The organism is Cloacibacterium caeni (assembly GCF_907163125.1).
GTDB classification, from domain to species: Bacteria; Bacteroidota; Bacteroidia; order Flavobacteriales; family Weeksellaceae; genus Cloacibacterium; species Cloacibacterium caeni_B.
The window spans coordinates 2477581-2592923 of record NZ_OU015319.1 but is presented as its reverse complement, the minus strand read 5'-3'; the positions used below and the strand labels follow the sequence as shown (position 1 = coordinate 2592923).

Genomic DNA, 115343 nt, shown 5'->3' with positions numbered 1-115343 from the left:
AAGGCGCTCCGTTTCCTTCTATGTCTATTATGGTATACAAAACGAAAAATAAATATCCCACAAATTTACGGTTTATAAATTGGTGGGATTTATAAAATTATAAGATTTTTTTTACCTTCTCATCTTCAATCCAAACATTCCGAGGACAAATTTGGCGCCTTCTCTGGCTAAAGTTGTGGTGAATGTTCTTCCAGCTCTAGATTTCATGACTTGCTCGAACATTCCTGGTTCTTCTTTGGGTTGTCTTGCCGTAGATTTTTCTTGTGCTACTTCTTTTTCTACTTCCGCAGCTTGTTCCATGCGTTTGGCTAAAATTTCGTAGGCAGATTCTTTGTCTACCTCATTTTTATATTTTTTAACCAAATCAGAAGAATTAACCAAATCGTCTATCTCTTCAGAAGTCAAAACATCCATTCTAGATTCTGGAGAAATCAAATAAGTATGAACCAACGGTGTTGGAATTCCTTTTTCATCAAGCGCTGTTACGAAAGCTTCACCAATTCCTAAATTCTGAATCAAATTGGCCGCGTCATAATATTCGGTAATAGGATAATTTTCTACCGCTTTATCAATTTCTTTTCTGTCTTTTGCTGTGAAACCACGCAAAGCGTGCTGAATTTTAAGCCCTAACTGAGAAAGTACATTTTCTGGAACATCTCCTGGAATTTGAGTGATAAAATAAATTCCCACTCCTTTGGAACGAATGAGTTTCACCATTGTTTCTATCTGCGAAAGCAAAGCTTTACTCGCTTCATTGAAAATCAAATGCGCTTCGTCTATAAAAAGAACTAATTTTGGTTTTCCGCTGTCTCCTTCTTCTGGAAAAGTCATGTAAATTTCTGCAAAAAGAGAAAGCATAAACGTAGAAAACAATTGCGGCTGATTCTGAATATCTGCAACTCTCAAAACGTTTACCACGCCTTTTCCGCCTCTGGTTTGCAATAAATCTTCTACATCAAAACTTGGTTCACCGAAAAAATTCGTTGCCCCTTGTTGTTCCATCGCTACAATCGAACGAAGAATTGCACCTAAAGAAGCTGGTGATATAGAACCATAATTGTCTGCTAATTCTTTTTTACCTTCTGCGTTATCAGTTACATATTGCAAAACTTTTTTCAAATCATCTAAATCAATGAGCGGCAACGCTTTGTCATCTGCATATTTGAAAACGATAGACATAATACTTGACTGCGTTTCATTTAAGCCTAAAATTTTAGAAAGTAAAACCGGACCAAATTCTGTAACGGTAGCTCTCAGTTTCAAGCCTTTTTCCGCAGAAATAGTCATGAGTTCTACTGGAAAAGATTGCGGCTGATATGGCAATTGCGTTTTTGCATATCTTTCGTTGATTTTATCATTTTGTTCGCCTTCTACAGCAATTCCAGAAAGGTCACCCTTAATATCCATCACTAAAGTTGGAATGCCTTTATGCGAAAGCTGTTCTACAAAAACTTGTAGCGTTTTGGTCTTTCCTGTACCTGTTGCTCCCGCAATCAGACCATGTCTATTGACTGTTTTTAGAGGAACGGTAACATCTACTTCAGTAATTACTTCTCCGTCTAACATTCCCTTTCCTAGAACGATATATTCTCCTTTTGGTTGATATCTTGCGTTAAGTTCTTCTATAAATTTTGATTTGTTAGCCATTTTTACTTTTTTTTAATTTTTAAATTTAAAAAATTTAGAAATACTTCTGCGATTTATTTTTTAAATGTATTTTTGCCCTGATTAAAATCATTTGCTTAATAAGATAAATTTGTCCTATTTTTGTAATGCAATGAAAAGTGCTATTTCTTTCATATTATCTTCAATTATATTTCTGGCAAGTTTCCAGAACTCACTTTTCTATGTAGACTATCAAATCAATACAGAATTCTACGAAACATATTGTATTAACAAACAAAAACCAGAATTAGACTGTAACGGTAAATGTCAGGTAAAGAAAGCAACGGAGCAATCTCAAAATCCAGCTTCGCAAATTAAATATGCTTTTGAACTGAACATCCTCCCTTGTAAACCCATAGAAACTGAAATCAAAAATCCTTTTTCTTTGGAACTCAAATCTAAAAAGTTTTCATATAACCATATTTTCACTTTAGATGGTTATACTCACATTCTACCAGATCCTCCGAAAAATTTAGCTTAAACCTAATCACTTTTTTCGCTCAGAACATTTCTCTTTATCATCATTTGATGAAGTGCAGTGACACATGATTATTTAATCTAAATTTTAAAAACAATGAATATTAAACTTTATAGCATTGCTGCAATATTTTTTGCAACAACACATTCTTTATTCGCTCAACAAGTACAAGACAGCACGTACCGAAATATAGAAGTCGTAAAAATTACCAAAGTTTTACCTAAATCTCAAAACAAACAAAACTTAGAAACCAAACAATCTGATTTACTGAATCACGATGCAGGAAAATTCCTGAATTCTATTCCAGAAATTAACGGAATTAAAAAAGCTGGAAATTATGCTACTGATCCAGTTTTGAGAGGTTTCAAATATGAGCAGTTGAATATTGTTATTGACGGAGCAGCTCATGCCGTAAATGCGTGTCCAAGTAGAATGGACCCTGCAGTTTCTCAAGTCAATATGAACATGGTTCAAGAAGCTGAAATTTACAAAGGACCTTATCATTTCCGTTATGGAAATTCTTTCGGAGGAACTATTAATTTCGTAACACTTGCTCCTGAATTTACAGAAAATTTAAAATTAGGTGGTAGAATTTCTTCTGGCTACGAAAGCAACGGAAACGTTTTTAGAAATGAATTGTTTTCTCAACTTTCACACCAAAAAATTGTTTGGGATTTATTCGGTTCTTATCAAAAAGGAGACCGCTACAAAGATGGAAACGGTGACGAAGTGCGTTCTGCTTTTCTAAGATACAACATGGGAACTAAAGGAAATTTCAAATGGAATGACCAAAATGTAACCACATTACAAATCAACACCAATCAAGGAAGAGATGTAGAATTTGCTGCACTTAACATGGATTTAATTTATGATAAAACATGGATGTTCCAGTTAAAACATTTGGCAGAATTCAACCAAAAATATTTAAAACACATAGATTTTAATTCTTACTACTCTTTCGTAGACCATTCTATGGGAACTCCTGATAGAAAAATGGTTTCTGATGTACAATCTACCACTTATGGAGCACGATTAGAATCTAAATTCGCTTTTGGAAAAAATATTTTCTACACTGGCTTAGATTACAAACATGAAGGCGCAGAAAACATCAGAATGATTATGCCTGCAATGATGCCAATGAGAGACGGAACTTCTTGGCAAGATTCTTCTATTGACCAAATCGGCTGGTTTAATGAATATCAAATCAATTTTAAAAATTCAAAATTAGTAGCTTCTCTTCGTTTAGATTACAATAAAGGTGATGCGAAAGCACTTTCTAATCTATTCAAAACACTTTACGGAGACGGAAAAGCAGAAAATTTTAATCACAGCTTAAGTTTAGGATATAATAAAAATCTGTGCAACCATAATCAGTTAGGAATTTGGCTAGGAAGAGCACAACGCAGTGGAAGTTTAACCGAAAGATATATCAATAGATTTGCTGTAGGAATAGACGCTTACGAATTAGTAGGAAATCCTGATTTAAAACCAGAAACTAACAACCAAATCGACCTTATTTTTACCCATAAAAAAGATAATATTTTCTTCCAAGCAGATGTTTTCTATTCTTATTTAGAAAATTATATTTCTGGAGTGATTGTTCCCATCAAACCTTATTCTATGACGGCACCAGGAACCAGACAAATTCAAAATATAGAAAAAGCCTTCAAAACAGGAGTCGAAACCAGATTTAATTGGCAATTTTCACCAAAATTCCGCACAGAATTGGCAGCAGCTTATACCTATGCAGAAGACATGAACACCAATAATCCTTTACCAGAAATCGCTCCGCTAGATTTCCGTTGGAATGTGTTAGCAGATTTTTCGCCAGTAAGTTTGGGACTTCATTACAGATATTCAGCAAAACAAAGCAGAATCAATCCAACTTTTGGTGAATTTACTACTCCAGAATTTTCTGTGTTTGATTTCACCTCAAAATACAATGTTTTCAAAAATGCTACTTTAAGTTTTGAAGTTTTAAACATTTTTGACCGTGCTTATGCAGAACATTTAAACAGAACACTTTCTACCAATAAAAAACAAAGAATTTTAGCCGTTGGTAGAAGCTTTAACGTTGGTTTTAGCTATAATTTTTAATACATTTTTTTCTTTTGTGTCTAAAACATTTTAGGCACAAAAGTTTTATTTTTTAGTCTAAGAGAGCCTAGCGAATTTTCCTAGGCTTTACTTTTAGAAGATTGACAAACCTCATCTCTTATTACACATAGGAATGTCAATATTTTTGCTTAAATTTGTTAATCATCAAAAATAAAAAAATCATGGATAAAGCATATATTTTATCTAGCATTATAGATGAGTATCAAAAAGTTATTGACAACCTAAAAGCTTCGGTGGAACGTTACAAGCATGAATCTGATATTGACGAAGATAACACGTTAGACCCAGAAGATTATGCCAGACAAACTGAAGCCAAAGATATGCAGCTTCGCTTTGAAAAAATGCTGAACGAAGCCAAACAAAATCTGAAATTTTTAGAAGATTCTAAATCAGAAACTAAGGAAATTGCAGAAGCTGGTGCTTTATTAGAGACCGATAAGAATTATCTGTTTATCGGAGTTTCTGTTCCAGCATTTAAATTGGGAGACAAGGATGTGATTTCGTTCTCAGAAGATGCTCCTATTTACCAAAACGTAAAAGGCAAAACACCAGGCGAAACCATGGAAATGGGAAGTAATAACTTTGAAATTAAAAATATTTTTTAAATGTCAAAAACTACAGAATTTAGCGCAACACCAGAACTTCTTAAACAGTTATACGAATACAGCATTATAAAAAATTACGAAGCTGGCGATGTTATTTTAGACGAAAACGCAAGAATTCGTTCTATTCCTATCGTTACCAAAGGAAGCATAAAAGTAATGCGTACCGAAGAAGATGGTAGAGAAATTTTACTTTATTATATAAAAGCTGGCGAAAGTTGCGTAATGTCTTTCCTTGGTGGTTTACACGGAGAAACCTCTAAAGTAAAAGCCGAAGTAGAAGAAGATGCAGAAATATTATTTTTGCCTACGGAAAAAGTAGCGCAACTCATCAAAACGCATCCAGAATGGTTGGATTATATTTTCAAATTATACCATAAACGCTTTGAAGAATTGCTAGAAATGGTAAATGAAGTAACTTTCAAAAAAGTAGATGATAGATTGCTCTCTTTGCTTCAAAAAAAATCAGAACTTACCGATTCTAAAATTATTCATAGCACACACGAACAATTGGCCAATGAATTAGGAACTGCCAGAGTAGTGGTTTCCAGACTACTAAAATCGCTGGAAGAAGATGGCAAACTAAAATTAGGAAGAAATAAAATTGAACTTTTATCATAAAAATGCAACTTAAGTTGCATTTTTTTATTTTTACAAAACAGAACTTTGCAAAAATTTGATTAATGGAATTCTTAGGATACTTTTTCGCACTTATCATCGGGTTAATTATGGGAATAATTGGCGGTGGTGGAAGTATTTTAGGTGTTCCTATTTTTGTATATTTGTTTGAAATGAACGCTTTAACCGCAACTACTCTTTCCCTTTTTGTAGTGGGAGTTGCGAGTGCAGTTGGCGCTACAGGAAATGCAAAACAAGGAAATGTAGATTTTAAAACCGCTTTATTATTTGGGATTCCTTCTGTATTTTCTGTGATTTTTGTTCGCAAAATTATTTTACCTCATCTTCCTGATCCTCTTTTCAGCATAGGAACATTTCCTATTGAAAAAAATCTATTCATTTTAGTTCTTTTTGCTTCTTTAATGCTCATTTCTTCCATTAAAATGATTGTAGGAAATCAAAAAATAGAAACTACTAATCAAAGTCCGCAATATCCTATGTTGGTCACCCAAGGAATTGCTGTAGGTATGATTACAGGAATGATTGGAGCTGGCGGTGGTTTTCTCATTGTTCCCGCATTAGTCATGCTGCTTAATTTAGAAATGAAAAAAGCCATCGGAACTTCTATGATGATTATTTCTATGAATTCTCTTTTAGGTTTTTTAAGCTCTCAAAAAACAGAAATCAATTGGCAATTTCTTTTGATTTTCACTTCAATTGCTGTCATTGGAATGCTGATTGGAATTCAGTTGGCAAAAAAAATAAATAGCAAAAAACTGAAACCTATTTTCGGTTGGTTTGTTTTGATGATGGGAATTTATATCATCATCAAAGAAATTTTTTTTCACTAAATCTCTTTAATAGTGATTCTCTATCGAACTATGTGATTTTTGTTACAGAAATCTATTAAAATTTACCCCATTTTTGTACTACAAATTACGAAGAAAAAAAAGTCATAGATTTTTTGTTGTAACTTCGTAGTGTAGTAACATATAAAAATATTAAAATGAAAATAGAACAAATTTATACTGGTTGTTTAGCTCAAGGAGCTTATTACATTGTTTCTGAAGGAGAAGCAGCCATCATTGATCCATTAAGAGAGGTACAACCTTATCTTGATCGATTGGCAAAAGATAACGTAAAACTCAAATACATTTTTGAGACCCATTTTCATGCAGATTTTGTATCTGGTCATGTAGATTTATCTAAAAAAACAGGCGCTCCTATTATTTATGGACCAACTGCTGCACCAGAATTTGAAGCCATCGTAGCAGAAGACAATCAAGTTTTCGAAATTGGAAAAATAAAAATCAAAGTTCTTCACACTCCAGGTCACACCATGGAAAGTTCTACCTATTTATTGATAGACGAAAATGGTAAAAATCATGCAATTTTCTCTGGTGACACTTTATTTTTAGGAGATGTAGGAAGACCAGATTTAGCTCAAAAAGCGGCAAATCTTACGCAAGAAGAATTAGCGGGATTGCTATATGATTCATTGTACAATAAAATTCTTCCTTTAGAAGATGACGTTACCGTTTATCCAGCTCACGGCGCTGGTTCTGCATGTGGAAAGAACATGCAAAAAGAAACAGTAGACACTTTAGGAAATCAAAAACAAACCAATTACGCTCTAAAACAAACCTCTAAAGAAAGTTTTATTGCTGCAGTTTTAGACGGTTTAACCGCTCCACCGAAATATTTCGGTATGAATGTAGCGATGAACAAAAAAGGCTATACCAGTTTTGATGAGGTTTTAGCAAAAGGTAAAACAGCACTTTCTGTAGATGAATTTGAAACTGCTGCCGAAGAAACTGGAGCTTTAATTTTAGACACCAGAAATGCTGCAGAATTTTATAAAGGATTTATTCCTCAATCGATTAATATCGGGTTGAAAGGAGATTTTGCACCTTGGGTTGGAAGCATGATTGTAGATGTTCAACAGCCTATTCTTTTGGTTTGTGATGATTGCACCGAAGAAGAAACCATTACCAGACTTTCTAGAGTAGGATTTGATAATGTTTTAGGATACTTAAAAGGCGGTTTTGAAAGCTGGAAAAATTCAGGAAAAGAAATTGATACCATTCATAGAATTTCACCAGAAGAATTTGCAGAAAAATTTAATGAAAACAGCAAGGTTATTGACGTAAGAAAAGAAGGAGAATATGCCGCAGAACACGTAAATGATGCTTATAGTAAACCTTTAGCATACATTAATGACTGGGTAGGAAACATCAATCCAGATGAACATTTTTTCTTGCATTGCGCAGGTGGCTACAGAAGTATGATTGCCGCAAGTATTTTACAAGCAAGAGGTTATAGAAATTTCACAGAAGTAGAAGGTGGTTTTAACGGAATTAAAAAAACAGAAAAAGTTCCTACTACAGATTTTGTATGTCAAAGTAAAACTGCATTCTAATGAATATCTTCGAAAAAACAGACTTCACAGGAGATAAACCTTCTGTAGTAAGCATCAAAAAAACGGATAAAGTCAACCTTTTTACCGTAGGCTTATCAGAAAAACAAGTGTTAGCAAAGCATATCACAACCATTCCTGCAACTTTAGTTTTACTAAGAGGGAAAGTAGACTTTAACATCTCTGGAGAAACAACTGTTTTAAGAGAAGGAGATATTTACGAAATCCCAGTAAATGTAGAACATGAAGTGATAGGAAGAGATATAGAAAATGTGTTCTTAATTGTAAAAGAGTTATAAAATTGAACCAATTTGATCAAAATTTTTGGAATTCTCGTTGGGAAAATGGCGAAACAGGTTGGGACATAGGAGAAGCTTCTTCACCTATTGCAGAATATTTTTTGCAAGTAGAAGATAAAGAGGTTAAAATATTAATTCCCGGCTGTGGAAATGCCCACGAAGCAGAATTGCTTTTAGAAGAAGGTTTTACAAACATCACGCTTCTAGACATTGCTCAGAAAGCTTGCGAAGTGATTTCTCAGAAATTTTCTCACCACGAAGTAGAAGTCATCTGCGAAGATTTTTTCGAACACCAAGGAAAATATGACATCATTGTAGAACAAACATTTTTCTGCGCACTTGATCCAGTTTTAAGAGCAAAATACGTAGAAAAAATGTACGATTTACTTACCGAAAATGGCAAAATCATTGGAGTAATGTTCAATAAAGATTTCGGAAATCCATTCCCTCCATTTGGTGGAAATATAGAAGAATACAAATCTCTTTTCAGCGAAAAATTCGAGATTAAAACATTAGAAAACTGCTACAACAGTATAAAACCAAGACAAAACACCGAAGTTTTTATTAACTTCACTAAAAAATAAACTCACCATAAAACAAAAAAATATGAAAAAAAACATGGGAGCAACAGACAAGTACATCAGACTTTTCGTTGCATTAATTTTAGCCGTTTTGGTTTACCTTAAAGTGATTGAAGGAACTTGGGGAATCGCAGCAACTGCAGTTGCATTCGTTTTTCTATTAACTGGAGCCATCGGCTTTTGTCCGCTTTATACTTTATTTGGCATTAACACTTGCAAAAGAGAGTAAAAATTAAAATTTTGCCAAAGTTGAGTTTCTAAAAACTTTGGCAAAATTCATCAAAAATTATGGAAAATTTTATCAAAAAATACAAATTAGGACTCATCGGAATCGTATTAGGTGGAATTTTAGGTTACGCTTATTACCATTTTATTGGGTGTAATACAGGAACTTGCGCTATAACTTCTAAACCTATTAACAGTTCGGTTTATGGTATGGTGATGGGTTATCTTATTCTTTCAACTTTCGAAAAAACAAAAGAAAATAAATAAAACATGTTAGGATTTTTAAAAAACTTATTTGGCGGTAAAAGTGTAGATTACGCAGAATTGGTGAAAAATGGAGCTCAAATTATAGACGTGAGAACGCCTGCAGAATTTAATGGTGGTCATGTAAAAGGCGCTAAAAACGTTCCGCTACAATCGCTAAGTCAAAATTTAGGAAAAATCAATAAAAACAAACCTGTAATCACGTGTTGTGCAAGTGGCGCAAGAAGTGCTGCCGCAAAAAGCATTTTACAAAACAGTGGATTTACAGAAGTTTATAACGGCGGCGGTTGGATGAGCCTTAAAAACAAATTATCATAAAATGAGAAATTTCTTTAGTGATTGGAATTTGAGAAGAATCGTCTATTTGATTGGTGGAATATGGATTGTGGCGCAATCTGTAATGGATAAAATGTGGATTCTCATACCATTTGGGTTGTATTTTGTTGCCATGTCTGTGTTTAAATTTGGTTGCGCTTCAGGAAATTGTACTGTCACAAATCATAAAAACCTACCATAGTTTCTCTGTCTTTTTTTAGTAAATTTGTTTAAACTTTTTATAAAACAAAGAGATATGTCACAAAAATTTCAAGAAATCATCAGTTCTGAAAAACCAGTGTTAATAGACTTTTTTGCAGTGTGGTGTCAACCGTGCAGAGTACAATCTTCTGTATTAGTCACTGTAAAAGAACAAGTAGGAGATAATGCCAGAATTATAAAAATAGATGTAGACCAATATCCTGATATTGCGGCTCAATATAACGTGAGAGGCGTTCCTACCCTTGCTCTTTTCAAAAAAGGTGAAATGCTTTGGAGAGAAAGTGGCGTACATGATGTAAATACTTTAGTGAATCTCATCAATCAACACAAATAATCTCATTCATGAGTAATTTTCCTGTTTATAGCGCTTGCGATTTGATTTCTACTGAAAATTCAGAAAGTGAAATCGTAGTTCATGAATTACAAGATTTATTGACAGAAAAAAGTTTTATTCCAGAAAAACCTCATCGTCATACCTTTCATCAGATTCTGTACGTAGAAGAAGGCGCTGGAATTCATAAAATAGATTTCGAAGATTATTCTATAGATTCTCCCATCATCTATTTTATTTCTGCGGGACAAGTACATGATTTGAATTTCAAAAAACAAGTGACCAAAGGTTATTTGATTAATTTCAATGCAGAATTTTTCACTTCATTTCTCGCAAAATCTCATTGTATTGATAAATTACCTTTTTTCAGAATTAATGGAAACTTTACTTCTTATCAAATCAAAAAAGACAAAGCTGAAGAACTCAAAGAAATTTTTGACAAAATTAATTTCGAATACAAACAACAAAAAAGAAAATCCGAAGATTTAATCAGAATTTATCTTCTCGAATTGTTTTACTTCATTTTAAACGACGAAGAAAACACAGACGAAAATATAAATATTACCAATCAAAGAATTTTAATCAATAAATTCCAAAAGCTGGTAGAAGAAAACTACACCGCTGAACATTATCCCAAATTTTATGCAGACAAGCTCGCGATTACTGCAAATTACCTCAATTTCGTGTGTAGAACTTTTGCAGGCAAAAAGGCTGGAGAAATCATTAGAAACAGGATTATTCTAGAAGCCAAAAGACTGCTCATCAACTCAGAATTAAGCATTTCACAGATTTCATTTCAATTAGGCTTTGAAGACAATTCTTATTTTACCAAGTTTTTCAAAACCCACGCTAGAATTTCTCCTTCTGAATTTAGACAACATCTTAATAAATAAAAATTACCATTTTCCGAAGATTTTTTACAAGAATTTATTGCAATTCTTAGCATACCTTTGTATTGTAAAATTACATACAGAACAAACGCAAAACTTTTCATATTTTTTATAAAAACGCAACTAAAATCATAAAATTTTGTTGCGTTTTTCCTTTATAAAGCCTTTCCAGAAAGCGTTTTTTGACTTTGGCACGGAAATAGAATATCTCATAACAGCAACCCTAAGTTTTTCGAGGCAAGACTTTAGAAGCAGCCAAGAAAACTTATTTAAATAAATATAATATGAGAAAATTTTATTTTTTATTAGCCGCATTCATCGCATTAGGATTTAGTGCACAAGAAGCAGGAAAAGCTGGAGAATTATTAAAAAACGAAGCGAGCAAAACCGAAACTTCTGCAAAAAATGAAGCTTTTGGCAGAAATAATTCTCAAGATAAATCTGCAGTTTTTAGAAACGATAATGGTTTTAGAAATTCTACAGAAAAATCAAGACCTAATTATAATTGGAACCAAAACTACGCTTATGGTTACGCCGAAGTTTTCTTAAGAATTCCAGAACAAGGTTACTTTAGCATAGAAATTGGCGACCAAAAAATTTCTAACGCTTCTGGTAAATTTAGATTTTTTGACTTGATGCCAGGAAACAACGTTATTTCTATCTATGAAAGAAATTTCCTAGTGTACAGAACTAGAATCAATATTAAAAACAACACCAGACTGGTTTTAGATTATTTCACACATCAAGGTTTATATCTTCTAGGAACCTACAATCTAAGAAACAACTACGGAAATGTTTGGAATGACACTTGGAACAGTCCTTACGGAAATGGAAACGGAAATTCTTGGGATCCTTATGATGATTATCAAAACGATTACGGATACGGAGGTACTTACGGAAATGTAATGAGCGACAGAGAATTTTCTTCTTTCTTACAAATGCTAAAAAAGCAAAATTTTGATGACAGAAGATTAGATTTCTTAAAAAGCCAACTCAATAGAACTGATTTCAACACAAGACAAATCAAAGCGATGATGAAAGAGTTTAGTTTTGACAAAAACAGACTAGAATTAGCAAAGATGGCTTATAGAAATTGTGTAGACAAAAGAAATTATTTCGAACTGTATGACGCATTTGACTTCGAAAGTTACGCCAGAGAATTGAACAAATTTGTTCAAAACCAAAGATAACCCAATCATTCATTCATATATACAAAAAGTCGGTTTCAGAAATTCTGAAGCCGACTTTCTTTATATGGAAACACTTCATTTAGTTCGGTTTAATTACCATCAAACCTCGCATTTCATTCTCTTGATACCCAATTGCTTTATCATTAGGATAGAGTGATTTTATTTTCGCTAAGGTTTCAGGTTTTATATCTTTTTCGGAGCCATGACATTGTAAACACATACTATTAGTGGTAATTGGCGCATAAAAAACTCCGTTTTCCATCGTTGCTTTTAGTTCTTCTTTTTTGGCCAATTGTGCTTTGAACTGTTCTATAATTTTCAATTCAGCAGCATTTGCCGCATTATCAGGATTTCTATTTTTATCAGAAACTCTTTTTATCATCACATTATGCTGGTCTTCCAACTGTTTGGTAAGCGGAATGGCGTTTACATTACAAAATTCTAAAGCATTTTCAGCTCCTTTTTCAGAAATTTTCTGCGTAAGATTGGTCACCAAATTCTTTTTGGTTTCTTCGGCGATTTTTTTAAAATCAGCTTTCGTTAATTGTTTTTGCGGAATAATTTCCTTGGGCAAAACACCTTTATTTCCCGTTTCCTTGGAACATTGAATCAAAAATATTCCTGAAACTGCGAGCGTTAAGTAAATTCTTGTTTTCATAATTGTTTTTTCAAATTTGTGAATTTAATGCTTGACTGAGCGTAACTTTTGTTACTTTTACCCAAAGTTAATGAATTATGAAATCGCAATGAATAAAAAAACACAAATATTCATTCAAGATTAACTTCGTTCAATTCTAGCAAACTTTTGTGTTAGCGATTGCATATGACCTTTAAAAAACAATAAATATCTTCATATGAAAAATCTTTTTACAATTATTTTGTTAACAAGTTTCGGCATCTTTTTCTCACAAGAAAAAAACATTTTGAAAGTTTTACATGAACAACAATCCGCTTGGAATAATGGTGATATAGAAAATTTCATGAAAGGATATTGGAAAAATGATTCACTGCTTTTTATCGGTTCAAAAGGCCCAACTTACGGTTGGCAAAAAACACTAGACAATTACAAAAAAACTTATCCCAATAAAGAAATGATGGGCATTCTAGAATTTTCTGACATTCAAGTGAAAATGTTAGGCAAAAAACACGCTTATGTTTTCGGAAAGTGGAAACTTATCCGTGCTAATGACACTCCTAATGGAATTTACACCTTGGTTTTCCATAAATTTAAAGACGGCTGGAAAATTATTTCAGACCACACAAACTAGCTGTAGAATGGTAGAGTTAAAGAGAAAAAAACATCTGTTATTCTATAATTCTACTATTTTAAAATCATCTGCATCGTTCAAAAAAGGAAACTCTTTTCTGAAAGCTTCTAATTTTTGCAAATCTAATTCTGCAAAGATTAAATCTTCATTTTTAGTAGAAATGTCTGTTCCATCTGCAAAAAAACAATGACTACTTTCTTGATATTTCAAGTTATTCCCGTCTTCGCCAGTTCTATTTAAGGCAAAAACATAGGCTTGATTTTCGATTGCTCTTGCTCTATTTAATGTTTCCCACGCCAGAACTCTGGTTTCTGGCCAATTTGCGACATTTAGAATCACATCATAATCTTTTCTGTTTCTTGCAAAAACTGGAAATCTTGCATCAAAACAAACTTGTAATAAAAACCTGAATCCTAAATATTCTACCACTACTCTTTCTGTTCCTGCAGTGTAGACTTTATCTTCTCCTGTGTAAGAAAAAAGGTGTCTTTTGTCGTATTGATGGTAAGTTCCGTCTGGTTTTACAAAATAAAATCGGTTATAGAATTTGTCATTATCCTTCACAGAAACGCTTCCGCCAATTGCAGCATTTTTAGTTTTGGCAAAATTCTTCATCCAAGTCAAAGCTTGTTCTTCTTCATCTGCTACTTCCTGAGCTTTCATGTAGAAACCAGTGGTAAACATCTCAGGAAGCAAAAACAAATCTGCTTCTAAATCTTTGAATTTTTCTTCTATCAAAAGAAAATTTTCTTGTTTTTCTTTCCAAATAATATTTTGACTTAGACCGATGATTTTCATAATGCTTAGGTTTCAGAATTTTTAAAATGTTTTACAAAATTACCACAAAAGTCTCTTCTTTAGGCAACATTACTATAAATTTGTCGTTAGAAAAACAGAAATTCAAATAAAACTTAAAAATAAATATTCTTATGAAAAAATTAGTATTAGCATGCACTATGTTGTTCGCAGGACAATTAGCATTAGCACAAGCATGGCAAGGTAAAGGCGACCAAAAATTACAAGTAGGTTTTAACGGTTACGGAAACGGAACTGGGATTACAGGAACTTATGACTATGGAGTTTCCGATGTTATTTCTCTAGGAGCAGGAGCTAATTTTTACTTTGACGGTTATGAAGACGACCACAAAGCTTTCGTTTTTGGTAGAGTAAATTTCCACCTTCAAGATGCTCTTAATATGCCAAGTAAATGGGATTTATATCCTGGTTTAGACGTAGGTATATTAGGAAATACGTTTGGAATAGGTGCGCACTTAGGTGTAAGATATTTCTTCAACAATAATGTAGGTGCATTTATAGAAGCTGGTAACAATGGTAGCATAGGTTTATCATTTAACTTCTAATAAAAAATTCAACAATATTTAATGGAAAAAGACGCTTTTTGGCGTCTTTTTTTATTTGGTACAGTTTTAGTGAGAGAGAATTATTACATTTGCATAACTTTAAAAAAATTAAAATTTAATGGAATTAGCAACGCAGATATTTCAGTTTATATTAAGTATTTCAATTCTCGTTATTCTACACGAATTAGGGCATTTTTTACCCGCAAAATGGTTTAAATGCAGAGTAGATAAATTCTACTTATTCTTTGACCCATGGTTTTCATTAGCGAAGAAAAAAATTGGTGAAACCGAATACGGAATCGGTTGGTTACCATTTGGCGGTTACGTAAAAATCGCAGGAATGGTAGACGAAAGTATGGATACAGAACAACTGAAACAACCTGCTCAACCTTGGGAATTCAGAAGCAAACCAGCTTGGCAAAGACTTATCATCATGTTAGGTGGTATTTTCGTGAATCTTATTTTAGCTTGGGCTATTTACACTGGATTGAATTTATCTGTAGGCGAAAAATACCATGATTTAGCAAAATTTGAGAATGGAATTGCAGTTTCTGAAGAAGGTGCAAAAATGGGATTGATGAACGGCGACAAAATTTTAAAAATAGATGGGAAACCTGCCGTAAGAATGGAAAATTCCATGATTAATATGCTTCTTGCGAATGAAATCACGGTACTTAGAAACGGTAAAGAAGTTTCTTTCGCACCAAAAGAAGACGGAATTGCTCATATTTTAGGTTCAAAAACTGCAAAACTTTATATACAAAACAGATTTGCACCAGTAGTGGATTCTTTAATAGAAGGCCCTGCAAAACAAGCTGGATTACAAAAAGGAGATAAAATTGTAGCTCTTAATGGTAAAACGATTAGATTTTTTGATGAATTTTCTGATGGATTAGCTGGAAAGAAAAACCAACCGATTACTATAGATATTCTTAGAAATAATGAGGTTAAGACATTTAATTTAAATACTGATAAAGACGGAAAAATCGGTTTCAGACCAGATTTTAAACAAGCTGAAGCTGCTTTCAACAATACAGTAACCAATCAAGAATACAGCTTTTTACCAGCAATTGGCAGAGGTTTTGAGAGAACTGTAGAATCTCTTACCATGCAGATTAAACAGTTTAAATTAATGTTCAACAAAAAAATCAAAGGTTACAAAAATGTTGGCGGACCAATTGCAATTGTGAAAATGATGCCTAAAGAAATCGATTGGGTTGCTTTTTGGAGTTTTACAGCTATGTTTTCTGCTTGGTTAGCATTTTTAAACATACTTCCAATTCCAGGATTAGACGGTGGTCACGCCTTATTTACGACTTGGGAACTCATCACAGGCAAACCAGTTCCTCAAAAAGTTTTAGAAAATGCACAAATGATTGGAGTAATCTTTTTAATGGGATTAATGCTATTAATCTTTGGATCAGATATTTACAAATTTATCATTTCACCATTTTTAAAATAATGTAAATTTTTTCAAAAAATATTTTGCGCAAATAGAAAAAACGTATTATATTTGCACCACTCAAAACAACAAGAGTAGCCTTTTTAGCTCAGTCGGTTAGAGCATCTGACTGTTAATCAGAGGGTCGCTGGTTCGAGCCCAGCAAAAGGCGCCAAAACCATCACAGCAATGTGGTGGTTTTTTGTTTATATTTCATTTTCAATATTTTATAAAAGTTATTCCACTCTAATTTCTCAAGTAAGTGGTCTTTTTGGTTAAAAAAGGCATACTTTTCGGTAAACTCAAAATAGTTTTTAAAAATCATAGTCCTTTCTAGAATTTGATGAAATTAAAATGAGATATATCAAATATCATCTCCCGAACTTATTCTGAAATTTAAAAAACTCCAAAAAATCTCATACCTTTGTATTTATGAAACAATTCTCATCAAAACGCAGTATTCAGATTTTAGGACACGTTCTTCAGCAATATGGAATAGACAAAATGGTGATTTCGCCAGGAAGCAGAAATGCTCCACTTGCTATCCATTTTTCGGAGCTAGATTCTTTTGAATGTTTCAGCATCATAGATGAAAGAAGCGCTGCTTTTGTAGCGATGGGAATGGCAAAATCGCTTAAACAACCAGTAGCGATTTCTTGCACCTCTGGTTCTGCTGCCACCAATTATTATCCAGCTGTAGTAGAAGCGTTTTATCAAAACGTTCCACTTTTGGTACTTACCGCAGACAGACCTACAGATTTTGTAGATTTATTTGACGGACAAACCATTCGTCAAAAAGATTTGTTTCAACAGCATTCTTACGGAGATTTTCAGCTTTTGGAAGACGATAAAGAAAATGCAGAAGAAGAGAACTTAAAAATCGTAAAAACCGCGATAGAATTGTGTTTCGAGAGACAAGGACCGGTTCATATCAATATTCCGCTTACAGAACCTTTATACCAATACGCTACAGAATTGCCAGTTTTTCCTAGCATTGAGAAAACCATTCAGAAAAGAGATTTCGAGATTTCTTCTACCCTAGTTTCTGAATTTAATGTGGCTAAAAGAATTTTGATTTTAGCAGGAACGCTCGACAAAAATCCCGAACTCCAAAGTTTATTGTCGCAATTCGTGAAAAATCATTCGGTGGTAGTGCTTACAGAAGCGAATTCTAACCTCTATCACGACAAGTTTTTCAATCATATTGACCGATATGTTTTTAATTTCACCGAAGAAGATTTTAGAACCTACGCTCCAGATTTACTGATTACGATTGGGCAAAATGTGGTTTCTAAAAAAGTGAAAGAATTTTTGAGGAAAGCAAAACCTCAAAATCACTGGCATATTGATGAATTTTGGCAACCGAATACGTATTTTGCTTTAACTCAAGAAATCAAAACAAAACCTGAGATTTTCTTCAGTCAATTGTTGAAATTTGCCAAATTAGAACCATCAGCTTATTTTAATCTTTGGGATGTTCTTCGTGATAAAAAAGATGCAAAACACAATGAATATTGCAAGACAATAGATTTTTCGGATTTTAAAATTTTCCAGATTTTAGAACAAAAAATTCCGAGCAATTACAACATTCATATTTCTAATTCTTCGGCGATTCGCTATGCAGAATTGTTCCCATATTCACAAAATCACAACATTTATTGCAACCGTGGAACTAGCGGAATAGACGGCTCTACTTCTACTGCGATGGGTTTTGCGATGATGAACGAAAATCCTACAATTTTGATTTCTGGCGAACTTGGATTTTTCTATGACATTAATGGACTTTGGAACAATTACATTCCGCCGTACACTAGAATTATCGTGATGAATAACGGTGAAGGAAATATTTTTAGAATTATTCCTGGACCTACCACTTCTAATGCAATAGACGAATTTATCGCGACCAAACATCAGAAAAACTGCGAAAATCTAGCCAAACATTTCGGTTTTGGATATTTTAAAGTGGAAGACGAAGATACGCTGTTAAGAGTTTTAGATAATTTCTTCAAGCCAGAAGCTAAACCCAAAATTTTAGAAATCAACACAGCCGATATTCAAAACGCAGAAGTTTTGAAAGAATATTTTAAATTTTTGAAGTAGATATTTTTCAAAAGAATTTCTCGCTGATTTTGCTGATTGAGCAGATTTTGTGAAAATTTAAAATTTTACGCTCAGTTTGTCATTGACTTCGGAAATTGAAAATTCGACAAAGTCAATGACAAAGTTTATGCTTATTATTTTCTAGAAACTAAACTCCCAAATAATCAGAACTTTCTGGTAAATTTACAATTCTCTCAATAGGATAAATAAACATATCATCGAAATCATTCATGGCGTTAATCAACTGAAAGTGAGAAAATTCCTTAATATTTTGAAGCGTAATTTCGGTTTCCTTTATTTTCTTTTCGTGAAGCAAATGTTGGCGCATCACACCGTTTAACAGATAAGTAGTCGGCGTAAACCATTCTTTACCTTTCAAGAATAGAATATTGGTATAAGAAGTATCCGTAATGTGATTGTTTTTCACTACAATGATTTCTTCTGTTTTGGCTTTGGTTTTCATGCGTTCAAATTCCTTTCTATCTTCAAATTTGAAAGAATAATCGTAAGAATTATTTTCCACCAACTGAAAATTCTCTATTTCGGGAATCGCATAAGGAATGAGTTGTGTGGTGAATTTTTTATCTAAATCATAAACGATGCGAAGTTTGTACAAACCATCTTCATCATGTTCTAAATTTTTAAAAATTTTGGCCAAATCTATAGAACCTTCTTTGCCAAAATGTGCAAAAGTTTGGTTCACTCGTTTTTGATGTAAGTCTAGCAAAAAGGCTTTTTGGTCTTCTATTTTAATGCTTTCAATGAATCGGGACATAAATTTTGTTTTTCATTTCTTGGTATTCATCTGCTAATTTACTCAAATGTGTAATTCCACCGCCACTTCTGAATGTTAAATTTTCTCCATTTTGTTGAATAAACCGAATCATCACACAAGAATCTAAATTTTCTCCATCAAAATAACCGCAAACTCCTGTATAAAAGCCTCTTTCATAAGTTTCCGCTTCTAAGATAATTTCTAAAGTTTTGGGTTTTGGAGCGCCCAAAATACTTCCCGCAGGAAGCAAAGTTTTCATCAAACTTCCTATTTTATTTTGAAATTCTGGTTTTACTTTTCCCGAAATTTCAGAACTCATCGCATAGAGATTTTTGTTTCTGGTTTTTAAGAAATCTATTCTTTGGAATTCATCTAACTGCACCCAATCTGCTACCATACTCAAGTCATTTCTGAGCAAATCTACTACCGTGTAATGCTCTGCTTTTTCTTTCACTGAGTTTTTTAGTTCATCTATGGCATTTGGAACAGATGCTTCGATAGTTCCTTTCATAGGATGCGTAAAAATCTCTTGATTTTTAATTTCCACAAAAGTTTCTGGTGAAAAAAAAGTAAAATTCTCTGGGAGTAAAACTTTATATTTTGCTACAGATCTGTAGAAAATTTCTTCTAAAGAAAGATTAGTTTCTATGGGCGTTTCGCAAGTGTAATTGATTAAATAAGAATCTCCCAATTTCAAATGATTTTGCACAATTTCGAAACCTTTTTGGTAGTCTTGTTCGGATTGAGGGAAAGATTTCAAAGTTACTTCTTTCGTTTCAAAAGTAAATGGTTGAACATTTTTAAAATTTGGAAAATCAACCAATATTTTTTGCGCTTCTAAATCTTCTTGACTAAAAATAAGCACATTTTCCATTAAAAAATCAATCACAAAAAAGAAAGGAACTTTCTGCAGAGAAAGCTCGTCCATTTCTGAAAATTTCTGTTCGTTGATTTTTAACATCGCGCAAATTTACAAATTAGAACTTGAGATTTCAGAATTTTTAAAATTTAAACGGTTTCTCGTTTTACGATTTTATGATTGCTAGACTTTACATCAAAAAACATTACTTTTGCAGCATGAATCAAGAAAATTTACCAAAGGCAAAAATCACTTTAGACGAGGTGATTAATCAGTCTTTTAAATATTGGAAAGCTACGCTTTCATTTCAGTTTGTGGTGACTGTTTTATATTTTGGAATTATTTTTATTTCAGGATTTCAGTTGGTGCAGTATTATTTTGGAGATAAATTATATATTTTCACGCCAGAGCTTTTACAAGATCCTATAAAATTTAATTTAAAAATAAGAGAACTTCTCGCTACGGAAAACGGAAGTTACTTCCAGATTATTTTATCATTATTAAAAGCATCACTTTTTCCTTTATTCATTGGTCTTTTCAGAGTTTATACTTTAATTGATGAAGGCAAAAAACCTAGCATATCAGAAGTTTTAGATGGTTATAAAGGAAGTAATTTCTTTAAACTTTGGGGTTATGCAATTTTCTGGAATGTTATTTTTAGTTTTGGAATGTCATTCTTTTTCATTCCAGGTATTTTATGGGTGTTTCTTACTGTTTTTGTAGGTCCGTTACTCTATTTCACGCCTATGAGAATGCTAGAAGCCATCAATATCAGCGCAAAAGTAGCTTGGGCAAATTGGAAAATTGTTTTACCATGTGCTATCATCGCATTTTTATTCAGTTATAGCGGATTTATCTTATTTTTCGTAGGATTTTTATTCACTTATCCTTTCTGGAATGCTATTATTTATACTTTATTCAAAAGATTCTTCAGCATTAAATTTGTATAAAATGTAACGAAACCTTGAGAAAAATAACTAATTTTGCTAGAACTCAATTGAAAAAATTATGGAAAATTTTACCGAAGTAAACCAACCTATTACACCCAAAAAGGAAATAGGAAGTATTCTTTCTCATGCATTCGAAAATTTTACGGGAACTTTTTTATATGCATTAGTCTTTGTAGTCATTTACCTTTTAGCGTATTTTATTTTTAATGGTCTGTTGTCTTTCTTGATTCCAGGCGGTGGAGATTATCAAAATGAAGTCATGAGAGTCATGAATGATTTTGTAGAAGACAAAAAGTATGACCTTAATGCTATTACAGAATTACAAAACAGTTTAGAAGCGGCCAGAACTACTGCCGTAATGATTTCTGAAGTGATTTCTAAAAGTATTACTTCGGCGTTATTGGCTCCATTAGTGGTAGGAATTATTTACATTTCTTATCAGTTCAGTGCTAAAAAAGAGGTAGAATTTGGTGATTTATTCATTGGTTTCAGACAAAATACCGCACAAATCATTATTTACGGATTCATTACTACAGCGCTTATTCAAGCTGGCTTAGAAATCAATATGCTGATTGGCATGTATCTTTCTTTTGCTTTTTTTATAGGATTACCGATTGTATTTTTTGAAAATACCTCAGCAATTGAAGGTATTAGAAAATCATTTTCTCTGGTTCATGCTAATTTTATCACCGTATTAGTATTGTGGCTTTTAGCAGGAATTATCTCTTCTGCAGGAGTTTTATTTTGCTTAGTTGGAGTTCTATTTACCTTTCCGTTTTTCTTTACCGCAAGATATTCTATCTATTCGGCGATTTGCGGAGCACCTTACAAAGTAAAATCTTAAAATTTTATAAACAATTTACAGAAAGCAACAGATTTTACTGTTGCTTTTTTTATTAAATTCGCATTAAAACAAAACAAATGCACCCAGACCAAATCAGCAATAACAAAATCCGTCAAGTTTTTATGTTGGCGGTTATTATCATTCTTTCAGCGATAATATTATACAATCTTAGTGATTTTTTGCCTTCCTTATTGGGAGCCATCACGTTGTACATTATTTCTAGAAGTTGGAATTTTAAACTCGTAGAAGAAAAAGGTTGGAAACCTTGGGTTGCTGCATTGGTCATTATCTTAATTTGTCTGGTCATCATTGTGATTCCCACGTATTTCACCATTGAAGTTTTAGTGAATAAAATAAGTGATGCAAAAGCTTATACAGAGAATATTACTCAATTTTTTGAAAAAATAGAAACTTATATTCGTGCCAAAACAGGGTTTGAAATTTTAAGTAACGGAAACTTAGAAAAAATCACAGGATTTGTTACGCAAGCTTCCACTGCTATTCTGAATACTACGGTTAACATGATTAGTATAATTGTAGGAATGTTTTTCATCTTGTACTTTATGCTTACTAAAGGAAGATTATTCGAAAGAATTCTTACTTCAATTTCTCCGTTAAAGAAAGCTAATGACCAAAAAATTGGCGAAAAATTCACAAGAATGGTAATTGCCAATGCAGTAGGAATTCCAGTTGTAGCACTTGTTCAAGCATTAGTTTCCTTAATTAGTTATTTTATTTTTGGCGCTCCAAGTCCTTTATTATTATTTATCCTTACTTTCATTGGCAGTATGATTCCGATTGTGGGAGCTGCTATTATTTATGTGCCAGTTGGTTTATTTATGCTTGCAAGTGGTGACACTTTTGGTGGACTCGGCATTCTGGCTTATGGATTTTTAGTAGTGGGATTGGTAGACAATGTTTTCAGATTTACTTTTTTAAAAAAATTAGAAAACATCCATCCATTAAATACCGTTTTTGGAATTATTCTAGGGCTAAAGATTTTCGGTTTTTTTGGTTTAATATTTGGGCCGATTTTAGTTTCTATCACTATTTTGCTGATGCAAATTTATGGAGACGAATTTTCTGAAGAAACAGAAGATTCTCCGAACGACATTGTTCTTCCCGAAAGTGAAACTCCACTTCAACCAAAAATTGACATTGATATTTAAAAAAATGCAAGGAATTAACCCCGAAATACTAAAAGAAATCTGCGAGGTAAAAATGCCTTTCGGAAAACATGCTGGAATCGTTTTAGCAGATTTGCCCATTTCTTACTTAGAATGGTTTCACCGACAAGGAATGCCAAAAGGAAAACTCGGCATGCAGCTTTCTACGATTTATGAAATAAAAATCAATGGTTTAATGGATTTACTGACTCCAATTCGTGGCGAAGTGAATTATGAAAAACCGAAGAAGAGGGTTTATAAGTTTTAATTTTCTGCAAATTCGTAAAGTTGTGGATTTGTAAAACTTTGAATTATTGCTTATTAAAATTTTTAATATTTTAAAAACAACTTTACGATTTTACAACTATTCAATTTCACGAGTTACATTTTTTACCCTTTCAATGCTACAATCTCATCTCTCAATTTTGCAGCGGTAATAAAATCTAGATTTTTCGCAGCTTCTTCCATTGCTTTTTGTTTTTCGGCGATGAGTTTTTCTACATCTACGCTTCCGTAAGTTTCGCGTTCTTCTGCAACTTGACGAATAATTTCTTTCTGCGTGTATTGAGAATCTGGGAAATCTTTGCTTCTTCCCACTAAATTTTCAGAAATTTTCTTATTGAGCGGAGTCGGAACTTTATTGTGTTCTAAATTGTACTGCGTTTGTTTTTCACGGCGATAATTGGTTTCATCAATCGCTTTTTGCATAGAATTGGTGATTTTATCGGCGTACATAATTGCTTTTCCGTTCACGTTTCTCGCAGCTCTACCAATGGTTTGAACCAAAGAACGACGAGAACGCAACATTCCTTCTTTATCTGCATCGAGAATCGCAACCAATGAAACTTCTGGTAAATCTAAACCTTCTCTCAAAAGATTTACGCCTACCAAAACATCAAATAATCCCGTTCTCAAATCCTGCATAATTTGGATACGCTCCAAAGTTTCTACATCTGAGTGAATATAACGAGTTCTAATGCCAAATCTGGTAAAATATTTGGTCAATTCTTCTGCCATTTTCTTGGTTAAAGTCGTCACCAAAACACGTTCGTCTTCTTCTACCCTTTTTTGAATTTCTTCAATTAAATCATCAATTTGATTCATGGTAGGTCTTACTTCGATAATTGGGTCAAGAAGTCCAGTTGGTCTTATAATTTGTTCGGTGTAAATTCCACCAGATTTTTCCAATTCATAATCAGCAGGAGTCGCCGAAACGTAAATCACTTGATTCTGCATTTCTTCAAACTCTGGAAATTTAAGCGGTCTGTTATCCATCGCAGCAGGAAGTCTGAATCCGTATTCTACCAAAGCTTCTTTTCTGCTTCTATCTCCACCATACATTGCATGAACTTGCGGAATGGTTACGTGAGATTCATCAATGACCATCAAATAATCTTTTGGAAAATAATCGAGTAAACAGAAAGGTCTAGAACCAGGCATTCTTCCGTCCATATAACGAGAATAATTCTCAATTCCAGAGCAATAACCGAGTTCTTTTATCATTTCCAAATCCAATTCAGTACGTTCTTGTAAACGCTTGGCTTCAATTGGTTTATCAATAGAATTAAAAAAGTCGACTTGTTTTACCATGTCGTCCTGAATCTCTCTAATCGCTCCGTTTAAAGTTTCTTTGGAAGTAACAAATAAATTGGCAGGATAAATATTAATTCGGTCAAAACTAGAAGTTACGTTTCCTGAAATGACATCAAAACTTTGAATTTTTTCGATTTCATCTCCGAAAAATTGCACTCTAATTCCGTTATCAGCATAAGCTGGATAAACATCTATTACATCTCCTTTTACTCGAAATGTACCTCTCGCAAATTCGTTTACACTCCTAGAATACAATGCATTTACCAACTTATGAAGAAACGCCGTTCTAGAAATTTTAGAATTAACTTCTAGCTCAATCAAAGATTTATTAAACTCTGTAGGATTTCCGATACCGTAAATACATGAAACTGAAGCAACGATTAAAACGTCTCTTCTTCCTGAAAGTAAACTTGCCGTAGCCGAAAGTCTTAATTTTTCTACTTCTTCATTGATAGACAAGTCTTTCTCAATATAAGTTCCAGACGAAGCAATGTAAGCTTCTGGCTGATAATAATCGTAGTAAGAAACGAAATATTCTACCGCATTATCTGGAAAAAACTCTTTGAATTCCATAAAAAGTTGAGCCGCCAAAGTTTTATTATGTGCTAAAACTAAAGTCGGTTTTTGAACTTTTTCTACCACATTTGCAATGGTAAAAGTCTTGCCAGAACCAGTAACACCCAGCAAAGTCTGATATTTCTCTCCGTTTTGTAAACCTTCGGAGAGTTTTTCTATGGCGCTAGGTTGATCACCAGTTGGCGCAAATTCTGAATGGAGTTTAAAATTCATGGGCGTGAATAAAGAGCAAAGATAACAAGAATAGAAAGAAAAAAAGAACAGAAATTTCTGCTCTTTAATGATTTAATTAAAATTCATGGTTATTGGCATTTTAAATTGAGATGCGACTGGCTTTCCATTTAGCGTACCTGGCTTCCACTCGACTCCTTTTAAGGTTTTTTCTAGAGCATCTTTAGCTGCTATTTTGAAATTTTCATCATCAAATTGATAATTAGCATTATAACTTTTCCCATCTTCAGAAACAATTATAATAAGAACACCTTTTAATGTTCCTTTAGAATTTTTCATTTTACTCACATCAAAATTTTCAGCTAATTTATTTCTTAATGCTGCAAGTCCTCCAGGAAATTCTGGTTCTGTTTGAGAAGAAATTTCTTTTACAGGAGGTGGAGGTGGAATCATTTCTGTATTTTCTTCCTTAACTTTTTCTACCTTTTGCTTTTTAGGTTTAATGGTATCTTTTTTAATTGAGATCATTTCATTTTTAAATGCGCTTTTTTCAATATTTGAAACTTGAGTTTCTGAAAATTGCGCCTCTCCTTTTTTAACAATTTTTTGAAGAGAATTGTTTACTGTATTTTCAATTTTAGCAGGCACTTTTTCAACAAAAGCAAAAAATAATAATGCTGATATTGGTAAAGTCAAGTAAGACTTCATTTTGGCTATTTTAGTTAATTTATTGGTCATCATAACGATTCTTTTTTTAGTGTTGTGTAAATTAAATGGATGTGTAAATAATATTTTCTCCGAAATAAGTTCGTCTAGTATGAGTTTTTGGTAACTAATTATATCTTTATTTTGGCTTAAAACCGCTTCATCTGCCAGAAATTCATGATTGGTAACAATTGCTTTTCTATAAAAATAGAATGCAGGATTGAACCAAAAGGCGCAAAGCATAATTTCTATAAAAATCACATCAATGCTGTGTTTTTGATTCACATGAGCTTTCTCGTGAAGAATAATTTTATAGTCGATTTTTCCTTCTAAAAATTCACTTTTATTAAGAAAAATAGCGTTCCAAAAACTGTAAGGTGTAAATTTATTTTGTTTTAAAATGAATTGATAATGGTCTTGTTTTATTTTTTCTGAAAATTTAATTTCTTTTATTAGTTTAAAAATTCCCCAAGAAAATTTTAGAAACAGAATTGAAAATCCCAAAATGTAAATTGCCCAAAGAAGATTTTCTTTAGTAAAAATTGATGGCTCTACCAATTTAGTTTCTGGCAAAATCATGAGTTCGGCATTATTTTGACTAATACTTTCTACCACTTCAATACTTCCGTAAGTAATTGATATTAAGGGTATAAAAACAGAAAACAACGCACTACTTAAAAGATAAAATCTTTTAAAACGATGGTTCTTTTCTTTTTCTAAAAAAACAAAATACAGTAAAATGAAAATTGCAGAAAGTGCAATCATTTTATAAATATAAGTTTCCATTAGTCTTTCTTTTTCTGAATTTCTGCTTCTATAATTTTCTTTATTTCAATCAGTTCTTTTTCGCTTAATTTAGAATTAGCTGTAAAGAACGACGCAAATTGCGTTACAGAATTATTGAAAAATTTACCAATCATGCCTTGCATTTCTTTGGCAAAATAATTTCCTTTTTCTACCAAAGGAAAATATTCTCTAGAGTTGCCAAAAGTTTTATAATCTACCAAATTTTTATTTTGCATCCTTTTTAGCAAAGTTGCAATGGTAGTTGTCGCAGGTTTTGGTTCTGGGAAGGCTTCTATAATATCTTTCATAAAAGCTTTTTCTTTGTCCCAAAGTATTTCCATTAATTCTTTTTCGGCTTCGGTTAGCTTATTCATTTCTACAAAAATAAAATTTACTCTATAAATGTAGAATAAATTTTCAAACACACAAACTTTTCACAAAAAAATCACTAAAAATTTTAGCGATTCTGTATGATCAAATTATTTTTTACTCAAAAGTTCTATCTAAAATTCTGAAAATCTTGAATATAAAGTCCATTTGCAGCATTCGTAGGATTGAATTTTTGTAGATTATTATTTTCAAAACTACTGGTAGAAGCATTACCCATTCTGAAAGACTGACCTGTAATGAGTTCTAAAGCCTTTTTCAAAAACGGGTCTCTAACATCACCAAAAGCAGTTAAATTATTGAAAATAGAATAAGGATTTACTTCATAATTCGGAGCGATAAATTCTGGATTCACCTCTTTGTCTTTGTTGTAATAAGAAAAAGTAATCGGTTGTAATTGCCAGTTATGCTTCGTATTTCTGTTTGCATAAGAAGTATAATCTTGAGCTGGAGAATCATACAAAGTAATAGAACCTACAAATTTCCCTACTGTATCATAACCAATCGTTACCACATTTACATATTTTTTAAGACACTGAACCGTAAGTTCACTTGCAGAAGCAGTTTGGAAATTTACCAAAACATAAACTTTAGTCAGATTAAGACTATTAATGGTTTGTGTTCCAGATTTTTCGGGTCTGTTATTCACTAAACTGTAAGTATTCATTTGATTGCTCAAATAATCAAAGCCGTCTTCACTATTATGTTTATTATTAAAATCTAAAAAAACATACGGACTTCCGCTATAATTGCCGTTAATCATTCCTGCTAAAGCAACTGCCGTTTCCAGAGAACCACCTCCGTTATATCTTAAATCTAGAACCAATTCATTGATTCCATCTGCTTTCATTTGAGCAAAAGCAGCATTTAACTCATCATTATAATCTGCTTTGAAAGCATTAAATACCAAATATCCAATATTTTTAGTTCCATATACTTTTTTCTCATAATAAGCGATTGGGTTTTCGTCTATATCTGCTTGAGTAATCGAAATAGAAGAAGTTTTATCTGTGGTAATAAGTCCTGCACTCGTTAATTGTACCGTTGCAGCCAGAGTAACAGTTACTTGATTGTTATACAATAAGTCAGAATTATTAAGCGTCAAAGCAGAACCATTTACCTTAGTAATTACATCACCACGTTTTAAACCAGCTAAAGCTGCAGGAGAATTAGGAACCACATAATTTACAAGAGCAACTGCGGTAGTATTGGTATTGTCTTTCGGATAAATTCCTATATCAAAACCTCCACTTTTTTCAACTTCGGCAATTTTAGAAGAATATACTACTTCATTATTGTTTTCAATCCATGAAAATCTATCAATGGTACCTCTTTGATAAAGCAAAGAATAGAAAAGCTTGTCTGGGGTTTTTCCATTTAAAAAATTAGCGTACGTGGTTGGATTATCATCAAAAGAATCTGCTAAATTAGGAACATTCGGTTGCCAATAATACCAAGAATTCATGGCCTTCCAAACAAAATTATTGATTTCATCAGGCTTCGTGGTAGAACCAGAATCATTATTGTCATCTCTAGAACAAGAGATAAATACTAATGTTAAAAATAGTGCGTTAAATAGATATTTAAGTTTCATTTTTTTGAATAGATTTGTAATAAACTTAACGATAAATTTATGAAAATTAGTATAATAAAATCATTTTTGGGAGCAATCTTTGTTTCAATTGCAGTAACTTCTTGTCAATCAAACGTTTTGCCAAAGGTGAAAAATGCCACTTATTCTTCTTATTCTAATGCTGACCAAAAAGGATATTGGGTAGAATTTGAACTAAGTCATGATTCTATTGCACCAAAATCTGTAGTGCTCAATAATATTTTACAAGAAATTACTCCAGAAAATAAAACCGATAAAAAATTTAAAGTCAATGTAATAGCTCAATCTACTGCAATTTTCGGGTTCAAACCGAAGTTGGTAGAGAAAGAAAATGGCATTTATTTTGTTACAGATACGGCAGATGTTTTCAGGGCTGTAGATTTCAAATTAAAATAAATTTTATCTTTGCGCCCGTTTTATAACGTTATAAAAATATAAATTATGAAAAAAATTTTTGCAAGCGCAATGATATTTGCCGTAGGTTTTGCAAGCGCTCAAACTGTTGCTTATAAAGGAGCAGGTGATGTAAAAGTAAATTTAGGTGCTAATTTACAAGATGGAGGAACAGGTATTGTTTCTTCTGTAGATTATGGTTTAGGCGAGAGTTTCTCAATTGGCGCACAAGCTGGATATCTTCTTGGCGTAAAAGAAATTGGTGGAGAAATTCCAAAATTCGGAGATAGATTTGACTTAAAAGTAAGATTAAATGCCAACCTTGGAAGCGTTTTGAAACTTCCTTCAAATGTAGATGTATATCCTGGATTAAACCTTGGACTTAAAAATTTCGGTGGACATCTTGGAGCAAGATATTTCTTCGATAAAGGTTTTGGACTTTATACAGAAATGCAATTCCCAATCGCGAAATACAAAAAATCTGAAATTGCTTTTGATAATTTAAACAATCAATTTGCAGTAAATATTGGAGTATCTTTTGATATTGACAACTAAAAAACTTTATAAAAAATAAAATGCCGAGAAAATTCTCGGCATTTTTTATGCTTGCTCTAACTTTACTGTAAAATGTCTTAAAATCTCTGATTCCCAAGTGATTTTGTAACCTCTTGTAATTTCATCTCTTCGGTCAAAAACATTTTTAAGCGCTGCTGCAATATAGCGAATATGATTATCCGTATACGTTCTTCTTGGCAAAGCCAATCTCACCAATTCTAGTTTCGGATAACGATTTTCTCTGGTTTCTGGATCTCTATCTGCCAAAATGGCTCCAATTTCTACGCCTCTAATCCCTGCCTCTTTATAGATTTCTAAAGCCAATGTTTGTGCAGGAAACTCTTCTCTTTTTACGTTCGGAAGGAACTTAAGCGCATCTAAGAAAACAGCGTGACCGCCAATTGGTTTCTGAACAGGAATTCCGTATTCTATCAAGAGATTTCCCAAAAGTTCTACTTGAGAAATTCTGCTTTCTAAGTAAGGAAATTCGGTGGCTTCGTCTAAACCTTGCGCAAGTGCAGCCATATCTCTTCCAGCCATTCCTCCGTAAGTGATAAAACCTTCATAAATAATGGTAAAATTAGACGCTTTTCTGAAAATTTCTTCGTCATTTAAAGCGATAAAACCACCAATATTTACCAAACCATCTTTTTTAGAACTCATGGTCATCCCAATTCCGTAAGAAAACATTTCTCTACAGATTTCTTTGATGCTCCAATTTTTATAATTTTCTTCTCTTTGCTTAATGAAATAAGCATTTTCGGCAAATCTCGCAGCATCAAAAATCACCGGAATTCCGTATTGGTCCGAAAGGTTTTTAACCGCTTTTATATTTTCCAAAGAAACGGGTTGTCCGCCAGAAGTATTACAAGTAATGGTAATCAAACAAAACGGAATTTGCTCTTTTGGATAAGATTGATAAACTTTTTCTAATTTCTGAATATCTAAATTCCCTTTGAAAGGATGAAGATTTTCTATATCAAAAGCTTCATCAATCGTACAATCTACGGCATGAGCTTTTCTAAATTCTATATGTCCCTTAGTCGTGTCAAAATGAGAATTTCCGGGAATGATGTCATTTTCTTTAATCATCGTAGAAAAAAGCACATTTTCTGCTGCTCTACCTTGATGAACGGGTAAAAGAAACTGAAATCCCGTTAATTTTTCGACTTGTTTTTGGAGTTTTTCGAAGGAGCGAGAACCTGCATAAGATTCATCTCCTGTCATGAGTTCTCCCCATTGCTTATCACTCATTGCTCCCGTTCCTGAATCGGTAAGCAAATCGATAAAAACCTGAGAGGATTTTAAATTAAATAAGTTATAGTGCGCTTCTTGAAGCCAAATTTCTCTTTGTTCGCGTGTAGATTGCGAAATTTCTTCCACCATTTTTATGCGGAAGGGTTCTGCGTAAGGAAGTTTCATTTTAGATTAAGATTAAGGTTGAGGTTGAGTGAATTACACTACCATTTTTTGACAAAATTTTAAATTTCTAAACCTTTGTCTTTACCTAAATCTCATTCCGGTGCCTTGAAGACGTTTTTATCACTGTGGAAACCTGCTACTCCACCAGAAACTGCAAATTTCATAGCTTCGGCAGCGTTCATTCCCACTACAGGTTTTATATTTTTTTCTTCGGTGACAATTACCCAACCAGAAATAGCGTAAGAATGAGGCAAATACACCGCCACGAAATTGTGTTTTTCAACTTCTCCCATTTCTTTTTGAGTCAAAAATCCTATTCTCCAGATTTCTGGATTTTCATTGGTTTTTACCCAAACTGGCGTGTTAAATTTCTTTTTATCCCCTACAAATGAAGACATTACATCTTTAGTAGGTGTGTAAATATGTTTTACTCCGGGTGTTTTCTCTAAAAAATGGTCTAAACTTTCGAAAACGACTTTCCCAAAAACAAACTTGTTAAAGAAATAACCTACTCCAGAAATAAATAGAATCAAAGACAAAAAACCAACTCCAGTTCTATTGAGGAAAGGAAAGAATTTTTCAAACGGAATGATGTTATCAATGGTATCAAAAACCAAAAAAATGAGATACAAAGTCGCCGCAATAGGACCAATGATAATCAATCCTTTCAAGAAAGATTTCACGAAAAGATTTAAGTAGTCTTCGGGTTTTGGCTTTTTAATTCTCACTTTCTTAAAAATATCGCAGTAAAGATAATAATTTCATAAACTTTCTGATAAAAAATGTAAACTAAATTTTAATGTTTCATTCTACTTTTACCACACCAAAATATTAACAACTATTAAATCACAAGACCTATGAAAAATTTACAGAAAATGAGTGCAAGTTTATTTGCATTATTGGTAAGCTTTTTAGCATTTGCACAAGAAAAAGCAGTAGAAGTAACCACTTCTACTACTACCACCACAGAAGAATGGTATACTAATCCGCTTTATTGGGTAATAGGAGCAGTAGCTCTTATTGCAATTATTGCGATTGTATCAAGAAGTGGCAACAAAGATTAATCCCTTTAATTTTACCAAAAAGCTCATCAAAAATTGATGAGCTTTTTTATTTTTAACCATGAATGGTTTCTTTATTTCCGTAAGATTTTATGATTTCTCCTTCATATTCTAACCATTCTTCCCAGCGTTTGTTTACTTTTTCTGGATCGCCTAATTGTCTTGCGAAACCGATGAAAGTAGTGTAATGATTGGCTTCAGAAATCATGAGTTCTTTGTAGAATTCTTTCAGTTCTTCGTCTTTTATGTTTTCTGTCAAAACTTTAAAACGCTCACAACTTCTCGCTTCAATCATCGCTGCGAAAAGCATTTTGTCTATAATTAAATCTTCTCTACTTCCTTGAATAATGAATTTAAAAAGTTGATTTACATAATCGTCTTTTCTGGTTCTTCCTAAAATATAACCTCTTTTTTTGATGATTTCGTGAACTTGATTGAAATGGTCCATTTCTTCTTGAGCTATTGCCAAAAGTTCGGTCACAATTTCTGTATGTTCAGGAATCATGGTGATTAAACCAATCGCATTAGTGGCAGCTTTTTGTTCGCACCAAGCGTGATCTGTAAGGATTTCTTCTAAATTTCCTTCTGCTATATTTGCCCAACGTGGATCTGTAGGTAATTTTAATTTGAACATTGTTAATTAAATTTTGTCAAAATTATTTTATTTTCTTGAATATCAAAATAACCTTCCTCATCTTCTCTTTTAAAATATAGAATTAAATGGCCGTCCTTTGTTTTATTTTGCTTGAATTCAAAAATTCCTTTGTTATAGATTTTTAAAATATTTACAAACTTGTGATTTTCGATTTTAGCAAGATAAACATTTAAAGTATCAGTATAAATATGATAGAGTCTTTTATTAAAAACAAAAGAAGCTAAGGTCAAAACTTTTGAGCTATCCAAAATCTTTTTAGTTCCTTTTTCTGATTGAGATTCTACCTGTTCTACTGAATAAATCTTTCTCCCTTTATTAAATCCTACAGGTTTTGGAAGTTTAAAAACCTCTAAATTTTTAGGTTTCTCAATCTCAATAATTTTTGTATGAGCTATTCTATGAAGCAAGGCACTTGTTACATAATACTTTTTATCAATTTTATTAATATTAATAACACATGTAGCAGAAGCTGCGGTTTCTAAATTTGTCTTTATATCTTTAAAATATATGGTTCCTCCCCATTCTCCACTACAGGTTTCTCTTACTTTATAATTTTCATCTTCATAAAAATATTTGTTTTTTACAAATTTTAATTTATTATAAGTTTCTTGTTTATTTGCTAATATTTCTTTAAACTCAAAAACTGCTTCTTGAGACTTTAATAATAAAGGGAACAAAAAAAAGACAAAATATTTTTTCATAAATTTAATTCTCGGCAGTTTTCTTTCTTAGAAATTCTAAAACTTTCCAGCCGTAATCGTCTACTTTCTTCAAAACTTCTGCGAAAAGAATAGCTAAAATCACATTCAAAACATATACAATCACCATCAAAACCCAAATATTTATGCTATCTTTAAGAGGCGGAATTAAAAAATACACTACTGAAGAGCTCATTCCTTGTGCAAAATAATAGAAAATGGCGTTTTTACCAATGTAGTTAATAAAATTGTCTTTGGTGATTTTCAATCGGTTATACAATACAAAAATGGTCACCAAAGAAAGTAAACTCCAAACGATGTAAGGAATTTTTGGCGGGAATTTCTGCTTATTAAATTTATAGAAAACTTCGTTTCCAAAATACCAGAAAACCAAAACCAAACTCAAAGCTACCAATCCATACAACACTGGAACAAAAACATTTTTAATTCTTCTTCCTTTCAATTGAGTAGCAATTAAGAAAATGGCAAGATAAAATGCTACGTAACCAACTTGTCCGCTTGGATAATACGGCGCAAAGTTTTTCATCACATCATTATCAATATTGAAATAAATCGTGAGCGCTAAACAAATACCAATTAACCACTTGATGTGTTTTGGGAAAAATTTCAAGGCTAAAACTCCAAAAACAGTTACGATGTAATAGACTTTAAGATACCAAAAACTTCCCATCACTACAGGAAAACTATCACAATTGCTATAACTGTGAAGCCACCAATTGCCGAGCATATCCCAATTAAATGCTGAATCTAAATTTGGCACACCATATTTAGTTCCGAAAACCGTGAAGTAAGATTGCATTACTTCTGCTCCAAAAATATTGAAAATTCCGAGTTTCATAAATCCATCCAAGAAAAACAAGAACGTCACGAAAATCATATACGTCACTTGAAGTTTCAGCAATCTGTACAAAGTTTTCTCTACATTATTCCCAGAAGTTAAACCACTTAAAGCAAAAAACACAGGAACATCTATGAGTAAACTAAGCGTTCTCACTTCCGAAGGAAGATAAAGTTGACCGCTCCAAAAAGCGGTATGAATAAAAATAATAGAAAGAGTAGCCAAGCCTTTGGCAAAATCAATGTAGAGGTCTCGTTTCATAAAGTTTATTAAGTAATTTCAAAAGTACAGATTTTCAGTTCAAATAAAAAATTTTAGCATTATTGTGGATAACTCAAAAATATTTCTTACTTTTGCACCCTGAATTAACTAAAAAAATTATAAACAATGTTAGCAATCGTAGAGATAGCAGGGCTTCAATACAAAGTTGAGCAAAACCAAAAGTTGTTTGTAAACCGTCTAAAAGGAGAAAAAGGAGACAAAGTTTCTTTTGAAAAAGTTCTTCTTACTATTGACGGAGCAATCACTGTAGGTGCCCCAGCTGTAGAGGGTGTTTCTGTTCAAGCAGAAATCCTAGACCATGTACAAGCAGATAAAGTAATCGTTTTCAAAAAGAAAAGAAGAAAAGGTTACAAAGTGAAAAATGGTCACAGACAACAATTAACTCAAATTCAAATTGTATCAATTGGTGGTGCAGATGCTCCAAAAGCTAAAAAAGCTACCAAAAAAGAAACAACTGAAGAAGTAGTAGCAGAAGAAAAACCAGCTAAGAAACCAGCTGCTAAAAAAACTGCAAAAAAAGACACTGAAGATTAATTTTAAAAACCAAAAAACCTTAAAATAAAATGGCACACAAGAAAGGAGTTGGTAGTTCCAAAAACGGTAGAGAATCTCACTCTAAAAGATTAGGTGTGAAGATTTTCGGTGGACAAAGCGCTATTGCTGGTAATATTATTGTAAGACAAAGAGGTACTCAACACCACCCAGGTGAAAACGTGGGAATGGGTAAAGACCACACTTTGCATGCATTAGTAGACGGTAAAGTAGTTTTTACTAAGAAAGCAAACAACAGATCTTTTGTATCTGTAGAACCAAACGCATAATTTAAGCGTTATAAAATCTTAAAACCTCAGCTTTTCGCTGAGGTTTTTTTATGCTTTAATTCATCAAAAAAAAATCTTTGTCTTTGCCTTGAAAATCTGTAACTTCGCTATCCTTTTTTATAGCAAATTTATTTATGAAAAAAATATTATCCGTTTTTACCTTAATTGTATTTTTATCAACCAATGCCCAAATCAAAATTTTATTTGATGCCACAAAAGCCGAAATGGCAGGAAACGCAGATTGGGTAATTGATGCAGATTTTAAATTAAATAACGAATCTAATCCACAAAAAATTCCCACTCCTGCACAAAGCGGAATTACCGCTTCTACCTCAGAAACTTATTGGACTGGCGGAATAAGTGCATGGGCAATTGATTTAGTAAAACAAGGATACTACGTAGAAACACTCCCAAGAACAGGAGGTTTAATTTCTTATGGAAATCCAAATAACGACCAAGATTTATCTAATTACAAAGTATTTATCGTTACCGAACCAAATAGCCAATTTACGATGGCAGAAAAAGACGCTATTATTAATTTCGTGAAAAACGGAGGCGGACTTTATATGATTGCCGACCATGACAATAGCGATAGAAATGGTGACGGTTGGGATTCTCCAGCTATTTGGAACGATTTAGTTTCTACCAATTCTGTAGTTGCCAATCCTTTCGGAATTACCTTTGATATAGTTAGTTTTTCACAAACTACTACTAATTTTGCGAATATTCCCTCTAATACTATTTTAAATGGAAGCGCTGGAACTCCTAGAGCTATGCAGTTTTCTGCGGGTGCAAGTATGACGCTTAATAAAACCGCTAATCCTTCCGTTCAAGGTTTGGTTTTTAAAACAGGAGCTTCAACCACAGGAACTACCAATGTAATGTTTGCTACTGCAACTTACGGAGCTGGAAAAGTTTGCGCATTAGGAGACAGTTCCGTTCCTGATGATGGAACTGGTGATACTGGAGACACATTGTATGATGGCTATTTCACAGATGCTTCAGGAAATCATAGACCTCTTTTAATTAATTCTGTAATTTGGTTAGCTACATCTTCAGGATTAGCCACAGATGACATTATGAAACCAGAACTTTCGGTAAATATTTATCCTAATCCAAGTAGTGATTATGTTTATGTACAGAGCAAAACTTCAGAAAAATATCACTTAACCTTAATGGACTCTTCTGGAAAAGTTTTACAAAGTATTCCTAATACAGATAAAATCAGCATAACCTCTTATCCTAAAGGAATTTACTACTTAGTCATCAAAAATGATAAAGGTTTTAAAAACTTTAAAGTCGAAAAAAAATAATTCCACACCAACCGAAGAACTTCTTCGGTTTTTTTATTTATTTTTGAGAAAATTCTCAACAAATGAAAATCAATACATTCACTATGGCATTAGCAAGTTTGTTTCTTGCCTCGTGCTCATCACAAGTTATGAAAAATTCATTGAACTATCCTGAAACCAAAAAAGTAGAACATACTGACGAATATTTTGGGACTAAAGTAGCAGATCCTTATCGTTGGTTAGAAGACGATCGTGCTGAAGATACTAAAGATTGGGTTCAGCGTGAAGTAGCTTTTACACAAAATTATCTTAATCAAATTCCGTTTCGTGAAGAAATTCGTGCACAGTTAAAAAACATTTGGAACTACGAGAAAATTTCTGCCCCATTTAAAGAAGGAGATTATACATATTTCTACAAAAATGACGGTTTACAAGCACAATCTGTACTCTACAGAACAGATAAAAATGGCAACACCGAAGTTTTCCTTGACCCGAATAAATTTTCAGAAAAAGGAACTACTTCTATGTCTGGCTTGTCTTTTAACAAAAAAGGAACCCTTGCCGCTTACAATATTTCTGAGGGAGGAAGTGATTGGCAAAAAATTGTCATCATCAATGCGATTACCAAAGAAAAAATAGACGAAACCATTACCGATGTTAAATTTTCTGGCGCTTCTTGGTTGGGAGACGAAGGTTTTTTCTACTCTAGTTACGGAAAAGTACAAGGCTCTGAACTTTCTGTAAAAACAGACATGCACAAAGTCTATTTCCATAAATTAGGGACCAAGCAATCTGAAGACAAACATATCATCGGCGATGAAAATTTCAAACGCAGATACATGAACATTGGCGTTTCAGACGACGAAAGATTCTTGATTCTTAGTGCTGCCACTGCAACCAACGGAAATGAATTGTACGTGAAAGACCTTAAAAATAACACCGATTGGATTGCGATACAAAAAGGATTTGATTACAATACCGATGTTTTAGACACCAAAGGAGATTTTATCTACATTATGACCGATAAAAATGCTCCAAACATGAAATTGCAGAAATTTGACATTAAAAATCCTTCTGTTTGGACAGACGTTATCCCAGAAACCGAAAATGTGTTAAGCGCTTCAACTGGTGGTGGTCATATCTTCGCAAAATACATGAAAGACGCTGTCTCTTACATGAAACAGTTCGATTATAACGGTAAATTAATTAGAGAAATCACTCTTCCTGGAATCGGTACCGCTTCTAATATTGGCGGCAAAGAAACTGCAAAAGAATTGTATTACTCTTTCAGCAATTATATCACGCCGGGAACTACTTATAAATTTAATGTAGAAAACGGAACTTCTGAGATTTATCAGAAACCAAACGTAAAATTCAATCCTGAAGATTATGTTTCTGAGCAAGTATTTTTCACTTCAAAAGATGGAACAAAAGTGCCGATGATGATTTCTTACAAAAAAGGAATTAAACTAAACGGTAAAAACCCTACCATTTTATACGGTTACGGCGGTTTCAACATTTCTGTAACCCCAAATTTCTCCGTAGTGAATGCAATCTGGATGGAAAACGGCGGAATTTATGCTGTTCCAAATCTTAGAGGAGGCGGTGAGTACGGCAAAAAATGGCACGTTGCAGGAACACAAATGCAAAAGAAAAATGTTTTCGAAGATTTTATAGCTGCAGGTGAATATTTACAGAAAAACGGTTACACTTCGCCAGAATTTATGGCACTTTCTGGCCGTTCAAACGGTGGTTTATTAGTTGGCGCAACCATGACGATGAGACCTGATTTAGCGAAAGTAGCTTTCCCTGGAGTTGGCGTTCTTGATATGTTGAGATACAATAAATTTACAGCAGGAGCTGGTTGGTCATTCGATTACGGAACTGCGGAAGATTCAAAAGAAATGTTCGAATATTTGAAATCATACTCACCAGTTCACAATGTGAGAAAAGGCGTTTGTTATCCTTCTACGATGATTATCACGAGCGATCATGATGACAGAGTAGTTCCAGCGCACTCTTTTAAATTCGGGGCAGAATTACAAGAAAAACAAAGTTGTAACAACCCTGCTTTAATCAGAATCGAAGTAAATGCAGGACATGGAGCTGGTAGAAGTACAGACCAAGTCATCGGCGAAAACACAGATTTGATGAGTTTTGCACTCTATGAAATGGGAATTAAAGAATTGAAAAAATAATTACTAATCTACCATAAAATCAAACCGCAGAAATTTCTGCGGTTTATTTTTTGAATAATTTTTTTAAAAATCCTTTTTCTTTTTTAGGCTTTTCTTTTTGATTTACAGAATCTTGCAAACCTAACTTTTGCTTTACCTGTTTTACCGTTTTCTCGATTTTTTCTACATTTTTACCCACCAAAGTTTTCTTTAAACCTTCTTCTACTCCTTTCCAAAGCAAATTAAAAAATGATTTCGTAGGATTTCTAGTGGTGTGAACTACTACATTTTCTGTTTCAGATTTAGAATTGGTTCGGACGATTAAATTTGTAACCGCACTCAATACTTTCTTCTCTTTTTTAGTTTTTTCATCTAAAACTTTCACTTTCACGTTTTCATGTTTCATCATGTAATTTCCAGAAATTTCATTTCTGTTTCCTTTGAAATTAAATCGCAGTTCGTGAATATTTCCTTCTACTTTTTTATGAGAATAGGGCGTAACAAAAGCGTTAATACTTTCGGCTGGTAAATCATTAATTTGACCTGAAATCGAAAAGTCATCCTGAAGATTTGCAGTATCAAAACTCCAGTTTACTTTCATAGGCGCTACATTCATAAATTGGGTATGAATTTTAATCGGAACAACTGTGTTTTTGAAACCTTTATTTGAATTGAGATTCTGTGCATTTAAATTAAATTGACTAAACATCAATTTTCCAGGTTTATTTCCATTTGGTAAATCCTCCTCATAAATTAAATTCGAATTTCTAATGTTCAAATTTTTCACCAAAAGAGGAAATTTTATGGAACGGAGCAATTCACTGTAAAGTTTTTTTCTAGTCAAATCATCTTTAGGACTTTTACTTCTGTAAATTTGAGCTTGTAAATTGTTTATCAACACGTTACCAACATTTATTTTCGGTTGACTATCTTTTAATTTCCAATGAAAATCAGTAATTCTCGTTTGTGCAATTTTAACATTATACCAATCTTTTTCGGTAGAAATTTTAGAAGTAAACTGGGTTTTAGTAAACTTAGGTTGCAAATGCAGTCCTCTTAAATCCATAGAGTTTTTCTGAAAATCAGCATTATTAATGAACAACTGATAGAATTTTCCAGCATCTAAAAAAATATTTCTTCCCGAAATTTGGTAATTTTTATATTGAAAAGGCAATTCATTTTTGGGATTTTTTTCATCCAAAACCAATTGTTCAAAATGAGCATTTATATTGTCTACGGAAAACTTTTTTTGTCCATTTTTGAAAATTTTTGCTTTTCCATTATCAAAGAAAACATTTTGTAATTCAACAATATAAGTAAAAGGTTTATTTTTATTTTTATTCTGATTTTCAGAAGAATACACCGTTAAATGAGGTTCAGAAAACCGTACTTCAGACAAACTAATCTTGTTCTTCTTCAGCACAATATCTTTGAAATTCATTTTTTGAGAAGAAATATCCAAAAGTGATTTTCTTGGAAATTTTCTCGAAAATTCAGAAAAATTCATCAAAGGTTTCATTGAAAAATCTGTCCCAGACATTTGTCCATTTTCTGTATTAATTTCGGTAGCTGAAATGTGATACACTTCATCTGGATAAAAATGAAATGCTTTACTTTTTATAGAATATTGGTCAAAAACAATGGGCAATTTACGCGTAACATTTTTCTCTGTAAGTTTCAGATTTTCAACATTTAGACTTAAATTTTCAATTGACAAAAATTTACTTTTATCAAATTTTAAAATTTCAATATTGCCGTTTTCAATCATCAAATTTTTAGAAATCAAAGGTCGCTTATTTTTCTTACCACCTTGTTGATTTTCAGGTAGAACAATCTGAAGATTTGGACGAAAAAGCTTTAAGTATTTAGCATTGATTTTCTTATTTAAAATAGCATCATAAATCCCAAGATTTGAAATAAAAAGAGAATCTACAGTTCCGTTGAGTTGTAAAACGTTTTGATTATCTGTGATTTTTGGAGTAATTTTAACTTTACTTGCAGAAATATTTCCGCTTACAAATTCTATGTTTAAATCCTGATAATGAACATGATACGGAGATTTATTTTCGATGTACTGCGGCAAATGATGCTGCAACCAATAATGGAAATACAGATTTGCCGAAACCAAAAGCACAGCAAACCCAAAAATAACGGAAAATAGAATTCGTAAAGCTCTCTTCATAGAGCAAAAGTATTTGGTTATTAGCTTTTTGGGTTACAAGATTACAGCATTTTCTTATTTTATTTTAAGTTTTACAATTCAGTTATATCATTGAATATCAAGTTCAATCACATAACCTTCGTGACTTCTCACATTGATAAAATCTCCTTCATTAAAATACAAATACTGTCCTTTAATTCCTTTTAACACCCCTTCAAACTCTGGTTTAGAATCTAGGGTGAAAGAATTAATTTTCGCAGGTGCTTCATACGGAAAGTCTAAACGCACCATTTCTTGACCATCAATCGCAAAATTTTTAAAATCTTTAGGAAAAAGTTCTGCAATCTGATTTCGAAAATCTAATAAATCTACATCACTTTCTCTGTCATCTTGAAGCATTTTCCTCCAATTGGTTTTATCTGCAATATGTTTTTTGAGTTCTACTTCTATCATTCCAGCTTCATAGCGGTTTTCGGTTTTTGCAATAGGCAAGGCAAAAGTCGCTCCTTGATCAATCCAACGCGTTGGAACTTGACTTCCACGCGTTACCCCAACTTTTACATCACCTGTATAAGCCAAATAAACAATATGCGGTTGCAATTGTATCTCTTTTTCTACTTCTAAATCACGCTCTTCAATGCCAAGATGCGCTGTAGAAAGTTCTGGTTTTAGAATCGTTTCACTTGCATAAGGACTTTCGAAAAAACATTTTTTACAAAATCCCATTCTATAGATTTTTTCATCTTTACCACATTCTACACACTGATAACCAATATGTTTTATGGTAAAATTTTTACCAAATAGCTGATTCATAGAAATTAAGTCTCCAGAAAGATTGAGGTAATACTGAATTGGATTTCCGAGAACGGAAGACATTTTGAGAATTTGTCCTTTAAATTGCATTGCGAAAATTTTGAGTAAAAATAAGGAAAAAGATATTAAATCATTCGCTGATTTTGCAGATTGAGTAGATATAAATTAGAATCTATGCTATCTACTTATCTTTGAGAAAATTTATTTTATATTTGATTTGTAATCATTTTCAAATTCTTAAATTTGCTACTCTTTGTAAAACGCACAAATGAATTATTTAGTAACAGGCGGTTCTGGATTTATTGGTTCACATTTGGTAGAACATTTGTTGAAAGATGGACATTTTGTCATTTTTGAATAAAAGCTTTATATTTCCTTAAATTTTTAAGTCAAAGCGATAACTAATTTCACTATTCACCCAAAACAAAATACCAAAATGGCATAAAAATTTTTGTGGAATGGTTTTTGAGAAACAGATAAAACAATTATATTAGAACATTATTAAAAATTAAGTTTAGATTTTATAAATCTGTTGAAAATCAGATAGAAAAATTTTGAAATCTCACCTAATTTTATACTTTTGCAAAAAATTTAAATATTATGTATTGGACATTAGAATTAGCTTCATATTTAAGCGACGCACCTTGGCCGATGACTAAAGCAGAGCTTATCGATTATGCTATCAGAACAGGTGCACCAATGGAAGTAGTAGAAAATCTTCAAGCCATTGAAGACGAAGGAGAAATCTATGAAAGCATAGAAGAAGTCTGGAGTGATTATCCTACAGACGAAGACTTCCTCTGGAACGAAGACGAATACTAAAAAATGCAGTTGGCTGTCGGCAATCGGCAATCGGCTTTTTTTTGAATTTTTATAAATTTAACGTTAATATGGCTGAAGCATTTTGCTACTAGCCAAAAGCAATTATTATGAGTTTTTTAAATAAAGTTCTTCAAGGATTCTTAGGCGACAAAAACGCTAAAGACCTCAAAGAAATCAAAAAAGTTGTAGACAAAATTAAGAAAGTAGAGCCCGCAATTGCCGAGCTTTCGGATGATGAATTGAGAGCAAAAACTCAAGAATTCAAAGATAAAATTGATGCAGCTACAGAACACATTACCAATCAGGTAGTAGAAGTTCATGAGCAAATTGCAAAATCTTCTGACGTAGACGAAAAAGAAAAACTTTTTGGGCAAATTGAAACGCTGAAAAAGGATTCTTATCAAATTGAAGAAAAAGTTTTGAACGATATTCTTCCAGAAGCTTTTGCGGTTATCAAAGAAACTGCAAGAAGATTGGCTCAAAATGGCGGACTTACCGTTACAGCAACTGAGCATGACCAAGAATTAGCTGCTGCTAAAGATTTTGTAGAAATTAAAGGAGACAAAGCTTTCTGGAAAAATAAATGGGATGCTGCTGGTAAAGAAGTAGTTTGGGACATGGTTCACTATGACACCCAATTTATCGGTGGGGTTGCACTTCACAGTGGTAGAATCGCCGAAATGGCAACTGGTGAAGGTAAAACTTTAGTAGGAACGCTACCTATTTACTTAAATGCACTTCCTGGTCGTGGTGTTCACGTAGTTACCGTGAATGATTACTTGGCAAAAAGAGACTCGGCTTGGATGGGTCCAATTTATCAGTTCCACGGTTTAAGCATCGATTGTATCGATTTACATCAACCTAATACTGATGCGAGAAGAAAAGCTTATCAAGCAGATATCACTTATGGAACCAATAATGAGTTCGGTTTTGACTATTTAAGAGACAACATGGTTTCTTCGCCTGAAGAATTAGTTCAAGGTGAATTAAATTTTGCAATTGTAGACGAAGTTGACTCTGTATTAATTGATGATGCGAGAACTCCACTCATTATTTCTGGACCAATTCCTCAAGGTGACAGACAAGAATTCGATGTTTTAAAACCATCTGTAGACAGAATTGTAGCTGTTCAGAAACAAATCGTTTCTAATTTATTAACCGAAGCGAAGAAATTAATTGCTGCAGGTAATAAAACAGACGGTGGTTTTAAACTTTTGCAAGCTTACAGAGGTTTGCCTAAAAACAAACACCTCATCAAATTCCTTTCAGAAGAAGGAATAAGAGTGCTTTTACAAAAAACAGAAGGAGAATACATGCAAGACAATAGCAAGAGAATGCGTATTGTAGATAAAGATCTTTATTTTGTAATCGACGAGAAAAATAATCAAATAGACCTTACAGACAAAGGTGTAGAATATATGTCTCAAGGGAACCAAGATGCCAATTTCTTCGTTTTAGAAGACATCGGAACCTTGATTGCTGAACTAGAGGCAAAAAATCTTACTAAAGAAGAAGAATTTGCTCAAAAAGAAGAACTTTTCAGAAATTATGCAGTAAAATCGGAAAGAATTCACACTTTAAATCAACTATTAAAAGCATATACTTTATTCGAAAAAGATGATGAATATGTAGTCATCGATGGAGAAGTAAAAATTGTAGACGAGCAAACTGGACGTATCATGGAAGGAAGACGTTATTCTGACGGACTTCACCAAGCGATTGAAGCTAAAGAAAATGTAAAAATCGAAGCAGCTACACAAACTTTCGCTACCATTACGTTACAGAACTACTTCAGAATGTATAACAAATTAGCTGGGATGACTGGTACTGCAGAAACTGAAGCAGGAGAATTCTGGCAAATTTATAAATTAGACGTAGTAGTAATTCCTACCAACAGACCAATCATCAGAGATGATAGACAAGATTTAGTTTATAAAACCAACAGAGAAAAATTCAATGCAGTAATTGACGAAATCGAAAGACTTACTGCAGCAGGAAGACCAATACTCGTTGGTACAACTTCTGTAGAAATTTCTCAGTTCTTGTCAAAAGCACTTCAATTAAGAAAAATCCCGCATAATGTATTGAATGCGAAATTGCACAAGAAAGAAGCTGACATCGTAGCTGAAGCTGGTAGAGCTGGTGTAGTAACTATTGCTACCAACATGGCTGGTCGTGGTACCGACATTAAACTTCAAGGAGACGTAAAAGCAAACGGAGGTTTAGCAATTATAGGTACTGAAAGACACGATTCTAGACGTGTAGACAGACAGTTAAGAGGTAGAGCTGGTAGACAAGGAGACCCAGGAAGTTCTCAATTCTATGTTTCTCTGGAAGATAACTTAATGAGACTTTTCGGTTCTGAAAGAATCGCAAAAATGATGGATAAAATGGGACACAAAGAAGGCGAAGTTATTCAGCACTCTATGATTACCAAATCTATCGAAAGAGCTCAGAAAAAAGTAGAAGAAAACAACTTCGGTATCAGAAAAAGATTGCTAGAATATGATGATGTAATGAACAAACAACGTGATGTAATCTACAAACGTAGAAAAAATGCATTGTTTGGCGACCATTTAAAATATGACATCATTAATACCATTTATGATGTAGCAGCATCTATCGTAAGCAATACAAAAGGAGGCAACCAATTCAAAGAATTTGAATACGAAATCATCAAATTCTTCACGATGGAAGCTCCACTTACTGAAGCTGAATTCAAGGCAAAAACTGAAAAAGAAATCACAGATATCGTTTTCAAAAAAGCAGAAGAAGATTATAAAAACAGATTGGTTTTATTGAAAGAAAACTCTTTCCCAATCATAGAAAATGTGTTCAAACAGCAAGGTCACATGTTCAAAAACGTACAAGTACCTTTCTCTGACGGAACCAAAACACTTACCATCGTTACTGATCTTAAGCAAGCTTATGAAACTCAGTGCGAATCTATGATTAATGATTTCGAGAAGAATATCTGTTTAACCATTATAGACGAAAACTGGAAACATCACCTTAAAGAAATGGATGATTTACGTAAATCTTCACAAGGTGCAGTTTATGAGCAAAAAGACCCATTGGTAATTTACAAACAAGAGTCTTTCCATTTGTTCAGCGAAATGATGGATAAAGTAAACAAAGAAATTATTTCTTTCTTATTCAAAGGAGAAATTCCTACTTCTTAAGACTTAAAATCCTTATATTTATAAAAAACCGAAGAAATTCTTCGGTTTTTTTTAGTTAAATAATGTTAATCATTAGTCTAGATGATGATAAAAGTAATATTTTTGTTTTAATCAAAATCAATAAAATATGAAAAAACTAACAACTATTTTTGCGCTCGCTATATGCGCTCTTGCGTTCTCTCAATCACAAAAAAATGAAATCAAACTCAATCTTTTAAACTCTATTATTGGTGCTCCTGAAATTACGTACGAAAGATTACTTCAAAACAATCAATCAGTAGGTATTTCTGCAGCAGTTTCTCTTGATTCTAAGGAAAACCTTTATTTCAATTATGGTTTTGCACCTTATTACAGAATTTATTTTGGCAAAAAAGAAAATGCAGGGTTCTTTGTAGAAGCCAATACTTCTCTTACCAATTATCATTACGAGAATTATGATAACAATAATTACCAAATACTTGGTTGGAAAAACGAAACCAATTTTGGTTTTGGAGCAGCCATTGGTTTTAAATTATTGACCAGCAATAATTTAGTTGGCGAAGTTTTTGGCGGTTTAGGAAGAAGATTTTGTGTAAAAAATACAGATGATGCCTTCCCAAGAATTGGCATCTCTATTGGTAAAAGATTTTAACTATTACTGTAATAAAAATAAAAACTTCTTCGTTATTAGTAAATGAAGAAGTTTTTTTTATTTTTGATGAGTTTTTTACTCGTTTCTTGTAACGGACAAGAAAATAAAGTTTCAAAGAAAAAAAATCTTAAAATGGAAAACAAAAATCTAGAATATGCTACGTTTGGTGGCGGTTGTTTTTGGTGTGTAGAAGCATGTTTTGACATGTTAAAAGGTGTAGAATCTGTAACATCTGGCTATTCTGGTGGTCATAAAGAAAACCCTACTTACGAAGAAGTTTGTACAGGTGAAACGGGTCATGCAGAAGTGGTACAAATTGCCTTTGACCCGAAAGTAATTTCTTTTTCTCAGTTGTTAGAATCTTTTTGGTTCTTGCATAATCCTACTACACTTAATAGACAAGGAGAAGATGTAGGAACACAATATCGTTCTGTAATTTTTTATCACTCTGAAAAACAAAAAGAAGAATCAAAAATTTCTTTAGAAAATTCAGAAAAATCAGGAAAATGGAACGGAAAATATGTCACCGAAATTGTTCCTTTTGAAAAATTCTGGAGCGCAGAGAAATATCACCAAAATTATTTTGAAATCAATCCTAATCAGCCTTATTGCAGCGCTGTAGTAGGTCCAAAAGTAGCCAAATTCAAAAAACATTTCGGCGAATTAGGGTTACTGAAATAAACAAAATCCATCAAGTTGATGGATTTATTTTTTTCTGAAAATATAATAACCCGCTTCAGAAGGATGATCTTGAACATAATCTTCAGGATTTTCTTTTTTGATGAGATTATATATCATTAAATCACCAGCAGCTGCTCCACTAAAGAAAATTCCAAAAATAGTTAAACCAAAATTTCCTATTAAAATTCCTACAATCGCAGGAAAAATTCCTAAAATTACTAATGGTGCAAGTAATGCTATAATGTAATGTTTAATTTTTAAAGGTTCTTTACAATGACAATAAGGTGTTAGCATTTTCAAAAGAACACCAAATTTTACAGATTTAAAACCTTTAGAAGCATATTTTGCAAAGAAAATTCCATGGATTAATTCATGAATAACAATCCCGAAAACTGGAATAAATACAGAGAGAAACAATCTGATTAAAAAACTTTCAGATTTTATAATATGAAAATAATCAATCCCCCAAATTAAATAAAATGGCAACAAGAAAATAAATGAAAAAAATAAAAAGTATTTGATTGCTACAAAATTTGCCTTAACTAAATCTATCGTTTGCTTTTCTTGTGTGTAATTTTCAAAATTCATAATAACTCGTTTATTAGTTACTTAAGATTTGTGGAAATTGTTACATTCTCACCATTTCTGTATGTGGAATATCATCTTCCAAATATTTTTTCCCAGTGTCTTGAAACCCAAAATCACTATAAAATTTAATGAGATAATCTTGTGCAGAAATTCTACATTCAGTGGTGCTAAATCTGGTTTCTATCGTTTCTAAAGCAAATTGGATAAGAGTTTTTCCTAATTTTAAATTTCTAAAATCAGGATGAGTAAGAACTCTTCCGATGGAAGTTTCTGGATATTTTACACCTTCAGGAAAAATTCTGCAATATGCTACTACTTTCCCTTCTTTTTCTGCAAAAAGATGAAGCGCTTTCTGGTCATACCCATCTGCATCTAAGTAATAACAAGTTTGCTCTACTACAAAAACCTCTTGTCTCACTTTCAAAATCTCATACAATTCATGAATAGATAACTCTTCGAATGATTTTATTTTCCAGATAATGTCTTTCATTTTAATAGAAATCTTTAAGCTTAAAAAAGTTTTTTAGGAGAACTTCACTTTATTTTTAACCAGATAAGCATTGGTTTTTTCAATAAATTTCAGAATTTCATCACCACCCATTTTCTTTTCGGCTGAAGTAATATAAATATCTGGTAAATCTTCCCAAGTTTCTAGAAGTTTGGTTTTATATACTTCTACATTTCTGTCTGCAGCTCCTGGTTTTAACTTATCTTGCTTGGTAAAAACGATAGAAAACGGCACTCCATTTTCTCCGCACCATTCCATAAATTCTAAATCTATTTTTTGAGGAGTATGTCTTATATCAACTAAAACAAAAAGGTTTACCAAATTTTTTCTATTCAGAATATAATTGGTGATGAGTTTTTCAAAATCTTTTCTCAAACTTTTAGAAACCTTAGCATAACCATAGCCAGGTAAATCAGTGAGATACCAATTTTCATTCACCAAAAAATGATTAATCAATTGTGTTTTACCAGGAGTTTGCGAAGTTTTTGCCAAATCTTTATGATTCATAATGGCATTGATTAACGAAGATTTCCCCACGTTACTTCTCCCGATAAAAGCATATTCAGGAATCGTAGGTTCTGGGCATTCTTGCCATTTCCCACTAGATTTTACAAAGTTTACAGTCTTTACTATCATATTCAAAAAATGGAAGCTTTTCAACTTCCATCATTATTTTTTCTTCTTAATTCTAAATTTTATCTTTTAACCAGTTGTAAAGAATTTCATTAAATTCTTCTGGTTTTTCCATCATCGCAGCATGACCGCATTCATCTAACCAGAACAAATCTGAATTAGGAATTTGTCTATCCATTTCTTCTGCTACATCTGGTGGAGTCACTCCGTCTTGTTTTCCCCAAATAATACAAGTTGGTTGTTTTATTTTTGGCAAATCATGCAACATATTATGTTTGATGGCACTTTTCGCTAAAAGCACTGTTTTAATGCCTTTCATTCTATCATTTACCACCGCGAAAACCTCGTCTACTAATTCATCTGTAGCTACTTTCGGATCAAAGAAAACTTCTTCTGTTTTCTTTTTGATATAGTCTCTATCTCCTCTTCTTGGGAAAGTTTCTCCAAAACTTTTTTCGTACAAACCAGAACTTCCTGTTAAAACTAAAGAATGCACTAACTCTGGATTAGCTAATGTAAGAATAAGGCCAATATGACCACCCATAGAATTCCCCACTAAAGTAACAGGTTGTCCTATTTTATCTTTTATAAATCTTGCTACATATTTTGCGATGCTGGTAAGATTAGTATTCAGCACTGGCAAATCATAAATAGGAAGTTGCGGAACATAAACTTTATAGCCTCTTTCTGAGAAATAAGTAATCATTTTATCAAAATTACTTAAGCCTCCCATCAATCCGTGTAGAAGTACCATAGGATGACCTTCTCCGCTTTCTATAAATGTATATTTCTTCTCCTTTTTGGTATTAAAAATCATATAACGTATCTGTCGCAAAAATACAAAAAAAATGGAATTTTGACCGGTTTTTGTTATGTTAATTTCATTTAAAGTATGTCAATTGGGCATACATCTACCCTCATATCACACTCATTTATTAACATTTTATTAATCAACAAGTTAGCTACATAAAGCTCTATAGGTAAAAAGTTATCAACATTAAGTTAAAAAGTGGGAAAAAGTGGGAAATTTTAGAAAATAATAAATAAATTTGCTCCAAATGATTCATTTCTACGAAACATATGAATGCAAGATTGATGACAAAGGCAGAATAAAGCTTCCTTCGTCATTAGTAAAACTATTGCAAAGTTCTGAGGATAAGAACTTTGTAATTAAACGTGCTGTGTTTCAGAATTGCTTAGAAGTTTACCCGATGCAGCCTTGGGAAAAACTGATGAAAAAGATAAACGGACTGAACCGTTTCGTGAAAAAGAATGCAGATTTCATCAGAATGTTTACCGCCGGTGTAAAAAACGTAGAGCTGGATTCTTCTGAGAGAATTCTTATTCCAAAAGATTTAAAACAATTTGCCAATCTTCATAAAGAAATAGTGATTTCTGGAGCAGGTGAACTGTTTGAAATTTGGGACAAAGAAGCGTATGAAAAAGTAATTGCTACCAACGAAGTTGATTTCGGGATACTAACCGAAGAAGTGATGGGCGACATCAATTTTGACGAAGAATAATCTCTACAACTCAATTTTATAATTTTTTAAATCTAATAGAATGTATCACAATCCTGTATTATTAAAGGAAAGTATAGACGCTCTCATCACTAATCCTGATGGAGTTTACGTAGATGTAACTTTCGGTGGAGGTGGCCATTCTCGTGAAATACTAAAAAGACTTTCCAGCAAAGGAAAGCTATACAGTTTTGACCAAGATTTAGACGCGCTTAACAATTCAATTGATGATGAAAGATTTACATTAATCAATCAGAATTTTAGATTTTTAGAAAATTCTCTTTTGATGTACGGCGTAACTGAAGTAGACGGAATTTTAGGAGATTTAGGCGTTTCTTCTCATCAGTTTGATGCTGCAGAACGTGGTTTTTCTACCAGAAGTGATGCACCTCTAGACATGAGAATGAACGTGATGCAACATCTGGACGCGAGAAAAGTAGTAAATGAATATGAAGAAGAACATTTGGCCGATATTTTCTACTACTATGGCGAGATAAGAGAAGCCAGAAAACTGGCTAGAGAAATTGTTCATGCTAGGAAATCAAAGGAAATTGTAACCACCGAAGATTTGAAAAAAGTCTTTAGTTATATTCCTCAATTTAAGCAAAATAAATTTTTTGCACAGTTATTCCAAGCAATTAGAATAGAGGTAAACCAGGAGCTAGAAGTTTTAAAAGAAATGCTGCTACAGTCTTATAAAATCTTGAAAAAAGAAGGAAGATTAGTGGTGATTTCTTATCATTCTTTAGAAGACAGATTGGTAAAACGTTTCCTAAAAAATGGAATGTTCGAAGGAGAACCACAACGAGATATTTATGGAAATTATGCTAAAGCTTTTGAATTGTTAAAAAACAAAGCCATCATTCCAACAGAAGAAGAAATAGAAGAAAATTCTAGAGCAAGAAGCGCAAAAATGCGTATAGGAATAAAAATATAATTAAAATCAGACAAAGTCTGTGGCAAAAAGAGTAACATATAATAAAAAACCGAAGAAACTTACTTTCATGGACATCATGAAGGGAAATTTCTTAAACCGTGATGAAGTTAAAGTTCATTACAAATATTTTTTACTCATTTTTTCCTTAATGATGATTATGATTTACAGCAATCACTTGGTCAACAAAAAAATAGAAACCGTAAACCAACTTAAAGAACAAGCAGAAGAATATAAATCTAGAAATGCTTATGCACAAAGCAGATTGATTAAAGTAAGAATGGAAAGTGAACTAAGCAAAGAAATGGAAGGAGATTCTTTGATGTCTTTAGAAAATCATCCACATAAACTTTTAATAAAAGTAGACAGTTTAGAAAATGGCGATAAATAGTAATGAATATGACATCAAACGCGGAAAAGCGTTAAAATGGGGTTACCTTTTTGCAGGGGTAGCTTTCATCGTATTTATTATGTTTTTGGCGAGAATTCTTTTTCTACAAAATACCAATGTAGAAGAATTTGAAGACAATTATATCAGTAAAAATTACAGAGAAGCCACTTTAAAAGCTGCTCGTGGAAACCTTTTTGCATCAGATGGTTCTATTTTAGCAACTACCGTAATGAGATACGATGCGTATATCGATTTTAAGACCATCAAAGATTCTGTTTACGACAATAATATTGGCGCATTGACTGATTCATTAAGCCAAATGTTTGGAAAACCAAGGGTTCATTACCGAAAAATATTTGACGAACAAAAAAAGAAGAAAAATCAATATTTTTCATTGGTTAGAGGTTTAGATTTTGACCAATATGACAGAATTAAAAAATTCCCAATTTTCAGTAAAAAAGATAAAAAAACAGGGAAATTTAAGAAAAATAGATGTCTCATTATCGATAGAAAATTCCGAAGAGAACTGGCAACTGCTCAAATTGGTGCTGGAACCATAGGAATGGATAACGAGATTGGAAAATCTGGATTGGAAGGCGCTTTTTCTAAATATCTTACCGGAACAGATGGCAAAAGATTAGAGCAAAGAATCAATTCATCTCAGTGGAAACCAATTGATTACTGGAAAGTTCAAGACCCAATTGACGGTCAAGATGTTTACACCACAATAGATTTAAGAATTCAAGATATTGCTCATTCTGCTTTAGAAAAACAACTGCTACATTTCGAAGCAGATCATGGTTCTGTTCTCGTGATGGAAACCGCTACGGGAAAAGTAAGAGCTATGGTAAACCTTAGAAGAAATGAAGAAGGAAATTATATAGATGCTTACAATTATGCACTGAAAGATGCTACAGAACCAGGTTCTACATTTAAGACGGTTTCGCTTTTAGCGGCAATGGACGATGGTTTCATAGATGAAAATACCAAAATCAATATTGGTGGAATTTCTTGGACTTATTTCAGCCAAAAAATTACAGATTCTCACGCAGGTGGAACCTATGACATCAGTGATATTTTAGCACAATCAAGTAACATTGGTGCGGCAAAAATCATCACACAGCATTATGCAGATAAACCAGATGTTTTCTTAAAGCATCTAAAAAGATGGAAACTTTTTGAAAAATTAGAAATCGAACTTCCTGGTGTTACCAAACCTTCAATTGTAACGCCAGAAAATAAAAGATGGAATAAAGCTACATTGGCTTCTCTAGGATATGGTTATAGTGTGAGCCTCAATTTATTACAGCTCACTACATTCTATAACGGAATTGCCAACAAAGGAAAAATGGTGAAGCCACTTTTCATAGAAAAAATCATGAAAGATGGTAAAACTTCATACGAAGCGGAACCGCAAGTTTTGGTGGACAAAATGGCTTCAACTGAGGCGATTAATCTAATGACTGCGATGCTTACAAAAGCGGTAGAAAAAGGAACCGCAAAAAGTATTTTTACGCCAAACATCAAATTGGCAGGAAAAACAGGAACCGCAAGGTTTGAATATTGGAAACCAGGACCAACAAAATATCAGGCAAGTTTTGCAGGATTTTTCCCAGCAGATAATCCTAAATACACTTGTATTGTGATGGTTAACCAACCAAAAACATCAAAAGGATATTATGGTTCAGTAGTTTCGGCGCCAGTTTTTAAAGAAATTGCAGGAAAAGTGTTCCTTAAAACACCACTTAATGTAGAAAAAGAGCTTTTAGTTGATAAAAAGGTGAACCTTAATAAAATGCTAGAACCCAATGTAAAGGTAAACGTGAAAAACGGAGTTCTACCAAATCTAAAAGGTTTAATGGGCAAAAACATTATTCCACAATTAGAAAACCAAGGTTACCGAGTTGATTATAAAGGTGTTGGAAAAATAAAAAATCAGTTCCCAATGGCTGGAACTGTCATTAATAAAAACCAAAGAATTTATTTGGAATTACAGAATTAAAATGATTTTATCAGAATTATTACATAAAATTCCCGTTTTAGAAACTTTTGGAAATCTAAGTTCGGAAGTTTCAGAAATTGTATTCGATAGCAGAAAAGTTACCGAAGGTTCGCTTTATGTTGCTGTAAAAGGGACAGTTTCAGACGGACATTCTTATATTTCTTCGGCAATCGAAAAGGGAGCGAAAACCATTGTTTGCGAAGTTTTACCAGAAAAATTAATCGATGGAATTAACTATATTCAAGTTAAAAATTCATCTAAAACTTTAGGCAAACTCGCTGCTAACTTTTATGGAAATCCTTCTGAAAATCTGAAATTAATCGGGATTACTGGAACCAACGGAAAAACCACCGTTTCTACTCTACTTTTTGATATTTTCAAAAATTTAGGTTATCAAAGTGCGCTGATTTCTACCGTAGAATACAGAATTGGTGATGAAATTATTCCTTCAACTCACACCACTCCAGATGTAATCCGATTGAACCAAATGTTGGCAAAAGCTGTAGAAAGCGGTTGCGAATATGCTTTTATGGAAGTTTCTTCTCACGGAATTCACCAAGACAGAATTGAAGGTTTACACTTTACTGTGGCTGGTTTCACCAATCTTACGCATGATCATCTTGATTATCATAAAACGTTTGAAGAATATCTGAAAACCAAAAAAAGATTCTTTGACGAATTACCAGAAACCGCGGTAGCTATAACGAATGCTGATGATAAAAATGGCGATGTAATGCTACAAAACACCAAAGCGAAAAAGAAAGATTACGCTTTGAAAACTTTGGCAGATTATCACGGAAAAATTTTAGAAGTTGATTTCAACGGAATGCTTCTAAATTTCAACGGAAAAGAATTTTGGACGACTTTAACTGGGAAATTCAATGTTTATAATTTGCTTTTGGCTTTTGCAATTGCGGTAGAATTAGGATTTAATGAAGAAGAAGTTTTACAAGCGATTTCAACTCTAAAAAGAGTGAATGGCAGATTTGAAACCATAAAATCTGATGGCGGAATTTTCTTCATTGTAGATTATGCTCACACTCCAGATGCTTTGGAAAATGTTTTAGATTCCATCAACGAAATCAGAACCAAAAACGAAAGATTAATTACCGTTTTCGGTTGTGGCGGAGATAGAGACCATGCAAAAAGACCAGAAATGGGGAAAATTGCAACCAGAAAATCTACTTTGGCCATCATTACCACAGACAATCCGAGAACTGAAAATCCTCAAGATATTATCAAAGAAATTGAAGCAGGTGTAGAACCGCAGAATTTCAGCAAATACACTTCTATTCCAGACAGAAGAGAAGCGATAAAGATGGCAATAAAATTCGCTGAGCCAAAAGATATTGTTCTCGTTGCAGGAAAAGGTCACGAAACGTATCAGGAAATCAATGGAGTGAGACATCATTTTGATGATAAAGAAACGATTATAGAACTATATAAATTGATGTCGAAGTAATTTGATGATGAAAAAAATATTTAAAATATTATTAGCTGTCATTTCAATCCTTGTTGTAGGAGTTTTGATGTTGTATCTATTTACAAACAAGTTTGAAAGAAAGTTAAATATTTTAGATTGTGAAGGTATTTATTACAAAGGATTATTTGAAAAATCAAAACATGGATATTTAGATTTTTCGGAAAATAATGCTAAAGTTGATATTACAAACTGTCTTTGTGAAAAATACATTAAAAATAAAGATACTGCTTACAAAAAAGAAATAATAAAATTATATGATAACATTGGGCTAAAATGGGAAAAATATGAAAAGCCAAATATTAATGCTGATACAATATGTAAATATAGAGGTCAAATATTTATCCAAGCCTTTGACTTGTAAACATTAAAATTAAACAAATGCTATACTATCTATACGAATATCTTACCAATCACGGAATTCACATTCCTGGATTAAACTTACTGAAATACATCTCTTTCAGAGCGGCTTTTGCTGTGCTTTTGTCATTGCTGATTGCTCTGGTTTATGGTAAAAAAATCATCAATTATCTGCGCAACAAACAGATGGGAGAATTGGTAAGAGATCTCGGGTTAGAAGGACAAAAACAAAAAGAAGGTACACCTACAATGGGAGGTTTCATTATCATTTTTGCCACCATTATTCCTGTGCTTTTATTTACAAAATTTAATATTTATGTTCTTCTGTTAATTGTTTCTATGCTTTGGATGGGCGCCATCGGTTTTATAGATGATTATCTCAAAAAAATAAAGAAAAATAAAGACGGATTAAGCGGGATTTTTAAAATTATTGGTCAAGTTGGTTTAGGACTAATCGTAGGAGTTACCATGTATTTTCATCCAGACATTACCATCAAAAGAAAATATGCTGATGCTCACGAAATCAATAGAACAAGCGTTTCTCAAAACTTCGCTCCAGCCGAAAGAGAAACCATTTCTACTGTTCCATTTATGAAAAATAATGAATTTGACTACAGCAAAATTCTTTTCTGGATGGACGAATCTTCACAAGAAGAATGGGCTTGGATTATTTTTATTCCACTGGTAATTTTCATTGTGACCGCTGTTTCTAATGGAGCCAATATTACAGACGGAATTGATGGACTTGCTGCAGGAACGAGTGTGGTAATTTTAGGAACACTTGCCTTTTTTGCCTACCTCTCAGGAAACATCATTTTCGCTGATTATCTGAATATTATGTTCCTTCCGAACATGGGAGAAACCACCATTTTCGCAGTTGCTCTAATTGGAGCAACCATAGGATTTTTCTGGTACAACACTTATCCAGCTCAAGTTTTCATGGGTGACACTGGTAGTTTAATGTTAGGAGGTGTAATTGCAGTTTTGGCAATTATCTTAAGAAAAGAATTATTGATTCCAGTTTTATGCGGGATTTTCTTAATCGAAAATCTTTCAGTAATGCTGCAAGTAGCGGTTTTTAAATACAGAAAGAAAAAGTACGGATTAGAGTACGCTCAGAATAACAGATTGTTTAAAATGTCTCCACTTCATCACCATTATCAGAAAAGTGGTTTCCATGAAAGCAAAATTGTTAACAGAATGATTATCATAGGAGTTATGTTGGCAATTATCTGTTTAATAACACTGAAAATTAGATAAAAATTAAGTTCCACAGGAACGAAAGATATGAGAACGTTGGATTCAATCCAACAAAATAAAAAGGTTTGAAATAAAAATCAAAATGGAAAAAATGAAAGTCGTAATTCTAGGAGGAGGAGAAAGTGGAGTGGGCGCTGCAATTTTGGCTAAAACAAAAGGTTTGGAAGTTTTTCTTTCAGACAAAGGCGAAATTAAAGAGAGTTACAAAAAAGTTTTGGTAGAAAACGGAATCGAGTTTGAAGAAAAAAACCACGATGAAGAAAGAATTCTAGCTGCAGATTGGGTTATAAAATCTCCAGGAGTTCCTAAGAAAGCTGAAATGGTTCAAAAAATCAAAGCAAAAGGAATCAGACTTTCTTCGGAGATAGAATTCGGTGCAGAATTTACCAATGCCAAAATCATCGCCATCACAGGAAGTAATGGGAAAACTACTACTACATCGCTCATTTATCACATTCTGAAAAATGACAACTTGAATGTAGGTTTAGGTGGAAACATCGGCAAAAGTTTCGCAATGCAAGTTGCGCAAGAGAATTTTGACTATTATGTGTTAGAAGTAAGCAGCTTCCAATTAGATGATATTCAGAATTTTAGACCTTACATTTCTTTATTGTTGAATTTGAGTCCAGACCATCTTGACCAATACAATTACAACTACGAAGAATACGCTTTGGCAAAATTCAGAATTGCCGAAAATCAAGAAAATGACAATTATTTCATCTACAATAAAGATGATGAAATGAGTCAAAAACTGCTTCAAGAAATAGATTTAAGAGTGAAGCAAATTCCTTTCTCTATGAAGGAAAAATTAGAAGAAGGAGGTTATACAGAAGAGGAAAAAATTGTGGTAAAACTTCACGATGAGTTTTCTATGAAAATAGAAGATTTATCTCTGATGGGAACGCATAATGTTGCCAATAGTTTAGCTGCTTCTATCGCTAGTAAATTATTGAATATCAGCAATGAGAGCATTAGAAATTCTCTAATGACTTTCCAAGCGGTAGAACACAGATTAGAAGGTGTGGCAGAAATTAATGGTGTAAAATTCATTAACGATTCTAAAGCAACCAATGTAAACGCTACCTACTATGCTTTAGAAAGCATGAAAACACCAACGGTTTGGATTGTAGGTGGAACAGACAAAGGAAATGATTATACAGAAATAGAAGATTTAGTAAAAAGAAAAGTAAAAGCGATTGTTTGTCTTGGATTGGATAATTCTAAAATCATAGAATTTTTCAAAGACAAAAAAGACATTATCGTAGATACTTCTAGCATGGAAGAAGCGGTGAAAACTGCGAAATCTCTAGCAGAAAAAGGTGATACCGTTTTACTTTCTCCTTGTTGTGCAAGTTTTGATTTATTCAATAACTATGAACATAGAGGACAATTATTTAAAGAAGAAGTTTTAAAAAACAATTAAAAAAAAGCCACGAAGTGGCGATAAGAAATAAAATAGGATTTCAATCCTATAAATAAAGAATGGAACAACAAGAAAACAAATTTGAACTTTTAAAAGGCGACAAAGTGCTTTGGATGGTGATTATTTTAATCTCCTTCTTTTCCGTGTTCCCTGTATATTCTGCAAGTTCTAACTTAGAATACATTGTGCAGAATGGTACAACTACGGGACACGTCATCAAGCACATGTTTTTTGTTTTCTTAGGTTTAGCAATCATGAGAGCTGTTGGAACAGTAAAATACGAACACATCGGAAAACTGAGCAGTATCCTTCTCGGGATTATGGTGATTTTACTGTTTGTAACCATGTTTACGGGACAAAAAATCGACGGAGCGTCTGCTTCTCGTTGGTTAAAAATCCCTGGAACTCCTATTTCTTTTCAGCCATCAAGCTTTGCATACCTCATGTTAATTATCTATTTGTGCAGATATTTAACTAAAAAAATTAAAAGAGAAAGACTTCCGATAGAGAACATATTTTACATTTTCGGACCAGTTTTATTGGTATTTATTTTAGTTGCAAAAGACAATGGTTCTACCGCTTTGATGATTCTAATGGTTTCATTAGCAGTAATGTTGGTTGGTCAACTTTCCTCCAAATACATTTTAGGATTTTTAGGAATTTCAGGACTTTTTGTGGGAATTTTCTTGTTTTTAGCTTTAAAAACAGATTTAATTGGCAGCAATCGTGTTCATACTTGGGTAAGTAGAATAGAAACTTTTGCCAATTCTAAGAAAAATGCCAATGTAGAAGACGAAACTGTAAAAGCAAAAAACTATCAGGTAAACCAAGCAAAAGCAGCCATAGTTCACGGCGGAATTACAGGAATGGGACCAGGAAAATCTGCATTGAAACAGATGCTTCCACAGTCTGCTTCTGATTTTATTTTCGCCATTATTGTAGAAGAATATGGTTTTTTTGGAGCATTTGCACTCATCACTTTATACATGATTATGATGATTAGGATTGTGATGATTGCCAGTAAAATGCGGGCATTTTTTGGAAGTTTATTGGTGCTCAGTTTAGGAATTATGATTTTCGTGCAATTAGCAGTAAATATTGCTGTAGCGGTAAATCTTATTCCAGTAACAGGACAACCGTTGCCTTTAATAAGTTATGGAGGAACTTCTATGCTGGTGACTTATCTTCAATTAGGAATTATTCTGAATGTAAGTTCAAGAATTCTCACTTTCGAAGAAGAAGGAATGGGCAAAAAACAAAATGTAGAAGAAATAAATGATATAGCGTAAAATTAAACGATTGAACGAGTTGTAATCTTTAAATATTTCAATTCTTAAATCTTTAAATCAAGATAATATGAGTGGAAAATTAAAAGTTTTAATGAGTGGTGGTGGAACAGGTGGTCACATCTTTCCTGCCGTTGCAATTGCGCAGGAAATACAAAAACGTTTTCCTGATGCGGAATTTTTGTTCATGGGAGCCAATGGAAAAATGGAGATGGAAAAAGTTCCACAATCAGGTTTCAAAATTGAAGGATTAAATATTGCTGGCTTTGACAGAGGAAATCTTTTGGCTAATATTAATTTACCGTTTAAGGTGATTTCTAGTTTGCTTAAAGCTAGAAAAATCATCAAAGCATTCCAACCAGATTTTGCGGTTGGAACAGGAGGTTTTGCAAGCGGTCCCGCTTTATTCATTGCTGCGAGAATGGGAATCCCTACTTTTATTCAAGAGCAGAATTCTCTTCCTGGGAAAGCCAATATTTTCAATGCTAAAAAAGCAAAAACCGTTTTCACCGCCTATCCAAATATGGAAAAATTCTTCCACGGAACGAAAACATTATTTTTAGGAAATCCTATCAGAAAAAACATTATTACTGATATCATTGACAGCGATTTAGCCAAAGAAAAATTAGGTTTAGAAAAAGGGAAATTAACGATACTTTCAGTAGGCGGTTCTTTAGGTTCTAGAACTTTAAACAACGGCTGGAAAGAAAACATTGATAAAGTTTTAGAAAAAAATTACCAACTCATTTGGCAAACAGGTAAACTAGATTATAAAAATATTTTAGAAGAAACGAAAGACATTCACAGCAGAAACATGCAAATTGTAGAATTTATTAAAAACATGGAAATAGCTTATTCTGCGGCAGATGTAATTGTTTCTAGAGCTGGAGCGATTGCGATTTCGGAATTAGCCATTGCTAAAAAGCCAGTTTTGCTTGTTCCTTTTCCTTTTGCGGCAGAAGATCATCAAACCAAAAACGCTCAGACTTTGGTAGACAAAAACGCTGCTAAAATGGTGAAAGACACAGAGATGAAAGAGAAATTCTGGAACACGCTTTCAGAAATTTGTGAAAATGAATCTTTGAGAAAAGAAATGGCTCAAAATTTAGAATTTTTTGCAAAACCAAAAGCGACAGAAGAAATTGTGAAAGAGATTTTTAAAAATTTGAATATTAAAGAGTAAACGTCTGTCATTCTGAGCGAAACAAAATGTAGTGAAGAATCTATTTAAAGATTTTTCATTCCGTTTCACTCCATTCAAAATGACAAAACGTAAAACATAAAAGAAATGAAAAACTATCAAAACTTTTACTTCGTAGGAATCGGTGGAATCGGGATGTCTGCTTTGGCAAGATATTTCCATGCTGCTGGGAAAAATGTTTTGGGTTATGATAAAACCGAAACCAAACTCACTACAGAGCTTCAGAAGGAAGGAATTTCTATCACTTTTGAAGATGTGGTAGATGAGAAAATTTCGTCTTTGAAGAAAGAAGAAACATTAGTGATTTATACACCTGCGATTAAAGTTTTGGGAATTTTAGATTATTTTAATGAAAATGGTTTTGAAGTTTTAAAACGTGCAAAAGTTCTAGGAATGATTACCGAAGATACCAATTGTATCGCAGTAGCTGGAACGCATGGCAAAACTACTACTTCAAGTTTGGTAGCACATCTTTGCAAAGTGGCGAATCTTCCATTTTCTGGATTTTTAGGTGGAATTGCAGAAAATTACAAGTCAAATTTCATTTTTAACGGAACAGAAATGTCTGTTTTAGAAGCTGATGAATATGACAGAAGTTTCCTAAATCTTTCACCAGATTGGGCAATTATTACTTCTATTGATGCAGACCATCTTGATATTTATGGAGATACAGAAACCATAGAACAAGGATTTAGAGATTTTGCAGATTTAGTGCCAGAAAACGACCAACTTTTTGTGAGAAAAGGTGTAAATATTGGCAGACCTTGTAGAACATATGCGGTAAATGAAGAAGCTGATTATTATTCTGATAATCTGCACATTGTAGACGGTTGGATGATGTTTGATTTTCATGCGGGCGAACAAACCGTAGAATTTGCTTGGCAAATTCCGGGAACACATAATGTGGAAAATGCAACGGCTGCGATTGCAGTTTTGCACAATTTGGGAGCAGATTTTACAGCTTTACAAGAAGGGATTTCTAGTTTCAAAGGAATTAAAAGACGTTATACCAAACATATTTTTGAAAACGGTAAGATTTATGTAGATGATTATGCACACCACCCAACAGAACTGAATGCGGTGATTGGTTCCATCAGAACTTTTAACCCAAATAAAAAACTGTTGGTAGCGTTTCAGCCACATTTATTCAGCAGAACCAGAGATTTTGCAGATGGTTTTGCAGAAAGTTTAGCAGCAGCAGATGAATTGTTATTATTAGACATTTATCCAGCAAGAGAATTACAAAAAGATTTTGAAGGGGTAACTTCTGATTGGTTGCTAGAAAAAGTACAGTTAGAGAAAAAAGAAGTGTGCAGTTTGAGCGAAGCTTTTGACAAAATCAAAGAAAAAGATTTTGATATTTTGCTTACAGTAGGTGCAGGAAACATAGACACTTTGTATGACCCAATTATGAATTGGATTGGTACATTGAAAAAATAAAAATAGAAAAAACTCGGACGTAAGTTTATGAAAAACAAGTGGAGAATTCTCAAAATTTTTGTCACAGTAGTCATCTTCGGATTTCTATTGAGCTTCTCTTTGAAGAGATTCAATGACCGAAAAATTGATGAGCAATCTATCATCGTAAAATTAAATGATAGCTCCTCTCCTGTTTATTTTGTAGACGAAAAAGACATTAGAACGATTGTAGAAAGATATAATACCACAAAAAAAGTGGGCGATGTAGATATCCCGAGTTTAGAAAAAAAATTAAACGAATTGCCTGCTGTAGATAGCGCAAACGTTTATTTAAATTTAAATGGAAAACTGAATGTAGACATCAAACAAAGAGTTCCCGTTTTTAGATTAAATAATGGAGGAAAAGGATTTTATGTAGACAAAAAAGGAATAGAATTCCCAATTTCTAAAACATACTCTCATCCTTGCATGCTGGTTTCTGGCGACGTGAAGAAGAAAGAGTATAAAAAACTCATTGAGTTAATAGAAAAAATAAACAAAGACAGTTTCTGCAAAAATTTCTTTGTAGGCATTACAAAAGAAAACGGAAACTTCAATCTTGCAACCAGCGATGGAAATTATAAAGTAGAAATCGGTGATTTAGATAGAATAGATTTTAAAGTAAAAGGTTTTAAAACATTTGTAGAAAAATATTTGGTGTATCAAGCTCCAGAAAAATATTCTAAAATTTCTGTGAAATATGATAACCAAATCGTAACCACTCTTAATTCTGGTTATAAACCCGAAGAAGACAGTTTACAAACAAATGAACAAAACATAATAAACACCGTAACAGGAACACAAAAAACCGAAGAAAAAACAACTAATTAAAAAAAGAGAACAGCAATATATGGAAACACATGATTATTCAGTAGGTTTAGACATTGGTACCACGAAAATTGTTGCCATTGTAGGCAGAAAAAATGCCCACGGAAAAATTGAAGTTTTAGGCGTAGGTAAAGCTAAAAGTTTGGGCGTTCACAAAGGAATTGTGAATAATATTTCTCAAACAATAAGCTCTATCAAAGCTGCTATTTCAGAAGCAGAAAAATCTTCAGGAGTTCCTATTCATAGAGTAACCGTAGGTATCGCAGGCAAACACATTCGTAGTCTGCAACACTCAGATTACATCATGAGAGAAAACCCAGATAAATATATCACAGATGAAGATATAGAAATCTTAAAAGACCAAGTAAAAAAACTGGTCATGCTTCCTGGTGAAGAAATCATTCACGTGCTTCCACAAGAGTACAAAGTAGATTCTGAAGGCGAAATCCAAGAACCAATCGGTATGCACGGAAAACGTCTGGAAGCAAATTTCCATGTAGTTGTGGGTCAAATGGGAAGCATCAGAAATATCGCACGTTGCGTTCGCGAAGCTGGTTTAGAAATGGAAGCACTTACACTAGAACCTCTTGCCTCTTCAGAAGCTGTTCTTACTACTGAAGAAAAAGAAGCAGGAGTTGCCATCGTAGACATAGGTGGTGGTACTACAGATATTGCTATTTTTAAAGATAACATCATTCGTCATACTTGCGTTATTCCTTATGGTGGCGGTATTATTACAGATGATATTAAAGAAGGCTGTTCTATTATAGAAAAACACGCAGAGCAACTGAAAGTAAAATTCGGGTCTGCCGTTCCAGATTTAGAAAAAGATTCTACGTTTGTTACCATTCCTGGTTTACACGGAAGACCAGACAAAGAAATTTCTCTAAAATCTTTGGCAAGTATTATCAATGCGAGAGTGGAAGAAATTCTCGAAATGGTAAATACAGAGTTAAAAGCGTATGGAGCTTATGAACAAAAACGCAAACTTATCGCAGGAATTGTATTAACAGGTGGCGGTTCTAATCTTAAAAACCTTCGTCAGTTAGCCAATTATGTAACAGGATTTGATGCAAGAATTGGTTTTGCCAATGAATATATTGCCAATGACAAAAACCAATATTTGAAATCCCCAGAGTTTGCAACTTCAATTGGTTTATTGATGGAAAGTTTAAAAATTCATGATAAAAAACCTATAGAAAAACCTGTAGAAGAGCCAAAAGTTATAGAAGTTCCTCAAGCAGAAAATACTGTAGAAGAAGTAAAAACTGAGGAGCAAGAAATTACACAACACTTAGAGGAAGTGAAGAAGAATAAACCTACTTTTGGACAATCCATCCTTGAAAAAGTAAAAAAATTCTTCGAAGAAGTAGAATAATTAAAACGAATAACACAAAATAAGTAAGTAACTTTTATACATCGAAAATATATGGAAAATACATTAAATACAGGGTTTTCATTCGATTTACCAAAAGGAAATTCATCTATCATAAAAGTAATTGGTGTAGGTGGTGGAGGTAACAATGCGTTGAAACACATGTACGAGAAAGGAATTCATGGAGTAGATTTTATTATTTGTAACACCGATGCACAAACACTAGATAATAACCCAATTTCTACAAAAGTTCAGTTAGGAGCTGCCATTACAGAAGGTTTAGGAGCTGGAGCAGACCCAGAAGTTGGAGAAAAATCTGCCTTAGAAAGTATTGATGAAATCAAAGCTGTTCTAGGTCATAATACCAAAATGGTTTTCATAACCGCAGGAATGGGTGGCGGAACTGGTACTGGTGCTGCACCTGTTATTGCAAAAATTGCCAAAGAAATGGGAATTTTAACCATTGGTATAGTTACCGTTCCTTTTAGTTTTGAAGGAAAAAGAAGATTAGAACAAGCCGAAAATGGTTTAGAAAAACTTCGCAATAATGTAGATTCCCTAATTGTTATTAATAACGATAAACTTCGTCAGCAATTTGGTAACCTAGGCTTCAAATCTGGTTTTGCTAAGGCAGATGAAGTGTTAGCCAATGCTGCTAAAGGTATGGCAGAAGTGATTACTGGTTATTTCGATGTAAATATAGACTTCCGTGATGCGCGTTCAGTTTTACAAAATTCAGGAACTGCTCTCATGTCTACAGGAACCGCTTCTGGTGAAAACAAAGCAGAAGAAGCAGTGAAAAAAGCACTCGATTCTCCATTATTAAACGATAATAAAATCACAGGCGCTAAAAACGTTCTTCTCCTTATCAGAAGTGGAAACGAAGAAGCTACAATGGACGAAATCGGCTTAATTAATGACCACATTCAGCGCGAAGCAGGAAACACTGCAGATATTATTTTCGGTGTAGGAACAGATGCAGAATTGGGAGATTCTATCAGCGTATTGGTTATTGCCACTGGTTTTGCAGCAGATGATCAAAAATATGCTGGTCCTACCGAAAAAATTAGATATACATTAGAAGACAGTCCTTCTACACCAAAAGTGAAGAGAGAATCTCCATTTGGCAGAACTTCTTCTGAAAAATCTCAAGAAAATCCAATGCAAAATTCATCAAAAAGCATGTTTTTCTTAGATGATTCTAATGATAACAGCACTCCAGACTTCCCAAATAATTCTGTGAATCAATTTGCAGAAACACAAGCAGCTGTGATGGAAGAAAGAATAGAAGAACTTAGATTTTTTGAAGACGAAAGTTTAAGCATTGAAAGCAGTCATCAAACTTTTGAAGTAGAAGAACAAGAAAATAATGTTTTAGAGTTATTTTCATTTGATGATGAAGACGTTTTAGAATCTCAATCTTTCACTTTTGAAACAGAAGAAAAGAAAACGACTATTATTGAAGAAACTCAGTTTAATGCTGCACAAGAAGTAGAAAATGTGAAACTTTCTGTGGAAGAAACCAAAGAAGAAATTTCTTTCATTGTAGAGGAAAAAACGGTAGAAACGTATAAACCAAAAGCAGAAACGAAAACTTTAGTTGAAGAAAAACCTATTGAGTTTACCTTTAAAATTGCAGAAGAAATAGAAGAAGTAAAAACCGTTTTTGAAAATCACACTGAAGAAAAAATCACTTTTACAGAAACTAAAATTGAAGAGGAATTTAAATTTATCGAAAAAAATACTGCTACAGAAAAAGTTCAGGCAAGAAGAGATAAGTTGAAAGAGTTCAACTCTCGTTATCAGACGATAGAAAACGAAAATGAATTCGAAAATATTCCTGCTTTCAGAAGAAAAAACATCAATATAGGTCACGAAAATGCTTCTCAACAGCAAATTTCTAGTTTCCTTTCTGAAAATAACGGAAGAGTACAACTTAGAGAAAACAAGTTTTTAAACAAAGACGTAGATTAAAATTTTTAAAATTTAGAAAAAAATGAGTTTAGAACTTACCATAAACGAAGCGATTAAAACCGCAATGAGAGAAAAAGACAAAGTTGCTCTTGACTCTCTAAGAGCCGTAAAATCTCAAATTCTCTTGCTCAAAACTGAAGCAAAAGGAGCTGATGTTTCTGCAGAACAAGAAATTGCCATTCTCCAAAGAATGATTAAGCAAAGAAAAGATTCTTACGAACAATTTGTTGCTCAAAACAGAAATGATTTGGCAGAAGTAGAATTGGCACAAATGAAAGTGATTGAACAATTTTTACCTGCTCAACTTTCTGCGGAAGAATTGGAAGCAGAAATTAAAAAAATTATTGCCGAAGTAGGCGCAGAATCTCTAAAAGACTTAGGAAAAGTTATGGGAACTGCTTCTAAAACTTTGGCAGGAAAATCAGATGGAAAATCCATCTCTGAAATGGTGAAAAAACTATTATCATAATTAAATTTTCATATTAACGATAAATAGCCGATGAAAAATTCATCGGCTTTTTTCATTAAAAAGGAGTCATTTTGTCTTAATAGATTTTTGGCATATTTTTGATAATAGAATTAAATAGAATTTTCCAAATTTTAATTATAAATTTGCACTATAAAATCTTGAATTTTCTAATCATTAAATAAAATATATATTATGTATCCAGCAGATTTAGTAATGCCAATGAAGGCAGAACTCACAGATAAAGGTTTCCAAGACCTTACCTCAGCAGAACAAGTAAACGATGCACTTAAACAACCGGGAACTACTTTAGTTATGGTAAATTCGGTTTGTGGTTGCGCAGCAGGAGCAGCAAGACCAGGTGTTATTTATTCTTTAACTGGTGATAAAAAACCAGACCATTTAACTACTGTTTTTGCAGGTTTTGACACAGAAGCGGTAGCAGAAGCTAGAAAACATTTTGCGCCATTCCCACCAAGTTCACCGTGCGTAGCACTTTTCAAAGATGGCGAATTAGTTCACATGTTAGAAAGACACCACATCGAAGGAAATCCTGCTGGTGCTATTGCAGCGAATTTACAAGCAGCTTACGAAGAATTTTGCTAAAATTTTCTCTAAAATAATCATCAATCCGTTCTAAATCTTTAGAGCGGATTTTTGTTGCATTCAAATTACAAAATTCTCAAAAAATTTATTAAATTTGAGCAATGGCAACAAAAGCTCTCTTCAATATGGCTGTAAATTGGTTTATTCGACAAAGAATAGACCAAATTCAGAATTTTATGAAACATCCTATTGAAACTCAAAACGGAGTTTTATTTTCTCAACTTTTTCATGCAGAAGAAACAGAATACGGCAAAAAATTCGGGTTCAAAGACATTTCTTCTTACCGAGATTTTCAGCAACAAGTTCCTATCGTAAACTATGAAGAATTCGAGCCTTACATAGAAAAAGCAAGACAAGGTCAAAAAGATATTTCTTGGCCAGGAGTTATTCGTCAGTTTGCGAAATCTTCTGGAACGACCAATGCCAAAAGTAAATTCATTCCTATTTCAGACGAAAGTTTAGAAGAGTGCCATTACAAAGCAGGAAAGGATTTAATTTCAATTTATGCAAACAATCATCCTGATAATCAATTATTTCTCAATAAAAATTTAAGATTAGGCGGAAGTGCAGAATTGTACGAAAGTTTCAATACTAAGTTCGGAGATTTATCTGCTATTTTAATAGAAAATCTTCCTTTTTGGGTAGAAATTACAACAGTTCCCAGCAAAAAAACTTCCCTAATGTCAGAATGGGAAACCAAATTGAAAGCCATCGTTTCAGAAGTTAAAAATCAAGATGTAGGAAGTTTAACGGGCGTTCCAAGTTGGATGATGGTTTTGCTTCAAAGAATTTTAACCGAAACAGGAAAAGGTAATGTTTCTGAAATTTTCCCAAATTTAGAAGTGTTTTTCCACGGTGGAATCAGTTTTAAACCTTACAGAGAACAATATAAAAATATCATCGGCAAAGACATTAATTACTACGAAATTTACAACGCTTCTGAAGGTTTCTTCGGAATTCAAGACAGAAGTGGTAGTGACGAAATGCTTCTGATGCTAGATTACGGAATTTTCTACGAATTTATTCCGATGGATAAATTTGACCGAAATAATCTTCAAGCGATTCCTTTGGAAGAAGTAGAACTCGGCAAAAATTATGCAGTTGTTATTTCTACCAATGGTGGACTTTGGCGTTACTTAATCGGTGATACCGTAAAATTTACATCTCTTTCTCCGCACAGAATTCAGATTTCTGGCAGAACCAAACATTACATCAATGCTTTTGGCGAAGAATTAATGATAGACAATGTAGAAACTGCACTTAAAAAAGCATGTGATGCTACAGAAGCTCACGTTTTAGATTATACAGGAGCGCCCGTTTTTATGAGCGAAGGAAAATCTGGAGCCCATGAATGGTTGATTGAATTTGCCAAACATCCGAATAATTTCGAAACGTTTTCTAAAATTTTTGATGATACTTTGAAATCTATCAATTCAGATTACGAAGCGAAACGTTACCTCAATATGACACTGAATCCGCCAATTATTCACATGGCAAAAGAAAAACTTTTCTATCAATGGATGGAATCTAGAGGAAAACTGGGCGGACAAAACAAAGTGCCACGACTGAGCAACGACAGAGAATACATCGATCCACTTTTGGAGTTGAATAAATAAAACCGTTCTATTTTTTGAACGGTTTATTTTTTCTATGATTTTCTTAACATAAATCAATGACAAAACCGCTCATCATAACTTATCTTTGTAAAAAATTTTTTATAAAATGGAATTATTAGATAAATTAAAGTGGAGATACGCTGCAAAAGCGATGAACGGAGAAAAAGTAAGTGATGAAAAATTAGAAAGAATTTTAGAAGCAGCTCGTCTTGCTCCTACTTCTAGCGGTTTACAGCCTTTCGAAATTTATGTAGTGTCTAATCAAGATGTTAAAAATCAATTGAAAGAAGCAGCAAGTAATCAACCGCAAGTTGCAGATGCTTCTCATGTTTTGGTTTTTGCAGCTTGGGATACTTACACTGCAGAAAGAATCAACTATATGTTTGATTTAACGAATGAAGTAAGAGGTTTTACTAATGATGGTTGGGAAAACTACAGACAATTTTTATTGAACACTTACGTTCCTAAATCTGCGGAAGAAAACTTCGTACACACTGCAAAACAAGCGTACATTGCTTTCGGTGCTGCAATTATTGCAGCTGCTTTCGAAGGTGTAGATGCTACACCAATGGAAGGTTTCAACCCAGAAAAAGTAGACGAAATTCTTGGTTTAAGAGAAAAGGGATTAAGAAGTGTTTTACTTTTACCTCTTGGTTACAGAGACACTGAAAAGGACTGGTTAGAAAAACTTGAAAAAGTAAGAAAACCAAAAGATAAATTTATCACAGAAGTGAAATAATACAAAAATCCTCAGAAAATAGACTGCACCCAAAAGTTTAGACAAAATTAAACAATATTTTCAAAGGAAAGAGTTCGGTACTGTACCGGACTCTTTCCTTTGAGATTGAGTCTTATTCTATCATTGTTGTAATAGTGAATGTACTTCACTATTTCCATCTTAAGTTCCTGAATGGAACCAAACTTTCTGGCATAAAACATTTCTGATTTTATCGTTCCAAAAAAGTTTTCTATCACCGCATTGTCCAAACAGTTTCCTTTTCGGGACATACTTTGAATAATACCTTTTTCTTTTAACAAGTTTTGGTAATGTTTCATTTGATATTGCCAACCTTGATCAGAATGTAGAATGATGTTTTGTGTAGATTTTACTTTTCTGAATGATTTCTTTAGCATTCTGATGATTTGGCTAAACACAGGTCTTTCAGATAAGTCAAAACTGACAATTTCACCATTAAATAAATCGATGATTGGAGATAGATAAAGTTTATTACCCGATACATTAAACTCTGTAACATCGGTTGCCCATTTCTGATTAGGAGTGTCCGATTTGAAATTCCTCTGTAGAACATTGGGCGCAATTTTCCCTTGCTCTCCCTTGTAAGATTTATATTTCTTCACTCGGATAATACTCTTTAAACCTAATATTTTCATAAGTCGTAAAACAGTTTTGTGATTAATCAAAATTCCTTTTTCTTTCAAAAGCAAAGTAATTCTTCTATAGCCCAACCTTCCTTTGTGACGATGATAAATCTGCTTAATCATTTCTTTTATTTCCGCATATTTATCTTTCATTTGAAAGCGTTTTTGATAGTAATAAAAACTGCTTCTTGCCATCGATGTACAATGCAGTAGTACTGCTAAATCAAAGTCCTGCCTTAACTCTTCGATGGCTTTGGATTTTTCCTTTCCTGAATTAAGGCGTCTAACTTTTTTAAAATGGCGTTCTCGGCTTCTAAATAATAAATCCTCTCCAACAGTTCTTCCTCCCTTGTTAAGGGTTTGCCTGTTTTCTTTTTTTTTCGCGTGTAATTACTCATGGTTTTAGGTCTTCCTCTGGGTATGTTTTCTAAACCTAAAATACCATTTTTTTTGTAATTACGCTGCCAACTAAGAATACTGGACTCCGCAGGAATATTAAACCTTCTCGACGCTTCTTTTAAACTTAAATTCTCTTTCTCAATTACTGATAAAATCTTTAATTTAAAATCTTTTGTGTAATGCGTATTGGAAAGCCGAACAAGTCCTGAAACTCCATAAAGTTCATAAAATTTTATCCATTTACGAACCAAGGAACCACAAACTCCAATGCGTTTTCCTAAATCGTCTGTTCCAATATCCCCTTTGTGATATCTCTTTATAGCTTTTAATTTAAAGTCTAATGAATATTTACTTTTCCCCATAAAAAATGCCCCTAAAAAGTGTCTAACTTTTTGGGGGCAGTCCAAAATTCTGAGGATTTTTAATTTATTGTCTTGTCCTGAAAAAAGTTGACTAAAAACTACTTAATATGTCAACAAAAAAGAAAATTTCAAAAATTCCAATTGCCCCACAAATTTATAGCGAAGCATTTAAACGTCAAGTTGTAAGTGAATTTGAGAGGGGTTTATTTACAAAAGCAGAACTTCGAAGACGTTACAATATTCTAGGCAATAGTTGTCTACCAAGATGGTTAAAAAAATATGGTAAATTTACCTATGAAGATAAATTAACTATTGGTCGTCCTATGAAAGATCCTCAACAACAGCGTATAAAAGAGCTAGAAGCTCAATTAGCAAAAAAAGAAGAAGAATTAAAAGTATTTAAACGATTTATTGAAATAGCTGAACGTGAGCTTAAAATTGATATTGTAAAAAAGTCTGGTTCCAAACAGTCGAAGAAATAAATGTAAATAGTTCATTGACTATTTATGAGTTATGCGAACTGTTTGGATACACAAAACAAGCATTTTACAAGCGAAAGAAAAACGTTAGAACACCTAAATACAACTCAGAATTATTACGAAGTTTAGTCGTTACTATTCGTAAGCAATTACCCCGAACAGGTGGCAAGAAACTTTATGTAATGTTACAAGATGAATTTACAAAACATCATATATCAATTGGTCGAGATAATTTCTTAGATTTTTTAAAAGCAGAACATTTACAAGTACCTAAAGTTCGAAGATATTACAAAACAACAAACTCACGACATTGGATGAAACGCTATCCAAATTTAATTAGCAATTTAGTACTTAACAGACCTGAGCAAGTTTGGGTTGCTGATATAACTTATTTACGAACAAAAGAGAAAACATACTATTTGCATTTACTCACTGATGCTTGTTCCAAGAAAATCGTTGGTTATCAACTGTCAGATAATTTAATGAGTTCAACTACAGTAAAAGCTTTAGAAATGGCTTTGATTAACAGGGAAACAAAAAATCAACTCATTCACCATTCTGATAGAGGTTTACAATATTGTAGTAAAGAGTATACCGAATTGTTAAAGAAAAACAATATTTTAATTAGTATGACGCAAGAATACGATCCATATGAAAATGCAGTAGCAGAAAGAGTAAATGGAATTTTAAAAGAAGAATTTGGTTTACATGAAATATTTGAAAACTATCAAAATTTAAACAAACAAGTTACACAAGCCATAACTTTATACAACAATTTTAGAATACATATGTCAATTAATATGATAACTCCAAACCAAGCACATCAACAAAAAATAATACATTTAAAACAATGGAAAAAAATAAATCGTAACAGAATTAATTCTGCTACGATTTAACTATATTTGAATTATTAACGAGTCAACCTTTTTTAGGACAACTCATATATAAAGATGGGTTTTAACCCTTCCATTCTACCACCGCTCTAATAAAAGCTTCGGCGTTTTCTAAAGGAATGTTTGGCAAAATTCCGTGACCTAGATTAGCAATATATTTGTCTTTGCCAAATCTATTAATCATTTCATGAACCATTTTTCTAATCACTTCTGGCGAAGAATGTAATCTTGCAGGATCAAAATTCCCTTGAAGAGTGATAGAATTATTGGTGAATTTTCTTGCTAATTCTGGTGTAATCGTCCAATCAACTCCAAGAGCAGAAACTTTCGATTTCGTCATTTCTTCTAGAGCGTACCAACAACCTTTCGCAAAAACTACAACGTGAGCTTCTGGAGCCAAAGCTTCTACAATTTGATTAATATATTTCCAAGAAAACTCTTGATAATCTTCTGGAGAAAGCATTCCGCCCCAAGAATCAAAAATCTGTACGGCAGAAACTCCGCTTTGTACTTTTCTCTTTAAATAAGCGATGGTTACATCTGTAATTTTTTGTAAAAGCAAGTGCGCTGCTTCCGGTTGAGTAAAACAAAATGACTTCGCAATATCAAAAGATTTAGAGCCTTTTCCTTCTACTGCGTAGCATAGCAAAGTCCAAGGTGAACCTGCAAAACCAATCAAAGGAATTTCGTTTTCTAATTTTTGTAAAGTGATTTCGATGGCATCATAAACGTATTTTAGATTTTCTTCCGCACCAGAAACTTGCAGATTTTCAACTTGTTCTAAAGTTCTGATGGGTGTATCTAACCAAGGACCAACGGATTCTTTCATTTTGAAATCAATTCCCATCGCTTGTGGAACTACCAAAATATCAGAAAATAAAATCGCTGCATCTAGCGGAAATCTTCTAATCGGTTGAACAGTAATTTCTGCTGCCAATTCTGGAGTTTGACAACGTGTGAAGAAATCATATTGGTCACGAAGTGCGATAAATTCTGGCAAATATCTACCCGCTTGTCTCATCATCCAAACTGGTGGTCTTTCTACAGTTTCGCCTCGTAATGCTCTTAAATATAGGTCGTTTTTTATCATTTTTATTATTTTGCTTCTCACGGATTACACAGATTTTTACAGAAAATAAATTCAACATTTATATTTCTTAGTCTTTAACTGATTTAATTTCAATCAATGAAAGAATTAAATTTTAAATTAAAAATCTGTGCTATCTGTGAGACATTATTATTTTAATTAAATCTTCTAAATTGCTTTCTTTACTGGTGAAAATTTTATTTTGTGTAAATTTTCTCAGCTCCTTTTCTGTGGTGTGTCCGATAGAAAAGAGTTTCAAATTTTCTAAAGAATTAAACTTTGCAAAACTACGAACTCCACTTGGACTAAAAAAAACTACAGCCTCATATTTTTCATGAATTTCTGGGTAGAGAATTTTAGTATTGTAAAGCACCACTTTTTTGTAAGAAATATTCTGAAGAGGTAATGCTTTATCTAAAATATCAAGCGCTAAATTTCCACAGAAGTGAATAAAATTTTCTTTTTGGCTATGCTTGAGAATAAATTCAGACAAATCATTAAGATGTTTCTTCACTTTAAAAGTTCCAAAACCGTTATTTCTCAATTCTTTTTTGGTTTTAAGACCTACTGCGTAGATTTTATTATAATGGGCTTCTTGGAAATTTTCATTCGGTTGAAAACCATTTTCAAAGAAGGATTTTACAGCGTTTACGCTCGTGAAAATAAGTGAAGAATTTTTAAGTGGAAAAGGTTTAGTTTTAATTTTTTCGATGGCAATGAAATCCTTAAAATCACAAGAAAAACCGGTTTCTAATTTCTCTGAAACCTCATGTTCGATTCCGGTTTTGGTGAAAAGGATTTTCATGATGACTCTATTCCTTTATTTGTTTCTTAATTTCTTCCATCATTTTTTTTCCTCCGTTTTCAAGCACAAATTCTGCAAATTTTTTACCGTAATTTTCAGATTCATCATATTCAAATTCTTCAACTACATTTATCGTTTTACTTCCGTCCAAAGAATTTAATCTTCCCGAAAATTTGATTTTATTTTCTTCAAAAATAGCTATTGCTCCAATTGGCGCAGTACAGCCACCTTCTAAAGTTCTGAGGAAATTACGTTCTATTTCAACGCAAATCTGAGTGGTTTTATGATTTATTTTTTGCAAAATCACTTTGGTTTCTACATCATCTACCCTACTCGAAATCGCTACAACTCCCTGACTAGGAGCAGAAATCATAAAATCTAGCATTTCATACTCCAACTCCATTTCCATTCTTTTAATGCCTGCTAAAGAAAAAAGTGTAGCATCAAAATCTCCTTCTTCTAATTTCTTTAAACGCGTTTGTACGTTTCCTCGGATATCTGAAAACTGAGTGTTCGGGAATTTTTCTGACCAAAAAGCTCTTCTTCTCAAACTGCTGGTCGCAATTTTAAGTTCTGCTAAATCTTTATTTTTAGAAGAAGATTTTCTCACCAAAACATCTTGCGGAAAATCTCTTTCTAGAACGGCAGAAACTTCTATATTTTGAGGTAAAATAGTAGGAACATCTTTCAGAGAATGTACTGCAATATCTATTTCATTATTGAGTAAAGCGATGTCTAAATCTTTGGTAAAAACGCCAGTAATTCCTAGGGAATAAAGCGGTTGATTAAGATTTTTATCACCAGAAGAAAGCACAGGAACCAGTACTGTTTCGTAACCTAAATTTTGTAACTTTTGTTCTACTTCTTTTGCTTGCCACATTGCAAGAGGCGAATTTCTGGTACCTATTCTAATCATTATAAAAATTTATTTTCTTGAAAACTTCGTAAATCCTAAATCGTAAATCTTAAATTTACTGATGTTTTTTGTTGAACTCTTCTTTAGGTTGTTCTACCAAAATTTCGTTCATCAACTTAGTAACTTCTTCGGCACGAAGCGGATTTTCGATGATATACTTCGCAAATCTATTGGTGATTTTTTGAATCAATTTTTCGGTGAGTTCCATGTCTTCTATATCCACATATCTGTGTTTTCTGTGGAAATTATGCATTTCATGGTCTTCTATATGTTTCAGTGCAGCTTTGAACTGATGAATATTCGGCGCGAATTTTCTTTTTCTTTCCCAAGCCAAAAATTCTTTAGTCATTTCCTTGATGATTTTCTCCGCTTTAGGAATTTCTTTCTTGCGCTGCTCTATGGTTTCCTGAATATGCTTAGACAATTCGTCTACGTCTACCAATTGCACCGCTTTATTTTCCGCTACTTTTTTATCTACATTATTTGGAATAGAAAGGTCTATCACCAATGTTTCTTTTCCGTTTGGAAAATGTTTTTGTTGAATAATCGGGTGTGAAGCGCCAGTTGCAACGATAAGAATATCTGTAGATTTCAGTTCTTCTTCGAAATTTTCAAAAGCAATTTGCGGAATGCTGTACTTTTCTGCAATTTTTTCAGCTTTTTCATAAGAACGGTTGGCGATTTTTACTTTTGGCTGATACACATGTTTCACCAAATTTTCTACAGTATTTTGACCGATTTCGCCAGTTCCCAAAAGAAGAATATTCTTCTCTGAAATCTGTTTTTGAGTTTTTAAGATATAATGAACCGCTGCATAAGAAACAGAAGCTGCTCCGTTTGAAAGGGCGGTTTCGTTTTTAATTCTTTTAGAAATCTGAATGGCCGAGTTGATGGCTCTTTCTAAGTAAGGATTACTGAAACTTTTGTGTTTTTTGAATCGATGGTAAGCATTTTTTATCTGACCAATGATTTCGAAGTCTCCTAAAATCTGACTTTCTAAACCCGCAGAAACTCTGAAAAGATGATAAAGCGCTTCTTCGTTTTTCATCACATTTACAAACTGCATGAAATCCATCAAACTTACGTCTACACTCTTGCAATACATCTCTGCAATCGCAATATAATTATGAGAAGTAGTATAGATTTCGGTTCTGTTACAAGTAGAAACTACAAATGCGTCACCGAGTTTCTTTTCATGAATTTCTTTTACGAATTGTTTTACGTGTTCATCAAAAAACGCAAATTTCCCTCTGATTTCGGCATTGGCTTTTTCAAAACTAATGCTTAAAACAGTGAAGTTCTGTGTATTATATGTCTTCGCAAGAGAATTCATTTCAAGTCTGCAAATTTAATCATTATTATGATATAAAATTTCTAATTTTCATCATATTTTAATAGATGTTATGAATTGAAATATTTGGTCATTACATAATGAAACCCGATAGGTTTTACGTTAAACAATTCACCTTCAATTTTATACCCTAATTTTTCGTAAAATTCGGCAGCTGTTTCTCTGGCATTCATCCAAATTTTATGAATTTGAGCTTCTCTTAAAATCTCTTCAACTTTTTCTACCAATTTTTTTCCTATTCCTTTTCCTTGATAATCTTCTGAAACTGCCATTCCTCTAATTTGAGCAATTTCTCCATTTTTCAAGACCGTGATAATTCCCACAATTCTATCTTCCACGAAATAACCTAGATGAAAAGTTTGGTCATCAAAGTCACCATTAAATTCATGAGATTCTTGAGGAAGATTTTTTCTAAGGATTTCTCGTCTAAGAAGATAGGTTTCCTCTGGGCTAATTCTTTTAATCATTTGAAAATCTGAATGTTAAATTATTTTAAGAATTGAAATTCATTAAATTCTCAACAGAGAAAAATAATTTTTAAAGTTTCGAGTTTAAAGTTACAACAAGCATTTAAAAATTAATAAAATTTTAACGATATTTTTTGTTTTTCATTATTTTTAAATGCTCTGAAATTTATATCTTTGTCACTTAAAAATTTATAGAAGAAAATGGGGTTATTTGATATGTTCACGCAAGAAATTGCGATAGACTTAGGAACAGCGAACACACTTATCATACATAATAATAAAATCGTGATTGACCAGCCGTCAATCGTGGCTATCGAGCGTTCAACTGGAAAGGCAATTGCTGTAGGAGAACAAGCGAAACACATGCAAGGAAAAACGCACGAAGATATTAAAACGATTCGTCCGCTTAAAGATGGTGTAATTGCAGATTTTGCTGCATCTGAACACATGATTAAGGAATTTATCAAACAAATTCCGGGCATCAAAGGAAAATTAATTCAGCCTTCTCTTAGAATTGTAATTTGTATTCCTTCTGGTATTACAGAAGTAGAAAAAAGAGCGGTAAGAGATTCTGCTCAAAAAGTAAATGCTAAAGAAGTAAGATTAATTTATGAACCAATGGCTGCAGCAATAGGTGTAGGAATTGATGTACAAAAACCTGAAGGTAACATGATTATCGATATAGGTGGTGGTACTACAGAAATTGCTGTAGTGGCTCTTGGTGGTATTGTTTGTGATAAATCTGTAAAAATTGCAGGTGATGTTTTCACGAATGATATTGCTTATTATTTAAGAACGCATCACAACTTATACATCGGAGAAAGAACAGCAGAAAGAGTGAAAATAGAAGTAGGTTCTGCAGTAGAAGAATTAGATGTAGATGTAGAAGATATTCCAGTACAAGGTAGAGATTTAATTACTGGTAAGCCAAAAGAAATTATGGTAGGTTATAAAGAAATCGCAAGAGCTCTAGATAAATCTATCATCAGAATAGAAGATGCAGTAATGGAAACGCTTTCTCTTACTCCGCCAGAATTAGCAGCAGATATTTACAAAACTGGTATTTATTTAGCTGGTGGTGGTGCCTTATTAAGAGGTTTAGCAGATAGACTTCACAAGAAAACAGGATTACCAGTTTTCGTAGCAGAAGATCCATTAAGAGCAGTTGTTCGTGGAACAGGAATTGCTCTTAAAAACATGGATAAATTTAATTTCCTTATAAAATAAGTAAAAACCTGGTTATAGAATGGGGTTTTTGATAAGATTATTTAGCAAGAACGGATTATTTCTGTTCTTTCTTTTTTTACAAATAATTGCCGTAACATTGATTTTCAGTAGAAACTCAATGCAACAATCTTTTATTGCAGCACAAACTACCGCGTTTAATGCTTGGGTTTCTGGTTACATAGACGAAGGAACCAGCTACTTAAAACTGAAGCAAATTAATGAAGAATTAGTTGCTCAGAATAAAACGCTTATGCAGGAATTATACGGTAAAGAAAAAATTAAAAATCCTAGTTTTGTAAGAGTTACCGACACGATTGGTGGTGGACAGATTTACACTTTCGTAGATGGTGAAATTGTAAATAATTCTATCATTAGAAAAGATAATTATTTTACCATTAACAGAGGAAAAAGACATGGCGTTTTCCCTAAAATGGGTGTAATTGCACCGCAAGGAATTGCAGGAATTGTGATCAATACCACTAATAATTATGCATTAGTACAATCTGTACTCAGTATGAACAAAATTAGAATTAATGCTTCGCTAAAAGATTCTGGATTCTTCGGGACGCTTACTTGGAGAGGCGAAAATTCTAGAACCATGCATTTATCAGACATTCCTAAATATGTGCCGATAAAAGTTGGCGACACGGTAGTTACAGATGGTAAATCTGCAATTTTCCCACAAGGAATTATGATTGGTAGAGTCGCTGGCTACGAAGTAGATTCTAAAACAGGATATTGGGATATTTCTGTAGAATTAAGCCAAAAAATGGGACAACTTAACAAAGTTTATGTTGTAAGAAATTTAAAAAAATTAGAAGTAAAACAAATTCAAGATACTCTTGATGCCACGATAAACAATGATCAGTAGAAATTTACTTACAGATGTTTTATTAATCGCAATGTTAGTCACATTGCAAATATTTTTATTTAACAGAATAGATATTGCTGGTAAATATACTCCTGTCATCTACATTATTTTTGTTTTGTTTTATCCTTTTTACAGGAATCTCTATATTTTCCTATCGGCGAGTTTTATTTTAGGATTATCTATAGACGCATTTTTAGGAACTTGGGGTATCAATGCATTTGCCACTACACTTATCGCCTATTTTAGAACCATTATTTTCAAAACTTCCACAGAAGTCTCTTCGGATGTATTTTCTTTCCATAATCTTCAGTGGTCACAGTTTTTATTTTATATTTTTTCAAGTATTTTTGTGCATCAACTATTAGTTCAGAGTATAGAATTTTTTAAATTCGACAGGTTTTTTGAAGTAATACTTAATATTTTAGTAACCAGTGTTATTTCTATAATATTTGTACTCCTCTATTCGTTAGCATTTAAAATCAAAGAAAAAGTTTGAAAACAGCCTATTATAAAATTACCTTATTTCTTTTTCTCATTGCCGCAATTTTTGTGGCAAGATTGGTCTATTTACAGTTGCTTACAGATAGATATGCGCTTAATGCCGCCAATACTTCTATCAAAATAGACTATGTCATTCCTCAGCGTGGAATTATCTTTGACCGAAACGGAAAAATTTTAGTGGGTAACCAACCTTCTTATGAAATTTCTTTTACCCAAAGTCAAATGACGCCAGATTTTGATACTTTGGGTTTTTGTAATTTATTAAAAATCAGCAAAAAAGATTTCATCAAAAAAATTGAGTCCATTAAAAAGGAAAAATATTACTCTAAGCTCACTCCCATGACTTTCAAAAGTGATATGAGCAGAGAAGAAATCGCTAGAATTCAAGAAATTATCTTCAAATATCCAGCTTTTAACATTGTAGAAAGACCTCAACGTAAGTATGAAGTTTCTACTTCAGGAAATCTACTTGGATATACCAATCAAGTCAACGAAAATTACATCAAAAAAGATTCTCTTTATTATTTGCCTGGTGATATTGCTGGAATTACAGGAATAGAGCGTGCCTACGAAAAACAATTGCGTGGTGAAAAAGGAATGCGCTACATTCAGAAAGACATTAAACTGAGAAATGTAGGTCCTTATAAAAACGGTGAGTTAGATAAAGAAGTGGTTTCTGGTAAAGATTTAACGCTTACCATAGACTATGATTTGCAAAGAATCGCCGAAGAAATGCTCGTGAATAAGCATGGCGCAATTGTAGCACTTGACCCAAATAATGGAGAAATTTTAGCTCTCGCAACTGGTCCAGACATAGACCCAAATCTTTTTACAGGGCCTAACAAAAAAAGAAATATTTATAGATTGGCAAACGACACCATCTATGACAACAAACCTACTTATGACCGTTCAGTTCAAGCAGCTTATCCTCCAGGTTCGCCTTTCAAATTATTGACTGCATTAGCTGGTTATCAAATGAAAGTCATTAGTGATTCTACAAAATTTACTTGTAGACATGGCTATAGAATGGGAAGACATACCATCGGTTGTCACTGTGGAACTTTTTGGCCTATCGGAATGGAAAAAGCCATAGAAAAATCTTGTAACAATTATTTTTCTAGTGTTTATTATAAAATCACCGAAAAATACGGTCCAAAAGGAAGAAATAGAGCCATAGATGAATGGAAAGAAATCATGAATAGCTTCGGGTTAGGAGAATTTATGAATAATGACTTGGCTGTTGGCGCAAAAGGAAAAATTCCTTCTGGAGAATTTTACACGAAAAGATTAGGGGAAAAATGGCATCCGTATCAATCTGCTATTTTTAATGGAATGGGACAAGGAGACGTTCTACTTACTCCGCTTCAAATGGCAAATTTTACTGCCGCTATTGTTAATAGAGGTTGGTATTTTACACCACATATTGTAAAATCCATAGATGGAAAACCTAATCCAGACGAAAGATTTAAGAAAAAACATGTGACCAAAGTAGAACCTAGATATTTTGATGTGGTTCTAAAAGGAATGAAAGACGTTTTCATTGGCGGAACTGCAAGAGGATTACTTTCTAAAGAATTCACACAACTCGGAAAAACAGGAACAGCACAAGTTCCAGGAGGAAGAGATAACTCTATTTTTGTAATGGCAGCACCTGCTGACAAACCCAAAATTGTGGTGGTTGCGGTAATAGAACACGCTGGTTTTGGTGCAACTTGGGCAGGTCCAGCTTCTACCATTATTGCTGAAAAATATTTGTTAGGAGATATTAAGAGAACTTATCTCTACGATAGAATGATACAATCTAGTTTTATGGGAGAATACAAGCGAATGTACATCAATCATCTTACGAAAAAAGGTTGGTACATCGCGCCTAAACCAGACCCTATTCAATTGAAAAAACTAGAAGACAGCCTTAGATTACTCAATGAAAAAAAGGCAGCACAAAATCCAAAAAAATTAAAAGACACCACTAAAAATAATAAAACGTAAAAGATGAAATGGGCAGAAGGAGTTGATAAACTTGGCATTTTTCTATACTTAGCTATTTCACTTTTTGCAATAGCAAATATTTATAGTGTAGACGAAGGATTAGGAACCAAACAATTTATATTTTTTGGAATTTCACTCGTTGTAGGACTTGTAATTTTCACCATGAGAACAAAGTTTTTCGAAAACTTTGCGGGAATTTTTTTCATATTGGGCGTCCTTTCATTAGCAGGTTTACATATTTTTGGAACTGAAATTTTAGGTCAAAAAAACTGGTACAAGTTTGGCGGTTTTACCATGCAACCTGTAGAATTTGCTAAAATCGGAACAGCACTTATGCTCGCCAATTACGTTTCTGGACCAGATTTTAATCTGAAAATGAGAAAATCACAGTTGACGGTTTTAGCAATTATTGGAGTACCAGCTTTAGTTGTTTTATCCATTCCAGATGTTGGTTCATTATTGGTATTTACTGCATTTGCAATTGCTTTATACAGAGAAGGATTAAATGGTTGGTTATTTATAGTAGGATTTGTTTTAGCAGCTGTTTTTCTTTTGTCGATTGCGTTTAATCCTTTATACATTACTGTAGTTTTAGTAGGTTTAGTCCTCATTTTTATACTCTTTAATTATCAAAAAATTCATTGGAGCGTTCCTACTATAGTCACCATTGTCGGAAGCTTAGGAATTTTAGCCGGAATCAGTTTTGGAACTCCAAAAATAATGGAGAAATTGCCAAATCACCAGAGAGAAAGAATAGAAGTTCTCTACAAAGGTGAAAAAGCTTTCCGAGATACTTCTGGTTATAACTTATTGTATTCTAAAACGGCAATTGGTTCTGGCGGATTTTGGGGAAAAGGTTATAAACAAGGTTCGGTAACTCAAGGAAAATTCGTTCCTGAACAAGAGACAGATTACATTTTCTGTACAGTGGGAGAAGAATGGGGTTTCTTCGGGAGTTTTCTTTTGGTGTTATTTTATGCTATTTATATTGGCAGAATATTTTACTTAGCCGAAACTCAAAAAAATACTTTTAATAGAGTTTTCGGTTATTGTTTTGCTGGAATATTACTCATGCATTTTTCCATCAATTTAGGAATGGTAATGGGACTATTTCCTACAGTGGGAATTCCACTGCCTTACTTCAGTTACGGAGGAAGTTCGTTTTTAGCATTCTCTATTATGACCGCTATTTTCTTTAAATTAAATTACGCAGATAAGAATTCACTCGTATAAATAAAAAAACCTCCGCAACTAGTTGCGGAGGTTTTTTATCACTATTTAATTTAATTAATCTATATTAATTCGTTGCTTCTGCTGTAGCAATATTTTGATCTTCTTTTAAAATTCTTTTAGCAAATCTAAATTTTGGACCCCAATAAGAATCGTTAAGTGAAGAAATCATTACGCCTCTGGAAGTAGCAGCGTGAATAAATTTAATTTCTCCTTCTGGTGTAACTTCTTGTACTATTCCTACGTGAGAGATTCTTCTGTTGTGCGCAAAGAAAACTAAATCTCCTTTTTGCAATTGCTGTCTCTCTACTCTTTCTCCTAGCTCAGCTTGTTCTGCAGCAACTCTTGGCAATTCTAAACCTGTAGTTTCTTCATAAACATTTAAAACGAATGCTGAACAATCTATACCACTTCTGGTAGAACCACCAAATCTGTAAGGAGTTCCTAAATAAGTATTCGCTTCACTTAGAATATCATCAATCGTTTTAGCATGAGAAATCGCTCCTGTAATCAAAGCAGCCATTTCTGATTTTTTTGCCATTTCAAAAGTTGCATTATAGCTATCATAAGAACTTTTGCTCGCAGAATTTAGATTTCTAGTATTTATTTTATCTAGTTTGGTACTAGATTTGTATTTTGTAGGTGTAGAAACAACGTAGTTTGTAACACAAGATTGCAACGAGAAGATGGAAATAATTGCAACCAAACTTAGCAAAACTCTTTTCTTCATATTTATTTGATTATCTGTGTAGATTTCTTTTTTAGACAAGACAAAAGTATATCATACAAGTTTTTTAGGACTTGATAATTGTCAGCTAATCAAAAAATTTAACATTTTTTAACATTTGTCTTTCATATGTTAAAAAAAAATTTCCGCGAGGCTCCTATTTTGGAAATCCTGCGGAATTTTTTTTTAAGACTTTTTAACAAAATATTATCAAAATCTATAAATTATATAACGCTAGTCTATAATGATGTAAACTTTAACGAAGGAAATTCTTTATTATTAAATTTATTATGTAAATTTCTTAAAATCAATACACTAACTGTTTTAGAAAACAAATGCTATTTTCTACATTTTCATAAGGTTCATAATTAGGAATACGTGAATAGCCGGACTTTTCATAAAGATGAACCGCCGAAACTTGCTGAACTCCAGTTTCTAAAACAGAAAAATTGTAACCTTCTTCTTTTGCCCATTTTTCAAGAAGCAATAGAACCATTTTAGCATATCCTTTTCCTCTATAGTGTTCTTTGGTAAACATTCTTTTAACTTCGATGGTTTGGTCATCATATTTTTTATAAGCACCACAAGCAATGGGTTCCTTGTCTATATAAATGATAATACAGTTTTTTATAGCGTCTAGCTTATTATATTGAGCGTAAAAAGAATGGTCTTCTCCGTCTATTTCTGCAAGATAAAGGTCTAAATCGTAGACTAATTTTTGGAAATCTTTGTGATGGGATTCGGTTTTTAGGATATCTATTTTCATATTAATTTTTAAAAAAAAATCCCTCTCGAAATGGAGAGGGAAGTGGTGATTATCTAGTGAATAATAATTCTCTGTATTTTGTGAGTGGCCAAAGCTCATCATCTACCATCATTTCTAATGCGTCTGATGCTTCCCTAATTTTATCAAACAATGGCTTCACTTCGTTACAATAGGCTTCTGCCTGTTTCTGCGAGTTGGCAGTAGATTTTGCTTTATCTTTCGCTTTTAACAACTCTTCTACTCCTAACTTAATAATAGAAACGTTTTCAGAAATCTGAGTAATTAAACTCATTTGTTCTTTTGCTAAAGACTTAAATTCTTTATCTCCGAAAATTTCCTTTAATCCTTTTACATTGTCTATCAATCTATTCTGATAGTTTAATGCAGCTGGAATGATGTGATTTCTAGCAATATCTGCCAAAACTCTAGCTTCAATATCAATTACTGTAGAATATTTTTCTAACTTAATTTCGTTTCTAGCTTCTACTTCAACATGAGAGAAAACGCCCATTTCTTCGTAAAGTTTAACGAATTTTTTGTCCATTTCTCTTTCTAAAGCTTCTGGAGTAGTTTTAAGGTTAGATAAACCTCTTTTCTGCGCTTCTTTTGCCCAGTCATCAGAATATCCATCACCTTCGAACATAATGTTTTTCGATTGCTTGATGTATTCTCTTAACACATTGAAAATAGCTTCATCTTTTTTAAGGCCTTTCTCAATTAAAGCATCTACTTCTTTTTTAAATTCTTTTAATTGTTTTGCAGCGATGGTGTTCATTACCGTCATAGATTCTGCACAGTTTGCAGAAGAACCTACTGCTCTAATCTCAAATTTATTTCCTGTAAATGCGAAAGGCGAAGTTCTGTTTCTATCTGTATTGTCTAATAAAATTTCTGGAATTTTACCTACTACATTTAGTTTTAATTCTGTCTTTTCTTCTGGAGAAAGTTTACCATTAGTCACTTTTTCTAATTCAGAAAGTACAGTATATAATTGAGAACCGATGAAAACAGAAATAATTGCAGGCGGCGCTTCGTTTGCTCCTAATCTGTGGTCATTACTTGCAGAAGCAATACTTGCTCTCAATAAGTCTGCATATTCATGAACTGCTTTAATCGTATTCACGAAGAAAGTCAAAAACTGTAAGTTTTTCTTAGGATTTTTCCCTGGGCTTAGTAAATTTTCGCCAGTATCTGTAGAAAGTGACCAGTTATTGTGTTTTCCACTTCCGTTTACTCCAGCAAATGGTTTTTCATGTAATAAAATATGGAAATGATGTTTGTGAGCTACTCTTGCCATTACATCCATTAATAATGAATTGTGGTCTACTGCTACGTTTGCTTCTTCAAACATTGGAGCCAACTCAAACTGGTTTGGAGCAACTTCATTATGTCTAGTTGTAACAGGAATTCCCAATTTCATACATTCTATTTCTAGCTCCTTCATAAAATTCATCACTCTAGTAGGAATAGAACCGAAATAATGATCATCTAACTGTTGACCTTTTGCAGGAGAATGTCCTAATAACGTTTTACCAGTTAATACTAAGTCTGGTCTTGATTGATATAATGCAGAATCTACCAAAAAGTATTCTTGTTCCCAACCTAGAGTAGGAACCACTTTCGTTACATTTTTGTCAAAATATTGCATTACTTCTGTTGCGGCTTCGTCTACAGCGTGTAAAGCTCTTAACAATGGTGCTTTGTAATCTAATGTTTCACCAGTATAAGAAATAAAAATAGAAGGAATACAAAGTGTAGTTCCCATAATAAAAGCTGGAGAAGTAGGATCCCAAGCTGTATAACCTCTCGCTTCGAAAGTATTTCTAATTCCACCATTTGGGAAAGAAGAAGCGTCTGGTTCTTGCTGAATAAGCATTCCACCGTTAAATCTTTCGATAGCTCTTCCCCCTTCAATTGGAGTAAAAAATGAATCGTGCTTTTCTGCAGTAGCTCCTGTTAATGGCTGAAACCAGTGAGTGTAGTGAGTCACTCCTTTAGACAAAGCCCAATCTTTCATTGCTACAGCAACCTGATCTGCGATATGTCTTTGGATTTTTGTTCCTTTTCTTATAGCATCTAAGATAGACTGAAATGCTTCTTTGGTTAAATATTCTCTCATGGTTTCTTCAGAGAAAACATTTTCGCAATACAATTCTGATAATTTCGCAGGAACTTCTACGTGATTATCTTTTCTAAAGTTTTTAAAAGGAAGCGTTTCTAACGCTTTAAATCTTAATGTTGACATATAGGTGTTAAAATTTTCAGCAAATTTAAGTAAAAAATCGAAACTTTTATAAAACACCCCTAAAATTTTAAGGGTATTCATAAATTTTATATAGATTTTAATGTAGAAAATCAATAAAACCGATAACTTAAATCTATTTTAATGTAAAATTAATTTTAGTTTAGGCTATTTTTCATACCTTAGAGAAACAAAATCATTTTGAACAAAAAGGAACTTAAATTACTCAAAATCAATACAATTAAGCACTCTTATCATAAATTCAAAATAAAAGTTGTATCTTTGTAGACTTTTTTAAAAACAAAATATATATGGCAAATTCTAGAGCAAGAGAAACAACAGAAGCAATCGAAAGAATTTATGTCTCTATGAGACATTTGTTTTACAGAGGATTTTTTAAACCTTCAGGAGTTTCGGGTGATAGCATTAGAAGCCTTCTAAAAATCATCAATCCAGAAATCTACGGAACCATGAATGTTCCTAATAAAGTAGAACTAGATGGTTTATTATATGTATTAGACAGATTACCAGAAGGTATAGAAGAATGCGCATTTATTCACCTTACTTCAGACGAAGGTTTTGACAAAGGAAGTTTTGAACCTATAGTTCCTAAAAAACGTAGAAGAAATTGCTATAGAATAGATGAACACCAAATGAATATAGAAGTTCTACTTGGTCGTTCAGAAATTTATGATATTCTTACTCACCTTACCTTTTTATACATAGAAGCAGACAAAATAAGAAACATTGCTTTCTTAATTGATGAAGACGGAGAACCAAAACGTTCTTGGAAAATTATTGAACAAGTAGCAAAAGGTGAGAAAAAATTCAGTAGAAAAGAAAAAGAAGTAGCTCTTATTCATCTTTCTTCACTTTTGGGAAGAACTTTCGAAGAAACGCTTAATGCTTATAATAATTTCGGCGAAGACAATAATCCTGATAGACTTTTCAAAATTATTTATCACTTAGGAAAAGTAAGTTTTGACGACTTGAAACAAGTGAGAGAAAGAGAAATTCATTTCAGTGCTATTCTAAAAGAAAGAGTTGGTCACCATTATTTCGGTGAAAAATGGGCAAATCACGTAAAACAAGTTCTAGGAGATAACAATTTATTAAACAGACCTTTACATATTATTTCTGCGAATATGCACTCGGTGAAAAATATGCTTTTTGCCAATGACGCATTGAAGAAAAAGAATATTAAAGATGTAGATTATTCTCTTTACGAAGAAATTTCTAACAAGAAAGAACTTAGAGACAAAGTTCTAGACTATGCAATTTCTAAAGAAATGATTTACATAGACGATAATTCTGGAAGTAATATAGATGTACAGTTGATTGATTTATCAAAAGTAGACCTCAAAAACTCTCCATTTGCCAATTCTGGTTACAAAGGTGATGATGTTTTAATGGTTTTCGATTACGCTTTTGGTGAACAAGCTTATGAAGTAATGGATGAATTGTTAAGACCATTCGAATATGAAGGAAATGTGTACACCATGAATGTAAAATCTGTTTCTATCATGGGTAAAGCAGGGATTCTTACCGGTGAAAAAGGAGACATTATGATTCCTACTTCTCACATTTTCGAAGGAACTGCAGATAATTATCCATTTGAAAACGCTTTGAAATTAGAAGATTTCCAAGATGATGAATTAAGAGCTTTCGAAGGAAGCATGATTACGGTTCTCGGAACTTCTCTTCAGAATAAAGATATTTTAACCTATTTCATGACTACTTCTTGGAAATCAATCGGTCTAGAAATGGAAGGAGCTCATTACCAAAAAGCGATTCAAGTAGCTTCTAAAATCAGAAAACACATTTCAGAAGATTTATTTGTAATGTATGCATATTACGCTTCTGATAATCCATTAGAAACAGGTTCTACCCTTTCTTCAGGCGGATTAGGATTAACGGGTGTAAAACCAACTTATTTAATCACGTTAAGAATTTTAGAAAAGATTTTACAGTCTTCTGCTAAAAACAAGACCAAGAAGTAATATTAATAATATTTTAGTTCCTATATTTTTTAGGAACTTTTTTTGTTATTTTTGTAAGAGCAGAAAAAATGGATGTTAAAAAACTAATTCAATCACTTGGTTTTCAACCAAAAGAAAACACTGATGGTATTTTTATAAAAAAATATCAAAATAATTATTGTTTAGAAATTGACTTTAAAAATCAAATTTTTGATTTTGGAGGAAAAATAAAAATTGGCGAAAAATTTACACAAAACATTACAAAACCTGAAGATTGGGTAGTTCTAGAATGTGTTAATCGTCTTTTAGAAAAAGGTTACAAACCAGAAAACATCTCTTTAGAAAAAGTTTATCCAGCCGGTCACGGAACCTCAGGAAGGCTAGACATTTGCGTTACTCGTGATGATGGCTCTGAATATCTTTTAATTGAATGTAAAACCTACGGAAAAGAGTTTGATAAGGCTTTTACAAAACTAAATAAAGACGGAGGACAATTATTTACTTATTTTAAATTCAGCAATAAGGCAGATGTAATTATGCTTTACGCTTCTGAATTAAAAGGAAAAGAAATTGTTTACCGGAACGAAATTGTAAAAATTGAAGAAGACTACAGAAATGGTGATGTAAAAGATTTTTATGATAAGTGGAATAAATTGCCAAAAAACAATGGTGTTTTTGATTCTTGGGTCAATCCTTATAATTTTGAAAGTAGAGCATTAAAAATCAATGATTTAGTAGAGATAAAACAAGAAGACAGTAGTTTTATTTTCAATAGCTTTTTAGAAATTTTACGTCATAATGTAGTTTCTGATAAGCCAAATGCTTTCAATAAAATTTTCACCCTTTTTCTTTGTAAAATTTACGATGAAAAATCTAAAGAAGGAACTGATGAAGAATTAGATTTTCAGTGGTTAGAAGGAAAAGATGATGATGTAAGTTTCCAGTTAAGACTTACTGATTTGTATAAAAACGGAATGGAAGAATTTTTAGAAAAACAAGTTACCGATTTTTCTGATGATGATTTAGATTCTAAATACGCTTCTCTTTTTGCTGGTGACGAAAACCTGAAAGCACTTTTAAGAAAAGACATTGCAAGACTTCGTCTTGAAAAAAATAATGAGTTTGCTATAAAAGAAGTTTACGACAACAAATCTTTTAAAGAAAACGCAAAAGTGGTAAAAGAAGTTGTAAAACTTCTAGAAAAATTCAAAATTCGTTACACTCAAAAGCAACAATATCTTTCCGATTTTTTTGAATTACTTTTAACTACAGGATTGAAACAAGAATCTGGCCAATTCTTTACTCCAGTTCCTATTGCTCAATTCGTTATCAAAAGTTTACCTATTGACAAGTTGGTCGAAGAAAAATTACTCGCAGGAAAAAAAGACGAACTTTTACCTTTTGTAATAGATTATGCAGCAGGAAGCGGACATTTTCTTACCGAAAGTATGCACGAAATTCAGCGTTTAATTTTAAAAACAGACCCAAAAAAATTAAAAACTGAAGCAAAAAGTTTTATAGAAGTGTCTAAAATTCGCCATTTTGATTGGGCACTTCAATACGTTTATGGTATTGAGAAAGATTATCGTTTGGTGAAAGTAGGCAAAGTAGGTTGCTATCTTCATGGTGATGGTTTAGCAAACGTCATTCATTCTGATGGTTTAGCTAATTTTAAACATAAAGAATACAAAAATAAATTAAACATAACTCAACCCGATTTCCCTAAAGAAAATCAGCAGTTTGAGGTTTTGGTTTCAAATCCTCCGTATTCTGTTTCTGCATTTAAAAATTCTGCAAGAGAATATTATCGTGAAGGCGATTTTGATTTGTATGATAAATTAACAGATAATAGTTCGGAAATAGAATGCCTTTTCATAGAAAGAACTAAACAACTCTTAAAATATGGCGGAGTTGCAGGAATTATTTTGCCTAGTTCTATCTTGAGTAACACAGGAATTTACAGTAAATCACGAGAAATTATTTTAGAAAATTTTGAAATAATCGGAATTGCAGAACTAGGTTCTAACACTTTTATGGCAACAGGAACCAATACTGTTACTTTATTTTTAAGACGTAGAAATAATTACGACAGCATTAATCTAAAAATTGCAGTAGAAAAATTCTTTACCAATCATTTAGAAGTTACATTGAATAGTGTAGAAAAACCAGTTTCTAAATACATTAATCATGTTTGGGAAAACATTTCTTTTGAAGATTATATTTCTCTTTTGAAAAAAGAACCAAACAATGTTATTACCCAACATGAAATTTACAAAGAATACCAAAAGAAAATAAAATCTAAAAATGATAAAGAATTTTGGACTAAACTTTTGGAAACCGAAAAAGAAAAACTATTCTATTTTATTTTGGCATATCCTCAAAAAGTTGTTCTAGTAAAAAGCGGAGAAAAAGATGCAGAAAAACGTTTCTTAGGCTACGAATTTTCTAACCGAAGAGGAAGCGAAGGAATACACCCAATACAAAGAGGCAAAAATATTGAAGATTGTACCCAACTTTTTGATGCCGATATTTTTGATAACCCAACCAAAGCAAGTACGTATATTTATAAAGCATTTGCTGGAGATTATGATTTCCCAATAGATGAAGCGATGAAAAACAACGTTTCTCGCCATGATTTGGTAGATATGCTTACTTTTGATAGAGTAGAATTTGAAAAAAACATTTCGCTTTCAGTTAAAAAAAAAGTGAAGATTGAGAGTAGGTGGGAATTGATAAAACTTGATGAAATATCCATTATTGATTACGGAACAAGAATTGTAAAAAAGTCTGAACAAGGAACAATTTATCCAGTTTATGGTGGTGGTGGTGAAACTTTTAAAGCCGATAAATTTAATAGAGAAAATACATACATCATTTCAAGATTTGGGATGTCTCCAAAATGTGTAAGATATATTTCAGGGAAATTCTTCTTAAATGATTCTGGATTAACCTTGAACACAAAAAATTCTGAAATTTTAAATCAAGAATACTTAAATCAGTTTTTATTTTTAAATCAAGAAATGGTTTATCTATGTGGACAAGGAGTAGCTCAAAAAAATCTTGAAATTGAAACTTTTAATTCCCTCAAAATTCCACTTCCGCCAATAGACATTCAACAAAAAATTGTTTCAGAAATTGAAGTTTTAGAAGCAAAAGAAAAGAAAGCGAAAGAGGAAATTGAGAAATTGAAATTTAATATTTCATCATCAATGGTAAATTTGAAATTTAAAGAAATTAATTTAGGTTCAATTTCTGATTTCAAAAATGGGCTTAATTATTCTAGAAATAGTTTAGGTGAATTAATTAATATCGTTGGAGTTCGTGACTTTCAAAATAGATTTTCTCCAGACGTTGCATCATTAGAAAAGATTCAAATTGATGGTAATTTATCAGATGATTATCTATTAAAAACAAATGATATATTAGTTGTTAGATCCAATGGTTCAGCTAATTTGGTTGGTAGATTTTTATTTATTGATAATTTAAAAACTAAAACTTCATTTTCTGGTTTCACAATTAGAATACGTGTTGAAAATGAAAACATTAATTCAAAGTTTCTTTGTCATTATTTGAAAACTGATTTCGTTAGAAATAAAATTATAACTGACAGTTCTGGTTCAAATATTAAAAGTTTGAATCAAACTTTATTGTCAAATATAAAAATCCCACTTCCACCACTTTCCGAACAACAAAAAATAGTTTCAGAAATAGAGAAAATAGAGGAAAAAATAAAAGTTTTAGAAACCGAAATTTCAGAAATTCCTAAGCAGAAAGAAGCTGTTTTAAAAAAATATTTATAACTCAATCCTCTCAAAGAAAATTTGGGAGGATTTTTTTGGTTCCCCTCTTTTAGAGGGGTGTCATTAACTTGTTAATGACGGGGTGTTAAAAAATTTCTATCTTTGAAAAAAAATCACCTATGACTCAAAAATTTTTAGCAATTTTTCTTTTAGCATTCGGATTAATTACAGCACAACAACAAGCTTATTACCAACAAGAAGCTTCTTACAAAATGGAAATCGATGTAGATGCTGCTAATTTTTCTTATCACGGTAACCAAGAAATAAAATATACCAATAATTCTCCTGATGAACTTTCGGTAGTGTACTTTCACTTGTATTGGAATGCCTTTAAACCCAATTCTTTGATGGATCAAAGAGTACAAAACCAAGGAAAAAATGCAGACGGAAGATTAACTGAATTCGGAAATTCTAAATTAGCTACTATTCCTAAAAACGAAGAAGGTTCACAAACCGTAAACTGGATTAAACAAAACGGAAAAATTCTAAAATTTGAAGTTCAAGAAACCATTATGAAGGTTTACCTCAACGAAAAAATAAAACCAAACTCTACCACCACTTTTACGATGGATTGGGATTCTGTAGTTCCTAAACAAATCCGAAGAAGTGGCAGAAATAACAGAGAAGGTGTAGATATGACCATGACGCAATGGTTCCCAAAACTAGCAGAATATGATTATGATGGTTGGGCAACTTTTGATTATATCGGTAGAGAATTTCACGCTCCTTTTTCTAATTTTGATGTAACCATAAAGATTGATAAAAATTACGTAATTGGCGCAGGTGGCGTTTTAGAAAATCCTACAGAAGTAAAAGGCTACACCGAAAATCCTACGATAAAAACAGATAAAAACGACAAAGCAACTTGGCGTTTTACCGCAAAAAATATTTTAGATTTTGCTTGGGCTGCAGATAAAGACTATTCTGTAGAAACCTTCATCGTTCCAGATGGACCAAAAGTGAATTTTGTCTACCAAAAATCTGAAAAAACACAATTCTGGAGCGAAGCTCAACCCTACATTACCAAATATTTCCAACTGATGAATGCCACTTTTGGCAGATACGTTTATCCTACCTATAGTTTTGTACAAGGTGGAGATGGCGGAATGGAATACGGAATGTGTACCATGATGCTTGGTGAAGCGAGAAGTTTGGAAGGTTTATTAGGATTGATGATTCATGAAGGAGCGCACTCTTGGTACCAGCAAATGCTTGCCACCAATGAAAGCACAAAACCTTGGTTAGATGAAGGTTTTACCAGTTATGCAGAAGATTTCGTAATGAATGCTCTTTTTCCGAAAGAAGACATGCCTAATCCTTTTTATAATGCGATTCAATCTTATGTGAGATTCGTAAAATCTGGCAAAGAAGAACCAGCAGTTTGGTTAGCAGACCATCACGATAACGGAACGGCTTACACCGTAGCTTCTTACACCAAAGGCGAATTATTCTTAGTAGAACTAGGTTACATTGTGGGTGAAGAAAATTTATCTAAAATTTTGAAAAAATATTATCAAGACTGGAACCTTAAACATCCTACAGATAGAGATTTTCTCCACATTGCACAGCAAATTTCTGGTATGGATTTGAAATGGTTCCATCATTATTGGATCAACACAACCAAAACCATAGATTACGCCATAAAAGATGTAAAATATAATGAAGATTCTACCACGATTACGCTCGTAAATAACGGTGAAGTTCCTATGCCAATTGATTTTAGCATTTTTACAAAAGACAAAAAAACGGTGAACTATCACATTCCGCTGAATATGATGAGAGCTCCTAAAACAAAAGATTATTTTGGAGACTTCCAGACCTTAAACTATTGGAACTGGACTACCAAAGAATACACTTTTACCATTCCTTACAAAAAATCTGATTTACAAATTTTAGGAATAGACTTCTCTCAAAGATTAGCAGATGTAAATCCCGAAAATAATTTTTTAGAAGTAAAATAAAAGTTGAGAAATTTCTCAACTTTTTTTATGCAGAAAATGCTTAACTTTCGGCTTTAATTTTTCTTTTAAAATCAATGACGAGCATTGTAATAAACATTGGCAACACCAATATTAGATTTGGCCATTTTATTGATGGTAAATGTGATGTTTCTTGGATTATTAACACCAAACCTTACGGAACCCGAGACGAACTTTTCGCCCAATTTTCTATGCTGTACCAAACGTACAATGTAGATGTAGAAAAGGTAGATAAAATTATTATTGGTTCTGTGGTACCTCAGCTTACACACATTATCAGCAGTGCTTTGTATAAAATTCACGGAATAGAAGCCATAGTGGTAGATAGAAAAACGCACTCTCCTATTCATCACAAGTCCAATCAAATGGGAACTGATATTTTTGCCAATTTAGTAGCAGCTCATTTTCTCTATCCCAACAAAAAGAAAATTATTTTAGATTTCGGAACTGCGCTTACTGCAAGTTGTGTAGCCGAAGACGGAGAAGTTTTGGGCGTAATCATCGCTCCAGGAATTATTACTTCTCTTAATTCTTTGGTGAAACAAACCGCACAACTGCCTGAAATAGAGCTCACTAAACCAAAATCTGTTTTAGGACATGACACCGTTTCTTGTATGACTTCGGGGATGGTTTATGGGTTTTTAGGAATGGTAGAAGGTTTTATTGACCGTATAAACGAAGAAGTAAACGATAAATGTTTCGTGATTGCAACAGGTGGCGTTTCTCATGTTTATCAACCTTTGACCAATAAAATAGACATCGCCGATAAATTACACACTTTAAAAGGTCTTTATTTCTTAGGGAAAGACAAATAATTTCAAAAATCTGTAGAATTTTCTTTTGAGGAAAACTGTATTTTTTAGACGAAATCTCGCAGCCCGACTTGAGTGAAGCTCTTTTTACGAAACGCAGTGAAGTAAAAAAGCGGGAACGGAAGGCGGAAAAGCTGCCCAAAAATTATCTTTTATTTTTAAAGAAATTTTTCACGATTTCTGAGCATTCATTTTCTAAAATTCCCGAAACAATTTCCGTTTTAGGATGAAGTTTCACGTTTTGATTGATGAAACCTCGTTTTTCATCTCTCGCACCAATGACTAGTTTAGAAATTTGTGACCAAGTTAGAGCTCCTGCACACATTACACAAGGCTCTAATGTTACATAAAGAGTACAATCTTTTAAATATTTTCCGCCCAAAAAATTAGCCGCAGAAGTAATTGCCTGCATTTCTGCATGTGCAGTCACGTCATTTAATTGCTCTGTAAGATTATGACCTCTCGCGATAATTCTATCTTTGAAAACAATGACGCAACCAATAGGAACTTCGTCTTTTTCTCTGGCAATTTCGGCTTCTTGCAAAGCCTGTTTCATGAAATATTCTGGTGTAAACATTACTCTTCTACTACAAATTTTACAGGCAAGACAAATTTGGATTTTACATTACTACCTCTCTGAAAAGCACTTTCCCATTTTCCAGAGGTCATTAAAAATGCCAGCAAAGCTAAATCGTTAAATTCTTTCTCCGATCCTTCAACTTTTTCTATGTAAAGTGAATCGTCATTTTGAACAATAAAATGGATTTTAGCAGATTTGGTAAAAAATTCATCTAATCTATCTTGATATTGACTTTTGATAAAATCATGCACTTCTTTATATAGAGCGGGAAAACCTTGAGAATAATTCGCTGCTTTGTCAGGAATTTCTTGTTGGGTTGCTTCTGGACTTGGGCCTATCAGTTTTTGAGTATCTAAATACGTTTGAACCACCGAAAAATAATGGTTAAAACGTTCTCTATTATTTTTTCTTCTGCTGAGTAGATTTTGGTAATAAATTTCGCTGATTTCAGAATCAGATTTTCCTTTAATTTCTTCCTGATATTTTAGTTTCAGTTGAGTTTCTATGCTGTCATGCTTTGTTTTTAGAATTTTTAAAGATTCTAATTGTTGAGCATTAATCCCACATGAAAAAAGAAGAAATAAAAAAAATACTTTCATTTGTGTTTTGTTATTACAAAAATAACAAATTAAAAATAAACTATAAATTTGGAAATTTTAAACGTATTATAAATCTTATAAACAAAAAAATCTCACATTTCTGTGAGATTTCTATTTCTGTGGGTCCTGAGGGATTCGAACCCCCGACCCTCTGGGTGTAAACCAGATGCTCTGAACCAACTGAGCTAAGAACCCGAATTTTTTGAAAAGGTTTCGTTCCTTTTTTGTGGGTCCTGAGGGATTCGAACCCCCGACCCTCTGGGTGTAAACCAGATGCTCTGAACCAACTGAGCTAAGAACCCTCTTTCACGATTTCTCGTTTTGAGTGGTGCAAATATACAACTTATTGCGATTTCTACAAATTTTTTTCTAAAAATTCTCCCACTACAAAGTTACTTCCGCCCACAAAAATCATTTCTTCGGGTTTACATTTTATTTTAGCTGCCTGAAAACCAGCATCTACTGTTTCAAAAATTTGAAAATCTATTTTTGCAGAAATTAGTGAATTTTCGTACTCTTTTGGACTTCTTCCTCTGCTAATAGACGGTTTTACAAAGTAATATTGAGCATTTTTGGGTAAAATTTTCAATACCTCATCTATTTTTTTATCATTCACAAAACCAAGGACAATATGTTTATACTTTTCAATGGAATTCAATTGGGCAAAAACCATTTCTAAACCAGCTTGATTATGAGCGGTATCACAAATAATCAATGGATTTTCTGAAAATTGAAACCATCTTCCGATGAATTTGGTGTTTTGGTGAACGTTCATCAAACCATTTTCAAGAGAATTTTCAGAAATTTTTATTTTTTGTTTTCTTAATTCTTCAACTAAAGCGATAACTACTCTAATATTTTTCTTTTGATAAATTCCCTTCAAATCGGTTTCTAAATCAGTAGAAATTTCGGTTGCATCTATGAATTCAGAATGATTTCCGATGGCTTTTTGTTGAATAATATTTTTAACCAAATCTCTTTCGTCGCCAGAAACAATGGGAATATTATGCTTTACAATCCCTGCTTTTTCTGTGGCAATTTCTTCCAGAGTTTCACCTAAAATATTCTGATGATCTAAATCTACATTGGTAATAGCAGAAACTAAAGGCTTTATAATATTGGTAGAATCTAATCTACCGCCCAAACCGACTTCAATAATGGCAAAATCTACCTTTTTTTGATAGAAATATTCAAATGCCATAATCGTGGTAAATTCAAAAAAAGAAGGAAGAATTTCTTCTGGAATATTCCTCAATTTTTGAATAAAATCAAAGACAAATTCTTTCTCACAATTGACTCCATTAATTTTAATTCTCTCTGTAAAATCAACTAAATGAGGAGAATTATACAAACCAACTTTGTACCCTTGTTCTTGTAAAACCGAAGCCAACATATTACTGGTAGAGCCTTTTCCATTAGTTCCGCCAATATGAATCATCTTCAGTTTTTCCTGAGGATTTCCGAAAAAATCACAAAGTTTTGTAATATTTTCTAAACCTGGTTTATATGCTTTTTGACCATCAATTTGGTAATTAGGCATTTGTACAAAAAGCCAATCTAATGCTTCTTGATAAGCTTCTGGAGTAAAAGAAATTGGATTATTTTTTGACACAAAAAAATTTTTTCAAAGATAAAAGGAAATGTAGAATTTTAAAAATTTGATTTAAGCAAAACCTGTGTTTCCGTTGCAGAATTGCGCCCCGAGTTGAGCGGAAATCCTTTTATGCGCGGCAGCGAAGCTGCCGCGCATAAAAGATTGGGAGCGGAACGAGGAATTTGGCGCCCAAAAAATTCTAAAAAGTAATTTTATATGTTCCAGTAGAATTGGTGGAGGCTTTTTCGGCTTTTACGTATTTTTTCACCCAAATTACCGCAGCAGTAACGACACATGGATCAGAAATTCCACTGCTTCTACGCGCTGAAATCACGTTTCCAGCTTTGTCTACCGTATAAGAAATGGTAATGGTTCCGTTTGCTGTACAGTTATGAGAGGGCTGTTCTCCACCTTTTCCCATGGTTCCGGGAATATAAGAAATAAGTTTTCTGTCTACACCAATTTTGCTGTCACCATCTCCTTTTCCACCAAGAGGATCGCCAGAATTCCCCACGGTTCCATCAGTTCCTTGCGTTCCAGTTTTAGTCCCTCTTCCTTTGATAAGATTGCCAATTGCGGCGGTTCCTTGTCCGTCACCTTGAGCATTTTTGGCAGTGGTATTGCTGGTAGATGATGTTTTAGAAGTAGTGGTTTTAGATGCTGTAGTTTCCGAAGATTTAGTAGATTTTTTTTCGGTTTTCTCTGTTTTTACGGCAGTAGTTTTTTCAGATTTTCCTGTGATGATTTTTTCTGCAGGTTTTTCTACTGCTTTGGGAGTTTCTACTATTTCTTGAGGTTGTGGTTCAGGAGTTTTTAATTCTTCAGGAATATAAATATCTGCAGAAGCTAAACTTCCTTCTTGATTAGCAGGTTCTTCGGCTCCATTTCCGTTTCTATTATCTCCGAAATTAATCAGCATAGTGGTTACTTTCTCTTCTTTTGGGATTTCTCTCACGAATTGGTAATAAAAAATCAACAAAAACAACAATGCCGAAATCAGCGCAGTAAGTGTTGCACTTTTTAGCTTGTCTATTCTTTCGTCTCGTTTATGTTGAGTTATCGTTTCCAATATAAGTTTGGTCTAAATTTTATTTTTACAAATGGACTAAGTCCATTCCAATTGACTATTCTTGAATGGTAGCAATCGCTAAACCATATTTGTGTTTTTCGGCGATTTCCATGGCATAAACTACATCTTTATGCTTGCAATTTTCGTCTGCTCTAATGGTGAAAGTAGGATTAGGCGAACCTTCTACCAATTTTACAATATTTTGTTCTAGTTGTTCTTTTGGCGTTTCTAAATCATTTACAAAATACTTGCCATCTGCATTTATTGTAACAGTTGTAGGGTCTGTAACGCTAGGATCTTGAGCTGCAGCTTTGGGCAAATTCACATCTATTGCGCTTTGACTGATGGCAGAACTGGTAATCATAAAGAATATCAATAACAGAAAGATAATATCTGTCATCGAAGCCATACTGAACTCGGCGCTTACTCTATTTCTTCTTTTCAATTCCATTCTTAAAAAGTTTGAGGTTAGGTTTTAGAAGAATTAAAGTGGTTTGTTTAGCGTATCTAAAAACTCATTCACGTGAGTTTGAATTTTTAGCACCAGTCTGTCTACATTGGTCACCAAAATATTATAGAAAAAATAGGCAGGAATTCCCACGAATAAACCCACTGCCGTAGTTGCCATCGCAGTATAAATTCCCGATGCCAATAGTTTAGGAGAAACTGCTCCTGTAACATTAGAAATCTCGAAAAATGCCATAATCATTCCGACTACCGTTCCCAAGAAACCTAACATAGGCGCAGCTCCAGAAGCTGAAGCTAGAATATTCAGGTTTTTTTCTAGTTTAGAAACTTCTAACTGTCCTTGGTTTTGCATTGCATTTGAAATATCAGAAATGGGTCTTCCTATTCTGGTTAAGCCTTTTTCTATCATTCTGGCTTCTGGCGAATCTGTTCTTCTGCATAAATCGATAGCAGACTGTATTCTTCCGTCATGAATGCAGTCTTTAATATTTTCTAAAAAATTAGGCGTTTCTTTAGAAGCTCTTTTGATGAAAAAATATCTTTCGAAAAAAACATACAATGCTAAAATTCCCAAAAGGAAAATGGCAATCATAATGGTATTTCCTATAATTCCTCCGCTGAAAAGTACATCCCAAAGCGAAAATACTTGTTTCTCTGTCACTTTATTGTTAATGATAGTAGTCGTGGCTTGTAAAAACATAATGAAAAATGTTAAGTTCGAATTTCTAAACGATAAATTTAGTGAAAAATTGTAGAATTTCTCGTAGCAATGAATGTTTTTTGAAAAATACTTTTCAAAAAAACTTTAAAAATAAAACAAGATTCTGATGGTTTTATACGGGAAAGAAAACAGCAGAAAGTTACTCTTCTATTTCGATATCATCTGCTTTGAAATGACATTTCAATTTAAAAGGAATTGGTTCATCAGAACCGGTATAGAAATCATCTATTTTCCCTTGCCAGAATAATTGTAGCACAGCGTCCTCGTCTTTAGAAAAACTAAGTTCATTCTCGTAGAGATAGGCTTCTTCGTCGTCATAAAGGTCTACTTCTGTATAGGTTTCTTCGTCTGTATCTTCTATACGGAATGTTTTTCCTTCTAATTCATTAGAATCAATAGGAAATTCAAATACGTCTAAGGATAGCTGAGGAAAATTATATTGTAGAGAATCGTCTTCTACATGGTCTAAAGAATCATCTGTAATGATTTCTACTTCCAGAAAATTTTTTGAATTGAGATAAACCGCCTTGCAATATGTGCTAGAGATATGGTATTTAAGGGTTTCTTCTGGGTGATAGATTTTTAAAATCCCTTTCATGATGGTGTGTTAAAAAGAATGTTTGTTTTTAAGTTTAAAAAAAATGATTGTCTTTAACAAAGATAAAAAATTTATAAAACCATAAAAGGTTTTTCGTTAAAAATCATAAAAAACGCAGTAAAAAAAATTACTGCGTTCGTTATTTTGAAAAATTTATTTGAAGTTAAACTTCAGCGTGAGTACCACTTGTCTCGGTCTAATGTTTATAGTGGTGTAAGAAGTTTGATTTAAAGTAGGATCAAAAGCTACATTCTCGAATACATTATTATTGGTAATATTCAGCACTTTCAGTTCTAAATCTATTTTTTCTTCGGACATAGAATATTGGTAAGAAATGTCAAAGAAAGCATTTTTAGCATTTCTTTCTTTGTTACTAGAGTGCAATTCGTCCCAAGTGAATCCTAATGTGTGATTTTTGAAAGGATAAACATATGCAGAAAGTGCATGGTTAAATGAATCTGTTTGATTATTGAATTTTGCATCATCTGGAGATTGCGTTTTACTAAAATTCCAGCTTGCATTATAATCTAAACTTAACCAAGAGAAATAATTGTTATTAAATTTAACATTTACCCCTTGATTTCTACGTTCTACATCTATAAAACTAGATTCAGTGGGTGTAGAATTGGCTGGTAATTGCTGATAATTACTCAATGAATAATTATATCCTACGGAAGCATTGGTTTTTAACTTAGGAAAATATTTTCCGAGTTCTGTTCTCGCAGAATTGGTTTTACTATTGTTTTCTAAATTATAACCTTCTAATATAAACTGCTGGCTATCAACATTTAATTTATTAAGATAAGTGATATTACTTGTTCTATCATTAAAGTTATAGCTCACATTAAAGAAAATGTTATTCAATGGATTTCTGTATTCTAACCTTGAACCCACAAAATTTGACTTTGTTTGCTGAATATCAGTATTTTTTGCAGACAAATTTTTTGCAGACAAAAGAATAAAACCATTATAAAGGTCATTGATGCTTCCAAATGAATTGGTAATTCCTGCGAAAGTTGAAAATTTCCAGAATGAGGTTAAATCATATCTCATGAATAATCTTGGTTCATAAGTTACTTTATTTATTGTTTTATCCAAATTATTGGTTCCAGTTGCAGAAATATTATTAAAATTCACAGGGAAACTTAAATTCACATCTAAACCTTCTCTCTTGTAATTTACCATCATTTGTGCATAAGGTTTTAGATTTTTAAAATCAATATCATTTTCCAAAGCAACTCCTTTAAACTGATAATCCTGAATGGTGTTTCCTGTAACACCGTTTACATCTGAAAGAAGTTTGTTATTGGTATAATTAAGACCAACTTCTGGGGTAAAAGTCCAATTCTTTTTAGACAAACCAATAGATGCAGAATGTACCGCTTCGAAAGTTTTCAAATTAAGTAATTGATGCACCACATCACTATTATTTCCACCATCTACATTATCTAAAATCTCTACATATTTCGCTGGATTGATGAATAAATCTTGCTTATCATCTCTATAGCTGATGAAAGACATGGCATTAACTAATCTTTCTTTCCAAGGAATAATAGCACTTAATGAGTTTTGGAAACTATTAGATGGCGTTTTTGTTCTTTGGTTAGAAGCAATATTATTGTTTCTGGTATTCGCTAAATCTCCATTCCAAAGTCCGTTATATGTAGTGGTATTTTTAAAGAAACTTTTATTGGCGTTTTTAGAGAAAATAATTTCACCTTTTGCTTGGTTGGTATAGAAATTATTAGACACTAATGAAGTATTTGTCAAATCATTATTCGCATTGAAGGTTTTTACCATGCTTTCTCTTTCGATGGCGTTATTGCTATAACTTGCATTAGCTTTTAATTCCCATTGCTTCGAGAGATTGGTCAAAACATTGGCAGATAAGTAATGTACATTGTTCAATAAATATCTTTTTACAGGAACGTTTTGAGGAGTAGCAGCGTTTTCTACAGAAAGCCAAGAATTTTCAGAAAAATTTCTTCTCATTCCTTCAAATCTATTTCCAAAAGCCAGAATATTATTCTCTTTTTCTACTTCTTCTCCCATATTATTGGTCTTGTAATTCAAAACCCATTGGTATTTTTGAGTAAAAAGCATCGGAGAGAGTTTTACATTCCAAAGAGATGGCGCCACACCAAGAGAAGTTTCTCCTCTTCCTGTCATGGTAATAGATTTTTTGAGCTGCACATTAATCGCCGCATTTTCTGAAGAAAGTTTATCCTGAAGAATTTTTACAGGCTGGTGATTTTCAAGCACTTCTACTTTTTGCACAGCATCTTTTGGGAGAGAATTATTGATTAAGCCGTAACTTCCTTCCATTAAATCTTTTCCGTTTACGTAGAATTTGTTAATCGGTTCACCTTGATAGAGAATAGAACCATCTTTATTTACTTCAATCCCAGGAATTTTTTTCAAAACATCTGCTAAACTTCTATCTGCCTTACTTTCGAAAGATTTTAAATCATAAGAAATGGTGTCACCACGTTTGGTAATGAGTTTAGTTTTCAGTTTTACTTCTTTAATTTCTGTGGCTTTTTCTTGAAGCACAAAATTCAAAGTCTGAGTTTCGTTATTATAATTTTCGGTAATGGTTTGATGGTTAAAAGCTTTTACTTTTACAAGAATTTTTTCGTCATTACTGGTAAAAGTCACTTTATAATTTCCTTTGGCATCGGTAATTGCATATTCTAAAATGGCATTTTTGCCTATTTCTTCTATGGTTACACTTGCACTTGCAAGCGGTTTTCCATCATCATTTTTTACAGTTCCAGAAATGGTTTTCTGAGCAAAAATTACAATTGAAAATAATAAAATAAAGGTAAATGAAAGTATTTTTTTCATGTTTAAAAGTTTATCACTAAAGCATTAGTAAAATTAAAGGCTCTTTTGTTACAAAATTTTTAGATTATCATTTCGGATAAATGTTAAAACTAACGTTTGTTGATATTTAAGTATATTGAAAACGGTTTATTTTTCCACAAGAAACGTATTCCTGTTGCTAAATTCAGTAATTTTGCAGAAATTTAATTTTCAAATAAAAATTTATCTCAATATCATATGTCTTTAATCAAAAGTATTTCAGGAATCCGTGGAACCATCGGTGGTAAAGTAGATGATAATCTTACACCTGTAGATGTAGTAAAATTTACTGCAGCTTTCGGAACTTGGCTTCAAAAAAATAAAAATAAAAAAGATTTAACCTTAGTGATTGGTCGTGATGCCAGAATTTCTGGCGCAATGGTTAATTCATTGGTTACCGCTACTTTACAAGGTTTAGGAATTCATGTAGTAGATTTAGGACTTTCTACTACGCCAACTGTGGAAGTGATGGTTCCAGAACTCAATGCTGATGGCGGAATTATCTTAACCGCTTCTCACAATCCAAAACAATGGAACGCATTGAAATTGCTCAATGAAAAAGGAGAATTTATCAGTGGAAAAGATGGTGCAGAAATGCTAGAAATCGCCGAAAAAGAAGATTTCAACTTTGCCGAAGTTGACGATTTAGGAAAATACGAAACTAGAACTGACGCTTTTGACATTCATATTCAGAAAATTCTAGATTTACCAATGGTAGATGTAGAAGCCGTAAAAGCTAAAAAATTCAAAGTGGTTCTTGATGCGGTAAATTCTACCGGTGGAATTTCGCTTCCTCCACTTTTAGAAAAATTAGGTTGCGAAGTCGTGAAATTGTATTGCGAACCAAATGGACAATTTCCGCACAACCCAGAACCTTTGAAAGAACATTTAACAGATATTTGCGATTTAATTAAAAAAGAAGGTGCAGATGTAGGAATTGTAGTAGACCCAGATGTAGACAGATTGGCACTTATTGACGAAAATGGCGAAATGTTTGGCGAAGAATACACTTTGGTAGCTGTGGCAGACTATTTGCTGAGACATAAGAAAGGAGTTGCCGTTTCTAATCTTTCTTCGAGCCGAGCTTTAAGAGATGTAGCTAGAAATCTAGATTCAGAATATTTTGCAAGCGCGGTAGGAGAAGTAAATGTGGTGACTTTAATGAAGGAGAAAAATGCAGTCATTGGTGGAGAAGGAAACGGAGGAATTATTTATCCAGATTTGCATTACGGAAGAGATTCTTTAGTTGGCGTTGCATTATTTTTAACACATTTGGCTAAAGAAAACAAAACCGTTTCTGAGTTAAGAGCTACATATCCAGCGTATTACATGGGTAAAAAGAAGATAGAACTTACTCCAGAAATAGATGTAGATGCATTATTGGTAAAAATGCAGGAAGAATATAAAAATGAAGAAATTTCTACGATAGATGGTGTGAAAATTGATTTTCCAGAAAATTGGGTTCACCTAAGAAAATCAAACACAGAACCTATTATTAGAATTTATACAGAAGCCTTTTCTCTGCAAGAAGCAGATGAATTGGCAGACAAAATGATAGCAAAAATTAAAAGTTTAATATAGAGATTAGAAATCAGAGGTTAGAATCTAGAAAATGTATTTTAAAATCTAACCTCTAATATCTAAAATCTAATATCTATAAAATAATTTGGAAGAATTTTTTGAAAATGAGCTTGCGAAGAAGTTCGAAGACATGATAGAAAATAACGAACAATTCTACTTTGACACAGAAGAAGTAGAAGACATTGTTATTTTTTATTTAGAAATGGGAGACATCAATTTTGCAGAAATGGCTGTGAATTATGGCTTAAATCTTCATCCTAACTCTATCGAACTGAAAGTTAAGCAATTAGAAGTCTTTTTAGAACTCGAAAAATACGTTCAAGCTCGTCAATTAATTGAAGAGTTGAAACCTTCATGTTCAGAAAGCACCGACTTTTTGGTTTGTTGTGCCAAATATTATTCTAACAACGGAAATCCCAGAAAATCAATAGAATTTTGCGAAAAAGCATTAGAACTAGAAGAGGAAGAAAGCTTCTTGCATAATTTCATTGCAGATGAATATTACAATCTTCAAGACCCTTTTAATGCATTGAAAAACTATAAATTAGCATTAAAACACGATCCTCAAGATGAATATGCACTAGAAAGTGCGATGATGTGTTATGGCGAAATGACTCGTCATGCTGAAGCAGAAGAATTTTTGCAAAATTATATCAATCAGTTTCCTTTTTCAGAAACTGCTTGGTTTGAAATGGGACAATTCTATTTCAACCGAAAAAACTACGAAAAAGCAATTCAGTCTTTCGATTATCTATTAGCGATTAATTCTGATGCAGCTGGAGTTTATGCCAATAAAGCAGCGTGTTATGAAGCGATGGAACAATGGGAAAAAGCGATTGAAGTTTACGAAGAACAGCTGGAATTAGAATATACCAAAGCTTTTACTTTTTACAAAATTGGATTGTGCTACAAAGCAGCCAAAAAAAATATGGAAGCGCTTCGAGCTTTTCAGAAATCTTTAAGAGAAGACCCTCAGTTTTATCTTTCGATGATGGAACAGAGCGACCTTTATTTAGAAATGGGAAGCATGAAAGAAGCCCTACATTTTGCTAAAGAAGCAGTAGCATTGAACGAAAACAACCTAGAATTTCAGAAGAAATTGGCTTTTCTTTACATAGATTCTGGTAGATTCGAAGAATCTCTTTCTTGTCTTAAAAAATTAGTAGATGTAGAACCAAAAAGATTTTACAATTGGTATGCATACAGCGAAGTAATCATGCTTATCGGAGAATATGAAGATGCGATTACCGTTTTAGAACAAGCTACTAAAATTCACCAAAGAGCAGAATTGTATTATCAGCTCAGCAATTCTTATCTTCACTTAAATGATGAAGAAAACGGACAAAAAGCTTTGCAAAAAGCCTTAGAATTAGACGAAAGTCTTTCTAGCGATATGCAAGAAAAATATCCTTTTATTAAGGAGCAAATGTCTAAAGAAAAGAGTAAAAATAAATAGATTAAATCTGTCTATATGAAATTTTAGATTTAATAATATTATTTTTCAAATTATTGAAATTATTGTTTTCTAAAAATATATCCATAGATTTTTTAGTCAATTCATTATTTAGACATGGACCAAGAACAATTTCTTTAACAGCTTCTCTATCAAATTCAAGCTTAATATACGGAAGAAAAACATTATTCTTAAAAGTAAAATTCATGTTTTTTTTATTTACTTCGCTTTTACAAAGTCTCCACTCTTTTTCAGGAAGGTAAGAATTTTGTTTGGCTATAAAGGCAATTTTTTGAATTAAAAATATAAGACTAAAGTCATCCATTTCTAAAGATTTTTTATTCGTTTTAAAGCTTGAATAATTTTTATGCCAAAAAATTTTTAGTTCATTAAGAAGTTCCTTTTCATTATAAATACACTTTATTAAATTTGTATTCTGTGATTCCTTTCCTTTAGAAAATTCAATTAAGTATTCTCTGTCTATACCAATAGAAACGCCATCACCATTCTTGCCATAAAATCTCCACATTGATAAGTCGTCAAAAGATTCTGAAAAAGAAATTAAAAAAGGAAAACCAGTCATTTCAAATAATCCATTGTGAAAATTTGTCTCTAGAAAAAAAAAGCTTAGTTTATTCTCTTTTATATTAGTTTCTTCTTCAAAAAATTCTAAAGAATCAATAAACAATTTGAAAGAATACTCAATTTCTTTTGGATCATTCATGTAATATGCATTAGTTGCCCAAAAAGTGATTTTCTTTTCTTTAGTATTGAAAATTTTAAAAAAAGTTTCTAATGAAGTATAATGATATAGTAGCATTTATCGATAATTTTCTTCTAAAAATACACAAAATTCCTCCATTCTGTAAATATTATTCGCGACTAAGAAAACGAATAAAATTCCTACAAAAACCGTCAGAAAAGAAAGCATTTTTGGAGAATTTTTATACCCGAAAAACAACCAACCCAACATCATCGGAACTACAAAAATAAAATGCCCTCCGTAAATGTAAGAAGTGTGTAACCCAAACTTCAAAACGCAATGAATAATGATATCTACGAAAAATGAAAGCATTAAAATCTGTACGAATTTGTTTTTGAAATTTTTAAAATAACTCCAAAAAACAAGAATCAGAACTGCGCCAACGAAAATATACGGAGCTACAGATGTGAAAACATCCATAAACAACGCGTTGTAGTGAAATCCTTTTTTATTATGATAATCTCTCACCACGAAATTTGAAAAAATCATATTTCCCCCGAAAAACCAAGACGAAATCATATCCCAAAGTGGCGTAACTTTCGGTTTTGAGAATTTCTCGTATTGTTCGCCCGTTTTGGTGAAAATCCTCATGTAATCCCAATCTAATCGGTATAAAAATAACAACACGAAAACCGCTGCTGAAATCACAACTCTACTCGCAGCATTGAAAAAGTTTCTAAAATTCTTGAATAAACCTTTCTCAAAAAGGATAGGAATGTAGACTTTTACAATATTCGTAATCGTTAAACCGCCTACTAAAACCGAAGCAAAAGTGAGCGGAAATAGAGAAATTTTCTTTTCTTTTTTGAGTTTTGCAGCTGCGTAATAGTTAAAAGCTACCAAAAACAACAAAGTATAAGTATAAGTTTCTGGCGTAAACGAAAGCAGAATTGGAGTTGTAAAAAAAGCAAAGAAAAAGGTAATTAAAAAATTGATTTTCAATGGGATTCTTACAATATTTCTCAAATATTTAAACAACTGCACCAAAGCCAAACTCACTGCAAAATTACTGCACCAAGCCAAAACCAAACGGAAAATTTCATTCTTTTTACCCTCTGAAATCCAAAGCGCAAATTCTCTGATAAAATCGAAGAAATAATTAGAAAGTGGATGTCTCTCGAAACCACCACCCGTCATCACAATCGAACGATTATCAAAACTGAAATACGCGTCCCAAGGAATTCTATCATCAAATATGATTCTGTAATTCAGGGCGATATAGCTTCCTAAAATTCCGTAAGAAGTAAGAAAAATGATGAACAAAACCCATTCAATCCCATTGCTTGGAAAAATGAGTTTTAAAGTGTCTTTGAATTTTTTCAAGGATAAAATTTTTGCAAAAGTATGATTTTTAAACGCAAAGAGCGCAAAGAATGTTTTACAAATCAACTGTTTTTAAGTTCGCAAAGATGCTTTGCAGTTACAAAGCATTCATTTCACAAATTTACAATTATGAAGAACAAGAAAGGGAACTGCAACCTACTACTCCTTCATATTTTTCTGGTCTTTTTACGGAAAATTCTGGGTAGATTTCTTCGTAAGGATTTTGAAGAGCGTTCCAAAGTTTGTCAAAAAGTTCTGTTTTGCCTTCTTCCATTTCTGCAATGCAATCGTACAGCAAATAGTTTCTCAAGACAAATTTCGGATTGACTTTTTGCATGATTTTTCGGCTTTCTTCTTTCGAAATTTGATTGTTAGAAAGTCTTTGTCTGTAATTTTCAACAAATTCTATCACCAAAGTTTCTTGCTCTTTATTCAAGTTTTGATAGAAAGATTTTTTGAAGTTTTCTATAATATTTGTATCACCCCGAAGCGTTTCTAACTGACTGAAAAACAACGTATAATCTATAGAAATTTCTTCCATCAATTTTTGCCAAGAAGTAAAGAAATCTGAATCGTATCTTTCTAATTTTTCAAACCCGAATTTCTTCGCCATCATTTCATCATGCTTTTTCCAAAACATTTCGCTATAATCAATTAAGATTTTTTCCAGCGCAGCTTCATCTTTAATTAATGGGAAAAGTGCATTCGCCAATTGAATTAAATTCCAATGGGCTATGTGTGCTTGTTTACCGAAAGCGTATCTTCTTCCTGGTAAATCAGTTGTATTGGAAGTGAAATTCAAATTATATTCATCTAAAAATGAGAATGGACCGTAATCTATCGTATTGCCAATAATGCTCATATTATCTGTATTCATTACGCCATGTGTAAATCCTACTCTAATCCATTCTACAATCATATCGGCGGTTTTTTCGCCCACTATTTTGAAAAATTCCAGATATTTTTCGGGTGAATTTTTATCAATTTCAGTAAAGTAATTTTCGATGGTAAAATCTGCTAATTTTTGTAAAGTATCGAGTTCATTTCTTGCTGCTAACAGCTCAAAATGTCCAAAACGAAGAAACGTTTCCGAAGTTCTGATGACAACTGCTCCTTGCTCGAAATCTACATTTCCGTTGTACATGATATCTCTTGCTACTTTTTCCCCAGAAAGCGAAAGAGAAAGCGCTCTTGTAGTAGGAATGCCTAAATGAAACATGGCTTCACTCATGAGATATTCTCTAATAGATGAACGCAAAACAGCTCTTCCATCTGCATGACGAGAATAGGGAGTTGCTCCTGCTCCTTTCCACTGAATTTCTGTAAATTTTCCTTCAGAATTTTGAATTTCTCCTGCATAAATGGCTCTTCCGTCACCTAATTGACCAGCCCATTGTCCGAACTGATGACCTGCATAAGCGGTAGAAAAAGTTTTCACATTTTCTGGAAGTTTGGTAGCGTTTAAAAAATCTGTGTCCTCTTGTTTTTCAATTTTTCCCAAGCCAATTTCTTCGGCTAGATTTTCGTTAAAGTGCAATAACTGCGCTTTTTTGAATCCATAAATGTCGGTAAGTGCAAAAAAGAAATTGGGCGTTTGTCTTTGTACAGGATTTCCTGAAAAATCTCCTGGAAAAAGGTCAAAATATCTCTGTGTAATTTTATCTAAATTCATTTTGCAAAACTAAATGATTTTCAAGAAAAAACCGCTTCAAATAAGATTGAAACGGTTTATCATTTTTATTGATTGAAATCTACTTCGTCTTTATTAAGATTTTCGTTGAGATTTTCTTCTTTAGGTTTATTATTTTTTGGCTGATTGTCTTTCGGTTTAGGATTTTTGATTTGGTCTATGGTTTGTAATCCTCCATCGTCTCCATAACCTCCAAGTCCTTGTAAATCTGCACAATCTCCTGTCCAATTAGAAGGTTTGGCAAATTTATCATCTGGTGTAATTCCGAGTTCTTTATCTGCCCAAACTTTCTTCATGAAAATTCCCCAAATTGGCAATGCCATTTTTGCACCTTGACCTTCACCTGTACTAAAGAAGTGTGTTGCTCTATCTTCCCAACCTACCCAAACTCCAGTTGCTAGATTAGGTGTAATTCCCATGAACCAACCATCTGAGTTATTCTGAGTAGTACCTGTTTTACCAGCAATTTCTACAGTTTCTGGGATCCCCATTCTTCTTAGTTCACCAGAAGCTGTACCGAATCTTGTAACGCCTTTCATTAAATCTATCATGGTATAAGCGTACATTTCGTTCATGACTTCTTTGGTTTCGTTTTTCACTTCTTTAATTACTCTACCATTAGCATCTTCTATACGCCAAACCATTTCTGGTTTTATGTAATTTCCAAAATTTGCAAAAGAACTGTAAGCTCCCAACATTTCGTAAATGGTAATATCTGTAGAACCTAGAGCGATTGCATATTCATTTGGCATTTCTTCTGTTACTCCTAAATCTCTAGCCAATTGGATTACTTTTTTAGGACTTACAGATTCTATTAATCTTACCGCAACAGGGTTTTTAGAATGTGCTAAAGCGTCTCTCAAAGTAAGATTACCACCATTACCTTTTACTTCCCAATCTCCTTTAGTATAAGTAGCATTAGAAACAGTAGAACAAGGAGTCATTCCTAAATTCATAATGGCAGTAGCATAAACAAAAGGTTTAAACGTAGAACCTACTTGTCTTTTTCCTTGTTTTACGTGGTCATATTGAAAATGTTTCCAGTCGATTCCTCCCACCCAAGCTTTTATATCGCCAGTTGCAGGTTCCATAGACATTAAGCCGGCTTGTGCAATTTGCTTATGGTATCTGATAGAATCATACGGAGACATTTCGGTTTCTTTTTCTCCTTCCCAAGTAAAGATGGTGGTTTTGGTAGGCGTTTTGAAATCCATCATAATAGAATCTTCTGAAACACCTTCTGCAGCCAATTGTTTATATCTGCCAGTTCTTTTCATTGCAGCTAGCATAATATCATCTATTTGCTTTTTCTTCAAGAAATAGAAAGGTCTATTAGGATTTCTGCGTTGTTCTGAATCAAAACTTTTCTGAAGATTCGTCATGTGTTCCTTAATGGCTTCTTCTGCATATTTCTGCATTTTAGAATCTAAGGTTACAAAGATTTTAAGACCATCTCTGTAAATATTTACATCTTTACCGGTTTCTTTTTCGTATTCTTTTAGGTAATTATTGATTTCTTTTCTCAAATAATGCTTGTAATAAGCAGAATATCCATCGTCTACAGATTCTACAGGATGGAAATCTACTACGATGGGTTCCGCTACTACTTTATCATAAGTAGCTTGGTCTATATAGTTGGTTTTAAGCATTTGCTCCAGAACCACATTTCTTCTTGCTTTTGCCTTTTCAGGATATTTTATCGGGTTATTTCTTACTGGATTTTCGAGCATTGCTACAAAAGTGGCTGCTTCTGAAAGCGTAAGATCTTTAGTAGGTTTATTGAAATATATTCTAGAAGCGAGTTCTATTCCATTTGCATTGTGCAAGAAATCAAACTTATTAAAATAAAGCGTGATGATTTCTTCTTTGGTATATCTTTTCTCCAAACTTACTGCAACAGACCATTCTTTTAGTTTTTGGAAAGCTCTTTGAAATTTATTTTGAGAAGCACCTTTAGTAAACAACAATTTTGCCAACTGCTGAGAAATAGTAGAACCACCACCTCTTTTCCCACCATAAGCTACCGCTCTTGCAAAAGCCTGTAAATCAATTCCTGAATGCTCACGGAAACGTTCATCTTCTTTTGCCATCAATGCATACACCAAATGTGGTGGCAAATCTTTATAGGTAACCGGAATGGTTTTTTCTTTCTCGAATTTTCCTAAGGTAACGCCATCAGAAGAAATAATTTCTGAAGCTACGTAAATATCTGGATTTTCTAATTCATTTACATCTGGCATATCTCCCAAAAATCCTTGAGATACAGCAAAAAACAAAAATGCTGTTCCTAGAATTATTCCTCCTAAGCCAAGCCAAATGAATTTGACCCATTTTTTATAACCGAAGTTTTTTTGCTTTTTAGGTGGCAACGGAAAATTAAGTGTGCTGCCTTGTTTTACAGTGTTTTCCATATAATGATTATGGTTGTGTTGAATTTTCTAATTTTACGCCCAAATCTTCAATTCCTACTAGACTATTGGTTCTCATTCCTTGTTTTACACCAATAATGTATTTCCCTTTTTTTGGAAATTTATATTGGTTTTTATATTGAAATAATATTTCTTTAGTCTCTCCAAAACCTTTTCCTAACCATTCTCCATTAGGTTTTGCCATGACGTAGTTAAGCGTATCTATTTTAAAATTTTTCTCATTTTCAGCTTTGAGGTAAGTAATTAAAAACAGGTTACTATAAGGATAATCGTTATTATTTCTTACAACAAATATAATGTTTTTAGGAGTGCTGGTGTCTTCTATATTCATAGTAAACAGCAGTTCCTTTTTCTTATCCCAAGTTCCGTTTACTTCATTCATAGAAACCACTTCATTATTATAGGAACATGAAATAAGCATTATAGAAACGAAAAATATCTGAAAATATTTAATCATTATTATTTCTTTTTGGAGGAAATCTTTTTTTGTTTTTATTAAACTTTTTAGGAGCGTTGGTTTTTTCAGGTCTATTATTATCCTTTTGAGCTTCTGGCTCTTTGATTACCTGCTCTGCTCTATTATTATTTCCTGTATTTTTATTTCTATGCTTGTTCGGTTTCTTTTTCTCAAACCTATCCAGATTATTCTCCTGAATTAAATCTACCGTTTCCACTTTATCTGCTCCTGTGAAGGTTTTCAATTCTTCTAATGGGATAGATTTTTGACCTTTGCTATTGATTTTCATCAATTTTTTAACCTCAGCCACGTCTAAATCATACCAAGCCATAGAATTATCTACATAAGCAAACCACATTTTCTTTTTGAAAACGTCTATTTTAATGCAAAATGCTCTTCCTTTTTCGGTTTCTAGAATAGTATTAGAAGAAGGAAAATCTGATAATGCATCTACATAACTGTCTAATTCAAAGTTAAGACAGCATTTTAATTTACCACATTGTCCTGCTAATTTTAGCGGATTGATACTTAACTGCTGATATCTTGCCGCATTGGTATTTACTGAACGAAAGTCTGTAAGCCAAGTAGAACAGCATAATTCTCTACCACAAGAACCTATTCCGCCTACTTTGGCAGATTCTTGTCTATAGCCTATTTGCTTCATATCAATCTTTGTTTTGAAAGATGAAGCGTATTCTTTAATCAATTGACGGAAATCTACTCTACCTTCTGCGGTATAATAAAAAGTAGCTTTCGAACCATCACCTTGATATTCTACATCGGTGATTTTCATTTCCAAACCTAGATTTTTAGCAATTTTTCTTGCCTGAATCTTTGTTTGGTCTTCTTTTTTTCTGGCATCTTGCCAAATCTCTACATCTTTTTGTGTAGCGACTCTATAAATTTTTAGGGCAGCATCTTCAGAAAAATGTTTCTTTTTCATCTGAATTTTAACAAGTTCTCCTGTTAAACTTACTACACCTATATCGTGACCCGGATTAGATTCTACTGTAACTACGCTCCCAATATGAAGTGGCAACTGGTTTACATTATTGAAATAGCATTTTCTGTCGTTCTTAAATCTAACTTCTACAAAATTACACTTATTCTGTTTAGGTGCTTGTATTGTAGATAGCCAATCAAAGACGCTCAATTTATAACTATTCCCACAGGTATTGACATTTTCGCAACCTGTAGCGCTCTTAGTAGCACAAGAATGTTTAGAATCTCCGGATGAATTACATCCACAACTCATAATAATATTTTAATTCTCGCAAATTTAGTATAATTTTTAAACAATGTATCATAAAACAATAAGTCTATCATCAGGAAGTCTAAATTATCATATTTTTATATAAAAATAATATTTTCGCACAATATTAATAAACATTATATAATATTATTAAATTATTCGTATTTTATTTTTTAAGCTTTACATGCAATACATAATTATTGTTTAATATTATTTTAATTAAACAATTGTTTAATAATTTATTTTAATTGACTTAACAAGTATTTGATATTCAATTGTTTATTTTTTTTTAAATTAAAAAAAAATGATAAATAATAAAATATATTTAATTTTTGTTTAATTTTTTTAATATAATTTTAACATTTATATATAAATAAATTCTATATTTGGCGCAATAATTATTAATTAACATGAAAA

At 32.8% G+C, this 115343-nt stretch carries 108 protein-coding genes, 3 tRNA genes and 1 pseudogene (2 of these 112 only partly in view); 66 read left to right on the top strand and 46 right to left on the bottom strand.

Annotated elements, in window-relative coordinates; translation table 11 throughout:
- Positions 1-40 carry the 5' end (the start) of a 3'-5' exonuclease gene (locus KKQ79_RS12070; protein WP_213190740.1) on the bottom strand. It extends 1181 nt beyond the left edge of the window, so the window shows 40 of its 1221 coding nt (coding positions 1-40); its start codon is at positions 38-40; its stop codon lies off the left edge, out of view.
- Positions 41-111: 71 nt separating this feature from the next.
- Positions 112-1647, bottom strand: a complete 1536-nt coding sequence (locus KKQ79_RS12065) for a helicase HerA-like domain-containing protein (protein WP_213190346.1) — start codon at positions 1645-1647, stop codon at positions 112-114.
- A gap of 130 nt (positions 1648-1777) precedes the next feature.
- Here KKQ79_RS12065 and KKQ79_RS12060 point away from each other — a divergent pair, with 130 nt between their 5' ends.
- From KKQ79_RS12060 to KKQ79_RS11995, 14 genes are all read left to right on the top strand, one after another.
- The gene (locus KKQ79_RS12060; RefSeq protein ID WP_213190345.1) at positions 1778-2146 is read left to right on the top strand and encodes a hypothetical protein; all 369 of its coding nucleotides are present in this window, start codon (positions 1778-1780) and stop codon (positions 2144-2146) included.
- A gap of 93 nt (positions 2147-2239) precedes the next feature.
- A complete protein-coding gene (locus tag KKQ79_RS12055; protein WP_213190344.1) occupies positions 2240-4240 on the top strand; it encodes a TonB-dependent receptor domain-containing protein in 2001 nt (666 codons plus the stop codon).
- 182 nt (positions 4241-4422) lie between these two features.
- Positions 4423-4866 carry a hypothetical protein gene (locus KKQ79_RS12050; RefSeq protein WP_213190343.1) on the top strand — a complete coding sequence of 148 codons (444 nt, stop codon included), beginning with the start codon at positions 4423-4425 and terminating at the stop codon, positions 4864-4866.
- Complete coding sequence (locus tag KKQ79_RS12045) at positions 4867-5484, top strand: Crp/Fnr family transcriptional regulator (protein ID WP_069800423.1); 618 nt, start codon at positions 4867-4869, stop codon at positions 5482-5484.
- A 62-nt stretch (positions 5485-5546) separates the two neighbouring features.
- Positions 5547-6332 carry a sulfite exporter TauE/SafE family protein gene (locus tag KKQ79_RS12040; RefSeq protein WP_213190342.1) on the top strand — a complete coding sequence of 262 codons (786 nt, stop codon included), beginning with the start codon at positions 5547-5549 and terminating at the stop codon, positions 6330-6332.
- 155 nt (positions 6333-6487) lie between these two features.
- Entirely contained in the window at positions 6488-7900 is a 1413-nt protein-coding gene (locus KKQ79_RS12035; RefSeq protein ID WP_213190341.1) for an MBL fold metallo-hydrolase, read from the top strand.
- Complete coding sequence (locus KKQ79_RS12030; protein WP_213190340.1) at positions 7900-8196, top strand: cupin domain-containing protein; 297 nt, start codon at positions 7900-7902, stop codon at positions 8194-8196. The genes KKQ79_RS12035 and KKQ79_RS12030 overlap by 1 nt, the downstream gene beginning before the upstream one ends.
- 2 nt (positions 8197-8198) lie before the next feature.
- Positions 8199-8780, top strand: coding sequence for a methyltransferase (locus KKQ79_RS12025; protein WP_213190339.1), 582 nt, complete (start codon positions 8199-8201; stop codon positions 8778-8780).
- Positions 8781-8802: 22 nt separating this feature from the next.
- Positions 8803-9006: a YgaP family membrane protein gene (locus KKQ79_RS12020; RefSeq protein ID WP_104792906.1), complete on the top strand. Its 204-nt coding sequence runs from the start codon at positions 8803-8805 to the stop codon at positions 9004-9006.
- 59 nt (positions 9007-9065) lie between these two features.
- A complete protein-coding gene (locus KKQ79_RS12015; protein WP_213190338.1) occupies positions 9066-9269 on the top strand; it encodes a DUF6132 family protein in 204 nt (67 codons plus the stop codon).
- A gap of 3 nt (positions 9270-9272) precedes the next feature.
- Positions 9273-9584 (top strand): rhodanese-like domain-containing protein, encoded by a 312-nt coding sequence (locus KKQ79_RS12010; protein WP_213190337.1) that lies wholly within the window; start codon positions 9273-9275, stop codon positions 9582-9584.
- Between the two features lie 253 nt (positions 9585-9837).
- Positions 9838-10137, top strand: a complete 300-nt coding sequence (locus tag KKQ79_RS12005; protein ID WP_069800441.1) for a thioredoxin family protein — start codon at positions 9838-9840, stop codon at positions 10135-10137.
- 8 nt (positions 10138-10145) lie between these two features.
- Positions 10146-11027, top strand: a complete 882-nt coding sequence (locus tag KKQ79_RS12000; RefSeq protein ID WP_213190336.1) for a helix-turn-helix domain-containing protein — start codon at positions 10146-10148, stop codon at positions 11025-11027.
- 281 nt (positions 11028-11308) lie between these two features.
- Positions 11309-12214 carry a proline and serine-rich protein 1 family protein gene (locus KKQ79_RS11995; protein WP_213190335.1) on the top strand — a complete coding sequence of 302 codons (906 nt, stop codon included), beginning with the start codon at positions 11309-11311 and terminating at the stop codon, positions 12212-12214.
- A 79-nt stretch (positions 12215-12293) separates the two neighbouring features.
- Here KKQ79_RS11995 and KKQ79_RS11990 read toward each other — a convergent pair whose 3' ends face one another.
- Complete coding sequence (locus KKQ79_RS11990) at positions 12294-12872, bottom strand: Tll0287-like domain-containing protein (RefSeq protein ID WP_213190334.1); 579 nt, start codon at positions 12870-12872, stop codon at positions 12294-12296.
- A 265-nt stretch (positions 12873-13137) separates the two neighbouring features.
- Between KKQ79_RS11990 and KKQ79_RS11985 the strand changes: the two genes are divergently transcribed.
- Positions 13138-13482: a YybH family protein gene (locus KKQ79_RS11985; protein WP_213190333.1), complete on the top strand. Its 345-nt coding sequence runs from the start codon at positions 13138-13140 to the stop codon at positions 13480-13482.
- A gap of 42 nt (positions 13483-13524) precedes the next feature.
- Here the strand turns inward: KKQ79_RS11985 and KKQ79_RS11980 are convergent, their stop codons facing one another.
- The gene (locus KKQ79_RS11980) at positions 13525-14280 is read right to left on the bottom strand and encodes an amidohydrolase (protein WP_213190332.1); all 756 of its coding nucleotides are present in this window, start codon (positions 14278-14280) and stop codon (positions 13525-13527) included.
- Positions 14281-14411: 131 nt separating this feature from the next.
- Between KKQ79_RS11980 and KKQ79_RS11975 the strand changes: the two genes are divergently transcribed.
- The 4 genes from KKQ79_RS11975 (at position 14412) to menD (ending at position 18384) form a co-directional block, all read left to right on the top strand.
- Positions 14412-14843: a DUF6646 family protein gene (locus KKQ79_RS11975; RefSeq protein WP_213190331.1), complete on the top strand. Its 432-nt coding sequence runs from the start codon at positions 14412-14414 to the stop codon at positions 14841-14843.
- A 118-nt stretch (positions 14844-14961) separates the two neighbouring features.
- Positions 14962-16305, top strand: a complete 1344-nt coding sequence (gene rseP / locus KKQ79_RS11970) for an RIP metalloprotease RseP (protein WP_213190330.1) — start codon at positions 14962-14964, stop codon at positions 16303-16305.
- Positions 16306-16382: 77 nt separating this feature from the next.
- Positions 16383-16459 (top strand) — tRNA-Asn (locus tag KKQ79_RS11965).
- A gap of 257 nt (positions 16460-16716) precedes the next feature.
- Positions 16717-18384, top strand: a complete 1668-nt coding sequence (gene menD / locus KKQ79_RS11960) for a 2-succinyl-5-enolpyruvyl-6-hydroxy-3-cyclohexene-1-carboxylic-acid synthase (protein ID WP_213190329.1) — start codon at positions 16717-16719, stop codon at positions 18382-18384.
- 148 nt (positions 18385-18532) lie between these two features.
- Here menD and KKQ79_RS11955 read toward each other — a convergent pair whose 3' ends face one another.
- Entirely contained in the window at positions 18533-19159 is a 627-nt protein-coding gene (locus KKQ79_RS11955) for an aminotransferase class IV (RefSeq protein WP_213190328.1), read from the bottom strand.
- Positions 19143-20120, bottom strand: a complete 978-nt coding sequence (locus KKQ79_RS11950; protein ID WP_213190327.1) for an aminodeoxychorismate synthase component I — start codon at positions 20118-20120, stop codon at positions 19143-19145. The genes KKQ79_RS11955 and KKQ79_RS11950 overlap by 17 nt, the downstream gene beginning before the upstream one ends.
- Positions 20121-20236: 116 nt before the next feature.
- Here KKQ79_RS11950 and KKQ79_RS11945 point away from each other — a divergent pair, with 116 nt between their 5' ends.
- The 4 genes from KKQ79_RS11945 (at position 20237) to KKQ79_RS11930 (ending at position 23246) form a co-directional block, all read left to right on the top strand.
- Positions 20237-20968, top strand: coding sequence for a YciC family protein (locus KKQ79_RS11945; protein WP_213190326.1), 732 nt, complete (start codon positions 20237-20239; stop codon positions 20966-20968).
- Between the two features lie 58 nt (positions 20969-21026).
- Positions 21027-21812: a DUF2189 domain-containing protein gene (locus tag KKQ79_RS11940; RefSeq protein WP_213190325.1), complete on the top strand. Its 786-nt coding sequence runs from the start codon at positions 21027-21029 to the stop codon at positions 21810-21812.
- A 77-nt stretch (positions 21813-21889) separates the two neighbouring features.
- Positions 21890-22981 (top strand): AI-2E family transporter, encoded by a 1092-nt coding sequence (locus KKQ79_RS11935; protein WP_213190324.1) that lies wholly within the window; start codon positions 21890-21892, stop codon positions 22979-22981.
- A gap of 13 nt (positions 22982-22994) precedes the next feature.
- On the top strand, positions 22995-23246 hold the full coding sequence (locus KKQ79_RS11930; protein WP_069800511.1) for a DUF3820 family protein: 252 nt from the start codon (positions 22995-22997) through the stop codon (positions 23244-23246).
- A gap of 122 nt (positions 23247-23368) precedes the next feature.
- On the opposite strand, the gene uvrB is transcribed toward KKQ79_RS11930, so the two are convergent.
- The 4 genes from uvrB to KKQ79_RS11910 all read right to left on the bottom strand — a co-directional run bounded on the left by uvrB (position 23369) and on the right by KKQ79_RS11910 (position 28790).
- Positions 23369-25360, bottom strand: coding sequence for an excinuclease ABC subunit UvrB (gene uvrB, locus KKQ79_RS11925; RefSeq protein ID WP_213190323.1), 1992 nt, complete (start codon positions 25358-25360; stop codon positions 23369-23371).
- Between the two features lie 72 nt (positions 25361-25432).
- Positions 25433-26809, bottom strand: coding sequence for a M56 family metallopeptidase (locus tag KKQ79_RS11920; protein WP_213190322.1), 1377 nt, complete (start codon positions 26807-26809; stop codon positions 25433-25435).
- Positions 26809-27183 (bottom strand): BlaI/MecI/CopY family transcriptional regulator, encoded by a 375-nt coding sequence (locus KKQ79_RS11915; protein WP_213190321.1) that lies wholly within the window; start codon positions 27181-27183, stop codon positions 26809-26811. The genes KKQ79_RS11920 and KKQ79_RS11915 overlap by 1 nt, the downstream gene beginning before the upstream one ends.
- Positions 27184-27308: 125 nt before the next feature.
- Positions 27309-28790 (bottom strand): S41 family peptidase, encoded by a 1482-nt coding sequence (locus tag KKQ79_RS11910; RefSeq protein ID WP_213190320.1) that lies wholly within the window; start codon positions 28788-28790, stop codon positions 27309-27311.
- A gap of 39 nt (positions 28791-28829) precedes the next feature.
- Between KKQ79_RS11910 and KKQ79_RS11905 the strand changes: the two genes are divergently transcribed.
- Positions 28830-29204: a hypothetical protein gene (locus KKQ79_RS11905; protein ID WP_213190319.1), complete on the top strand. Its 375-nt coding sequence runs from the start codon at positions 28830-28832 to the stop codon at positions 29202-29204.
- 45 nt (positions 29205-29249) lie between these two features.
- Positions 29250-29756: a DUF6646 family protein gene (locus KKQ79_RS11900; RefSeq protein WP_213190318.1), complete on the top strand. Its 507-nt coding sequence runs from the start codon at positions 29250-29252 to the stop codon at positions 29754-29756.
- Positions 29757-29801: 45 nt separating this feature from the next.
- Here the strand turns inward: KKQ79_RS11900 and tnaA are convergent, their stop codons facing one another.
- Together tnaA and KKQ79_RS11890 are read right to left on the bottom strand one after the other, a co-directional pair.
- The gene (tnaA, locus tag KKQ79_RS11895) at positions 29802-31178 is read right to left on the bottom strand and encodes a tryptophanase TnaA (RefSeq protein WP_213190317.1); all 1377 of its coding nucleotides are present in this window, start codon (positions 31176-31178) and stop codon (positions 29802-29804) included.
- Positions 31179-31270: 92 nt separating this feature from the next.
- Positions 31271-31900 (bottom strand): DUF502 domain-containing protein, encoded by a 630-nt coding sequence (locus tag KKQ79_RS11890; RefSeq protein ID WP_104793209.1) that lies wholly within the window; start codon positions 31898-31900, stop codon positions 31271-31273.
- Between the two features lie 135 nt (positions 31901-32035).
- Here KKQ79_RS11890 and KKQ79_RS11885 point away from each other — a divergent pair, with 135 nt between their 5' ends.
- On the top strand, positions 32036-32242 hold the full coding sequence (locus KKQ79_RS11885; protein ID WP_133159935.1) for a hypothetical protein: 207 nt from the start codon (positions 32036-32038) through the stop codon (positions 32240-32242).
- 52 nt (positions 32243-32294) lie between these two features.
- Here the strand turns inward: KKQ79_RS11885 and KKQ79_RS11880 are convergent, their stop codons facing one another.
- From KKQ79_RS11880 to KKQ79_RS11870, 3 genes are read right to left on the bottom strand one after another with little or no spacing between them, the layout of a single operon-like run.
- Complete coding sequence (locus tag KKQ79_RS11880; RefSeq protein ID WP_069800481.1) at positions 32295-32873, bottom strand: MiaE family protein; 579 nt, start codon at positions 32871-32873, stop codon at positions 32295-32297.
- Between the two features lie 2 nt (positions 32874-32875).
- A complete protein-coding gene (locus tag KKQ79_RS11875) occupies positions 32876-33595 on the bottom strand; it encodes a hypothetical protein (protein WP_213190316.1) in 720 nt (239 codons plus the stop codon).
- Positions 33596-33599: 4 nt separating this feature from the next.
- A complete protein-coding gene (locus tag KKQ79_RS11870) occupies positions 33600-34712 on the bottom strand; it encodes an acyltransferase family protein (protein ID WP_213190315.1) in 1113 nt (370 codons plus the stop codon).
- A 126-nt stretch (positions 34713-34838) separates the two neighbouring features.
- On the opposite strand from KKQ79_RS11870, the gene rplU reads away from it, so the two are divergent.
- The 4 genes from rplU to KKQ79_RS11850 all read left to right on the top strand — a co-directional run bounded on the left by rplU (position 34839) and on the right by KKQ79_RS11850 (position 39044).
- Positions 34839-35267, top strand: a complete 429-nt coding sequence (rplU, locus tag KKQ79_RS11865) for a 50S ribosomal protein L21 (protein ID WP_213190314.1) — start codon at positions 34839-34841, stop codon at positions 35265-35267.
- A 29-nt stretch (positions 35268-35296) separates the two neighbouring features.
- Positions 35297-35554, top strand: a complete 258-nt coding sequence (rpmA, locus tag KKQ79_RS11860; protein WP_069800488.1) for a 50S ribosomal protein L27 — start codon at positions 35297-35299, stop codon at positions 35552-35554.
- Positions 35555-35688: 134 nt separating this feature from the next.
- Entirely contained in the window at positions 35689-36867 is a 1179-nt protein-coding gene (locus KKQ79_RS11855; protein WP_213190313.1) for a T9SS type A sorting domain-containing protein, read from the top strand.
- A gap of 62 nt (positions 36868-36929) precedes the next feature.
- Complete coding sequence (locus KKQ79_RS11850) at positions 36930-39044, top strand: prolyl oligopeptidase family serine peptidase (RefSeq protein ID WP_213190312.1); 2115 nt, start codon at positions 36930-36932, stop codon at positions 39042-39044.
- Between the two features lie 43 nt (positions 39045-39087).
- Here KKQ79_RS11850 and KKQ79_RS11845 read toward each other — a convergent pair whose 3' ends face one another.
- Together KKQ79_RS11845 and KKQ79_RS11840 are read right to left on the bottom strand one after the other, a co-directional pair.
- Entirely contained in the window at positions 39088-41205 is a 2118-nt protein-coding gene (locus tag KKQ79_RS11845; protein ID WP_213190311.1) for a hypothetical protein, read from the bottom strand.
- An 87-nt stretch (positions 41206-41292) separates the two neighbouring features.
- Positions 41293-42087, bottom strand: a complete 795-nt coding sequence (locus KKQ79_RS11840; RefSeq protein WP_213190310.1) for a DUF2797 domain-containing protein — start codon at positions 42085-42087, stop codon at positions 41293-41295.
- Positions 42088-42265: 178 nt separating this feature from the next.
- Here KKQ79_RS11840 and KKQ79_RS11835 point away from each other — a divergent pair.
- From KKQ79_RS11835 to msrA, 5 genes and pseudogenes are all read left to right on the top strand, one after another.
- Positions 42266-42349 (top strand): annotated as a pseudogene (locus tag KKQ79_RS11835) (NAD-dependent epimerase/dehydratase family protein); the annotation flags it as partial.
- A 248-nt stretch (positions 42350-42597) separates the two neighbouring features.
- Complete coding sequence (locus KKQ79_RS11830; protein ID WP_002662059.1) at positions 42598-42819, top strand: DUF2795 domain-containing protein; 222 nt, start codon at positions 42598-42600, stop codon at positions 42817-42819.
- Positions 42820-42926: 107 nt separating this feature from the next.
- The gene (gene secA / locus KKQ79_RS11825; protein ID WP_213190309.1) at positions 42927-46001 is read left to right on the top strand and encodes a preprotein translocase subunit SecA; all 3075 of its coding nucleotides are present in this window, start codon (positions 42927-42929) and stop codon (positions 45999-46001) included.
- Positions 46002-46128: 127 nt separating this feature from the next.
- Positions 46129-46632, top strand: coding sequence for a DUF3575 domain-containing protein (locus KKQ79_RS11820; RefSeq protein ID WP_213190308.1), 504 nt, complete (start codon positions 46129-46131; stop codon positions 46630-46632).
- A 42-nt stretch (positions 46633-46674) separates the two neighbouring features.
- Complete coding sequence (msrA, locus tag KKQ79_RS11815; protein ID WP_213190307.1) at positions 46675-47313, top strand: peptide-methionine (S)-S-oxide reductase MsrA; 639 nt, start codon at positions 46675-46677, stop codon at positions 47311-47313.
- A 24-nt stretch (positions 47314-47337) separates the two neighbouring features.
- Here the strand turns inward: msrA and KKQ79_RS11810 are convergent, their stop codons facing one another.
- The 4 genes from KKQ79_RS11810 to KKQ79_RS11795 are packed head-to-tail and all read right to left on the bottom strand — an operon-like array spanning position 47338 to position 49859.
- Complete coding sequence (locus KKQ79_RS11810; RefSeq protein ID WP_213190306.1) at positions 47338-47901, bottom strand: DUF3267 domain-containing protein; 564 nt, start codon at positions 47899-47901, stop codon at positions 47338-47340.
- Positions 47902-47941: 40 nt separating this feature from the next.
- Positions 47942-48391, bottom strand: coding sequence for a GNAT family N-acetyltransferase (locus KKQ79_RS11805; RefSeq protein WP_213190305.1), 450 nt, complete (start codon positions 48389-48391; stop codon positions 47942-47944).
- A gap of 33 nt (positions 48392-48424) precedes the next feature.
- A complete protein-coding gene (yihA, locus tag KKQ79_RS11800) occupies positions 48425-49045 on the bottom strand; it encodes a ribosome biogenesis GTP-binding protein YihA/YsxC (RefSeq protein ID WP_213190304.1) in 621 nt (206 codons plus the stop codon).
- Between the two features lie 52 nt (positions 49046-49097).
- Complete coding sequence (locus KKQ79_RS11795; protein ID WP_213190303.1) at positions 49098-49859, bottom strand: alpha/beta fold hydrolase; 762 nt, start codon at positions 49857-49859, stop codon at positions 49098-49100.
- Between the two features lie 241 nt (positions 49860-50100).
- On the opposite strand from KKQ79_RS11795, the gene mraZ reads away from it, so the two are divergent.
- The 18 genes from mraZ to KKQ79_RS11705 all read left to right on the top strand — a co-directional run bounded on the left by mraZ (position 50101) and on the right by KKQ79_RS11705 (position 69961).
- Positions 50101-50565, top strand: coding sequence for a division/cell wall cluster transcriptional repressor MraZ (mraZ, locus tag KKQ79_RS11790; RefSeq protein WP_213190302.1), 465 nt, complete (start codon positions 50101-50103; stop codon positions 50563-50565).
- Positions 50566-50605: 40 nt separating this feature from the next.
- Positions 50606-51499: a 16S rRNA (cytosine(1402)-N(4))-methyltransferase RsmH gene (rsmH, locus tag KKQ79_RS11785; RefSeq protein WP_213190301.1), complete on the top strand. Its 894-nt coding sequence runs from the start codon at positions 50606-50608 to the stop codon at positions 51497-51499.
- A gap of 19 nt (positions 51500-51518) precedes the next feature.
- Positions 51519-51887 carry an FtsL-like putative cell division protein gene (locus tag KKQ79_RS11780; RefSeq protein ID WP_213190300.1) on the top strand — a complete coding sequence of 123 codons (369 nt, stop codon included), beginning with the start codon at positions 51519-51521 and terminating at the stop codon, positions 51885-51887.
- Positions 51874-53889, top strand: a complete 2016-nt coding sequence (locus KKQ79_RS11775; RefSeq protein WP_213190299.1) for a penicillin-binding transpeptidase domain-containing protein — start codon at positions 51874-51876, stop codon at positions 53887-53889. Before KKQ79_RS11780 ends, KKQ79_RS11775 begins: the two co-directional genes overlap by 14 nt.
- Position 53890: 1 nt before the next feature.
- Positions 53891-55351 carry a UDP-N-acetylmuramoyl-L-alanyl-D-glutamate--2,6-diaminopimelate ligase gene (locus KKQ79_RS11770; protein ID WP_213190298.1) on the top strand — a complete coding sequence of 487 codons (1461 nt, stop codon included), beginning with the start codon at positions 53891-53893 and terminating at the stop codon, positions 55349-55351.
- Positions 55352-55355: 4 nt separating this feature from the next.
- Positions 55356-55733 (top strand): hypothetical protein, encoded by a 378-nt coding sequence (locus KKQ79_RS11765; RefSeq protein ID WP_213190297.1) that lies wholly within the window; start codon positions 55356-55358, stop codon positions 55731-55733.
- Positions 55734-55750: 17 nt separating this feature from the next.
- On the top strand, positions 55751-56989 hold the full coding sequence (gene mraY / locus KKQ79_RS11760; RefSeq protein WP_213190296.1) for a phospho-N-acetylmuramoyl-pentapeptide-transferase: 1239 nt from the start codon (positions 55751-55753) through the stop codon (positions 56987-56989).
- 91 nt (positions 56990-57080) lie between these two features.
- Positions 57081-58412 carry a UDP-N-acetylmuramoyl-L-alanine--D-glutamate ligase gene (gene murD / locus KKQ79_RS11755; protein WP_213190295.1) on the top strand — a complete coding sequence of 444 codons (1332 nt, stop codon included), beginning with the start codon at positions 57081-57083 and terminating at the stop codon, positions 58410-58412.
- Between the two features lie 59 nt (positions 58413-58471).
- Positions 58472-59701, top strand: coding sequence for an FtsW/RodA/SpoVE family cell cycle protein (locus tag KKQ79_RS11750; RefSeq protein WP_213190294.1), 1230 nt, complete (start codon positions 58472-58474; stop codon positions 59699-59701).
- Between the two features lie 67 nt (positions 59702-59768).
- Positions 59769-60881, top strand: coding sequence for an undecaprenyldiphospho-muramoylpentapeptide beta-N-acetylglucosaminyltransferase (gene murG, locus KKQ79_RS11745; RefSeq protein WP_213190293.1), 1113 nt, complete (start codon positions 59769-59771; stop codon positions 60879-60881).
- A 105-nt stretch (positions 60882-60986) separates the two neighbouring features.
- Positions 60987-62339: a UDP-N-acetylmuramate--L-alanine ligase gene (murC, locus tag KKQ79_RS11740; RefSeq protein ID WP_430982098.1), complete on the top strand. Its 1353-nt coding sequence runs from the start codon at positions 60987-60989 to the stop codon at positions 62337-62339.
- Between the two features lie 27 nt (positions 62340-62366).
- Positions 62367-63188 (top strand): cell division protein FtsQ/DivIB, encoded by an 822-nt coding sequence (locus tag KKQ79_RS11735; protein ID WP_213190292.1) that lies wholly within the window; start codon positions 62367-62369, stop codon positions 63186-63188.
- A 19-nt stretch (positions 63189-63207) separates the two neighbouring features.
- Positions 63208-64563, top strand: a complete 1356-nt coding sequence (ftsA, locus tag KKQ79_RS11730; RefSeq protein WP_213190291.1) for a cell division protein FtsA — start codon at positions 63208-63210, stop codon at positions 64561-64563.
- Positions 64564-64614: 51 nt separating this feature from the next.
- The gene (ftsZ, locus tag KKQ79_RS11725) at positions 64615-66534 is read left to right on the top strand and encodes a cell division protein FtsZ (RefSeq protein WP_213190290.1); all 1920 of its coding nucleotides are present in this window, start codon (positions 64615-64617) and stop codon (positions 66532-66534) included.
- Positions 66535-66556: 22 nt separating this feature from the next.
- Positions 66557-67003 carry a GatB/YqeY domain-containing protein gene (locus KKQ79_RS11720; RefSeq protein WP_213190289.1) on the top strand — a complete coding sequence of 149 codons (447 nt, stop codon included), beginning with the start codon at positions 66557-66559 and terminating at the stop codon, positions 67001-67003.
- 192 nt (positions 67004-67195) lie between these two features.
- On the top strand, positions 67196-67606 hold the full coding sequence (locus KKQ79_RS11715; RefSeq protein ID WP_069797407.1) for a BrxA/BrxB family bacilliredoxin: 411 nt from the start codon (positions 67196-67198) through the stop codon (positions 67604-67606).
- A gap of 101 nt (positions 67607-67707) precedes the next feature.
- Positions 67708-69222, top strand: coding sequence for a GH3 auxin-responsive promoter family protein (locus KKQ79_RS11710; RefSeq protein ID WP_213190288.1), 1515 nt, complete (start codon positions 67708-67710; stop codon positions 69220-69222).
- Between the two features lie 106 nt (positions 69223-69328).
- The gene (locus KKQ79_RS11705; RefSeq protein ID WP_213190287.1) at positions 69329-69961 is read left to right on the top strand and encodes an NAD(P)H-dependent oxidoreductase; all 633 of its coding nucleotides are present in this window, start codon (positions 69329-69331) and stop codon (positions 69959-69961) included.
- A gap of 47 nt (positions 69962-70008) precedes the next feature.
- Here the strand turns inward: KKQ79_RS11705 and KKQ79_RS11700 are convergent.
- Positions 70009-71363, bottom strand: a protein-coding gene (locus KKQ79_RS11700; RefSeq protein ID WP_213190656.1) for an IS3 family transposase whose coding sequence is annotated in 2 segments (ribosomal slippage) — positions 70009-70889 and positions 70889-71363 — 1356 coding nt in all. Because the reading frame shifts where the segments join, the coding sequence is not laid out codon by codon here.
- Between the two features lie 107 nt (positions 71364-71470).
- Between KKQ79_RS11700 and KKQ79_RS11695 the strand changes: the two genes are divergently transcribed.
- A protein-coding gene (locus tag KKQ79_RS11695; RefSeq protein WP_213188606.1) for an IS3 family transposase occupies positions 71471-72738 on the top strand; the annotation gives its coding sequence in 2 pieces (ribosomal slippage) (positions 71471-71810 and positions 71810-72738; 1269 coding nt in all).
- Between the two features lie 61 nt (positions 72739-72799).
- Here KKQ79_RS11695 and hemE read toward each other — a convergent pair.
- The 5 genes from hemE to KKQ79_RS11670 form a co-directional block, all read right to left on the bottom strand.
- Positions 72800-73825 carry a uroporphyrinogen decarboxylase gene (gene hemE / locus KKQ79_RS11690; RefSeq protein WP_213190286.1) on the bottom strand — a complete coding sequence of 342 codons (1026 nt, stop codon included), beginning with the start codon at positions 73823-73825 and terminating at the stop codon, positions 72800-72802.
- A gap of 130 nt (positions 73826-73955) precedes the next feature.
- A complete protein-coding gene (locus tag KKQ79_RS11685) occupies positions 73956-74627 on the bottom strand; it encodes a uroporphyrinogen-III synthase (protein ID WP_213190285.1) in 672 nt (223 codons plus the stop codon).
- A 7-nt stretch (positions 74628-74634) separates the two neighbouring features.
- Positions 74635-75543, bottom strand: a complete 909-nt coding sequence (gene hemC, locus KKQ79_RS11680) for a hydroxymethylbilane synthase (protein ID WP_213190284.1) — start codon at positions 75541-75543, stop codon at positions 74635-74637.
- A gap of 55 nt (positions 75544-75598) precedes the next feature.
- Positions 75599-76876 carry a glutamyl-tRNA reductase gene (gene hemA, locus KKQ79_RS11675; protein ID WP_213190283.1) on the bottom strand — a complete coding sequence of 426 codons (1278 nt, stop codon included), beginning with the start codon at positions 76874-76876 and terminating at the stop codon, positions 75599-75601.
- 68 nt (positions 76877-76944) lie between these two features.
- The gene (locus tag KKQ79_RS11670; protein ID WP_213190282.1) at positions 76945-77361 is read right to left on the bottom strand and encodes a GNAT family N-acetyltransferase; all 417 of its coding nucleotides are present in this window, start codon (positions 77359-77361) and stop codon (positions 76945-76947) included.
- 201 nt (positions 77362-77562) lie between these two features.
- Here KKQ79_RS11670 and KKQ79_RS11665 point away from each other — a divergent pair, with 201 nt between their 5' ends.
- The 5 genes from KKQ79_RS11665 to rodA are packed head-to-tail and all read left to right on the top strand — an operon-like array spanning position 77563 to position 83182.
- The gene (locus tag KKQ79_RS11665; RefSeq protein WP_213190281.1) at positions 77563-78588 is read left to right on the top strand and encodes a rod shape-determining protein; all 1026 of its coding nucleotides are present in this window, start codon (positions 77563-77565) and stop codon (positions 78586-78588) included.
- Between the two features lie 19 nt (positions 78589-78607).
- Positions 78608-79459 carry a rod shape-determining protein MreC gene (mreC, locus tag KKQ79_RS11660; protein ID WP_069797430.1) on the top strand — a complete coding sequence of 284 codons (852 nt, stop codon included), beginning with the start codon at positions 78608-78610 and terminating at the stop codon, positions 79457-79459.
- Positions 79449-79955 (top strand): rod shape-determining protein MreD, encoded by a 507-nt coding sequence (locus KKQ79_RS11655; protein WP_213190280.1) that lies wholly within the window; start codon positions 79449-79451, stop codon positions 79953-79955. The genes mreC and KKQ79_RS11655 overlap by 11 nt, the downstream gene beginning before the upstream one ends.
- On the top strand, positions 79952-81949 hold the full coding sequence (locus KKQ79_RS11650; protein ID WP_250131247.1) for a peptidoglycan D,D-transpeptidase FtsI family protein: 1998 nt from the start codon (positions 79952-79954) through the stop codon (positions 81947-81949). The genes KKQ79_RS11655 and KKQ79_RS11650 overlap by 4 nt, the downstream gene beginning before the upstream one ends.
- A 3-nt stretch (positions 81950-81952) precedes the next feature.
- On the top strand, positions 81953-83182 hold the full coding sequence (gene rodA, locus KKQ79_RS11645; protein ID WP_213190279.1) for a rod shape-determining protein RodA: 1230 nt from the start codon (positions 81953-81955) through the stop codon (positions 83180-83182).
- Between the two features lie 64 nt (positions 83183-83246).
- Here rodA and KKQ79_RS11640 read toward each other — a convergent pair whose 3' ends face one another.
- From KKQ79_RS11640 to KKQ79_RS11630, 3 genes are all read right to left on the bottom strand, one after another.
- Positions 83247-83909 (bottom strand): C40 family peptidase, encoded by a 663-nt coding sequence (locus KKQ79_RS11640; protein ID WP_213190278.1) that lies wholly within the window; start codon positions 83907-83909, stop codon positions 83247-83249.
- Between the two features lie 304 nt (positions 83910-84213).
- Positions 84214-84672 (bottom strand): GNAT family N-acetyltransferase, encoded by a 459-nt coding sequence (locus tag KKQ79_RS11635; protein WP_213190277.1) that lies wholly within the window; start codon positions 84670-84672, stop codon positions 84214-84216.
- A gap of 49 nt (positions 84673-84721) precedes the next feature.
- The gene (locus KKQ79_RS11630; RefSeq protein WP_213190276.1) at positions 84722-86917 is read right to left on the bottom strand and encodes a glutamine synthetase III family protein; all 2196 of its coding nucleotides are present in this window, start codon (positions 86915-86917) and stop codon (positions 84722-84724) included.
- 308 nt (positions 86918-87225) lie between these two features.
- Here KKQ79_RS11630 and KKQ79_RS11625 point away from each other — a divergent pair, with 308 nt between their 5' ends.
- The 4 genes from KKQ79_RS11625 to KKQ79_RS11610 all read left to right on the top strand — a co-directional run bounded on the left by KKQ79_RS11625 (position 87226) and on the right by KKQ79_RS11610 (position 95487).
- Complete coding sequence (locus KKQ79_RS11625; RefSeq protein ID WP_213190275.1) at positions 87226-88914, top strand: DUF6909 family protein; 1689 nt, start codon at positions 87226-87228, stop codon at positions 88912-88914.
- 68 nt (positions 88915-88982) lie between these two features.
- A complete protein-coding gene (locus KKQ79_RS11620; protein ID WP_213190274.1) occupies positions 88983-92693 on the top strand; it encodes a restriction endonuclease subunit S in 3711 nt (1236 codons plus the stop codon).
- Positions 92694-92812: 119 nt separating this feature from the next.
- Positions 92813-94654 carry a M1 family metallopeptidase gene (locus tag KKQ79_RS11615; RefSeq protein ID WP_213190273.1) on the top strand — a complete coding sequence of 614 codons (1842 nt, stop codon included), beginning with the start codon at positions 92813-92815 and terminating at the stop codon, positions 94652-94654.
- 74 nt (positions 94655-94728) lie between these two features.
- Entirely contained in the window at positions 94729-95487 is a 759-nt protein-coding gene (locus KKQ79_RS11610; protein ID WP_104792970.1) for a type III pantothenate kinase, read from the top strand.
- A 142-nt stretch (positions 95488-95629) separates the two neighbouring features.
- On the opposite strand, the gene KKQ79_RS11605 is transcribed toward KKQ79_RS11610, so the two are convergent.
- The 10 genes from KKQ79_RS11605 to KKQ79_RS11560 form a co-directional block, all read right to left on the bottom strand.
- Complete coding sequence (locus tag KKQ79_RS11605) at positions 95630-96061, bottom strand: nucleoside deaminase (RefSeq protein WP_213190272.1); 432 nt, start codon at positions 96059-96061, stop codon at positions 95630-95632.
- Positions 96061-96663, bottom strand: a complete 603-nt coding sequence (locus tag KKQ79_RS11600; RefSeq protein WP_213190271.1) for a hypothetical protein — start codon at positions 96661-96663, stop codon at positions 96061-96063. Before KKQ79_RS11600 ends, KKQ79_RS11605 begins: the two co-directional genes overlap by 1 nt.
- A gap of 120 nt (positions 96664-96783) precedes the next feature.
- A tRNA-Val gene (locus KKQ79_RS11595) sits at positions 96784-96858 on the bottom strand.
- Positions 96859-96890: 32 nt separating this feature from the next.
- Positions 96891-96965 (bottom strand) — tRNA-Val (locus tag KKQ79_RS11590).
- 53 nt (positions 96966-97018) lie between these two features.
- Positions 97019-98203, bottom strand: a complete 1185-nt coding sequence (locus tag KKQ79_RS11585; protein WP_213190737.1) for a bifunctional folylpolyglutamate synthase/dihydrofolate synthase — start codon at positions 98201-98203, stop codon at positions 97019-97021.
- 253 nt (positions 98204-98456) lie between these two features.
- Complete coding sequence (locus tag KKQ79_RS11580) at positions 98457-99326, bottom strand: ferric siderophore ABC transporter substrate-binding protein (protein WP_213190270.1); 870 nt, start codon at positions 99324-99326, stop codon at positions 98457-98459.
- Positions 99327-99381: 55 nt separating this feature from the next.
- Positions 99382-99777 (bottom strand): ExbD/TolR family protein, encoded by a 396-nt coding sequence (locus KKQ79_RS11575; RefSeq protein ID WP_213190269.1) that lies wholly within the window; start codon positions 99775-99777, stop codon positions 99382-99384.
- Positions 99778-99810: 33 nt separating this feature from the next.
- Entirely contained in the window at positions 99811-100494 is a 684-nt protein-coding gene (locus KKQ79_RS11570) for a MotA/TolQ/ExbB proton channel family protein (protein WP_069797457.1), read from the bottom strand.
- A 160-nt stretch (positions 100495-100654) separates the two neighbouring features.
- Positions 100655-101113, bottom strand: coding sequence for a hypothetical protein (locus KKQ79_RS11565; protein ID WP_213190268.1), 459 nt, complete (start codon positions 101111-101113; stop codon positions 100655-100657).
- Positions 101114-101266: 153 nt separating this feature from the next.
- Entirely contained in the window at positions 101267-103960 is a 2694-nt protein-coding gene (locus KKQ79_RS11560; RefSeq protein WP_213190267.1) for a TonB-dependent receptor, read from the bottom strand.
- Between the two features lie 216 nt (positions 103961-104176).
- Here KKQ79_RS11560 and glmM point away from each other — a divergent pair, with 216 nt between their 5' ends.
- On the top strand, positions 104177-105559 hold the full coding sequence (glmM, locus tag KKQ79_RS11555; protein ID WP_213190266.1) for a phosphoglucosamine mutase: 1383 nt from the start codon (positions 104177-104179) through the stop codon (positions 105557-105559).
- A gap of 85 nt (positions 105560-105644) precedes the next feature.
- Entirely contained in the window at positions 105645-107015 is a 1371-nt protein-coding gene (locus KKQ79_RS11550) for a tetratricopeptide repeat protein (RefSeq protein ID WP_213190265.1), read from the top strand.
- Position 107016: 1 nt separating this feature from the next.
- Here the strand turns inward: KKQ79_RS11550 and KKQ79_RS11545 are convergent, their stop codons facing one another.
- The 6 genes from KKQ79_RS11545 to KKQ79_RS11520 form a co-directional block, all read right to left on the bottom strand.
- A complete protein-coding gene (locus KKQ79_RS11545) occupies positions 107017-107736 on the bottom strand; it encodes a DUF2971 domain-containing protein (protein WP_213190264.1) in 720 nt (239 codons plus the stop codon).
- 96 nt (positions 107737-107832) lie between these two features.
- Complete coding sequence (locus KKQ79_RS11540) at positions 107833-109098, bottom strand: DUF6080 domain-containing protein (protein ID WP_213190263.1); 1266 nt, start codon at positions 109096-109098, stop codon at positions 107833-107835.
- 127 nt (positions 109099-109225) lie between these two features.
- Complete coding sequence (locus tag KKQ79_RS11535) at positions 109226-110770, bottom strand: protein adenylyltransferase SelO (RefSeq protein WP_213190262.1); 1545 nt, start codon at positions 110768-110770, stop codon at positions 109226-109228.
- Positions 110771-110835: 65 nt separating this feature from the next.
- The gene (locus tag KKQ79_RS11530; protein WP_213190261.1) at positions 110836-113199 is read right to left on the bottom strand and encodes a penicillin-binding protein 1A; all 2364 of its coding nucleotides are present in this window, start codon (positions 113197-113199) and stop codon (positions 110836-110838) included.
- Positions 113200-113206: 7 nt separating this feature from the next.
- Entirely contained in the window at positions 113207-113674 is a 468-nt protein-coding gene (locus KKQ79_RS11525; protein ID WP_213190260.1) for a gliding motility lipoprotein GldH, read from the bottom strand.
- On the bottom strand, positions 113667-114929 hold the full coding sequence (locus KKQ79_RS11520; RefSeq protein ID WP_213190259.1) for a PSP1 domain-containing protein: 1263 nt from the start codon (positions 114927-114929) through the stop codon (positions 113667-113669). Before KKQ79_RS11520 ends, KKQ79_RS11525 begins: the two co-directional genes overlap by 8 nt.
- A gap of 407 nt (positions 114930-115336) precedes the next feature.
- Between KKQ79_RS11520 and KKQ79_RS11515 the strand changes: the two genes are divergently transcribed.
- Positions 115337-115343: the 5' portion of an OmpP1/FadL family transporter gene (locus KKQ79_RS11515; protein WP_213190258.1), read on the top strand. Its footprint extends 1235 nt past the window's final position; the window shows 7 of its 1242 coding nt (coding positions 1-7); its start codon is at positions 115337-115339; its stop codon lies off the right edge, out of view.

Bases quoted from the DNA above. Each gene is read 5' to 3' on its own strand.
- KKQ79_RS11535 (WP_213190262.1), bottom strand. From the start codon at position 110,770: ATGAATTTAGATAAAATTACACAGAGATATTTTGACCTTTTTCCAGGA.
- KKQ79_RS11610 (WP_104792970.1), top strand. From the start codon at position 94,729: ATGACGAGCATTGTAATAAACATTGGCAACACCAATATTAGATTTGGC.
- tnaA (WP_213190317.1), bottom strand. From the start codon at position 31,178: ATGAAACTTCCTTACGCAGAACCCTTCCGCATAAAAATGGTGGAAGAA.
- KKQ79_RS11585 (WP_213190737.1), bottom strand. From the start codon at position 98,203: ATGCCTAATTACCAAATTGATGGTCAAAAAGCATATAAACCAGGTTTA.
- KKQ79_RS12020 (WP_104792906.1), top strand. From the start codon at position 8,803: ATGAAAAAAAACATGGGAGCAACAGACAAGTACATCAGACTTTTCGTT.
- glmM (WP_213190266.1), top strand. From the start codon at position 104,177: ATGTCTTTAATCAAAAGTATTTCAGGAATCCGTGGAACCATCGGTGGT.
- KKQ79_RS11570 (WP_069797457.1), bottom strand. From the start codon at position 100,494: ATGTTTTTACAAGCCACGACTACTATCATTAACAATAAAGTGACAGAG.
- KKQ79_RS12015 (WP_213190338.1), top strand. From the start codon at position 9,066: ATGGAAAATTTTATCAAAAAATACAAATTAGGACTCATCGGAATCGTA.
- KKQ79_RS11525 (WP_213190260.1), bottom strand. From the start codon at position 113,674: ATGATTAAATATTTTCAGATATTTTTCGTTTCTATAATGCTTATTTCA.
- murD (WP_213190295.1), top strand. From the start codon at position 57,081: ATGAAAGTCGTAATTCTAGGAGGAGGAGAAAGTGGAGTGGGCGCTGCA.
- KKQ79_RS11870 (WP_213190315.1), bottom strand. From the start codon at position 34,712: ATGAAACGAGACCTCTACATTGATTTTGCCAAAGGCTTGGCTACTCTT.
- KKQ79_RS11565 (WP_213190268.1), bottom strand. From the start codon at position 101,113: ATGAAAGGGATTTTAAAAATCTATCACCCAGAAGAAACCCTTAAATAC.
- KKQ79_RS11630 (WP_213190276.1), bottom strand. From the start codon at position 86,917: ATGTCAACATTAAGATTTAAAGCGTTAGAAACGCTTCCTTTTAAAAAC.
- murG (WP_213190293.1), top strand. From the start codon at position 59,769: ATGAGTGGAAAATTAAAAGTTTTAATGAGTGGTGGTGGAACAGGTGGT.
- KKQ79_RS11840 (WP_213190310.1), bottom strand. From the start codon at position 42,087: ATGCAATTTAAAGGACAAATTCTCAAAATGTCTTCCGTTCTCGGAAAT.
- KKQ79_RS11670 (WP_213190282.1), bottom strand. From the start codon at position 77,361: ATGATTAAAAGAATTAGCCCAGAGGAAACCTATCTTCTTAGACGAGAA.
- rodA (WP_213190279.1), top strand. From the start codon at position 81,953: ATGAAATGGGCAGAAGGAGTTGATAAACTTGGCATTTTTCTATACTTA.
- ftsZ (WP_213190290.1), top strand. From the start codon at position 64,615: ATGGAAAATACATTAAATACAGGGTTTTCATTCGATTTACCAAAAGGA.
- KKQ79_RS11880 (WP_069800481.1), bottom strand. From the start codon at position 32,873: ATGTTCAAATTAAAATTACCTACAGATCCACGTTGGGCAAATATAGCA.
- ftsA (WP_213190291.1), top strand. From the start codon at position 63,208: ATGGAAACACATGATTATTCAGTAGGTTTAGACATTGGTACCACGAAA.
- KKQ79_RS11750 (WP_213190294.1), top strand. From the start codon at position 58,472: ATGGAACAACAAGAAAACAAATTTGAACTTTTAAAAGGCGACAAAGTG.
- KKQ79_RS11795 (WP_213190303.1), bottom strand. From the start codon at position 49,859: ATGATTTTTAATACCAAAAAGGAGAAGAAATATACATTTATAGAAAGC.
- KKQ79_RS11915 (WP_213190321.1), bottom strand. From the start codon at position 27,183: ATGAATAAGCTAACCGAAGCCGAAAAAGAATTAATGGAAATACTTTGG.
- KKQ79_RS12045 (WP_069800423.1), top strand. From the start codon at position 4,867: ATGTCAAAAACTACAGAATTTAGCGCAACACCAGAACTTCTTAAACAG.
- KKQ79_RS11855 (WP_213190313.1), top strand. From the start codon at position 35,689: ATGAAAAAAATATTATCCGTTTTTACCTTAATTGTATTTTTATCAACC.
- KKQ79_RS11530 (WP_213190261.1), bottom strand. From the start codon at position 113,199: ATGGAAAACACTGTAAAACAAGGCAGCACACTTAATTTTCCGTTGCCA.
- KKQ79_RS11995 (WP_213190335.1), top strand. From the start codon at position 11,309: ATGAGAAAATTTTATTTTTTATTAGCCGCATTCATCGCATTAGGATTT.
- rsmH (WP_213190301.1), top strand. From the start codon at position 50,606: ATGTATCACAATCCTGTATTATTAAAGGAAAGTATAGACGCTCTCATC.
- KKQ79_RS12040 (WP_213190342.1), top strand. From the start codon at position 5,547: ATGGAATTCTTAGGATACTTTTTCGCACTTATCATCGGGTTAATTATG.
- KKQ79_RS11935 (WP_213190324.1), top strand. From the start codon at position 21,890: ATGCACCCAGACCAAATCAGCAATAACAAAATCCGTCAAGTTTTTATG.
- KKQ79_RS12065 (WP_213190346.1), bottom strand. From the start codon at position 1,647: ATGGCTAACAAATCAAAATTTATAGAAGAACTTAACGCAAGATATCAA.
- KKQ79_RS11950 (WP_213190327.1), bottom strand. From the start codon at position 20,120: ATGTTAAAAATCAACGAACAGAAATTTTCAGAAATGGACGAGCTTTCT.
- KKQ79_RS11720 (WP_213190289.1), top strand. From the start codon at position 66,557: ATGAGTTTAGAACTTACCATAAACGAAGCGATTAAAACCGCAATGAGA.
- KKQ79_RS12010 (WP_213190337.1), top strand. From the start codon at position 9,273: ATGTTAGGATTTTTAAAAAACTTATTTGGCGGTAAAAGTGTAGATTAC.
- rseP (WP_213190330.1), top strand. From the start codon at position 14,962: ATGGAATTAGCAACGCAGATATTTCAGTTTATATTAAGTATTTCAATT.
- KKQ79_RS11560 (WP_213190267.1), bottom strand. From the start codon at position 103,960: ATGAAAAAAATACTTTCATTTACCTTTATTTTATTATTTTCAATTGTA.
- hemC (WP_213190284.1), bottom strand. From the start codon at position 75,543: ATGATTAGAATAGGTACCAGAAATTCGCCTCTTGCAATGTGGCAAGCA.
- KKQ79_RS12030 (WP_213190340.1), top strand. From the start codon at position 7,900: ATGAATATCTTCGAAAAAACAGACTTCACAGGAGATAAACCTTCTGTA.
- KKQ79_RS11845 (WP_213190311.1), bottom strand. From the start codon at position 41,205: ATGAAGAGAGCTTTACGAATTCTATTTTCCGTTATTTTTGGGTTTGCT.
- KKQ79_RS11655 (WP_213190280.1), top strand. From the start codon at position 79,449: ATGATCAGTAGAAATTTACTTACAGATGTTTTATTAATCGCAATGTTA.
- KKQ79_RS11640 (WP_213190278.1), bottom strand. From the start codon at position 83,909: ATGAAGAAAAGAGTTTTGCTAAGTTTGGTTGCAATTATTTCCATCTTC.
- mreC (WP_069797430.1), top strand. From the start codon at position 78,608: ATGGGGTTTTTGATAAGATTATTTAGCAAGAACGGATTATTTCTGTTC.
- KKQ79_RS11600 (WP_213190271.1), bottom strand. From the start codon at position 96,663: ATGAAAGTATTTTTTTTATTTCTTCTTTTTTCATGTGGGATTAATGCT.
- KKQ79_RS11545 (WP_213190264.1), bottom strand. From the start codon at position 107,736: ATGAATGATCCAAAAGAAATTGAGTATTCTTTCAAATTGTTTATTGAT.
- mraZ (WP_213190302.1), top strand. From the start codon at position 50,101: ATGATTCATTTCTACGAAACATATGAATGCAAGATTGATGACAAAGGC.
- KKQ79_RS11715 (WP_069797407.1), top strand. From the start codon at position 67,196: ATGTATCCAGCAGATTTAGTAATGCCAATGAAGGCAGAACTCACAGAT.
- yihA (WP_213190304.1), bottom strand. From the start codon at position 49,045: ATGATAGTAAAGACTGTAAACTTTGTAAAATCTAGTGGGAAATGGCAA.
- KKQ79_RS11520 (WP_213190259.1), bottom strand. From the start codon at position 114,929: ATGAGTTGTGGATGTAATTCATCCGGAGATTCTAAACATTCTTGTGCT.
- KKQ79_RS11685 (WP_213190285.1), bottom strand. From the start codon at position 74,627: ATGAAAATCCTTTTCACCAAAACCGGAATCGAACATGAGGTTTCAGAG.
- KKQ79_RS11620 (WP_213190274.1), top strand. From the start codon at position 88,983: ATGGATGTTAAAAAACTAATTCAATCACTTGGTTTTCAACCAAAAGAA.
- KKQ79_RS11575 (WP_213190269.1), bottom strand. From the start codon at position 99,777: ATGGAATTGAAAAGAAGAAATAGAGTAAGCGCCGAGTTCAGTATGGCT.
- KKQ79_RS11705 (WP_213190287.1), top strand. From the start codon at position 69,329: ATGGAATTATTAGATAAATTAAAGTGGAGATACGCTGCAAAAGCGATG.
- KKQ79_RS12000 (WP_213190336.1), top strand. From the start codon at position 10,146: ATGAGTAATTTTCCTGTTTATAGCGCTTGCGATTTGATTTCTACTGAA.
- KKQ79_RS12060 (WP_213190345.1), top strand. From the start codon at position 1,778: ATGAAAAGTGCTATTTCTTTCATATTATCTTCAATTATATTTCTGGCA.
- KKQ79_RS12035 (WP_213190341.1), top strand. From the start codon at position 6,488: ATGAAAATAGAACAAATTTATACTGGTTGTTTAGCTCAAGGAGCTTAT.
- KKQ79_RS11735 (WP_213190292.1), top strand. From the start codon at position 62,367: ATGAAAAACAAGTGGAGAATTCTCAAAATTTTTGTCACAGTAGTCATC.
- KKQ79_RS11885 (WP_133159935.1), top strand. From the start codon at position 32,036: ATGAAAAATTTACAGAAAATGAGTGCAAGTTTATTTGCATTATTGGTA.
- KKQ79_RS11635 (WP_213190277.1), bottom strand. From the start codon at position 84,672: ATGAAAATAGATATCCTAAAAACCGAATCCCATCACAAAGATTTCCAA.
- murC (WP_430982098.1), top strand. From the start codon at position 60,987: ATGAAAAACTATCAAAACTTTTACTTCGTAGGAATCGGTGGAATCGGG.
- KKQ79_RS11770 (WP_213190298.1), top strand. From the start codon at position 53,891: ATGATTTTATCAGAATTATTACATAAAATTCCCGTTTTAGAAACTTTT.
- KKQ79_RS11805 (WP_213190305.1), bottom strand. From the start codon at position 48,391: ATGAAAGACATTATCTGGAAAATAAAATCATTCGAAGAGTTATCTATT.
- KKQ79_RS11710 (WP_213190288.1), top strand. From the start codon at position 67,708: ATGGCAACAAAAGCTCTCTTCAATATGGCTGTAAATTGGTTTATTCGA.
- KKQ79_RS11605 (WP_213190272.1), bottom strand. From the start codon at position 96,061: ATGTTTACACCAGAATATTTCATGAAACAGGCTTTGCAAGAAGCCGAA.
- secA (WP_213190309.1), top strand. From the start codon at position 42,927: ATGAGTTTTTTAAATAAAGTTCTTCAAGGATTCTTAGGCGACAAAAAC.
- hemE (WP_213190286.1), bottom strand. From the start codon at position 73,825: ATGATAAAAAACGACCTATATTTAAGAGCATTACGAGGCGAAACTGTA.
- rpmA (WP_069800488.1), top strand. From the start codon at position 35,297: ATGGCACACAAGAAAGGAGTTGGTAGTTCCAAAAACGGTAGAGAATCT.
- KKQ79_RS11615 (WP_213190273.1), top strand. From the start codon at position 92,813: ATGACTCAAAAATTTTTAGCAATTTTTCTTTTAGCATTCGGATTAATT.
- KKQ79_RS11905 (WP_213190319.1), top strand. From the start codon at position 28,830: ATGAAAATTAGTATAATAAAATCATTTTTGGGAGCAATCTTTGTTTCA.
- KKQ79_RS11980 (WP_213190332.1), bottom strand. From the start codon at position 14,280: ATGAAAATCATCGGTCTAAGTCAAAATATTATTTGGAAAGAAAAACAA.
- KKQ79_RS11955 (WP_213190328.1), bottom strand. From the start codon at position 19,159: ATGTCCCGATTCATTGAAAGCATTAAAATAGAAGACCAAAAAGCCTTT.
- KKQ79_RS11810 (WP_213190306.1), bottom strand. From the start codon at position 47,901: ATGAATTTTGAAAATTACACACAAGAAAAGCAAACGATAGATTTAGTT.
- KKQ79_RS11900 (WP_213190318.1), top strand. From the start codon at position 29,250: ATGAAAAAAATTTTTGCAAGCGCAATGATATTTGCCGTAGGTTTTGCA.
- KKQ79_RS11850 (WP_213190312.1), top strand. From the start codon at position 36,930: ATGAAAATCAATACATTCACTATGGCATTAGCAAGTTTGTTTCTTGCC.
- menD (WP_213190329.1), top strand. From the start codon at position 16,717: ATGAAACAATTCTCATCAAAACGCAGTATTCAGATTTTAGGACACGTT.
- KKQ79_RS11775 (WP_213190299.1), top strand. From the start codon at position 51,874: ATGGCGATAAATAGTAATGAATATGACATCAAACGCGGAAAAGCGTTA.
- rplU (WP_213190314.1), top strand. From the start codon at position 34,839: ATGTTAGCAATCGTAGAGATAGCAGGGCTTCAATACAAAGTTGAGCAA.
- KKQ79_RS11940 (WP_213190325.1), top strand. From the start codon at position 21,027: ATGGAAAATTTTACCGAAGTAAACCAACCTATTACACCCAAAAAGGAA.
- KKQ79_RS11875 (WP_213190316.1), bottom strand. From the start codon at position 33,595: ATGAAAAAATATTTTGTCTTTTTTTTGTTCCCTTTATTATTAAAGTCT.
- KKQ79_RS12050 (WP_213190343.1), top strand. From the start codon at position 4,423: ATGGATAAAGCATATATTTTATCTAGCATTATAGATGAGTATCAAAAA.
- KKQ79_RS11765 (WP_213190297.1), top strand. From the start codon at position 55,356: ATGATGAAAAAAATATTTAAAATATTATTAGCTGTCATTTCAATCCTT.
- uvrB (WP_213190323.1), bottom strand. From the start codon at position 25,360: ATGAATTTTAAACTCCATTCAGAATTTGCGCCAACTGGTGATCAACCT.
- KKQ79_RS12005 (WP_069800441.1), top strand. From the start codon at position 9,838: ATGTCACAAAAATTTCAAGAAATCATCAGTTCTGAAAAACCAGTGTTA.
- KKQ79_RS11920 (WP_213190322.1), bottom strand. From the start codon at position 26,809: ATGGAAACTTATATTTATAAAATGATTGCACTTTCTGCAATTTTCATT.
- KKQ79_RS11975 (WP_213190331.1), top strand. From the start codon at position 14,412: ATGAAAAAATTAGTATTAGCATGCACTATGTTGTTCGCAGGACAATTA.
- KKQ79_RS11625 (WP_213190275.1), top strand. From the start codon at position 87,226: ATGGCAAATTCTAGAGCAAGAGAAACAACAGAAGCAATCGAAAGAATT.
- KKQ79_RS11945 (WP_213190326.1), top strand. From the start codon at position 20,237: ATGAATCAAGAAAATTTACCAAAGGCAAAAATCACTTTAGACGAGGTG.
- KKQ79_RS11820 (WP_213190308.1), top strand. From the start codon at position 46,129: ATGAAAAAACTAACAACTATTTTTGCGCTCGCTATATGCGCTCTTGCG.
- KKQ79_RS11830 (WP_002662059.1), top strand. From the start codon at position 42,598: ATGTATTGGACATTAGAATTAGCTTCATATTTAAGCGACGCACCTTGG.
- KKQ79_RS11990 (WP_213190334.1), bottom strand. From the start codon at position 12,872: ATGAAAACAAGAATTTACTTAACGCTCGCAGTTTCAGGAATATTTTTG.
- mraY (WP_213190296.1), top strand. From the start codon at position 55,751: ATGCTATACTATCTATACGAATATCTTACCAATCACGGAATTCACATT.
- hemA (WP_213190283.1), bottom strand. From the start codon at position 76,876: ATGAATTCTCTTGCGAAGACATATAATACACAGAACTTCACTGTTTTA.
- msrA (WP_213190307.1), top strand. From the start codon at position 46,675: ATGAAGAAGTTTTTTTTATTTTTGATGAGTTTTTTACTCGTTTCTTGT.
- KKQ79_RS12055 (WP_213190344.1), top strand. From the start codon at position 2,240: ATGAATATTAAACTTTATAGCATTGCTGCAATATTTTTTGCAACAACA.
- KKQ79_RS11665 (WP_213190281.1), top strand. From the start codon at position 77,563: ATGGGGTTATTTGATATGTTCACGCAAGAAATTGCGATAGACTTAGGA.
- KKQ79_RS11910 (WP_213190320.1), bottom strand. From the start codon at position 28,790: ATGAAACTTAAATATCTATTTAACGCACTATTTTTAACATTAGTATTT.